111 protein-coding genes, 1 tRNA gene and 1 pseudogene (2 of these 113 only partly in view) are annotated in these 111187 nt (G+C 70.7%); 47 read left to right on the top strand and 66 right to left on the bottom strand.

The window, feature by feature from the left end; translation table 11 throughout:
* The 3 genes in view from ACIQMR_RS25660 to ACIQMR_RS25650 are tightly spaced (at most 25 nt apart) and all read right to left on the bottom strand, a layout consistent with a single transcriptional unit that may run on beyond the window.
* On the bottom strand, positions 1-1278 hold the 5' portion of the coding sequence (locus tag ACIQMR_RS25660; RefSeq protein WP_401391571.1) for a DUF2079 domain-containing protein. It extends 249 nt beyond the left edge of the window; the window shows 1278 of its 1527 coding nt (coding positions 1-1278); its start codon is at positions 1276-1278; the stop codon falls past the left edge of the window.
* A gap of 11 nt (positions 1279-1289) precedes the next feature.
* A complete protein-coding gene (locus ACIQMR_RS25655) occupies positions 1290-1682 on the bottom strand; it encodes a cupin domain-containing protein (RefSeq protein WP_401391568.1) in 393 nt (130 codons plus the stop codon).
* A gap of 25 nt (positions 1683-1707) precedes the next feature.
* Positions 1708-2553: a prepilin peptidase gene (locus ACIQMR_RS25650; protein ID WP_401391565.1), complete on the bottom strand. Its 846-nt coding sequence runs from the start codon at positions 2551-2553 to the stop codon at positions 1708-1710.
* Positions 2554-2656: 103 nt separating this feature from the next.
* On the opposite strand from ACIQMR_RS25650, the gene ACIQMR_RS25645 reads away from it, so the two are divergent.
* A complete protein-coding gene (locus ACIQMR_RS25645) occupies positions 2657-3031 on the top strand; it encodes a DUF192 domain-containing protein (RefSeq protein ID WP_401391562.1) in 375 nt (124 codons plus the stop codon).
* Positions 3032-3077: 46 nt separating this feature from the next.
* Here ACIQMR_RS25645 and ACIQMR_RS25640 read toward each other — a convergent pair whose 3' ends face one another.
* From ACIQMR_RS25640 to ACIQMR_RS25615, 6 genes are all read right to left on the bottom strand, one after another.
* The gene (locus ACIQMR_RS25640; protein ID WP_401391559.1) at positions 3078-3926 is read right to left on the bottom strand and encodes a hypothetical protein; all 849 of its coding nucleotides are present in this window, start codon (positions 3924-3926) and stop codon (positions 3078-3080) included.
* A 59-nt stretch (positions 3927-3985) separates the two neighbouring features.
* Positions 3986-5110 (bottom strand): hypothetical protein, encoded by a 1125-nt coding sequence (locus ACIQMR_RS25635; RefSeq protein ID WP_401391556.1) that lies wholly within the window; start codon positions 5108-5110, stop codon positions 3986-3988.
* 52 nt (positions 5111-5162) lie between these two features.
* Positions 5163-6038 carry a hypothetical protein gene (locus tag ACIQMR_RS25630; protein WP_401391553.1) on the bottom strand — a complete coding sequence of 292 codons (876 nt, stop codon included), beginning with the start codon at positions 6036-6038 and terminating at the stop codon, positions 5163-5165.
* Positions 6035-7753: a polymorphic toxin-type HINT domain-containing protein gene (locus ACIQMR_RS25625; protein WP_401391550.1), complete on the bottom strand. Its 1719-nt coding sequence runs from the start codon at positions 7751-7753 to the stop codon at positions 6035-6037. Before ACIQMR_RS25625 ends, ACIQMR_RS25630 begins: the two co-directional genes overlap by 4 nt.
* 213 nt (positions 7754-7966) lie before the next feature.
* Positions 7967-8695 carry an Imm52 family immunity protein gene (locus ACIQMR_RS25620; RefSeq protein ID WP_401391547.1) on the bottom strand — a complete coding sequence of 243 codons (729 nt, stop codon included), beginning with the start codon at positions 8693-8695 and terminating at the stop codon, positions 7967-7969.
* Between the two features lie 154 nt (positions 8696-8849).
* Positions 8850-11111 (bottom strand): Tox-REase-5 domain-containing protein, encoded by a 2262-nt coding sequence (locus ACIQMR_RS25615; RefSeq protein ID WP_401391544.1) that lies wholly within the window; start codon positions 11109-11111, stop codon positions 8850-8852.
* A 199-nt stretch (positions 11112-11310) separates the two neighbouring features.
* Here ACIQMR_RS25615 and ACIQMR_RS25610 point away from each other — a divergent pair, with 199 nt between their 5' ends.
* Positions 11311-11583: a hypothetical protein gene (locus ACIQMR_RS25610; RefSeq protein ID WP_401391541.1), complete on the top strand. Its 273-nt coding sequence runs from the start codon at positions 11311-11313 to the stop codon at positions 11581-11583.
* Positions 11584-11608: 25 nt separating this feature from the next.
* On the opposite strand, the gene ACIQMR_RS25605 is transcribed toward ACIQMR_RS25610, so the two are convergent.
* On the bottom strand, positions 11609-11944 hold the full coding sequence (locus tag ACIQMR_RS25605) for a hypothetical protein (protein ID WP_401391538.1): 336 nt from the start codon (positions 11942-11944) through the stop codon (positions 11609-11611).
* A 468-nt stretch (positions 11945-12412) separates the two neighbouring features.
* Between ACIQMR_RS25605 and ACIQMR_RS25600 the strand changes: the two genes are divergently transcribed.
* Positions 12413-13732, top strand: coding sequence for an MFS transporter (locus ACIQMR_RS25600; RefSeq protein ID WP_401391535.1), 1320 nt, complete (start codon positions 12413-12415; stop codon positions 13730-13732).
* Positions 13733-13863: 131 nt separating this feature from the next.
* On the opposite strand, the gene ACIQMR_RS25595 is transcribed toward ACIQMR_RS25600, so the two are convergent.
* From ACIQMR_RS25595 to ACIQMR_RS25520, 16 genes are all read right to left on the bottom strand, one after another.
* A complete protein-coding gene (locus ACIQMR_RS25595) occupies positions 13864-14523 on the bottom strand; it encodes an SMI1/KNR4 family protein (RefSeq protein WP_401391532.1) in 660 nt (219 codons plus the stop codon).
* Between the two features lie 43 nt (positions 14524-14566).
* Positions 14567-15196, bottom strand: a complete 630-nt coding sequence (locus tag ACIQMR_RS25590; RefSeq protein WP_401391529.1) for a hypothetical protein — start codon at positions 15194-15196, stop codon at positions 14567-14569.
* A gap of 164 nt (positions 15197-15360) precedes the next feature.
* Entirely contained in the window at positions 15361-16029 is a 669-nt protein-coding gene (locus ACIQMR_RS25585; RefSeq protein ID WP_401391525.1) for an OmpA family protein, read from the bottom strand.
* The gene (locus ACIQMR_RS25580; RefSeq protein ID WP_401391522.1) at positions 16029-16625 is read right to left on the bottom strand and encodes a hypothetical protein; all 597 of its coding nucleotides are present in this window, start codon (positions 16623-16625) and stop codon (positions 16029-16031) included. The genes ACIQMR_RS25585 and ACIQMR_RS25580 overlap by 1 nt, the downstream gene beginning before the upstream one ends.
* A 31-nt stretch (positions 16626-16656) precedes the next feature.
* Positions 16657-17256 carry a pilus assembly protein TadG-related protein gene (locus tag ACIQMR_RS25575; RefSeq protein ID WP_401391519.1) on the bottom strand — a complete coding sequence of 200 codons (600 nt, stop codon included), beginning with the start codon at positions 17254-17256 and terminating at the stop codon, positions 16657-16659.
* Positions 17256-17489, bottom strand: coding sequence for a hypothetical protein (locus ACIQMR_RS25570; RefSeq protein WP_266382336.1), 234 nt, complete (start codon positions 17487-17489; stop codon positions 17256-17258). The genes ACIQMR_RS25575 and ACIQMR_RS25570 overlap by 1 nt, the downstream gene beginning before the upstream one ends.
* Before the next feature lie 200 nt (positions 17490-17689).
* Positions 17690-18808, bottom strand: coding sequence for a response regulator (locus ACIQMR_RS25565; RefSeq protein ID WP_401391516.1), 1119 nt, complete (start codon positions 18806-18808; stop codon positions 17690-17692).
* A 79-nt stretch (positions 18809-18887) separates the two neighbouring features.
* The gene (locus tag ACIQMR_RS25560; RefSeq protein WP_401391709.1) at positions 18888-20201 is read right to left on the bottom strand and encodes a sensor histidine kinase; all 1314 of its coding nucleotides are present in this window, start codon (positions 20199-20201) and stop codon (positions 18888-18890) included.
* A 207-nt stretch (positions 20202-20408) separates the two neighbouring features.
* Complete coding sequence (locus ACIQMR_RS25555; protein ID WP_401391706.1) at positions 20409-21299, bottom strand: DUF5936 domain-containing protein; 891 nt, start codon at positions 21297-21299, stop codon at positions 20409-20411.
* A 24-nt stretch (positions 21300-21323) separates the two neighbouring features.
* Positions 21324-22265 carry a type II secretion system F family protein gene (locus ACIQMR_RS25550; RefSeq protein ID WP_401391513.1) on the bottom strand — a complete coding sequence of 314 codons (942 nt, stop codon included), beginning with the start codon at positions 22263-22265 and terminating at the stop codon, positions 21324-21326.
* 120 nt (positions 22266-22385) lie between these two features.
* Positions 22386-23726 (bottom strand): CpaF family protein, encoded by a 1341-nt coding sequence (locus ACIQMR_RS25545; RefSeq protein ID WP_401391511.1) that lies wholly within the window; start codon positions 23724-23726, stop codon positions 22386-22388.
* 32 nt (positions 23727-23758) lie between these two features.
* Positions 23759-24133: a TadE/TadG family type IV pilus assembly protein gene (locus ACIQMR_RS25540; RefSeq protein ID WP_401391508.1), complete on the bottom strand. Its 375-nt coding sequence runs from the start codon at positions 24131-24133 to the stop codon at positions 23759-23761.
* A 3-nt stretch (positions 24134-24136) separates the two neighbouring features.
* Positions 24137-24523 (bottom strand): TadE family protein, encoded by a 387-nt coding sequence (locus ACIQMR_RS25535; protein ID WP_401391505.1) that lies wholly within the window; start codon positions 24521-24523, stop codon positions 24137-24139.
* Positions 24524-24552: 29 nt separating this feature from the next.
* A complete protein-coding gene (locus ACIQMR_RS25530) occupies positions 24553-25794 on the bottom strand; it encodes a CpaE family protein (RefSeq protein WP_401391502.1) in 1242 nt (413 codons plus the stop codon).
* A 7-nt stretch (positions 25795-25801) separates the two neighbouring features.
* Positions 25802-26512 (bottom strand): Flp pilus assembly protein CpaB, encoded by a 711-nt coding sequence (gene cpaB / locus ACIQMR_RS25525; RefSeq protein ID WP_266382317.1) that lies wholly within the window; start codon positions 26510-26512, stop codon positions 25802-25804.
* Positions 26513-26656: 144 nt separating this feature from the next.
* Positions 26657-27535: a hypothetical protein gene (locus ACIQMR_RS25520; RefSeq protein ID WP_358669672.1), complete on the bottom strand. Its 879-nt coding sequence runs from the start codon at positions 27533-27535 to the stop codon at positions 26657-26659.
* A gap of 424 nt (positions 27536-27959) precedes the next feature.
* On the opposite strand from ACIQMR_RS25520, the gene ACIQMR_RS25515 reads away from it, so the two are divergent.
* From ACIQMR_RS25515 to ACIQMR_RS25500, 4 genes are all read left to right on the top strand, one after another.
* On the top strand, positions 27960-29501 hold the full coding sequence (locus ACIQMR_RS25515; RefSeq protein ID WP_401391498.1) for a hypothetical protein: 1542 nt from the start codon (positions 27960-27962) through the stop codon (positions 29499-29501).
* 25 nt (positions 29502-29526) lie between these two features.
* Positions 29527-30165, top strand: a complete 639-nt coding sequence (locus tag ACIQMR_RS25510; RefSeq protein WP_401391495.1) for a hypothetical protein — start codon at positions 29527-29529, stop codon at positions 30163-30165.
* Positions 30162-30608 (top strand): hypothetical protein, encoded by a 447-nt coding sequence (locus ACIQMR_RS25505; RefSeq protein WP_401391492.1) that lies wholly within the window; start codon positions 30162-30164, stop codon positions 30606-30608. The genes ACIQMR_RS25510 and ACIQMR_RS25505 overlap by 4 nt, the downstream gene beginning before the upstream one ends.
* A 191-nt stretch (positions 30609-30799) precedes the next feature.
* On the top strand, positions 30800-32497 hold the full coding sequence (locus ACIQMR_RS25500; protein ID WP_401391489.1) for a chitinase: 1698 nt from the start codon (positions 30800-30802) through the stop codon (positions 32495-32497).
* A gap of 114 nt (positions 32498-32611) precedes the next feature.
* Here the strand turns inward: ACIQMR_RS25500 and ACIQMR_RS25495 are convergent, their stop codons facing one another.
* Complete coding sequence (locus ACIQMR_RS25495; RefSeq protein WP_401391486.1) at positions 32612-33082, bottom strand: hypothetical protein; 471 nt, start codon at positions 33080-33082, stop codon at positions 32612-32614.
* A 22-nt stretch (positions 33083-33104) separates the two neighbouring features.
* Positions 33105-34424: an Nramp family divalent metal transporter gene (locus ACIQMR_RS25490; RefSeq protein WP_401391483.1), complete on the bottom strand. Its 1320-nt coding sequence runs from the start codon at positions 34422-34424 to the stop codon at positions 33105-33107.
* 161 nt (positions 34425-34585) lie between these two features.
* Between ACIQMR_RS25490 and ACIQMR_RS25485 the strand changes: the two genes are divergently transcribed.
* Together ACIQMR_RS25485 and ACIQMR_RS25480 are read left to right on the top strand one after the other, a co-directional pair.
* Positions 34586-35929, top strand: a complete 1344-nt coding sequence (locus tag ACIQMR_RS25485; protein WP_401391480.1) for a M14 family metallopeptidase — start codon at positions 34586-34588, stop codon at positions 35927-35929.
* 115 nt (positions 35930-36044) lie between these two features.
* Positions 36045-36914 (top strand): TIGR04222 domain-containing membrane protein, encoded by an 870-nt coding sequence (locus ACIQMR_RS25480; protein WP_401391477.1) that lies wholly within the window; start codon positions 36045-36047, stop codon positions 36912-36914.
* A 57-nt stretch (positions 36915-36971) separates the two neighbouring features.
* Here ACIQMR_RS25480 and ACIQMR_RS25475 read toward each other — a convergent pair.
* The 4 genes and pseudogenes from ACIQMR_RS25475 to ACIQMR_RS25460 all read right to left on the bottom strand — a co-directional run bounded on the left by ACIQMR_RS25475 (position 36972) and on the right by ACIQMR_RS25460 (position 40738).
* Positions 36972-38431 (bottom strand): annotated as a pseudogene (locus ACIQMR_RS25475) (GntP family permease).
* A 131-nt stretch (positions 38432-38562) separates the two neighbouring features.
* Positions 38563-38973, bottom strand: a complete 411-nt coding sequence (locus ACIQMR_RS25470) for a RidA family protein (RefSeq protein ID WP_358669658.1) — start codon at positions 38971-38973, stop codon at positions 38563-38565.
* On the bottom strand, positions 38970-39719 hold the full coding sequence (locus tag ACIQMR_RS25465) for an IclR family transcriptional regulator (protein ID WP_401391473.1): 750 nt from the start codon (positions 39717-39719) through the stop codon (positions 38970-38972). Before ACIQMR_RS25465 ends, ACIQMR_RS25470 begins: the two co-directional genes overlap by 4 nt.
* Positions 39716-40738 carry a sugar kinase gene (locus ACIQMR_RS25460; protein ID WP_401391703.1) on the bottom strand — a complete coding sequence of 341 codons (1023 nt, stop codon included), beginning with the start codon at positions 40736-40738 and terminating at the stop codon, positions 39716-39718. The genes ACIQMR_RS25465 and ACIQMR_RS25460 overlap by 4 nt, the downstream gene beginning before the upstream one ends.
* 184 nt (positions 40739-40922) lie before the next feature.
* Between ACIQMR_RS25460 and ACIQMR_RS25455 the strand changes: the two genes are divergently transcribed.
* Both ACIQMR_RS25455 and ACIQMR_RS25450 read left to right on the top strand, forming a co-directional pair.
* Positions 40923-42215, top strand: a complete 1293-nt coding sequence (locus tag ACIQMR_RS25455) for an alanine racemase (protein WP_401391470.1) — start codon at positions 40923-40925, stop codon at positions 42213-42215.
* Between the two features lie 88 nt (positions 42216-42303).
* Positions 42304-43935, top strand: a complete 1632-nt coding sequence (locus tag ACIQMR_RS25450) for an amidohydrolase family protein (RefSeq protein ID WP_401391467.1) — start codon at positions 42304-42306, stop codon at positions 43933-43935.
* Here the strand turns inward: ACIQMR_RS25450 and mptB are convergent.
* Together mptB and ACIQMR_RS25440 are read right to left on the bottom strand one after the other, a co-directional pair.
* Entirely contained in the window at positions 43859-45340 is a 1482-nt protein-coding gene (gene mptB / locus ACIQMR_RS25445; protein ID WP_401391465.1) for a polyprenol phosphomannose-dependent alpha 1,6 mannosyltransferase MptB, read from the bottom strand. The two genes, ACIQMR_RS25450 and mptB, sit on opposite strands and share 77 nt — an antisense overlap.
* A 48-nt stretch (positions 45341-45388) precedes the next feature.
* Entirely contained in the window at positions 45389-46528 is a 1140-nt protein-coding gene (locus ACIQMR_RS25440) for an ATP-binding protein (protein ID WP_401391462.1), read from the bottom strand.
* 100 nt (positions 46529-46628) lie between these two features.
* Between ACIQMR_RS25440 and ACIQMR_RS25435 the strand changes: the two genes are divergently transcribed.
* Genes ACIQMR_RS25435 through ACIQMR_RS25420 form a run of 4 tightly spaced genes read left to right on the top strand, consistent with a single transcriptional unit; the run spans position 46629 to position 49030 of the window.
* Entirely contained in the window at positions 46629-46892 is a 264-nt protein-coding gene (locus tag ACIQMR_RS25435; RefSeq protein ID WP_401391459.1) for a helix-turn-helix transcriptional regulator, read from the top strand.
* Positions 46882-47424 (top strand): DUF5753 domain-containing protein, encoded by a 543-nt coding sequence (locus tag ACIQMR_RS25430; protein WP_401391456.1) that lies wholly within the window; start codon positions 46882-46884, stop codon positions 47422-47424. The genes ACIQMR_RS25435 and ACIQMR_RS25430 overlap by 11 nt, the downstream gene beginning before the upstream one ends.
* On the top strand, positions 47421-47663 hold the full coding sequence (locus ACIQMR_RS25425; RefSeq protein ID WP_401391453.1) for a DUF397 domain-containing protein: 243 nt from the start codon (positions 47421-47423) through the stop codon (positions 47661-47663). The genes ACIQMR_RS25430 and ACIQMR_RS25425 overlap by 4 nt, the downstream gene beginning before the upstream one ends.
* Entirely contained in the window at positions 47660-49030 is a 1371-nt protein-coding gene (locus ACIQMR_RS25420) for a cytochrome P450 (protein WP_401391451.1), read from the top strand. Before ACIQMR_RS25425 ends, ACIQMR_RS25420 begins: the two co-directional genes overlap by 4 nt.
* Positions 49031-49034: 4 nt before the next feature.
* Here the strand turns inward: ACIQMR_RS25420 and ACIQMR_RS25415 are convergent, their stop codons facing one another.
* Positions 49035-50264 carry a cation:proton antiporter gene (locus tag ACIQMR_RS25415; protein ID WP_401391448.1) on the bottom strand — a complete coding sequence of 410 codons (1230 nt, stop codon included), beginning with the start codon at positions 50262-50264 and terminating at the stop codon, positions 49035-49037.
* A 192-nt stretch (positions 50265-50456) separates the two neighbouring features.
* The gene (locus ACIQMR_RS25410) at positions 50457-51086 is read right to left on the bottom strand and encodes an alpha-ketoglutarate-dependent dioxygenase AlkB (protein WP_401391445.1); all 630 of its coding nucleotides are present in this window, start codon (positions 51084-51086) and stop codon (positions 50457-50459) included.
* A 112-nt stretch (positions 51087-51198) separates the two neighbouring features.
* Here ACIQMR_RS25410 and ACIQMR_RS25405 point away from each other — a divergent pair, with 112 nt between their 5' ends.
* The 6 genes from ACIQMR_RS25405 (at position 51199) to ACIQMR_RS25380 (ending at position 57526) form a co-directional block, all read left to right on the top strand.
* Entirely contained in the window at positions 51199-52410 is a 1212-nt protein-coding gene (locus ACIQMR_RS25405) for a pyridoxal phosphate-dependent aminotransferase (RefSeq protein WP_401391442.1), read from the top strand.
* 96 nt (positions 52411-52506) lie between these two features.
* Positions 52507-52893, top strand: coding sequence for a hypothetical protein (locus ACIQMR_RS25400; protein WP_401391439.1), 387 nt, complete (start codon positions 52507-52509; stop codon positions 52891-52893).
* Between the two features lie 172 nt (positions 52894-53065).
* Positions 53066-54169, top strand: coding sequence for a hypothetical protein (locus ACIQMR_RS25395; RefSeq protein WP_401391436.1), 1104 nt, complete (start codon positions 53066-53068; stop codon positions 54167-54169).
* A 12-nt stretch (positions 54170-54181) separates the two neighbouring features.
* Positions 54182-55366, top strand: coding sequence for a toxic anion resistance protein (locus ACIQMR_RS25390; protein WP_401391433.1), 1185 nt, complete (start codon positions 54182-54184; stop codon positions 55364-55366).
* Positions 55363-56919, top strand: coding sequence for a substrate-binding domain-containing protein (locus ACIQMR_RS25385; protein ID WP_401391430.1), 1557 nt, complete (start codon positions 55363-55365; stop codon positions 56917-56919). The genes ACIQMR_RS25390 and ACIQMR_RS25385 overlap by 4 nt, the downstream gene beginning before the upstream one ends.
* Positions 56906-57526, top strand: coding sequence for a hypothetical protein (locus tag ACIQMR_RS25380; RefSeq protein ID WP_401391427.1), 621 nt, complete (start codon positions 56906-56908; stop codon positions 57524-57526). Before ACIQMR_RS25385 ends, ACIQMR_RS25380 begins: the two co-directional genes overlap by 14 nt.
* A 97-nt stretch (positions 57527-57623) precedes the next feature.
* Here ACIQMR_RS25380 and ACIQMR_RS25375 read toward each other — a convergent pair whose 3' ends face one another.
* Complete coding sequence (locus ACIQMR_RS25375) at positions 57624-59447, bottom strand: phosphoenolpyruvate carboxykinase (GTP) (RefSeq protein WP_401391424.1); 1824 nt, start codon at positions 59445-59447, stop codon at positions 57624-57626.
* Between the two features lie 208 nt (positions 59448-59655).
* On the opposite strand from ACIQMR_RS25375, the gene ACIQMR_RS25370 reads away from it, so the two are divergent.
* Both ACIQMR_RS25370 and ACIQMR_RS25365 read left to right on the top strand, forming a co-directional pair.
* Complete coding sequence (locus tag ACIQMR_RS25370) at positions 59656-60333, top strand: hemolysin III family protein (protein ID WP_401391421.1); 678 nt, start codon at positions 59656-59658, stop codon at positions 60331-60333.
* A 180-nt stretch (positions 60334-60513) separates the two neighbouring features.
* The gene (locus ACIQMR_RS25365; protein ID WP_401391418.1) at positions 60514-61143 is read left to right on the top strand and encodes a TetR/AcrR family transcriptional regulator; all 630 of its coding nucleotides are present in this window, start codon (positions 60514-60516) and stop codon (positions 61141-61143) included.
* Positions 61144-61185: 42 nt separating this feature from the next.
* Here the strand turns inward: ACIQMR_RS25365 and ACIQMR_RS25360 are convergent, their stop codons facing one another.
* Entirely contained in the window at positions 61186-63219 is a 2034-nt protein-coding gene (locus tag ACIQMR_RS25360; RefSeq protein WP_401391415.1) for a thioredoxin domain-containing protein, read from the bottom strand.
* A gap of 575 nt (positions 63220-63794) precedes the next feature.
* On the opposite strand from ACIQMR_RS25360, the gene ACIQMR_RS25355 reads away from it, so the two are divergent.
* Positions 63795-67016 carry a tetratricopeptide repeat protein gene (locus ACIQMR_RS25355; protein WP_401391412.1) on the top strand — a complete coding sequence of 1074 codons (3222 nt, stop codon included), beginning with the start codon at positions 63795-63797 and terminating at the stop codon, positions 67014-67016.
* Positions 67017-67230: 214 nt separating this feature from the next.
* Here the strand turns inward: ACIQMR_RS25355 and ACIQMR_RS25350 are convergent, their stop codons facing one another.
* Positions 67231-67473: a hypothetical protein gene (locus tag ACIQMR_RS25350; protein WP_401391409.1), complete on the bottom strand. Its 243-nt coding sequence runs from the start codon at positions 67471-67473 to the stop codon at positions 67231-67233.
* Between the two features lie 98 nt (positions 67474-67571).
* On the bottom strand, positions 67572-68459 hold the full coding sequence (gene mca / locus ACIQMR_RS25345; RefSeq protein ID WP_401391406.1) for a mycothiol conjugate amidase Mca: 888 nt from the start codon (positions 68457-68459) through the stop codon (positions 67572-67574).
* Between the two features lie 121 nt (positions 68460-68580).
* Between mca and ACIQMR_RS25340 the strand changes: the two genes are divergently transcribed.
* Positions 68581-68997 carry a DUF4307 domain-containing protein gene (locus tag ACIQMR_RS25340; protein WP_401391403.1) on the top strand — a complete coding sequence of 139 codons (417 nt, stop codon included), beginning with the start codon at positions 68581-68583 and terminating at the stop codon, positions 68995-68997.
* 169 nt (positions 68998-69166) lie between these two features.
* A complete protein-coding gene (gene greA / locus ACIQMR_RS25335) occupies positions 69167-69664 on the top strand; it encodes a transcription elongation factor GreA (protein WP_266382217.1) in 498 nt (165 codons plus the stop codon).
* Between the two features lie 126 nt (positions 69665-69790).
* Here the strand turns inward: greA and ACIQMR_RS25330 are convergent, their stop codons facing one another.
* The 3 genes from ACIQMR_RS25330 to ilvA all read right to left on the bottom strand — a co-directional run bounded on the left by ACIQMR_RS25330 (position 69791) and on the right by ilvA (position 73162).
* Positions 69791-70651: an ABC transporter permease gene (locus ACIQMR_RS25330; protein WP_266382214.1), complete on the bottom strand. Its 861-nt coding sequence runs from the start codon at positions 70649-70651 to the stop codon at positions 69791-69793.
* On the bottom strand, positions 70648-71700 hold the full coding sequence (locus ACIQMR_RS25325) for an ATP-binding cassette domain-containing protein (protein ID WP_401391398.1): 1053 nt from the start codon (positions 71698-71700) through the stop codon (positions 70648-70650). Before ACIQMR_RS25325 ends, ACIQMR_RS25330 begins: the two co-directional genes overlap by 4 nt.
* 232 nt (positions 71701-71932) lie before the next feature.
* The gene (gene ilvA / locus ACIQMR_RS25320; protein WP_401391396.1) at positions 71933-73162 is read right to left on the bottom strand and encodes a threonine ammonia-lyase; all 1230 of its coding nucleotides are present in this window, start codon (positions 73160-73162) and stop codon (positions 71933-71935) included.
* A 146-nt stretch (positions 73163-73308) separates the two neighbouring features.
* On the opposite strand from ilvA, the gene ACIQMR_RS25315 reads away from it, so the two are divergent.
* From ACIQMR_RS25315 to ACIQMR_RS25300, 4 genes are all read left to right on the top strand, one after another.
* Complete coding sequence (locus tag ACIQMR_RS25315) at positions 73309-73821, top strand: MarR family winged helix-turn-helix transcriptional regulator (protein ID WP_401391393.1); 513 nt, start codon at positions 73309-73311, stop codon at positions 73819-73821.
* A gap of 31 nt (positions 73822-73852) precedes the next feature.
* Positions 73853-74356, top strand: coding sequence for a sigma factor-like helix-turn-helix DNA-binding protein (locus tag ACIQMR_RS25310; RefSeq protein ID WP_401391390.1), 504 nt, complete (start codon positions 73853-73855; stop codon positions 74354-74356).
* Complete coding sequence (locus ACIQMR_RS25305; protein ID WP_401391387.1) at positions 74353-74607, top strand: hypothetical protein; 255 nt, start codon at positions 74353-74355, stop codon at positions 74605-74607. Before ACIQMR_RS25310 ends, ACIQMR_RS25305 begins: the two co-directional genes overlap by 4 nt.
* Before the next feature lie 79 nt (positions 74608-74686).
* Positions 74687-74878, top strand: a complete 192-nt coding sequence (locus ACIQMR_RS25300) for a DUF1059 domain-containing protein (protein WP_266382195.1) — start codon at positions 74687-74689, stop codon at positions 74876-74878.
* 256 nt (positions 74879-75134) lie between these two features.
* Here the strand turns inward: ACIQMR_RS25300 and ACIQMR_RS25295 are convergent, their stop codons facing one another.
* Complete coding sequence (locus ACIQMR_RS25295) at positions 75135-76280, bottom strand: cystathionine gamma-synthase (protein WP_266382192.1); 1146 nt, start codon at positions 76278-76280, stop codon at positions 75135-75137.
* 95 nt (positions 76281-76375) lie between these two features.
* Between ACIQMR_RS25295 and ACIQMR_RS25290 the strand changes: the two genes are divergently transcribed.
* Together ACIQMR_RS25290 and msrA (ACIQMR_RS25285) are read left to right on the top strand one after the other, a co-directional pair.
* A complete protein-coding gene (locus ACIQMR_RS25290; RefSeq protein ID WP_401391383.1) occupies positions 76376-77482 on the top strand; it encodes a hypothetical protein in 1107 nt (368 codons plus the stop codon).
* A gap of 118 nt (positions 77483-77600) precedes the next feature.
* Entirely contained in the window at positions 77601-78266 is a 666-nt protein-coding gene (gene msrA, locus ACIQMR_RS25285; protein WP_401391380.1) for a peptide-methionine (S)-S-oxide reductase MsrA, read from the top strand.
* A 718-nt stretch (positions 78267-78984) separates the two neighbouring features.
* Here the strand turns inward: msrA (ACIQMR_RS25285) and ACIQMR_RS25280 are convergent.
* From ACIQMR_RS25280 to ACIQMR_RS25270, 3 genes are all read right to left on the bottom strand, one after another.
* A complete protein-coding gene (locus ACIQMR_RS25280; RefSeq protein ID WP_401391378.1) occupies positions 78985-79305 on the bottom strand; it encodes a hypothetical protein in 321 nt (106 codons plus the stop codon).
* A 125-nt stretch (positions 79306-79430) separates the two neighbouring features.
* A complete protein-coding gene (locus ACIQMR_RS25275) occupies positions 79431-79823 on the bottom strand; it encodes a hypothetical protein (protein ID WP_401391375.1) in 393 nt (130 codons plus the stop codon).
* Between the two features lie 621 nt (positions 79824-80444).
* Positions 80445-80519 (bottom strand) — tRNA-Trp (locus ACIQMR_RS25270).
* Positions 80520-80707: 188 nt separating this feature from the next.
* Here ACIQMR_RS25270 and ACIQMR_RS25265 point away from each other — a divergent pair.
* From ACIQMR_RS25265 to ACIQMR_RS25250, 4 genes are all read left to right on the top strand, one after another.
* Complete coding sequence (locus ACIQMR_RS25265) at positions 80708-81073, top strand: hypothetical protein (RefSeq protein ID WP_401391372.1); 366 nt, start codon at positions 80708-80710, stop codon at positions 81071-81073.
* Positions 81074-81319: 246 nt separating this feature from the next.
* Positions 81320-81832 carry a DUF6584 family protein gene (locus ACIQMR_RS25260; protein WP_401391701.1) on the top strand — a complete coding sequence of 171 codons (513 nt, stop codon included), beginning with the start codon at positions 81320-81322 and terminating at the stop codon, positions 81830-81832.
* A gap of 116 nt (positions 81833-81948) precedes the next feature.
* The gene (locus ACIQMR_RS25255) at positions 81949-82437 is read left to right on the top strand and encodes a hypothetical protein (RefSeq protein ID WP_401391698.1); all 489 of its coding nucleotides are present in this window, start codon (positions 81949-81951) and stop codon (positions 82435-82437) included.
* A 158-nt stretch (positions 82438-82595) separates the two neighbouring features.
* Complete coding sequence (locus ACIQMR_RS25250; RefSeq protein WP_401391369.1) at positions 82596-83024, top strand: VOC family protein; 429 nt, start codon at positions 82596-82598, stop codon at positions 83022-83024.
* A gap of 125 nt (positions 83025-83149) precedes the next feature.
* Here ACIQMR_RS25250 and msrA (ACIQMR_RS25245) read toward each other — a convergent pair whose 3' ends face one another.
* Positions 83150-83662 carry a peptide-methionine (S)-S-oxide reductase MsrA gene (gene msrA / locus ACIQMR_RS25245; RefSeq protein ID WP_401391367.1) on the bottom strand — a complete coding sequence of 171 codons (513 nt, stop codon included), beginning with the start codon at positions 83660-83662 and terminating at the stop codon, positions 83150-83152.
* 191 nt (positions 83663-83853) lie between these two features.
* Between msrA (ACIQMR_RS25245) and ACIQMR_RS25240 the strand changes: the two genes are divergently transcribed.
* Positions 83854-84447, top strand: coding sequence for a DUF4291 domain-containing protein (locus ACIQMR_RS25240; protein WP_401391364.1), 594 nt, complete (start codon positions 83854-83856; stop codon positions 84445-84447).
* Between the two features lie 56 nt (positions 84448-84503).
* Here ACIQMR_RS25240 and ACIQMR_RS25235 read toward each other — a convergent pair whose 3' ends face one another.
* The 3 genes from ACIQMR_RS25235 to ACIQMR_RS25225 are packed head-to-tail and all read right to left on the bottom strand — an operon-like array spanning position 84504 to position 87246.
* The gene (locus ACIQMR_RS25235; RefSeq protein ID WP_401391361.1) at positions 84504-85022 is read right to left on the bottom strand and encodes a hypothetical protein; all 519 of its coding nucleotides are present in this window, start codon (positions 85020-85022) and stop codon (positions 84504-84506) included.
* Positions 85019-86554: an ATP-binding protein gene (locus ACIQMR_RS25230; protein ID WP_401391358.1), complete on the bottom strand. Its 1536-nt coding sequence runs from the start codon at positions 86552-86554 to the stop codon at positions 85019-85021. Before ACIQMR_RS25230 ends, ACIQMR_RS25235 begins: the two co-directional genes overlap by 4 nt.
* A complete protein-coding gene (locus ACIQMR_RS25225; RefSeq protein ID WP_401391355.1) occupies positions 86551-87246 on the bottom strand; it encodes a response regulator transcription factor in 696 nt (231 codons plus the stop codon). Before ACIQMR_RS25225 ends, ACIQMR_RS25230 begins: the two co-directional genes overlap by 4 nt.
* Before the next feature lie 91 nt (positions 87247-87337).
* Here ACIQMR_RS25225 and ACIQMR_RS25220 point away from each other — a divergent pair, with 91 nt between their 5' ends.
* The 4 genes from ACIQMR_RS25220 to ACIQMR_RS25205 are packed head-to-tail and all read left to right on the top strand — an operon-like array spanning position 87338 to position 91055.
* Positions 87338-88000, top strand: coding sequence for a hypothetical protein (locus ACIQMR_RS25220; protein WP_401391352.1), 663 nt, complete (start codon positions 87338-87340; stop codon positions 87998-88000).
* Complete coding sequence (locus ACIQMR_RS25215) at positions 88001-89113, top strand: peptidoglycan-binding protein (RefSeq protein WP_401391349.1); 1113 nt, start codon at positions 88001-88003, stop codon at positions 89111-89113.
* Positions 89110-89856 carry an ABC transporter ATP-binding protein gene (locus ACIQMR_RS25210; RefSeq protein ID WP_401391346.1) on the top strand — a complete coding sequence of 249 codons (747 nt, stop codon included), beginning with the start codon at positions 89110-89112 and terminating at the stop codon, positions 89854-89856. The genes ACIQMR_RS25215 and ACIQMR_RS25210 overlap by 4 nt, the downstream gene beginning before the upstream one ends.
* Before the next feature lie 11 nt (positions 89857-89867).
* Complete coding sequence (locus tag ACIQMR_RS25205) at positions 89868-91055, top strand: ABC transporter permease (protein ID WP_401391695.1); 1188 nt, start codon at positions 89868-89870, stop codon at positions 91053-91055.
* A gap of 170 nt (positions 91056-91225) precedes the next feature.
* On the opposite strand, the gene ACIQMR_RS25200 is transcribed toward ACIQMR_RS25205, so the two are convergent.
* From ACIQMR_RS25200 to ACIQMR_RS25190, 3 genes are read right to left on the bottom strand one after another with little or no spacing between them, the layout of a single operon-like run.
* The gene (locus ACIQMR_RS25200) at positions 91226-91645 is read right to left on the bottom strand and encodes an arsenate reductase ArsC (protein ID WP_401391343.1); all 420 of its coding nucleotides are present in this window, start codon (positions 91643-91645) and stop codon (positions 91226-91228) included.
* Positions 91646-91668: 23 nt separating this feature from the next.
* A complete protein-coding gene (locus ACIQMR_RS25195) occupies positions 91669-92415 on the bottom strand; it encodes an aquaporin (RefSeq protein WP_401391340.1) in 747 nt (248 codons plus the stop codon).
* Complete coding sequence (locus ACIQMR_RS25190) at positions 92412-92798, bottom strand: ArsR/SmtB family transcription factor (RefSeq protein WP_401391337.1); 387 nt, start codon at positions 92796-92798, stop codon at positions 92412-92414. The genes ACIQMR_RS25195 and ACIQMR_RS25190 overlap by 4 nt, the downstream gene beginning before the upstream one ends.
* A gap of 102 nt (positions 92799-92900) precedes the next feature.
* Here ACIQMR_RS25190 and ACIQMR_RS25185 point away from each other — a divergent pair, with 102 nt between their 5' ends.
* Positions 92901-93398: an ArsI/CadI family heavy metal resistance metalloenzyme gene (locus ACIQMR_RS25185; protein ID WP_401391334.1), complete on the top strand. Its 498-nt coding sequence runs from the start codon at positions 92901-92903 to the stop codon at positions 93396-93398.
* 73 nt (positions 93399-93471) lie between these two features.
* Here ACIQMR_RS25185 and ACIQMR_RS25180 read toward each other — a convergent pair whose 3' ends face one another.
* From ACIQMR_RS25180 to ACIQMR_RS25170, 3 genes are all read right to left on the bottom strand, one after another.
* A complete protein-coding gene (locus ACIQMR_RS25180; protein WP_401391332.1) occupies positions 93472-93786 on the bottom strand; it encodes a carboxymuconolactone decarboxylase family protein in 315 nt (104 codons plus the stop codon).
* Between the two features lie 256 nt (positions 93787-94042).
* Entirely contained in the window at positions 94043-95131 is a 1089-nt protein-coding gene (locus ACIQMR_RS25175; RefSeq protein WP_401391329.1) for a sensor histidine kinase, read from the bottom strand.
* Positions 95132-95277: 146 nt separating this feature from the next.
* Complete coding sequence (locus ACIQMR_RS25170; protein WP_401391326.1) at positions 95278-95943, bottom strand: response regulator; 666 nt, start codon at positions 95941-95943, stop codon at positions 95278-95280.
* 174 nt (positions 95944-96117) lie between these two features.
* Between ACIQMR_RS25170 and ACIQMR_RS25165 the strand changes: the two genes are divergently transcribed.
* Positions 96118-97512 (top strand): DUF418 domain-containing protein, encoded by a 1395-nt coding sequence (locus ACIQMR_RS25165; protein WP_401391323.1) that lies wholly within the window; start codon positions 96118-96120, stop codon positions 97510-97512.
* Between the two features lie 174 nt (positions 97513-97686).
* On the top strand, positions 97687-99438 hold the full coding sequence (locus ACIQMR_RS25160) for an ABC-F family ATP-binding cassette domain-containing protein (protein ID WP_401391320.1): 1752 nt from the start codon (positions 97687-97689) through the stop codon (positions 99436-99438).
* 127 nt (positions 99439-99565) lie between these two features.
* Here ACIQMR_RS25160 and ACIQMR_RS25155 read toward each other — a convergent pair whose 3' ends face one another.
* Positions 99566-99931 (bottom strand): DUF1330 domain-containing protein, encoded by a 366-nt coding sequence (locus tag ACIQMR_RS25155; RefSeq protein WP_401391318.1) that lies wholly within the window; start codon positions 99929-99931, stop codon positions 99566-99568.
* Between the two features lie 64 nt (positions 99932-99995).
* Positions 99996-101048 (bottom strand): NAD(P)-dependent alcohol dehydrogenase, encoded by a 1053-nt coding sequence (locus tag ACIQMR_RS25150; RefSeq protein ID WP_401391315.1) that lies wholly within the window; start codon positions 101046-101048, stop codon positions 99996-99998.
* A gap of 127 nt (positions 101049-101175) precedes the next feature.
* Between ACIQMR_RS25150 and ACIQMR_RS25145 the strand changes: the two genes are divergently transcribed.
* Entirely contained in the window at positions 101176-102039 is an 864-nt protein-coding gene (locus tag ACIQMR_RS25145) for a helix-turn-helix transcriptional regulator (protein ID WP_401391312.1), read from the top strand.
* A 127-nt stretch (positions 102040-102166) separates the two neighbouring features.
* Here ACIQMR_RS25145 and ACIQMR_RS25140 read toward each other — a convergent pair whose 3' ends face one another.
* Both ACIQMR_RS25140 and ACIQMR_RS25135 read right to left on the bottom strand, forming a co-directional pair.
* Positions 102167-103432 carry an Ig-like domain-containing protein gene (locus ACIQMR_RS25140; protein WP_401391309.1) on the bottom strand — a complete coding sequence of 422 codons (1266 nt, stop codon included), beginning with the start codon at positions 103430-103432 and terminating at the stop codon, positions 102167-102169.
* Between the two features lie 297 nt (positions 103433-103729).
* Positions 103730-104095, bottom strand: a complete 366-nt coding sequence (locus ACIQMR_RS25135) for a hypothetical protein (RefSeq protein WP_401391306.1) — start codon at positions 104093-104095, stop codon at positions 103730-103732.
* 119 nt (positions 104096-104214) lie between these two features.
* On the opposite strand from ACIQMR_RS25135, the gene ACIQMR_RS25130 reads away from it, so the two are divergent.
* On the top strand, positions 104215-104625 hold the full coding sequence (locus ACIQMR_RS25130; protein ID WP_401391303.1) for a hypothetical protein: 411 nt from the start codon (positions 104215-104217) through the stop codon (positions 104623-104625).
* Positions 104626-104762: 137 nt separating this feature from the next.
* Here the strand turns inward: ACIQMR_RS25130 and hutH are convergent, their stop codons facing one another.
* The 5 genes from hutH to ACIQMR_RS25105 form a co-directional block, all read right to left on the bottom strand.
* Positions 104763-106304 carry a histidine ammonia-lyase gene (gene hutH, locus ACIQMR_RS25125; protein WP_401391692.1) on the bottom strand — a complete coding sequence of 514 codons (1542 nt, stop codon included), beginning with the start codon at positions 106302-106304 and terminating at the stop codon, positions 104763-104765.
* A gap of 75 nt (positions 106305-106379) precedes the next feature.
* The gene (locus ACIQMR_RS25120; RefSeq protein ID WP_401391300.1) at positions 106380-107513 is read right to left on the bottom strand and encodes a diguanylate cyclase domain-containing protein; all 1134 of its coding nucleotides are present in this window, start codon (positions 107511-107513) and stop codon (positions 106380-106382) included.
* Positions 107514-107543: 30 nt separating this feature from the next.
* Complete coding sequence (locus ACIQMR_RS25115; RefSeq protein ID WP_401391297.1) at positions 107544-108338, bottom strand: enoyl-CoA hydratase/isomerase family protein; 795 nt, start codon at positions 108336-108338, stop codon at positions 107544-107546.
* 40 nt (positions 108339-108378) lie between these two features.
* Entirely contained in the window at positions 108379-109578 is a 1200-nt protein-coding gene (locus tag ACIQMR_RS25110; protein WP_358670166.1) for an adenylate/guanylate cyclase domain-containing protein, read from the bottom strand.
* Positions 109579-109726: 148 nt separating this feature from the next.
* On the bottom strand, positions 109727-110590 hold the full coding sequence (locus ACIQMR_RS25105; protein WP_401391293.1) for a biotin--[acetyl-CoA-carboxylase] ligase: 864 nt from the start codon (positions 110588-110590) through the stop codon (positions 109727-109729).
* 198 nt (positions 110591-110788) lie between these two features.
* On the opposite strand from ACIQMR_RS25105, the gene ACIQMR_RS25100 reads away from it, so the two are divergent.
* Positions 110789-111187 carry the 5' portion of an acyl-CoA carboxylase subunit beta gene (locus ACIQMR_RS25100; protein WP_401391287.1) on the top strand. It continues 1203 nt past the right edge of the window, so 399 of the gene's 1602 nt are visible here — the first part of the coding sequence; its start codon is at positions 110789-110791; its stop codon lies off the right edge, out of view.

The raw sequence follows: 111187 nt of genomic DNA, 5'->3' as shown, positions 1-111187 counted from the left end.
GTCGCAGCGTGAAGTGAGCTGGGGAACGAGCCGGTTGGACGCGGCGACCGTCGCCCCGTCCGGGATGCGTCGCAGCAGGTCGCGTGCCGCCTCGATGTGCGGGGTGGTGCGCCAGGTGGCCCGCTGCGCCAGCTGGGCGAGCGGGAAGGACGGCAGCATCACCACCGTCACGGCGAGGACGGTCAGCAGCGAGGCGCGGACGTGGCGCGCCATGAGCGGGTGGTCCGACTGCCGGTGGCGGGCGAGTACGTCGATGAGCCCGGCGAAGACGACCGGCATCAGGACGGCGCTGTAGTGGAACGCGGTGCCCCAGTGGAAGCCGTTGTCCGACAGCATCCGCCAGGCGAGTGTCGGTACGGCGATCAGCGAGAGCGGTGAGCGCAGGGCGAGGAGCGCGCTCGGGGCGAAGACGAGGACGAGTGTCATGGCCTTGACGTCCGGGCGGAGCGCGTCCAGCGGTGCGAAGGCGATCGTGGCGAGCAGCGAGCCGTGGGCCTCGGCGAGGTTGCCGCCGTGCGCGTAGCCGCCGCCGGGGTTGAAGGCGGGCAGCAGGAGCTTGATCTCGATCGCGCTGCCGATCAGCCCCGCGGCGGCGGTCACGAGCCCCAGCTTCCGCGGCCCCTTCCACGCCACGTACCCGCCGAGCGCGGCGAGGGTCAGCCCCAGGTCCTCCTTGACCAGCAGCAGCGGCGCGGCCCAGGCGACCGCCTGCCGCCAGCGCTGCCGGGCGAGCGCTTCGAGGGCGAAGGCGAGCAGCGGTACGGCGAGGGCGACCTCGTGGAAGTCGAAGGCGGCTGCCGAGGCGATGCCCCAGCTCGCGCCGTATCCGAAGGCGACGACGTGCGCGGCACGACGGCCGAGTGAGCGCACGGCCCAGCGGGCGAGCGGCACGACGGCGAGCGCGAGGAGCGCGGACTGGGCCAGCAGCAGGCACAGCGGGGAGGGCCAGAGCCCGTAGAACGGGGCGAGGACGGCGACGAGCGGATGGAAGTGGTCGCCGAGCAGGTTGAAGCCCTCACCGCGCAACGGGACGACCGGCGCCTGAAGTTGGGCGTAGGCGCGTACGGCCTGCTCGAAGATGCCGAGGTCGTAGCCCGTGGTGCGCAGCAGCTGATGGCGGCGCACGGCGACGGTCGCGTAGAGGAGGAACAGAACCGCCGCCCACCCCCAGGGGAGGAGGGCGGCGGGAAGGCCATCCGCCGGCCGTGCGACGGTGGGAGCCGGATTCGTCCTCGTCTGCGCACGCGAGACCGTCGAATTGTCAGAGAATGTCCCCATGCGTCCGCATGCTAGAGGGCGTGACCGGTGGTGCTGTCCACATGAGCGGGGATCTCCCCCTCGTGGCGGTCCCCGGTCGATTTCGTGCCGCTCGGTTCGAACATCAGGATCGAGCCGCCCGGCGACGACGGCTTGTGCTCGATGCCCTTCGGCACCACGAACGTGTCCCCCTTGTGGAGCTCGACGGTCGTCTCCGTACCGTCGGCGTCGCGCATCGCGATGTCGAAACGGCCGTCGAGAACGAGGAAGAACTCGTCGGTGTCCTCATGAACGTGCCAAACGTGGTCCCCGGCGGCGTGTGCCACACGGACGTCGTAGTCGTTCGTCCTGGCCACGATGCGCGGGCTGTAGATGTCGTCGAAGGAGGCGAGCGCTTCAGCGAGATTGACGGGCTTGGTGTCCATGCACCGAGTCTGCCGCGCGTCCGCGCTACGCCGCGAGGCCGCCCAGCAGCAGCCCGATCAGCGCCCCCGAGATCATGAACGGCCCGAAGGGGATCGCGGTCTTGCGGCCCGCCCCGCGCAGCACGACGAGCCCGAGCCCGTACACCGCCCCCAGCGCGAATCCGGCGAAGGCGCCCACGAACAGCACCGGCCAGCCGTACCAGCCCAGCGCCACCCCGAGCGAGAGCGCGAGCTTCACATCACCGAACCCCATGCCGTTCGGGTTGATCAGGAAGAGCACGAGGTACGCGGCACCGAGGGCCGGCCCGCCGAGCAGCGCCGTCCGCCACGATCCGGCGGCCTCGGGGAGCAGCGCCGCGCAGCCGAGCAGGACCGCGGCCGCGACGGCGAGCGGCAGTGTCAGTCGGTCCGGGAGCCGGTGGACATTGCGGTCGACGACCGCGAGCAGTACGGCGACGGGGGCGAGCAGCACCCATACGGCGAGCTCCGGCCGGGGCCCGACGGCCGCGGCGAGCGCGGCGCAGGCGAGCGCGGTGAACGCGGCCACGAGGAACGAGGGCCGATAAGGGACGGACGCATGGCCGGCATCGCCCGGTGTCCCGGACCCGGCGTCCTCGGGGGCGTCCGGCGCGGGACCCGTGGCGGCCGCCACGGGCGCCGGTGCCGGAGCGGCGACCGCACAGCTCGGACACCGCGCGAGCCCGAGCCAGCCGCCCGCCCGCCCGGTGAACGGATGCCCGGCCGGGCATTCGTTCCGCCACCCCTGCTCCGGCTCGACGGAGAGCCGGTACGCGGGGCGCGGCACGAACACCCCGGCGGCGGCCCCCCACAGGGCGGCGACGGCGATCAGCGTGACGTACCCGTACTCCACGCTCCGACCCTAGGGCCGGCGGGTCTCCGGGTCATGGGCCCACGGGCCCACTCCTCGCCATCGGGGGCCCACGGCAGGTCAACTCCCGCTACGGTCCTGTCCCATGGGCGGATGGCAGGACGGACGGGGCACGCTGACGGTCCCCGGCAGGGAAGAGCCGGTGGATCTCCTGATCGCCGCGTCGTACCGGACACGGGCCCGCGGGCTGCTGGGCCGTGACGGGCTCGACGGCGCGATCATGCTGACCCCGTGCACCAGCGTGCACACCTTCAGGATGCGCTTCACCATCGACGTGGCCTACCTCGACAGGGAGTTGCGCGTCCTGCACGTCCATACGCTGCCGCCCGGCCGGCTCGGTCTGCCGCGGCTGCGGAGCCGCCACGTCCTGGAGGCGCAGGCGGGGGCGATGGCGCGGTGGGGCGTGCGCCCGGGCGTACGGCTGTCGATCGGGTCGAGCGGGTCGATCGACGGGGCATGATCGGGTCGATCGTCGGGCGTAGCCGCCGGTCGCGTCGGCTGCGCGGTCACGGCAGCTTCGCCGCCTGCTCGGTGACCAGGGCGGCCGGGACCTCGGGCGTCCTGGCGTCGACGAAGTTGGCGGCGTAGAAGGTCGCGACGCTCGCCCCTCGGCGTACGACGTGGAAGACGAGCGGCACCTTCGCTCCGCCCACCGCTCCCGTGACCTGGTAGGCGAAGGCGTCGTCACCGGCCCGCGGCGCCGGGAGCCGCCTGACCGCCGCGTAGGTGGAAGGGCCCTCGCCACCATGGGTGGTGAAGCCGCCGGCGCACGCCTCCACGGCGGTACGCAGCGATCTGAGCACGCCCGCCGCGGAGCCGTTCGCGTGGGAGGTGAGGATCTCGGTGACCACCGTCTGGGTCTCCTTCCCCTCCTCGGACGCGTCGACGAGCGTGCGGAAGACGGTGGCCGCGGCCACCGGTTCGGGCGCTCCGTTGATCATGGCGGCGAGCGGCCGGCACTCCTGCTTGTCGGCCTGCTCGGTGCCGGTCTCCTCGCCGCCCTGCATGGGCGAGACGACGAAGTGCGGCACGTCCCCGGTCACGAGCGCGGCCTTGGCCAGCTCGGCCTTGGTGAGCGTCCTGCCGCTGCTCGGAGCGGATTCGGCAGGAGCGGGGTCGGCAGGAGCGGAGTCGGCAGGAGCGGACGGTGCCGCTGTCCCCGGGGAGGGCGCGGCGGACGCCTTCCTCGCGTCGTCCTTCCCGTCCCTCCCGCCCTTGTCGTCCCCCTCGCACCCGGCCGCGAGCACCGTCGTCAGGGCTGCCGCGACCGCGGCGATCGCGATGCGCCGTGCCGTACCCGCGGTGCGCGTGGTCATGCCGTCCCCCACCTCGATCACCTCGATCGTGTCGTCCACGGCACGCTAACAACGCCGTTCGGCACGACGCATGGGCCCACGGACCCATTCCGCACCCGTCAGGGCGGCCCCGACCCGAGCAGCGTGAACGCCCCGTACACCCCTGACGCGACGGCGAGCAGACCCACGACCGCGACCAGCGTCCACCGCCGCAGCCGTGCCAGCGCCACCGCCGGGGGCAGCAGCAGCGGGAAGGCCGGCATGATCAGCCGCGGTCGGGAGCCGAAGTACGCGGCGCCGATCAGCGAGATGACGACGATCCCGATGCCGTACACCAGCACGGGCAGCGGCTGACGCTGCTTCACACACAGCCACACCACCCAGAACAGCAGCCCGAGCGCGGCGATCAGCCCGATCCCGGCGAGCGGGTTCGGACCGGTGAGGTGCCCACCGACGAAGCGGGCGAGGGCGACCCCGCCGTCGATGTTGTTGCCCCAGGCGGCCTGGACTTCGAAGTACGCGGTCGGGCTGCCCTCCCGTACCGCCACGAAGATCACGTAGCCCAGCCAGCCCAGCGGCGCGAGCACCACCCCCACGGCCGTCCGCCATGTCAGACCGCCGCGGAGGAAGCGGACGAGCGCCGTGATGCCGAGGGCGGCGACGAGCGCCGCCGCCGAGGGCCTGGTGAGCCCGGCCGCCGCGCACAGCGCTCCGGCGACGATCCAGCGGTCGGTGAGCACGGCGTACAACGACCAGGCGGCGAGCGCCGTGAACAGCGTCTCCGTGTACGCCATCGACTGCACGAACGCAGTCGGGTACACGCCCCACAGCACCGCCAGCAGCACTCCTGCCCGCTGTCCCGCCACCCGCGACCCGACCGCGTGGATGCCCCACGCGGCGGCGAACGCCGCGACCCAGCCGATCACCAGCCCCGCCGTGGCGGGGCTGACGGGCAGGACCTCCGAGACACCCCGTTCCAGCGCGGGCAGCAGCGGGAAGAAGGCGAGATCGGAGTGGACGCTGCCGTCGGGGAGCGTCGTCTCGTACCCGTAGCCGTTCTCCGCGATCCGGACGTACCAGACGGAGTCCCAGCGCCCGCTGAGGCGGTGCAGCCCGTCCTTGCCCTGGACGGCGGCGACGAGCGCGAGGATCGCCATCCCCAGCAGCCGTACCGCCGCGTACCCGAGGAGAGCGGGGGCCGCGGCACGGAGTCCGCGCAGGTGGGGGGTGTGGGGCTGGGACATGCGGTCGATTATGGCGGTACCGCCGACGATCACCCGAAGCGGGAATCCCCGCTCAGTCCCACGGCAGCCGGTCCGGCCGGCGCCGCCACCACCAGCCGCGCTCGCGCACCGCCGACCCCGATCTGGTCAACCGCCCCAGCAGCTCGCCGTCGTCGTCCCGCGAATGGCTGCGGAACAGCTCGTCGAGCCCGTCGGCCGCGTGGGCCAGCGGTTCGCGGACCGCCGCCGGCGCGGTCGCCAGCCGCTCGGCCAGGGCGTCACGGGCGCACAGGTCCTCCACGTACGACTGCTGCGGATAGCGGCCGGTCGGCGCCCAGTCCGCGGCGACCCGGCGCACCAGCCGCTCCCACAGCAACAGCTCCTCCCGGGCCCGGTTGGCCGCGCCCTGGGCCGGCGCGGTCCCGTCCGGATCCGTGGCGGCCACGAACGTCTCGGTGGCGGGAAGGTCGATGTGCTCCGCGCGGAAGACCTCGGGCAGCGGCTCCACCCGGGCCCCGGGCAGCTGCGGGACCGGCGTGTCGACGGCGTCGACGGTGTGGACCGGTACGTCGCCGTCGTCCGACACGTACACCCGGGCGCGGGCGAGCCTCCCCTCGGGCGTGGCGGCACAGTACGCGGACGGCGCCTGGAGGTCCGGCGCCGGATACAGCACGGTCGTGCCGGTGGCGGCCGCGAGCCGCAGGGCCGCCGTCGCCTCGTCCGGCGGCTGCGGCACGTCCTCGGACACCCACACGTCCCAGGACAGGGCCAGATCTCCGGCCGCCGACTCGTAGCCGCACAGCACGGGCGCCTCCCAATCACGGCCGTCCTGCTCGCCGTCCAGGTCGGCGACGTCGACCGCCGGCACCGGCACACCGAGCACCTTCGCCAGCGCCGCCGCCATGGCGTCCGGCGCCGGCCGGTGCACCGTAAGGAAGTTGTAGATCACTGGTACGTCCCGTCGTACACCTGCTTGGCCTTCTCGACGGCCGCGGGGTTGTTCTTGAACTTGGGGTCGAACTGGAAGGCCTTGACCTTGGACGGATCGCCGCCGGCCCTGGCGATCTCCTTGAGCGCCGCGTACTCGGTGCGGTTCATGTCCACGAGTCCCTTGCCGGAGATCGGGTACGTCCGTCCATTCTCCTCGACACCGTACTTGCGGCCGTTGATCTCGTAGGCGCTGCCGTTGTCCACGAGTTTGCCCTTGCCCTCGGCGATGCCCTTGATGTCGGCCTCGACCTCGGCCTCGCGCCCCTTCAGGATGACCGTGTTCTTCTCCTTCACCTGGCCGTGCTTGGCCCCGGCGACGGTGTGGCGGTCGTGCGGCGGCTTGAGCTTCTTGCCGGCCGCGGGTCCCTTGACGCTCGGATCGGTCTCGAACTCCTTGCACGTGTTGTTGTTGTGGACGAGCGCGTGCGCACTGCCGATCCCCACGTAGTACGAGTGGAGGCCGTCGACCGCCAGGTCGTACGTCGTCTGCCGCTGCGCGTAGCGGGTGACGGACGTGACCTGGAGCGAGCCGCCGTCCGGCAGCCGCAGGGTGGCGCCGGTCCCGATGTCACCGGCCTCCGCCCAGCGCCGTTCACCGGTGAGCCAGAAGGGGTGCGTGTCGGTGGCGGTGACCGGTCCCGCGGTCGTGCCCAGTCGGGTGAAGTCCTTGTCGTCGTGCGTGACGAACGTACGGACCACCGGGCGCACCGTGGTGAGCCCGCTCGTCGGGTCGGTGGCGACGACCTGGTCCCCGAGGCGCACCGACTCGATCGGGATGCTCCAGCCGCCGGCGAGCAGCACCCGCGTCCCCGGCGGGAAGCTGTGGGCGACCGGGCAGTTCGTCGGCGTGTCGTCCGGCTTCTTCTCGTCCGGATTCTTCTCGCCGGGTTTCTCGCCGGGTTTCTTCTGTTTCTCCGGGTCGTACTTCTTCCTGGCGTCGTCGAGCGCCTTCTCCGCGTCCTTGACCCGTTTGCGGTTCTTCAGCAGCCCGGTCAGCCCGTCGTACAGGTCACCGCCGTGCTTCTTGAGCTTCTGGATGAGCTCGTACGCCTTCTTCCACTTCCACGGCGCCCCGTACTTCGCCGCGAGTTTGCCGACCGCGCCGCCGACCAGGCTCAGCAGGATGTTGACGAGCGTCTCGGTGCAGGCGCCCATGTCGCCCTTGGTGATGCAGTCCAGCGCGTCGGTGATGCCGAGTTCCTCGGCGAGGATCTTGGCCAGCTCCTTGGCGGCTTCCTTCGCCTTGTCGGAGTCGCTCTGCTCGGCGGCCTGGGCGTCCTGGAGCTCCTTGAGGGCCTTCTCGTAGTCGAGTTGCTCCTGGGACTTGGGGGTGTCGCCGTCGTCGGAGGCGTTCTGCTCCCCGCCCGTGCCGTCCGAGCCGCCCGCGTCCTGGCCGCCGGCGCCGTCCTGCGCCTGGGTCCCGTCGCCGCCTCCGCAGTCGCCGCCCCCGGTGATGCGGCAGACCTGCGTGCTGAGCCCTTCGGCGAGCGTCGGGCCGATGCCCGTACCCACCAGGGCACCGATGATCGCCGCCACCACGACGACCAGACCGACGTACTCGAGCGCCGACTGTCCGGACTGCGACGCGCGCAGTCCCAGCAGCCGTGCGTCGGTGCCCGGTACGACCCTCCGCGCCCAACGGCGTACTCGGCGCGCAACCCCCGATGCTGACATGCTTGCGACGCTAGGGCGGGTGCGGGCCGTGCGTCGTGGGCCCATGGACCCAAAGCCGGGCTCAAAGCCGATGACACGACTGACGTCTGAGCTGACGTCAAAGCTATGTGTGGGACCGGCCGTTCACAGCGTGCGGCGGCAGGTCGTTCACGCCGTGCGGGGGCGACCGTTCACGCCGTGCGGCGGTGGCCGTTCACGGCGTGCGTCAGGACGTCACCACGTGGAGCGGTCGAACGGCACGGGAAGAGCTTCCAGGGCTCCGGCCGACCGCAGTGCCCGATGTGCCGCGATGATCGTCTCGACGGAGGGGTCCTCCGCCCCTCCCCGGGTGAGATCGATGACCAGTCCGTCATGCGCGGTGCGCGTGTACGTACCCGGCAGCCCCTCGGGGGCGAGGGCCGCGCGCTTCGCGGACAGGTAGACGGAGCGGCCGCAGCGGGGCGCGGAGTTCGGGAGGCCGAACTCGTCCTTCACGGCGGTGAACTGGGCGCGGCCGGCGGCCTGGCCCGCGTCGACGTCCCACGCCTCGGCGACGATCCGCAGGATGTCCGCGGTGCGGCGGATCACCGCCACGGACTCGTCGAGTTCGCGTGAACGGAACGTCACGGCGACGGAGTTCGTCACGTACTCCGACGTTCCGCCCGCCTGGATCGCGACGGTCACCCGGGGCATCCCGGGGTTGTTCGTCAGAACGGACGTCGTGAACCCGATCCGCCCGGCGTCGGGCTCCTGGTTCGTCCGCTCGACGTAGTCGGTCAGCGCCGCCGCCGAGACCGGCAGCTCCGGGGCGGACGCGACGTCACCGGTCGCCTCGCGCCATCCACTGAACGCCGCGCGGTCCAGCGCCTCCAGGGCGTTCAGACTGTCGGCCCAGCGCCCGCCGACCTGCGCGGCACTCTCCTGCCGTCGCCCCCAGAATCCGTTGACAACGACGTTCAGCACGACGTGCTCCCTCTGCCCTCTGGCTCCGGCGACTGGTCTTGGTCGTCTCCCTGGCCCTGGCCGCGCCCTGGTCGCGATCCTCGCCCTGGGTCTTGCTCCCGGTCCTGGGTCTTGCTCCCGGTCCTGGCCCCGGGTCATGCTCCCGGTCCTGGCCTCAGCCGACAACGTCACTCGCGGTCTTCTCCACCGTAACCTCGATACCCCTGGTCTCGAACATCTCCTGGGCCGCATCGGCCACGTCGGGATCGGAGAAGTGCCATACGACGGGCTTGCCCCTGGCCGCGTCGACCTGCCGCTGCGCCTGCTTGGCCCAGCGGTCGGCGATGTCGGGCTTCAGCGCCCCGGCGTCCGCGTCGTAGTACTTCGGGTTCCGGTAGCCGTACTTCGCTTCGAGGTACTTGCCCGACGCGGCGTCCCAGCCGTCGAAGTTCACCGGCTTTCCGTCGAGCTTGTCGAGGGGGACCTGGTACTCCTTGCCCCGGTTCACACCCGAGATCTGCTCCTGGTAGCGCGCGCCCATCTCGGACTCGTAGCTGAAGAGGGCGGGCTTGATGCGCTCCCACTTGCCGTCGCCGCCGTCCTTCGTGCCCGCGCGCGGGTTGGCCAGGTCTTCGTACCAGGCCGGCTTCGGCTGCTGCTGCGCCCGCTCCAGACCGGCCTTCCGCCTCGCCGCCTCGGCGGCCTTCCTCGCCTCCTCCGCCTGCTTCGCCGCCTCCTCCGCGGCCTGCTTCTTCTCGGGATCGACCTCGTCGCACTTGTCGGCGAGCAGCTGGACCGGTACGACCGCACGCGGCCCCGCGACGACACCGGTACCGCTGCCGGACACGGCCGGCCCGCCGCCGTACGGGACACGGACCCGGCCGCCCATCCCGATGGTGCAGCCCGTGAGACCCGCGTCCTTCGCGGCGTCGTCGGCGTGCTGCTGGGCTTCCTTGGCGGCGCGCTCGGCGCCTTCGACATCGCCCGCCTTGGCCGCCTTACGGGCCTTCGCGGCCGCCTCCGAGGCCTTCTGCGCGAGCTCGCCGACCTTGCCCAGCTTCCCGAGCTTGCCGAGTTTGCCCAGCTTTCCGACGAGCTTCGCCTCGCCGTAGCCGGGGATGAAGAGCGAGCCGATGTTCCAGGCGACGGTGCCGATGGCCTGGCCCTCGTCGCCCCGGTTCCACATGTCGCGGACGTCGTCGCCGACGAAGACGTCGTCGAGGACGGTCACACCGGTGCTGACGGATGCCGAGCCCCAGTCCCAGATCGCGCCCAGGTAGTCGCCCTTGGACCACTTGTCCCCGGCGCCCTCGGAGTCCTTGAGCCACTGGCCGCCGAGGCTCGATCCGTAGTCCTTGATGCCTTCCCACGCCTTGATGGGGTGGAAGATCGTCTCGAAGGTTCCGGTGATGTCGCCCCACAGGCCGTCGACGACGACGCCTTCGAGGAAGCCGCCGACCTGACCGGCTCCGCAGGACAGGAAGGCGCCGATGCCGGAGGTGCAGCTCTCGCCGTCGTCGCCGCTCCCGTCCTCGCCGTCGCCGTCGCCGTCATCGACGTCGTCGTCCTCGTCGAGACCGTCGTCCGGGACGCCGGGCCGGCCGGTCTCATCGGTCTCGTCGTCCTCGTCGTAGACGGCTTCGTCGGCGGGGGTGGTGTCCTCGGCGCCCGTGCCCGTGCCTGCGCTGGTTCCTGGGTCGTCGACGCCGCCGGTGGTGTCGGTGCCCGCGTCGGCGCCTGTGCCGGGGCCCGCGTCGGTACCCGCGGCAGTGCCCGCGTCGGTCCCTGTGTCGGGGGCGTTGTCCGTACCGCCGTCCGTACCGTCACCGGCCTCGACGTCCGTCGATCCGTCGCCGTCCCCGTCACCTGCGGGGCAGGAGCTGCCGGTGATCTCGCAGACGGCGGAGCTGAGCCCGCCCGCGATCTGGCCTCCGACCCCGGTCGCGACGAGCCCGACGATGATGGCCGCCACGAGAACGATGAGGCCGACGTACTCCGTGGCCGTCTGCCCGCCGTCCCTGCGCCACTTGATCAGGCGGGCCGCGCGGAACGGCCGGCGCGCGACCCGCTCGGTCGCGGGCAGCAGGAACCAGGCGCGCGTCGCGGGACGGCACAGCAGCACGATGACGGCGATCGGGACGACCATCTGGGTGACGCCGCGGCCGTTGCCATCGGTCAGCGAATGCAACGCACCGAGCAGCAACCACGCTTGAACGAGCAGCAGCGCACGGCGTACCCACACTCCGCCGGTCCACACCCGCCGCGCCAGCACGAACCCGGCGATGCCCGGGGCGGCGGCGTACAGCATCAGCCCGAACAGCTCGCCGTCCGCGCCGCCCACGGCCGAGGCGACGATGAGCAGCCCCAACGCCCCGAGGACGGTGAGGCCGAACAGCAGATGCAGCAGCACGAGGACCGCCTGGAGCGGTCGCGGCATGGGCTGCCTACCAGATCCCGGCACGGGTGGCAGCGTCCCCGCACCTGTGCCACCGGCCGCGTTGTGCGGCTCAACTCCCGCGAATCCCCCACCCGTTGCAGCCATACTTCGGAGGCTAGGCGCCCCGGGACAGGAGGTCATGGGCCCCTGGGCCCAATGTCCACAGGAGGCGGGAGGGGGCCGGGGCTGGGCCCTGGAGGTGATTCCGTTCAGAGGTTATCCACAAGGTCTCGTCGTCGAGATCGAGGGATACGCCTTCCACGGCACCCGCGCGGCCCACGAACGCGACACCCGGCGTTTCAACGACCTCGCCGACTGCCCGGGCGTACGGCGGGCCCTCCGCTTCACGGCGCGGGAGGTCTTCCAGCATCCGGAAGAGATGATCGCGACGATCCTCAGGGCGCTGGCGGGGCTGGTCGGGCCCGGTGCGCTCAATACACCTCGCGACCTGCCCCATGGTCCAGCCAGGTAGACCGCGGATCAGCAACGCCTCGCGCTCAGGGCATCGGCACGAAACCCGCGCCCTGGTCGAGCAGGAAGGGCGAGCCGGGAGCGCTCGGATCCCAGCCTTGCGCCCGCGCCTCCTTGACGGCGGCGGCGACATGAGCAGGCCGAACAGGCGCTGCCTCAACGCCCACCCAGTTGCCAGGATGCGGCAGTCCCGTGGTGACGACCAACGCTCTGCCCGGACGATCGGAGTCCGTGATCCCCACCGCGTAGACCAGCGGCGTCCAGCACAGCCCCTGCATGTAGGAGGGCTTGCGGCGAATCCGCCAGCGGTACGTGATCCCGTCGACGATGATGCGACGCGAGCCCTTCTCGTTCAGCGTCACGTCGCCTCCTCCCCGTCGGAGTTTGTGATCCCCTGCAATCGGATCGTCCTCGAATGCTCCAGGACGAAAGCCCCGTAAGGCTAGGGCTGTCCACAACGGTTGCTCGCCGGGATAACCCCGTACCCGCCCTCGCCGCTCCGGATCGGCACGCGGTGATGTGCCGTGCGATGTGCGCTCAGTGATCTCAGGCCCAGCCTCGTGAGCGGGCCGCTTTGGCCGTGGGTTCGAAATCGGCTTTCGCGCCGGGCGGACGAGGTCTAGGGTCCCGGGTGCAGCAAGCAGCCCACGAGGAGCTGAGACATGATCGTCGGTCGTCCGAGCGCGCGTTGACGTCGTAGGCCGTGATCGGCCTGTCATCGCGTGCTGCCTTGATGTTGCGGCACAGCGAGCCCTCCCCGCCTGCACCGTGGGTGCGCCTTTGCGCGCCGGTTGGCGGGGCCCTCGTCGTCGGCAACCCAAGTGGTCTTCGTGCCGTCCGCTACCTCTGCCGTATCCGATTCCGGCCGGCCTGTTCCGTCGAGCCTGTGGCGAGACGGCGACTTCCGCAGCCTCTGGCTGGGCCAGACGGCTTCCCAACTCGGCGAACACGCGTCCCTGGTGGTCCTGCCGCTCTTCGCCGTCCTGACGCTCCATGCCGGTGCCGGCGAGTTGGGTGTCCTCCGTGCGGTCGGACAGGCGCCGATCCTGCTGCTCTCGCTCTTCGTCGGTGCGTGGGTGGACAGGTGGCGGGCCCGAACGGTGATGGTTGTGACGGACATCGGCCGGACCTTGGCGCTCGGAGCCGCCGCGGCGGCCGGTCTCCTCGGTTGGCTCGGCCTGCCCGCGCTGCTCGTGGTCGCCTTCGCCGTCGGGGCCCTGTCCGTGTTCTTCGACGTGGCTTACCAGGCATCTCTCGTCAGGCTGGTGCAACGCGATCAACTGGTGCGGGGCAACAGCGCGCTCGAGGGCAGCCGGTCCGCCGCGCAGATCGCCGGTCCCGCCCTCGGCGGTGCGTTGGTGTCCCTGCTGTCGGCGGCTGCCGCTGCCGCCTCCAGCGCACTGTTCTTCGCGCTGTCGTTCCTGTCGATCCGGCGGATCCGCCGACGCGAATCGATGCCGGAACACTCGGAACGTCCCACTCGGGTGTGGCGGCGGATCCATGACGGCGTCCGTTTCGTCGTCAGGGAGACCTCGCTGCGGACCGTGTGCCTCGCCTCGGCCGCGTTCCAGTTCTCCTTCGCGGCCATGATGACCGTCTACCTGCTCTTCCTGCCGCGCGAACTGCATCTGTCAGGCACCGCCGTCGGGCTTGCGCTCGCCGCGACGGGCCCGGGCGCGCTCCTGGGCTCGATGCTGGCCGCCCGCCTGCCGAGCCGGTTCGGCCATGGCGCGGTACTCGTGTCCGCGGCGGCACTGGGCGACGGCGTGTTCCTGTGCGTGCCCGCGCTGCACGGCTCCCCCGCGACGACCCTTCCCGTGCTGCTGGCGGTCAACTTCGTGTTCGGGGCGGGCGGGCAGCTGGTGAACGTCACGGTCATGGCCGTCCGGCAGGCCGTCACGCCGGACGCGATGCAAGGCCGCGCGGCCGCGACGATCACGTTCGTCGGTATGGGACTGACCCCACTCGGCTCGCTGCTCGGCGGATTCCTCGCACAGGAGTGGGGGCTGCGCACCAGCCTCCTGGTGACAGCCGCGGGCATGATGCTGTCCCCACTGCTGATGACGCTGTCCCCGCTCGCACGCCTGGGACGGATGCTTCCAGCCGCACCGGGATCTGGGGACGGCAATCAAGCCGCCGCCGAGACCTGAGCCGACACGGCTTTCGTCACGGCTCGATGCTGTGACATGCGCTGTCCTACAGCGTGTCGAGTCCTCCAGGCACGGCCTGTCTGAGATCCGTGGCATCTCCTCAGAGAAGACGCGGCCAATCGCGGGAGTGCTCAATCCACGTACTCCAAGTGCTCAGACCACCAGCCTCGGTCGGCCTGCCATGCCTGGAGCCAGGACACGAAGTCGACTTCTGACTCTGCTTCCTCTCCGGCATCGGCGTAGGGGGCTGCGCATCCGTCCCCCAGCCACCAGACCCGGCCGCGTTGAGGTCCGGTCACAATGAGTATCCAGAATTCACAGCCGCGGTTACTGCCCAGGAGGATCGAGCCATGCTGGTAGAGGCCGTGGAGGCGGGGTGAGTGCTGGTCGTGGTCGTAGTAGTCGTACTCCCACTGCCACGCTTCCTCAAGAGGAAAGGGCACGGCCGGCTTCCGCGGGGCCGTGCCATCGAATGGTTCGGGGCTCAGCCAGCATTCCGCTTCCCAGCGCTGCCAGTTCTCGGGCAGTTGCCCCAGCGGGAGCAGCCCATGTGTCGTGGCTGCGCCTTCCGATGTGCCGTTGGAAACCTCGGCAACGAACGTGCGGTAGGGCTCAGGCAGCTCGATGCCATGTGCCGCTTCCCATGCCTGAACCCCGGCCCAGCCAAGGGGAGGGCGGCGAAGATCGCTAGGGATGGCGTCACTGAGGGCGGAAATCGCAGAGCAGAGCCGTTGCTCGGCGGGGTCTGTCACGAGGCTCCGTTGGCTGTAGGTGTCGAGGTTTCGCGTCACAGGAAGAGCCTGTGACCTGGGATCGGCTCACCGCAGCGTCAGCTCAGTTGTCGAACCAGACCACGAGTCGGACGTTGTCGTCACCGTGCTGCGAGGCGAGTGCCTCCATTACGGTCCAGACCGGCTTCCACTCGCCGTCATCCGGAACAGCCGCCCGGCGGTGGAGTTTCACGGATCTGTAGAGAGTGTCGCCGATCAGCCATTCGCTTCCTTCGGGCCACTCCTGAACGTGGTCCGGCCCTGGTTCGGAAAGGCCGACGGCCTGCGCGAACCGAGGGCTCCAGGAAGCCTTCCCCGTCAACCTGAGTCCGTCCGCGGTCTGCCGGTACTGATGGAGTCGACTGTCGGGCTTCTCCGCAGGCTCGTCCCAGTCGACTGCCTTCAGCTCGGCCCAGGTGATCCATGTGGTGCCGTATGCCTGATCCGGCCACTGGGCGAGCTTGTCGAGTTCGGCACGCACAGCCTTGGACGCATCGGCCGGCAACCCGCGATCTGCGGCGAGCGGCCGGAAGTTGGCGTAGTTGCGGACGCCGAAGAGGCAGCCGAACGCGTCATAGTTCCTGGTGACGTTCAGCAAGAAGAGGTCGATAGCGGCTCGCCAGGCGGAGTGCCCGCCCTCGTCGTGGAGGTGCCAAGCTCGGCATTCGACAAAGCCGCTGATGTCCGTCCCCATGGCAGAGATTCTGCCCCCGGCGTGAATCCGTTTGGACGGCGGCTCCGATCACCGGTGCGACGGCTCTGGCCTTCGAGTCTCACGGCGGCGGCAGGGATGCCGCCGCCGCCCACCATCTCTGCCGAGACCACGCGGCGCGATCTGAGACTCCGTACGGAGCCAGGTCAGCTCTGGGAGCCGCCGCCCTTCTCACCGCGCGGGAAGGAGACCTCCACCCGGCGGTTCTTCTTGCGGCCTTCCTCGCTGCCGTTGTCGGCGATCGGGAACTGCTCGCCATAGCCGCGGATCTCGTAGCTGATCCCGGCGCCGGAGAGCTGCTTCGACAGCACGCCGTGCACGGCGTCGGCCCGCTGCTTGGAGAGGACGTCACCGTGTGCGGAGGAGCCGAGGTTGTCGGTGAAGCCGAAGACGCGGACCTTCTTGGCGCCCTGCTTCGTGATCTCCGCCGCGATCTCGGCGATCCGGGCGTTGGCGGCGCCGGACAGCTTGGCGCTGTCCTTGCCGAAGAGCACCTCCGCCTGGAGCGCGAACTTCAGGTTCGAGCTGGTCTCCTCGCGGCGCTCCTCACCGCCCTCGGACTCGACGACGGAAACGATGTCGAGCACGCGGGCGGGGGCGAGGGTCGCGCCGTCGCGGAGCTTGAGGCCGGGCGCGTTCCCGTCGACCTCGGGTGGCGGGGAGGTCGACTCGGTGCCCGGTGGCGTGCCGGCGCTGGGGGTTTCATCGGCCCAGGCGCCCCCGACGACGGTGAACTGCAGGCTCACGACGAGCGCGGCGGCGGTGAGGACGGATGCCGCGGTCCGGCGGGAGCGGTGTGTCGTGGCGGCCCTCATCAGGAGATCGCAATCGTGGCGGTGGGCATCAGGGGAATCTGGATGGCGACCTCGGTCGTCCCGTCGGGCGGAGCCGGGAACTGCGCGAAGAACGCGGTTCCGGCAGCATCGATGTTGCTGATACCGGTCGTGGTCAGGGGGTATCCGTCGGTGTCACGAAGCACGTAGTAGCGCTTCTTCTCCGCTTTGTCGACAAGAGTGATGCCCGCGAGGGAACGGCCGGTACCGCGTACCACCTGCTCCTGACCGTTCCACTCGATGGGGGCGTAACTCGTCTTGCCCGCCGTGCTCTTGATGGTGCCGGACACGGTGAGGAATCCGCCGGTGTCACGGACCGCGCTGTGGATGACGATCTGCAACCCGTTGCTGCCGTTGATCGTTGCCAGAGTCTGGCTGGTGTCCGGCACGGTGTTGCCGCCGCCCTCTTCTTCCTTGGGCTTGCTGTTTCCCGAAGCGGCGGGGGCGGAGCTGCTCCCCTGGTCCTTGGCCGCCCCCTCGCCGTCACCGCCACATGCGGTGAGCGACAGAGTCAGCGTTGTCGCGAGGAGAGCGGCGGTGGCCACCCTGCGAGTCGTCACTCCGTACCGGACATGCATGATTGGTGAATTCCTTCGCGTTCGTTCTCGGTCAGTTCTCGGCCAGCCGGATGTCGAAGAGGTCCTCCCCGGCGGGCGGAGGGCCTTGGCCCACCAGCCAGGGCACGATTCCCTTGCACGTCAACGTCCCCAAGGGCTTGGGTACCGGCGTGTAGATGCACCTTGATTCGAGCTCGGCCGTCGCTTGGGCCTTACCCTTGCCGTCCTCGCCCTCAGTCCCCGGCAGGACCGTGTCACCCACCGGCTTCTGGGACTTGGTGTGGACGGTGAAGCCCCAACGCCCGTTGAAGGCCGGAGAGCAGCCGCCGCCCTGCGTCATATCCACCACGGCATTGTTCTTCTGAGCCATGGGGAAAGCCGCGTGACACCCCCACCAGGATCCGATCTGGCCCAGATTGAAGATCGCCGTGAGGAACGCCGGATTGAGCTTCGCCGGCAACTCCAGCTCGAACTTGTCCCGAGATTCCTTTGCCGCCGCGAGTGCGGCGGCGTCGGCCGCTGTCTGCGTACCGTTGCGTGTGGCACCGGCCTGGCCGACCGCGAAGAACGCGAGCGCGAGAAAGAGCAGGCCCGCTACCACCGTGACGTAGGCGGGAGCGGCCTGCCCTTTCTCGCGAGCGACGCGCAGCATCAGCCCTTCAGAATCTCGCCGACCCGCTGGGTCAGGGCGTTCGCGATGGTGGTGTCGATGTCCGTCCCGACGACCGCCACGATGATCAGCGCAACCAGGACGATCACACCCACGTACTCGACGGCGCCCTGGCCCTTGTCGCTGCGGCGCTGGATCGCCTCGACGGTCGTCTTGGCCCAGGAGCCGATGTAGACGCGGGCGTTGGACGCGGCCTTCAGCGTGATGTTCGACATGGTGTTCCCCTCCAGGTCCGGCCGGCCGGGTGCCGGCCGACTCGTACGAGTCTTTGGTGCCGCTCGCGCTTCCGGCTTCCTCCTGGCCGGTCTCGCTGGCGACATGAGAAACGTACGGGGGGAGAACACTGCTCGGCATGGGCCTCAGGGCCCAACTCCGGGCCCATTCCACGGATTGGGCCCGCTCCTGTCCTGGCACGTCAGCCATGGCTCGCCGGCCCCCCTCGGGAACCTCGCCTCAGGCTGTGCCAGAGGGCGATGGCCTCGCCGCGACTGCCGGCGTTGAGCTTCGCGAAGATGCGGTTGATGTGGTTCTTGACGGTCTTCTGGCTGATGAAGCAGGTGGCCGCGATCTGCTGATTCGTCATGCCGGACGCGATCAGGTCCATCACTTCCACCTCCCGTTGACTCAGCTCCGTCAGCAGCCCTCCGGCACCGCTGGTGCCAGGGTTGGCCCCTGGTGTGACCGACCCTGCTGAAGAATGTGCCATATTCGCTTGCGAAAGCGAAGAGGGCGCATCGAATTGTTGCGGAGGAGTCTCCGCCCTAACTGGGCTCACCTGCTGATTTGTTGACGATGGGTTGACACGACCGATGTTCGTGTCGTGTGCGGTTGCAGATGCTCCGGGCTGATATCCGGGACCGTCGAAGGCCGTACCGAGACCCTCCGGCAGCGGCGGACCTGTCGGCTCGGGATGCGCCTGACCGGTACCCCGTACGGTCGCGAGGAGCGCGCTGGAGGCCGAGGCGGTGAAGGAGGCCCGGCCCTCCTTGATGTCCCTCACCGCGGCGACGAGCTGGTCCGCGGTGAACTCGCCGTGGACCAGGTAGCCGCCCGCTCCGCGCCGCAGGGCCTCGTGGACGATGTCACTCTCACGGCTGTACGTCATCATCAGCACCGGCGCGAGCCGGACGAGGTGCGGGAGAGCGGAGATGCCGTCGACCCCGGGCATGCGTACGTCCAGCAGGATGACGTCCGGCCGGTGCTGGACCGCAGCGTCGTAGGCCTGGCGGCCGTCGGCGGCCTCCGCGACGACGTGGATGTCCTGGCGGCCCTGGAGCAGCACGGTCAGACCTGCTCGTACGACCGGGTTGTCGTCGGCGATCACGACCCGGAGCGTCGGGGCGGGTGCCATGGTGCCGGGGAGGGCGGGGAATTCGCCGGATGCCGCTGCCGCCGCCCCTTGGTGGGCGGGGAAGGCGGACGAACCTGAGGAATGGTCGGAAGTGAGCGGTGTGGCATGCGAGGACGTGTGCTGGGACACGTGGGGATGCTGTGTCCACTGCTGCCCTGAGGTGCGGGAGATGTCGTCCGGCATGGATGCGGCCTCCTCTCGGGATGGTGGGGGACGGGGTGGGAACGGGAGCCGGGTGGGGATCGGTTCGGGGACGCGGCGGTCAGTTCAGGAGCGGCGCCGTTCGCTGCTGACTCGGCACCGCGCCCAGCGGCGGCGGCGCGATCGCCATCAGCGGCAGTTCGAGCCGGACCTCCGTGCCCCGTGCGTGGCGGCCGCGGCCGATGCGGATGCGGGCGCCGATGGACGCGGCCCGTTCGACCATGCCGACGAGACCGAAGTGGCCCGCGCGGCGGAGGTCGTCCAGGGTCGTGCCGGGCGGCAGGCCCGTCCCGTCGTCGTACACGCTGATACGGAGGACGTCACCGACGACGCCGGCGGAGACGTCCAAGTAGCCCGGCCGGCCGTGACGGTGGGCGTTCTCCATGGCCTCCGAGGCGATGGTGAGGGCCTGGCGTGCGACGACCTGCGGCACGGCCGGTACCGGGGCCTGGTTGAGCCGTCGGAAGGTGGCCCTGACCTCGTGCCGTCGGGCGAAGTCCTCGGTACGGGCGGAGAGTTCGTCGAGGACGTCGATTCCGCCGTCGAGCCCCGACTCACGGCGCAGGTCCGACAGCAGCTCCCGCGACTCGGCGGCGGCGCGGCGCGCGGAGCGGGCGACGAGATCCGCCTGGTGCTTGATGGTGAGCGGGTCCATGCGGTCGGCCGTACCGGCCAGTCCGTCCGCGGCCAGCGCCAGCCCGTGCAGGGTCTTGGCGACCGAGTCGTGCATCTCCCGGGCGAGGCGGGCGCGCTCCTCCTCCACCGCCTCGTTGACGGCGAGCCGGGCGCGGGCCTCGGTGAGGGCCTGGCTCGCCGCGCCGAAGCCGAGCATCAGATTGCGCAGGGTGCTGCCGACGGCTCCCGCGATGACACACAGGCCCGGCAGGAGCAGATCGCTGACGCCCGCCTCCACGGTGGGGTTCACGGCGTACGCACCCGCGACGATGAGCGACTGGAGCACGGCGAACACCGCTGCCCCGCGCCAGCTGTAGACCAGCCCGGCGAGCAGCGGGGTGCAGATGGTGACGTAGGCCAGGAGGGACTCGGGGGAGGCGACGGCCAGCAGCAGTGCGCCGAAGAGGGAGTCGACGGCGAGCAGCGTCGGGTGCCGCAGCAGGATGGGCCCGAAGCGCTCCCAGTCGCGCAGGGGGATGTACGACACCATGACCGTGACGATCACGGCGGCGCCGACGAGCCACACGGCCAGCCCCGGTGCGGTGTTGTCCAGGGCGAACGGCGTGGCCAGGCCGATCACCGCCAGCCGGAAGCCGAACACCTGCCGGCAGAGCGCCTGCAGGGCGTTGACCTGGATCGGGAGCGAGGGCACGTGCTGGGAGGCGGTCGCTGTCGCCTGCGGGGGCAGTTCACCGTTCATACCGCCGCCGATGCCGCCGGTGATGCCGGCGCCTGCTCCGCCGCCGAGAGCGGCGATTCGCTGGGCCATGGTGGTCACCTCCTGTCCGAGTTCGGTTCCAGCTCCGGTCCCAGTCCCAGTCCCGGTCCCAGTCCCGGTTCCGGCCGGCTCCTGTTCCCGGTCCGGTTCGCGTTTCGCTCCTGTTCCGGTTGCACTTCCTTCCGGGTCTCAGCCGCCGTTGAGGACGTTGGTGAAGTCGACGCCGGAGCCGTAGTAGAAGCTCACGACGATGAGGATCAAGGTTGCGGGGAGCATGACCATGGTCACGACGAGCGTGGTCTTGGGAACGGCCTTGGCCGCCGTACGCCGGGCGTTCTGAGCGTCCGCGCGGCGCATGTCGGTGGCGATCTGGATCAGGGTGTCGACGATCGGGGCACCCAGTTCCTCGCCCTGCTGGAGGGCGGTGACGAACATCGACACCTGTTCCGACGCGTTCCGCTTCCGCAGTTGCTCGAAGGCCTCGCGGCGGCTGACGCCCATGTCCATCTGGCGCAGGGTGATCCGTAGCTCGTCGGACCACGGCCCCTTGTACTTCTCGGCGACCCGCTCCAATGCCTGGCGGAAGCCGAGGCCGGCCGAGACGACGACGGCGAGGACGTCGAGGAAGTCGGGGAGGGTGCGCTCGATGTCCTGGCGGCGGCGGGTGATGGCGACCCGGATGAGGAAGTCGGTCCACACGAGTCCGTACACGAGGGCGACGACGGCGATCACCGCCTGTCCCCGCGCGAGGAGGGCCAGGGCGGCGGCCGAGCCGAGGATGGTGTAGACGGCGCGGCGCGCGGCGTAGCGGTCGACGGTGATACCGCCGGGGTTGCCCGCCATGTCGAGCCTGCGGCGCAGGGCGTCGACGCGCTTGGGCCCCATCATCGAGAGCACGGTCGGGGCGAAGCGCATGCCCATGCGGTCGACGCCGGAGCCGACCGCGGTGGTGCGCGTGGAGCCCACTTCGAGGGCGATCGCGAGGTCGCTGGGGAGCTTGGCCTCGGCGCGGTACATCCGGATGCCGTGGAACACGCCGTACACGGCGAGACCGAAGGCGACCGCGAGCAGAAGTCCCATCATGTGTCCTCGTGTCCTTCCCGTTCAGACCCGGATCCGGGACATGCCGCGGATCAGGAAGAAGCCGACGGCGTACAGGCCGAAGGCGACGACCACGGCCAGCTGGCCGGTCACCGAGCCGGTCATCTTGTCCAGGGCCCCGGGGGTCATGGCGTTGATCATCAGGAGGAAGCCGAGGCCGAGGAGCGGGACGGCGAAGGCGGTCACCTTCACCTGCGAGAGCATCGTGGTCACCTCTCGCCGCGTCTCCTTGCGCTCCTCCAGGGTCTCGGTCAGGTTGCGCAGCGAGGTGACGACCTGGCCACCGGCCCGGTTGGAGAGGACGAGCGTGGAGACGAGGACGACGAGTTCGCGGGACGGCAGACGGTCGGCGAGTTCGCCGAGGGCGACGTCGAGGGAGTGGCCGACGGAGAGTTGGTCGGCCACGCGCAGCAGTTCCTCGCCCGCCGGGTCGTCGAGTTCCTCGGCCGCCATGGCCAGTGCGGTGCGCATGGCGAGTCCGGCGTGGGTGGCGTTGGCGAGGACGCGGGTGAACTCGGGGAGCTGGTTGATGAAGGCCTCGGTCCGCTTGGCGCGCTGCCAGTTGAGGAAGGCGTTGGCTCCCCACAGTCCGACGAATGCCGCGAGGACGCCGAAGAACGGTGCGAAGATCGCGCCGACGGTGAAGTAGATGGCGAGCAGAGCGCCGATCACGTACACGAGGTACTCGCCCGGGGTGAGGTCGAGCCCGGTCGTGGCGATCTTCCGCTCGATCCGCTTGCCGATCCCCGTCCCGCGAAGGCGTCGGTCCACGCCGCGGAAGCGGCGTCGGCGGCTGCTGGGGAGCGCGATCTGGCCGGTCTGGGACATCCGGTCGACGATCGCCTGCCGTTGGGCCTTGCCCGAGGAGTAGATGTGTACGCCGACGACGCCGAGTACGCAGGCGAGCAGGGTGACGCCGATCGTCAGGAGCGGGAGATTAGCCACGGGCTGAACCTTCTGTCGCGGTCGGGGACACGGCCTCCGCCTTACGGCCTACGGGGCTTACGGGACGCACGGGATTCACGGGGCTCACAGGGTTCACGGGGTTCACGGGGCCCATCGCGCTCATGCCACCGCCTCGCGCAACGCCAGCTGGTCCTCCGACTCGGCGACGCCGAAGGCCGGTGGGATCGGCTCGTTCTTCATGTACAGGCGTTCGGCGACCCGGCGCGGCAGCGGGAGGTACTCGAAGACGCCGTGGATCCGGCCGTCGGCGGACATGGGCTGGGCGTCGAACCGGCAGACGGTGACGATCCGGTACTCCTCCCTTCCATGGGAGTCGACGATGGCGATCTCCGTGATCCGTCGGGAGCCGTCGGCGTGGCGGGTCAGCTGGACGATGACGTCGACGGCGCTGTTGATCTGGTCCTTGATCGCCACGAACGGGATCTCGACGTCCGACATGGAGCCCAGGGTCTGGAGCCTCATCAGCGCGTCCTCGGCGCTGTTGGCGTGGACCGTGGCGAGGGAGCCGTCGTGACCGGTCGACATTGCCTGGAGCATGTCAAGCGTCTCGCCGCCTCGGACCTCACCGACGATGATGCGGTCGGGGCGCATTCGCAGCGAGTTGCGGACCAGGTCGCGGATGGTGATCTGGCCCTTGCCCTCGACGTTCGCCGGGCGGCTCTCCAGGGTGATGACATGGCTCTGCTGGAGCTGGAGCTCTGCCGAGTCCTCGATGGTGACGATGCGCTCCCCCTCCGGGATCAGCCCGGAGAGCGCGTTGAGCAGGGTGGTCTTTCCCGTACCGGTGGCGCCGGAGACGATCACGTTGAACTTGGCGCGGACGAGCCCGGACAGCAGCATCGTCATCTGCTCGTCGAGCGAACCGAGCTCGATCATCTCGCGCAGCGTGAAGGCCCGCGGGAAGCGCCGGATCGTGAGGATCGGTCCGGAGAGGGAGAGCGGCGGGATGATCACGTTGACTCGCTCGCCGCTGGGAAGCCGGGCGTCGACCATGGGAGTGGCCTCGTCCACCCGGCGGTTCACCGTGGAGACGATGCGCTCGATGGTCTGCATCAGCTGTTCGTGGGAGCTGAAGCGCATCGGCAGCTTCTCCAGCCGGCCGCGCCGCTCGACGAAGACCTGCTCGGGGCCGTTGACCATGATCTCGCTGATGGAGGCGTCTTCGAGCAGGGGCTCCAGGATGCCGAGGCCGAGGGCTTCGTCGACGACGCGGCGGATGAGCTGCGAGCGCTCGATCGACGAGAGGACCGGTCCCTCGCGGCTGATGATGTGACCCAGCACGCGTTCGAGGCGGGCACGGCGTTCGGCAGCCTGAAGGGCGGACATCTCCGCGAGGTCGATCTCCTCCAGGAGCTTGGCGCGGTAGATCCCGACGAGCTGGTTGTCGGAGCCCTGCCCGTTGCTCGGTTCGGGATTGCTGATGCGCGCCCGGAGGCTCATGTGCTCGACTCCTTACGGATGTGCTCGGGTGGTCAGTCGGTGACGGGCATGGTCGCGGAGCGAGTGGCCTCGCCGAAGTCGTCGATGCCGGGGACGATGGACGGGATGGTGACGCGGGCGGTCATGGTGACCTCCTCACCCCAACCACTGCGGTCGATCTGGGTTCCACCGGCCACCCAGTCGCTCATCGCCTCCTTGCCCGCCCGCTGGCCGTCGCCGTTCCCGATCGATTCGCTGCGAGCCGCCGCCCGCGCGCCCGTACCCGCCTGCTGTACGGCGTACGCGGCGATGCCGAGCTGGATGGCCGCGAGCGCGATCAGCAGAAGGAGGGGGATCCAGCCGACGTACTCGAGGGCGGTCTGGCCCCTGTCGCCTTCCTCACGAAGCCGGAGTATGCGCTTCCGCATGGCTCAGCCCTCCCACACGGCGGAGGCCCGCCCGTTGACGGGGATCGGGAGGTCGACGAAGCCGGGGAAGAGGAAGGGGGCTTTGAGGTCCACCCTGGCCTCGAAGAGGCCGTCGCCCTTCCTCTGGCATTGGGTCTGGCCGGCCTGCCACGCGTCGGGAAGCTCCTTCCGCGCGGCCGCCTCGCACGCCGGGCCCGATCCCCAGCCCGCCACCGCGCCCGTCCGGGCGCCTTCGTCCGCCGCGTTGCCCGCCAGCGAGAACGTGTATCCGACGAGGGCCGCCTGCCACAGCAGGATCAGGGTCGCCAGGATGATCGGCACCATCCCGGTGAACTCCACCGCGGTCTGCCCGCGGTCCTCTCGCCAGTCGGTAACCACCGCGATGCGCATCGCTTCAACTCGCCCCCTCGTGACGTGGTTCAGGTCCGGCGCCGGATGCCCAGCGCGCCCCGGTCGCTCCTCAACCTGCCCTGTTTCTGCGGTGCTTCATTCGTCTTCACCAGTCCCAGTTCTCCCGCCAGCCCCCACAGCGCCTGCTTGACCGTGGACTTGGCCTCCAGGTCCTGCATCCGGCCCGCGTCGACGAGGGCCTGCAGTTCCTTGAAGTTGGCGGGGATCACGACCTTGGACACCCGGGTCGAGGTGATCCTCTCGACCAGGGCGGGCTGTATCTCCGTGTTGCGTACGTACCGGTTGACGACGGTCACCGTCTCCTCCGCCTTGCGGATCTGGAGGCGGTCCCAGAGCCGGACCATGCGCTTGGCCGCCCGCACCGCGACTACGTCCGGGGTCGTGACGAGCAGCGTCGTGTCGGCCATTTCGATCGCCGCCGCGTTGGCGCCGTTCATGTAGCTGCCGCAGTCGACGACCACCACTTCGTAGCGGTTGCGCAGGGCGCTGACGATCTGCCGCACCGACCGGTCGGTGACCTCCTCGCCGCGTTCGCCCTCCCCCGGTGCCAGCAGCAGCCCCATCCCGCTCTCATGGGCGTAGACCGCGTCCTGGAGGACCCGTGGCGAGAGGTCCTGGATGCCGGACAGATCGACGATCGAGCGGCGGAACTGCACGTCCAGGTACGAGGCGACGTCGCCGGACTGCAGGTCGAGGTCGGCCAGGGCGACGGTCCTGCCCGAGGCCCTGGCGGCGAGGGCGAGCTGTACGGCGGTGACGGTGGTGCCGACGCCGCCCTTGGCGCCGCTGACGGTGACGACGGTGCCGCCCGGTCCGGTGAACACGTCGCCGCCGGAGCCCAGATGGCGTCGTACGCCGACGGACCAGGCGGCCGCGGCCTGTACGCGCTGGGCCAGCTCCTCGTAGGAGATCGGCAGGCCGACGAGACCCCGTGCCCCGGAGTCCATCGCGGCCGAGTACAGGCCGGGGCTCGCGTCCGCGGTGACGAGGATGACGCCGACGGCAGGGAAGCGGAGGGCCACCTCCCGGATCAGTTCGAGTGCCGGTACCGGTCCGATCCGCTCGTGGACGAGGACGACCTCCGGGAGCTCGTCGATCGACTCGGTGGCGAGCCGCGCCAGGGTGTCGATCAGCGAGGTGGAGTCACCGACCGGCCCGGCCGGCTCCGCCTCGGGGAGCTGGCCGAGCAGGGTGGTGATGGATCGGACGGCGTCGGCGTCACCGACGGCCGGGAGGATTCTGGTCGTCATCCGGCTCTCACTTGTCCCCTTCGAGGGTGTAGGTGCCCTCTCCCGGGCGCAGCTGCGTCGAACCGCCGGCGGCGAGCAGCGCGAGCCGCACGTTCACCGCGAACGACTCGGCGTACGCCACGCGTTGGGCATCCTTGGTCGTCAGAGCGAAGGTGATCGGGACGGCCTCGCGCAGGGTGCCGCGGCGGTCGTCCTCCTTGGGCTCGAGCGCGGTGAGCCGGCCGACGTCGAGCACCCGGGCGTTGGGGACGATGACGCGCGACTGGGCCTTGACCCCACCCTGGTCGTCGGCGGGGAACGTGGCGTAGATGTTGACGGCGTCACCCGCTCTGATCTTGCCCGCGACACCGGTCGCGGCATCGATCATGATGGCGATCTCCTGCTCGTCCCGGTCGAGTTCGGGCCGCTTGACGAACATGTCGTCCTGGAGCAGCGAGCCCTTCTTGAGCTGGGTGACCGCCACCTTGCCGCCGACGACCGACACATCGGTCACCGCGTTCTTGGAGAGCCAGCGCTTGGGGATCTTTATCTTCTCGAACTGGCCGGGCTGCAGGGCCTGGTACGGGGCGACATCCGACTTGACCCGGTAGGCGTCCACCTCGGGACCGACCTTGGAATTCACGTCGCTGATCACCGAGAGCACACCGGCGAACGCGCCGAAGGCGCACAGGACCGAGAGGAGCAGAAGGATGATGCCGCGGCGTTGGCGTGAATTCATGAGCGGGGCGACCTCGTTGGGAGACGTGGGCTGACGAGCGGACGGATACGCGGACTGGCGGGCGGACCGGTGGGTGCGGTGCGGGCGCGTACGACCGGGGCAGCCGGGCCGCCATCGGTCCGTGCGTACCGCCCCGGCGGCGCCCTACGACCCGTGGTTCATCGGTGTTCCTTGGCCTAGGACACCCGTGGCGTGCGTTCGGTTCTCGACAGCCGCGAGCGGTGCCGAGCAGAATCCGCAGCGGTCACCGATGAGTTCGATGCCGCACCAGGTGCACACCTCCCGTCGTACCGAGGAAACCAGCTGATAGATGACGGAGATATCAGGGAGAAAGGCGGCGAATTCGACCATCCGGGGCGTTCCCCACCAGCGTGGTGAATCGGCCGGCAACGCCGTCTCCTGCATTCCCTGGACCTGCCATGCGGGAGCCAGGGTGGATTTCACCCATTCCGACTGCAGCTGCCCTTTTGCCACCAGGAGCTGTGTGGCGAACTCGGGCCCGGCGAGGTCTCCGTTGCCGATCCTGATCAGCTGTGGGGTGGGGTTGGCCACGACCCCGAACTGCGAGCCCGGCACCCACGACTTGGCGTGCGACTTGAGGCTCACCGGGACACGGTCGAGCTTGGTGACCGAGTTGAGCAGCGCGCCCGCGTAGATGTAGTGCGACAGGAGCCGTGCGGCGGACGCGACGACCCCCGCGCTGAAGTCGCAGATGGACAACTGCCTCAGCTGGCGGACCAGGACGGACACGCCGAGCGGCGGCAGGTCGAGTTTGAGGAGCGCGATGCGGTCGCTCTCCAGGACCGAGCGGACGGTGTGCAGTCTGCGCTCGTGGGCGGCGGGGATGGAGGCGGGGTAGAGGGCGATCACGTAGCCGTTCTGCTCGACCAGGACCTGCATGTCGGCGAGCGCGGCATCGAGCGGCTGGGCGTCCGGCGAGTGCAGCAGCGCCGCGGTGGGCGTCTGGCGGTCGGTCGGCGGTAGCACCAGATCGGCGCTGGTCACAGCAATTGCGGTCGGCACGCTGATTCCCCGTTCAGCTTCGGTCGCCGTCGTGACGGCGACCGCAGATCCTTACTGCTCCGTACTGCTCCGTGACTGGTCTCCGTAGTCCTCCTGCACCAGCACTTTATCCACGTCCTACAGGGCAGAGAACAGCTTTCGAGACGCAGTGCCCCAACCCTCACGCAATACTCACCGGCCAAACCGGACGAAGCGGCCAGAGGTTAACTCCCGTACCAGTGAAGGGATTTCGGGAATCGTTCCTTCGATTCCGCGAATTCCTTCCGGGTTCACCGCCACAAGGGCCCAACAGGCCCTCTGGGCCCTGAATGGGGCCCCAGGACCCACGCCCGCCCCCGCTCTCCTTCCGTAGCGTCCGAATCCGGCCGGTACCGACAGCGGCATCGGTGACGGGAACGGGCTCGACGGTCCGAGGGGGTACGGCATGGAACAGGGGTCCGCCCGCGGACGCCACCCGGGACGCGACCGGGGCGCCACGGCCACGGAGTACGTCGGCGTCATCGTCGTCTCCGCCGCCGTGCTCGGTGCGCTCGTCGGCACCGGGATCGACGGGACCATCGCCGAGAAGCTGCGCTGCCTGGTCACCTTCGGCGGCTCCTGCGGCACCGGCGACGGCAGCGGCCAGGACGAGGCCGCCCCGAGGACCGACGCCGACTACGAGCCCGCGCTCTGCCAGATCTCCTCGGTCAGCGACAAGGCCGGCGCCAAGGCCAAGCTGCTGTTCATCGAGTGGGGCGAGGAGTACGGCTTCCAGCAGCAGACGTATCAAGCCAAGACCGACGTCAACAAGGACGGCACGGTCGACGAGAACGACCAGCAGGTCCTGATGACGTTCACCGACGCCGCCTCGATCGCCGCCAGGAAGGACTGGAAACCGGGCGCCAAGGTCGGCAGGTTCGGCTCCGACAAGGTCGAGCTGGGCGCCGGGATCAAGGTCACCAACGGGGACACCTGGGTGTTCGACAGCGAGGCGGACGCGAAGGCCTTCCGCGACGACATCGAGAGCCTGAAGACCTACGAGCTGACCAACCGGCACGCGGGCGCCAAGGGCGGCGGGCTCGGGAGCAGCATCCTCTACCTCTTCGGCAAGGGCCCGATGGCCGAGGAGGAGAAGCTGCGCAACCGCATCGACGAGAAGCTCGGCAACCGGCACATCAGCTACGGCAAGGTCGGCATCGAGGCCGGTGCGGCCGGCGGGCTCAAGCTGTCGGCCGACGACGAGAGGAAGCTCAGCGCCACGCTCGGCGGGAACTTCAGGTTCTCCCCCGAGGCGACCTGGACCGACAACGAGTTCAAGGGCACCAAGTCGTACACCTACAGCGCGTCGGTCGAGTACGGCACCAAGGCCGGCTACGAGGCCGGACCCGTCGGCGCGGAGGCGTCCGCGTCGACGACCCGGACGGGGACCATCACCGTCACCCACGACAAGAGGACCGGCGAGCTGCTGCGGATCGACATGACGCGGACGGTCGAGAAGGGTGCCGCCAAGGACGGGGTGAAGGTCGGCGGGGACAACGGCATGGAGGGCTCCGGCAAACGCGGCGGGAGCGGCTCGGCCAAGGGCGGCGACCAGGAGACGGGCATCGAGGTCGTCACCGACTCCGTCGTCGTCCCGCCGGGCGCCGAGGGCGCGAAGCAGCGCGCGATCGCCCAGCGGTGGCTGGACGGGGACGGACAGTACGCGGCGCCCTTCAGCTACATGTTCGGCGACCACGCGCCGACGAAGCGGCCCGGGAACGACGACCCGTTCGGACAGCTGCTCTTCGACGAGGGGCTGTCGAGCCGGACGACGTACACGGGCCTGCCCGACGCGGCGGAGTACGGCTTCGAGCTCAACCTGGGACTGAGTCTCGGCTTCTCGGTCTCCACCGAGAAGAGGGAGGAGATCCTCGATGACGCGGAGTTCCTGGGCGCTCCACAGGGAGGTGGCCGCAGCTATGTCCCGTACAGCTACTGTGCGAACTGATCCCGGCGACAGGAGCACCGAGGCCATGGGTACCGACGCCATGAGCACCGACGCGACGTGCACCCACGCGACGAGCACCCATGCCACGAACACCGGCGCCCCGCGCACCGCGAGAAGGACGGCAGGGCGGCTGCTCTCGGCCGCGTCCCTGACCGTGGCCCTGCTGGGCACCGCCGCGTGCGGGTCGGGTGCGCAGGCCGGGACGGCACCCGAGGGCTGGGGGGTCCTGGAGACGGCTGCCGTCACGGTCGCCCACCCGCCCGCGTTCACGGAGCAGGGCGATGCCGTACGCAGCAGGTTCAACGCGGCGGCGGCCACCCTGAGCGAGGGCGGCAGGGCCGTGGGCACGATCACCGTGCAGCTGGGCTTCACCGAGGCCGACTCGGCCGAGGAGGCGGCGATCGGCGCCGAGGCCGCGATCGCGCTGGGCTCCACGCTCAAGGGCCACAAGGAGGTCACGGTCGCCGGCCCGGAGGGCGGGAGGGCACAGGCCCGGCGGATCGACTTCGCGTTCACGGTGAAGGGGGACCGGGTCGACGGCGTGATCGTCGCGGGTCTCGACGCGGACGGGAAGGCGTACGCGGTCCGGGTCGACGCGGTGCGGGGGCGGCTCGGGGACGACGACCTGAAGAGGATCATCGAGTCGGTCACGGTGCGCGGATGACGAGGTACGGCGAGCCCGGGGCACAGGCCCGGCGGGACCAGGGGCGCAAAGCGGCGGTGCTCGCGCTCGTGCGCGCCTGGGCGGCCGGTGTCGTCGTCCTGGTGTTCACCGAGTACGTACAGGCCACGGTCGTGTACGAGCACGTGGCGACGGCATCGCGGATGGAGACGTTCGGCGGCCGCCTGCTGTTGATCCATCTGCCGAACGCCGTGTGCATCGCACTCGCCGCCTGGGCCGCGGCCCGCGTCCACGGGGACCCGTACCGGTACTCCACGCCGCGGCATCTGACGGCGGCGCTCACCGTGCCGGTGGCGGCGCAGCTGCTGAACATGGCGGTGCAGTGGGAACAGCTGGCGTTCGAGGGGCTGCTGATGTCGAACGCGGTGCTGGTCCTGGGCTGTGTGGTGGGGTGCGCGGCGGACCGTCTGCAGGAGGACGGCTGAGCGGCGCGGGGACGCTCGACAGGCAGGGCTCGGTCCGGTGGGGACCGGGCCCTTTCGTATACGACCTTCCGCCACAGGTCTTGACAACCGGATTGGTCTGGACCAGCTTTACGCCCAGCGGTGGCCACCGTTCCCGTACGTCCTCCCCTCCCCTCACTCCTCTCCCCCAACTCCCCCACGGAGGCAGCAAAGTGGAACGCACCACACGCAGACGCAGATGGCTCGGCGGAGTCCTGGCGCTGGCCGTGGGCGCCGGGCTCGGGCTGGCCGGCGGCGCGGGCACCGCGGTGGCCGCCGATGTGAACAACGCGAAGAACGCCGGGTTCGAGTCGGGACTCGCCAACTGGACCTGTTCCGCCGGGAGCGGTGCCGTCGTGTCCTCGCCCGTGCACGGCGGGGCCTCGGCGCTCAGGGGCACGCCCAGCGGCCAGGACCACGCGCGGTGTGCGCAGACCGTGACCGTGAAGCCCAACTCGACGTACCAGCTGAGCGCCTGGGTGCAGGGCTCGTACGTGTACCTCGGCGCGAGCGGGACCGGCACGACCGACGTGTCGACCTGGACACCGGGCGGCTCCGGCTGGTCGCAGCTGAGCACCAGTTTCACGACGGGCGCGAGCACGACGTCGGTGACCGTCTACACGCACGGCTGGTACGGGCAGGCGGCCTACTACGCCGACGACGTCTCGGTGTTCGGGCCGGACGGGGGCGGCGGCGGTGACCCCGACCCGGTGGTGCCGCCGACCCCCGGTGGGCTGGCCGTCGGTGCGGTGACCTCGTCGTCCGTGGCGCTGAGCTGGAACGGCGCCTCCGGCGCGACCGGCTACAACGTGTACCGGAACGGCGCCAAGGTCCAGTCGGTGACCGGGACCTCGTCCACCGTGACGGGGCTGGCGGCGTCGACGTCGTACCAGTTCCAGGTGAGCGCGACGAACGCCGCCGGGGAGTCCGCGAAGTCCGCGGCGGTGACCGGGACGACGACCAACGGCGGCGGCACGGGCAACCCGGCCGTGCCGAGGCACGCGCTGACCGGTTACTGGCAGAACTTCAACAACGGCGCCACCGTGCAGAAGCTGCGTGACGTGCAGTCGCAGTACGACATCATCGCGGTGTCGTTCGCCGACTCGACGGCGACGCCCGGTGAGATCACCTTCAATCTGGACCCGGCCGTCGGCTACGGCTCGGTGGACGAGTTCAAGAGCGACATCAGCGCGAAGAAGAGCGCCGGCAAGTCGGTGATCATCTCGGTCGGCGGCGAGAAGGGCAACGTCACCATCAACAGTGACGCCTCCGCGACCGCCTTCGCCAACAGCGCCTGGTCACTGATGCAGCAGTACGGCTTCACCGGTGTCGACATCGACCTCGAGCACGGCATCAACTCCACCTATCTGACGAAGGCGCTGCGCCAGCTGTCGCAGAAGGCGGGCTCCTCGCTCGTCCTGACGATGGCGCCGCAGACCATCGACATGCAGAACACCGGCACGGAGTACTTCAAGACCGCGCTCGCGGTGAAGGACATCCTCACGGTCGTCAACATGCAGTACTACAACAGCGGTTCGATGCTCGGCTGCGACCAGAAGGTCTACTCCCAGGGCTCGGTGGACTTCCTCACCGCGCTCGCCTGCATCCAGCTCGAGGGCGGTCTCGACCCGTCGCAGGTCGGCCTCGGTGTCCCGGCGTCCACCCGGGGCGCGGGCAGCGGGTACGTCGACCCGCAGATCGTGAAGAACGCGCTGGACTGCCTGACCCGCGGCACCAACTGCGGTTCGTTCAAGCCCTCGCGTACGTACCCGTCGCTGCGCGGGGCGATGACCTGGTCGACGAACTGGGACGCGACGGCCGGCAACGCCTGGTCCAACGCGGTCGGACCGCACGTCCACAACCTGCCGTAACCCGACCTGCCGGAACACAACCTGCCGTAACCCGACCCGACGTCATCCCTACCCTCCCCGCGACAGGCAGCGCCGTCGTCCCCACCGGCGGCGCTGCCGCTTGCGTGCGGCCGGTCAGTACGCCTGCGGACGGCCGGGGAGGGTGAGGTAGAAGTGGACCACGGGAGCGATCTCTTCGAGCCACTCCTTGAGGACGCCCTTGCGGCGGGCGGTGACCCGGCACTCGTAGAGCATGCCGCCGGCGTGCGCGACGGCGACCATGAGCACGGTGCCGTACGGGGCGGGGGCGTAGTGCACGGTCGCGATCTGCGCCCAGGGGAACTCCAGGGTGTGGCCCTGGATCTCCAGGGCCACACCCGACGCGTCGACGATGACCGAGTTGTGCCGGTCGTGGGCGATGAACTCGGGGTCCACCGCGGGGGACGGCGCACCGTAGCCGGGCTGGGGCGACCCGTACGGGGCCTGGGGCGGCGGACCGTACGAGGGCGGGGGCGGCCCGTACGGAGGCTGCGCGGGCACCGGTGTCGGAGGGCCGAAGCCTGGCTGCGGCGGACCGTACGAGGGCGGCGGCGGGCCGTATGTCATGTACGCCAGTATGGCGGGCGGTTCACCACGGGAGTTCACGCACCTGCTGCACGCACAGCACGATGAAAAGCAGCCCGGCTGTGGCCAGCATGCCGTTGCTGAGCCGGCCGTTGCGCCATTCCCTCGGTGTGCGCGAGGAGTTGAGCAACCAGACCAGGGTCAGCGCGAGGAACGGCATGAAGAACGCCCCGATCACGCCGTAGACGATCACCAGGCCGAAGGGCTGGTTGAGGAAGAGAAGCGCGATCGGCGGGAAGGTGAGCCACAGCAGGTACGCGCGGAACGGGAGGGACCTCTCACGGGGGGTGCCGGACGGGACGAGTGAGGGACGGTAGTGGGCGACGAAGTCCGCGAACATCAGGCTGACGCCGTGCCAGACGCCGATCAACGAGGTGAAGGACGTGGCGAAGAAGCCGATCAGGAAGACCTTGGCGGTGGTGGCGCCGTAGCGGTCCTCCAGGACGGTGCCGAGGTCCAGCAGGCCCTTGTCGCCCTTGGCGAGCGCGACCCCCGAGGAGTGCAGCAGTTCGGCACCGACGAAGAGCATCGCCACGACGAAGACGCCGGTGGTGAGGTAGGCGACACGGTTGTCGAGCCGCATCACCTTCATCCAGCCGGCGTCCTTCCAGCCCTTGGCATTGACCCAGTAGCCGTACGCGGCGAGCGTGATGGTGCCGCCGACGCCGCCGATGAGCCCCAGCGTGTAGATGAGGGAACCGTCCGGGAGGACCGGCACGAGACCGGCGAACGCATCGCCCAGGTGCGGGGTGACCCGGACGGCCAGATAGACGGTGACGACGAACATCACGCCCACCAGTACCGTCATGACCTTCTCGAACACGGCGTACCGGTTGAACCAGACGAAGACCAGTCCGACGAGACCGCAGGCGACGGCCCACCACTTGAGGTCCATGACGTCGGGGAAGAGGGCGCCGAGCGGGAGGGCGCTGGAGGACATCGCGGCCGCGCCGTAGACGAAGCCCCAGACGACGACGTACCCGGCGAAGTAGACCGTGGTCCATGAGCCGAGGCTGCGCCAGCCGTCGAAGAGGGTGCGACCGGTGGCGAGATGCCACCGGCCCGCGGCCTCCGCGAGAGAGATCTTGACGAGACAGCCGATGACCGCGGCCCACAGCAGGGTGTAGCCGAACTTGCTGCCCGCGATCAGCGTGGCGACGAGGTCACCGGCGCCGACGCCGGTCGCGGCGACGACGATGCCGGGGCCGATGTGGCGCCAACTCGCCTTGCGGAGGGGAGTGGCCGGTGCGCCCGACCCGTCCGCCGCCGTGCCTCCTGCGCCCACCGTGCCTCCCGGGTCTACTGTGCCTGCCGTGTCCGCCATGGTTGCCGCCGCCTTTCCGCTCACCGTCGAGCGTCATCAGAACTCGTGGCCGAAGCTCGCTCTTGACCGGGCCATGCCATACCCCGACCATGTGCCCGTCACACCCGCATCACCCGCACGTCGCATTCAGCCACCCCCACACTCCCTACCCAGGAGACAGCATGCGACTTCGTATTCGCGGCAGCGGCGGAAGGTCGGTCACCCTCGCGGCTCTGCTGGCGCTCGCCGTCGCGGTCCCGTTCACGGCCACCGCCTCGCCCGCGCCGGACAACGCCCCGACCGCCCAGGCCCCTGCCGAGGAGCAGACCCGGCAGTACGAGATCCACGGCCCCTCCACGGTCGCCGAGCGCACCGCCATCGCCGCCACCGGTGTCTCGATCGACGAGGCCCATGACCACACGGTCGTCATCAGCGCGGACGCCGCCCAGGCCAAGCGGCTCCGCGCCCTCGGCCATGTCCTCGAAGCCCTGCCCGCACCGCCGGCGCGCAAGGCCGCGGGCGCGGCGGCCGAACCGTTCGACTTCCCGTCGGCGGACGCCCGCTACCACAACTACGCGGAGATGACGGCGGAGATCGACCAGCGCACCGCCGCCCACCCGAGCATCATGAGCAAGCGGGTGATCGGCAAGTCGTACCAGGGCCGGGACATCGTCGCCATCAAGATCAGCGACAACGTCGGCACGGACGAGAACGAGCCCGAGGTCCTCTTCACCCACCACCAGCACGCGCGCGAGCACCTCACGGTCGAGATGGCGCTGTACCTGCTGCGCGAGCTCGGCGACGACTACGGCACCGACTCACGCATCACCAACGCGGTCAACGGCCGTGAGATCTGGATCGTGCCGGACCTCAACCCGGACGGCGGCGAGTACGACATCGCCACCGGCTCCTACCGCAGCTGGCGCAAGAACCGGCAGCCCAACTCCGGCTCCTCGTCGGTCGGTACGGACATGAACCGCAACTGGAACTTCAAGTGGGGCTGCTGCGGCGGCTCCTCGGGCTCCACGGGTTCCGAGACCTACCGCGGCCGGGCCGCCGAGTCCGCGCCCGAGGTGAAGGTCGTCGCCGACTTCGTGCGCTCCCGTGTGGTCGGCGGCAAACAGCAGATCAAGACCGGCATCGACTTCCACACCTACAGCGAGCTGGTGCTCTGGCCGTACGGCTACACGACGGCGAACACCGCCCCGGGCCTGACCCAGGACGACCGGGACGCCTTCGCCACCGTCGGCGGGAAGATGGCGGCGAGCAACGGCTACACGCCCGAGCAGTCCAGCGATCTGTACATCACCGACGGGTCGATCGACGACTGGCTGTGGGGCAACCAGAAGATCTTCGCGTACACCTTCGAGATGTACCCGACGGGCTTCGGCGGCGGCGGCTTCTACCCGCCCGACGAGGTGATCGAGCGCGAGACGAGCCGTAACCGCGACGCGGTGCTGCAACTGCTGGAGAACTCGGACTGCATGTACCGGTCGATCGGCAAGGAGCAGCAGTACTGCTCCTGAGCGCCGCCGTTCCGAGCGCACCTGAACTGTCCGGAAACAGATGACCGAGAAGGTGGTTGAATCTTCTCCCGTCGTGGCACAACACCATCGTGTGCCACGACGGGGGGAGTGCCACATGACGGTCATCATGACCCTGGCCACGGTGACGGCGGCGCTGCTGATCGGCGCCTCGCTGACCGTACTGATCCGCTTCCGGCGCCGGGCCGTTCGCGAGAACGCCCAACGGCCGCCCGCGCCGCTGCCGCACGATCCGCTGACCGTCGCCGTCCTCGCGGGCGGCGTGCCGCGGCTCACCCATACCGTCCTGTTCCGGCTGCACGCCGCCGGCCGGATCCGGTCCACGAAGCGCGGCCATACGATCCAGCCCGCGGCGGACGGCGCCGCGGCGTCGACGGCGGTGGACGGGATACTCCTGGCCAAGGGCCTCGGCATCAGGATCACCTCCGCCGAGGCCCGGCAGGCGCTCGCCACCGCCGGGCCGGTGGACCAACTGACCTCGCGCCTGGTGAAGGACGCCTTCCTCTGGGACGCGGGGACGACCCGCCGCTGGAACGCGTGGTCCGTGGCGCACACCGTCCTGTGCATCGCGGCCCTGGGCGTCGCGCTCACCGCGACGGGCGGCCTGTTCGAGCCGTCCGCCGCGGTCCTGGGCATCATCGCCGGCACCGGGATCGCCCTGCGGCTGTCCCTCGTCCGCCTGGACCGGCTCACCCCGGTGGGGCGGGCGGCCCTGAGGCAGCTGCGTGCGGAGTACAAGAGCCGTGACGAGCAGGAGGGCCGGTCCGGCTCGCACTGGGCGGAACTGGACCGGCCCGGCCTTCATCTGGGTACGGACGCGAACGGCCTGGGCGTCGCCCTCCTCGGTACGAAGGTCATCGCCGACGCGAAGGTGCGGCGCCGTATCAACCCCGACGGTACGAAGGGCTCCGGGTGCGGAGGCGGGGGCGGTTGCGGAGGCGGCTGTGGCGGGGGCTGCGGCGGCTGACCCGTACGAGACGCCGAGGAGGCCCCGGACGAGCCCGCTCGCGCGGCGCCCGGGCAGCTACACCGCGAGGCTGAGCGCCGCCGCCACCGCGAAGCCCGCCACCGAGAGCACCGACTCCAGCACCGTCCAGGACTTCAGCGTGTCCCGCTCCGAGATGCCGAAGTACTTGGAGACGATCCAGAATCCGCCGTCGTTGACGTGCGAGGCGAAGATCGAGCCGGCCGAGATCGCCATGATGACGAGGGCGAGGAAGGCCTGCGAGTGGCCGCCGCCCTCGACGAGCGGGAGGACGATGCCCGCGGTCGTCACGATCGCGACCGTCGCGGAGCCCTGGGCGACGCGCAGCACGAGCGAGATCAGATAGGCGAGGACGATGACCGGCAGACCGACGTCGTTGAAGGTGTCGGAGAGCGCCTGGGCGACCCCGCTGGCCTTCAGGACGGCGCCGAAGACGCCGCCCGCGCCGACGACGAGCAGGATGTTGCCGACCGGCTTGAGGGACTGGGTGGACACCGATTCCAGCGACCTGCGGGACCAGCCGCGCCGGATGCCCAGCAGGTAGTACGCCAGGAACAGGGCGATCGTCAGGGCGACGAAGGGTTGCCGAAGAACTCGATGACCGAGCGCAGCGTGGACTCGTCGAGCGCGATGGAGGAGAACGTCGCGGCGAGGATGAGGACCAGCGGCGTACCGATGATGGCCAGGACCGTGCCGAGCGGGACGGGGGCCTCGTCGGCGCCCTTGCGGTCGGCCGCCACCGCTGCCTTGGCGTCCTCAGCGGCCTCGACCATGTCCTCCGGTACGGGGACGAAGATGCGCTTGCCGATCCAGGAGGCGTAGACCCAGGCGGCGAGGACGGCCGGGATGCCGACGACGATGCCCATGAGGATGACCCAGCCGAGCGAGACGTGCAGCAGTCCGGCGGCGGCGACCGGGCCGGGGTGGGGCGGCAGGAAGGCGTGGGTCATGGACAGACCCGCGAGCAGCGGCATCGCGTACAGCAGGATCGACTTGCCGGAGCGCTTGGCGGCCGCGTAGACGATCGGCGCGAGGACGAAGATGCCGACGTCGAAGAAGACGGGGATGCCGAAGATGAGGCCGGTGAGGCCCATGGCGAGCGGGGCGCGCTTCTCGCCGAAGAGGTTCAGCAGACGGCTGCTCAACACCTCGGCGCCGCCGGACACTTCGAGGATCGCGCCGAGCATCGTGCCGAGGCCGATGATGATCGCCACATGGCCGAGGATGCCGCCCATGCCGGTCTCGATGACGGAGACGGCCGCGGACTTCTGGACCGTGCCGAAGAGTTCGGTGACGGAGAGCCCGGCGGCGAGGCCGACGGATATGGAGACGGCGAGCAGCGCGACGAACGGCTGCAGCCTGATCTTGATGATCAGGACGAGGAGGAGGGCGATACCGAGTGCGGCGACGGTCAGCAGCCCGGCGGTCCCGGGTATGAGGAGGAGCAGTCCGCCCGTGTGGGGTGTGGGCGGTGGTGGGGCGTCTGCGGCGAGCAGCATGGCAGGGGGACCTCGTTCTCGGGTAGGGGGGAGCGCGGCACGGCGCCGTGCGGAGGGCGCCGTGCCGTGGAGCGGCTGGTGCAGCGGGATCAGCTCGTGGGGAAGCGCTAACGGGATCAGCTCGGGCCTGCTCAGCTCAGGACCGCCAGGGCGTCGATCTCGATGAGCAGTCCGGCGGGCAGGCCGACGTACACGGTCGTACGGGCGGCGGGGGCCTCCTTGAGGCCCTGCTCCTCGAAGTACGCGTTGTAGATCGCGTTCATCTCCGCGAAGTGGTCCACGTCGGTGAGGTAGACGCGGATCATCATCACGTCGTCCCAGCTCGCGCCGCCCTCCTCCAGGATCGCCTTGACGTTGGCGAGGGTCTGGAGGGTCTGCTCGCGCAGGGCCGGCCCGACGACGGTGGGCGCCTGGCCCTCGACGGCCGGGAGGAAGCCGACCTGTCCGGCGACCTGGAGGATGTTGCCCTTGCGCACGCCGTGGGAGAACTTGGCGGGCGGGGTGGTGTGGGTGGCGGGGGTGATCGCGGTCTTCTCGGTCATACGGAGTCCTTGCCTGAGTAGTCACGGGTGATGGCGTCGGCGGTGCGGCGCACCAGCGGGAGCAGGGTGAGGAGTTCCTCGGCGGTGACGACCACGTTCGGCGCGGAGACCGACATGGCGGCGACGACACGGCCGTCCGCACCGCGGATCGGGGCCCCGATGCAGTTGATGGACTCCTCGTGGCCACCGAGGTCGGTGGCCCAGCCCTGTTCGCGTACGGTCGCCAGCTCCCTGAGGAAGGCGACGGCGTTCGGGATCGAACGGGGCGTGTACATGGGGAAGTCGAGGCGCTCGGCGATCGCGCGGCGTTCGGCTTCGGGCAGGTCGGCGAGGAGCAGCTTGGCCACGGCGGCGACGGTGATCGCGACGGGCTTGCCGATCCGGGAGTACATCCGGACCGGGTAGCGGCTCTCCACCTTGTCGATGTAGAGGACCTCGTTCTCCTCGTGGACGGCGAGGTGGACCGTGTGCCCGCACTGCTCGTTGAGGGCAACGAGGTGAGGGTGGGCGATCTCGCGGATGTCGAGGTTCTCGACGGCTTCCTGCGCGAGGGCGAAGAGCCGGGCGCCGAGGCGGTAGCGCTGGTCCTGCTGGCGGTAGACGAGCCCGTGCTCGTGGAGCGTACGGAGCAGACGCAGCGCGGTGGACTTGTGGACGCCGAGCCGCTCGGCGACCTGTCCGAGGTCCGCGGGGCCCTGCGCGAGCAGCGGCAGGATGCTGAGGGCGCGGTCGACGGTCTGGCTCATGACGTACGTACCTCCTCCATGGCCTGGTCGGCTGCGGTCCAGCCGGGGCCGAGGTGCAGTGTCCCCCAGCGCTCGTCGTCCAGGGCGGCGAGACGGTCCGCGTACGCGGTGGGCGGCGGCGTGCCGAGGTCACCGGCGACGGTGAGCGTGGCGGCGGCCGTCAGGTGCCCGTGCCGCAGCCGCGCCTCCACGGGCAGTCCGCGCAAGGTCGCCGACAGGAAGCCGGCGGCGAACGCGTCACCGGCCCCGACGGCGGCGACGACATCGACCCGCGGCGCGGGAACGTGAGTGACGGTGTCCCCGGGGTGCCCGGCCTCGCCGGCCTCAAAGGCGGCGGGGTTCCGGGCGGGGCGGGTGTACGCCAGGGCGCCCCGCGCCCCCTGCTTCACCACGAGCACCGCCGGCTCCGGCAGCGCGCTCCGGATCGCGGCGGCGCCGCGCAGCCCCCACGCCTCCTCCGCCTCGTCCTCGCCCACGAACACGACGTCCGCCCCGCGTGCCAGGTCCAGCAGCACCGCCGGGTCCTCACGCCACAGTCCGGGCCGGTGGTTCACGTCGAACGAGACCAGGGGCCGACCGGCCCGCCGAGCGGTGAGCACCCGCATGAGCCCCAGGCACTCCGGCGACAACGCCGCGGTGATCCCGGACAGATGGAGCACCCTCGCACCGTCGAGGTCCTCGTGGGGAACGTTCGTGGGAGACATCGCGGACGCCGCGGACCCGGCCCGGTAGTAGAGCACCTCGTGCGCGTCCGTCGCCCGGTCGGTCGCCGTGCGGAAGTAGATGCCGGTCGGCCGGTTCGCGTCCCGCCGCACACCGCTCGTGTCGACGCCGTAGGCCGCGACCGCCGCGATCAGATGGTCGCCGAAGCCGTCGGCGCCGACCCGGCTGACCCACTTCACCGCGTGCCCCGCCGCGGCCAGCGCGCACGCGACGTTCGACTCCGCGCCGCCGATGGTGCGGGCGAAGGACGGTACGTCGGCGAGGCGGCCCGGCCGTGAGGGCAGGAACGTGACCATGGACTCGCCGAGGCAGACGACGTCCACGACGTCACCGTCCACTGCTGCGGTTCCGGTCACCCTGGCGCTCCTCGCTCGTCGTACGGGTCCATTGACCCGGTGTCGGCTCGGATGTTAGACAGCGTTAAGCGTTATACGCAATGACCATTGCACATGCTGCAACCACAGCTGGAGGAGGCACACCATGCCCGCCGACAACGCCGTCGAAGGGCTCGCGCAGCTGGACCGCGAGACCGTCGACCACCGCTTCAAGGCGCTCCCTCCGGACGCCGAGGGCCTCACCGTCGGCGAGCTGGCCGCCCAGCGGCGCAACCTCTTCACCGGTGGCTTCACCACTCCCGTGCTCGCGCTCTCCGCGGAGTCCCTGGAGCACAATCTCGCCCTGCTGGAGACCTACGCCGAGCGCCACGGCCTCGCGTTCGCCCCGCACGGCAAGACCTCCATGTCGCCGCAGCTCTTCGCGCGCCAGCTGGAGCGCGGCGCGTGGGGCATCACCGCCGCGGTCCCCCACCAGGTCCGCGTCTACCGCGCGCACGCGATCAAGCGCATCTTCCTCGCGAACGAACTCGTCGACGCGGTCGCGCTGCGCTGGCTCGCCGGCGAGCTGGAGCGCGACCCCGACTTCCGGTTCGTCTGTTACGTCGACTCCGTGCGCGGCGTGGAGCTGATGGACGAGGCGCTGCGGAGTCCGGGCCGCGAGACCCGGCCGGTGGACGTCGTGATCGAGCTCGGCGCGGGCGAGGGCGCCCGGACCGGCGCCCGCACCGACGCCGACTGCGCCGCCGTCGCCGACGCGGTCGCCGCGGCACCCACGCTGCGGCTGGTCGGCGTCGCGGGCTACGAGGGCGAGGTCCCGGACGCGACGCCCGAGCGGGTGGGCGACTGGCTGCGCCGACTCGTCGCGCTCGCCGCCTCCTTCGACAAGGACGGCCGGTTCGCGGACGCGGAGGAGGTCGTGGTCAGCGCGGGCGGCAGCGCCTGGTTCGACTCCGTCGCCGAGGTCTTCGCGGAGATCCCCGAACTGTCCCGTCCGGTGCTGAAGCTGCTGCGCTCCGGGGCGTACGTGTCCCACGACGACGGCCACTACAAGCACCTCACGCCGTTCAACCGCGTCCCCGAGGAGGGCGCCCTGGAGCCGGCGTTCCGCCTCTGGGCCCAGGTCGTCTCCCGGCCGACCCGGGAGCAGGCCTTCGCCAACGCGGGCAAGCGCGACGCCGCGTACGACCTCGACCTGCCGCAGGCCCAGGTCGTGCGCGACGCCCGGGACGGGTCGGTGCGGCCGGCCGCGGGCATCACGGTGACCGGGCTGTCCGACCAGCACGCGTGGATCCGCACGGCGCAGGACGCGGACCTGGAGGTCGGGGACTGGGTCGGCATGGGGCTGTCGCATCCGTGCACGTCGTTCGACAAGTGGCAGCTGATCCCCGTGGCCGAGTCGGACGGCACGGTCACGGACTACATCCGCACGTTCTTCTGACCGACGTCGGGCAGCCCGGTCTCCCGGCTGCCCGACAACCCGGCCTGCCCACGGTCCGGCACCCCGACGCAGCCAGAAAGGCACCCCGATGGACCTCGTCATTCGCGACGTACGCGTCATCGACGGCACCGGCGGCGCCTCCTACCGCGCCGACGTCGGCGTCGAGGACGGCCGGATCACCACCATCACCCGGGAGCGCGAGGGCGGCGGCCCTCGCGCCACGGCCCGGCGCACGATCGACGCCGACGGCCTCGCGCTGGCCCCCGGCTTCATCGACATGCACGCGCACAGCGACCTCGCGCTGCTCCGCGACCCCGACCACAGCGCCAAGGCCGCCCAGGGCGTGACCCTCGAAGTCCTCGGCCAGGACGGCCTGTCGTACGCGCCCGTCGACGACCGCACGCTCGCCGAGGTACGCAGGTCCATCACCGGCTGGAACGGCGACGGCTCCGACATCGACTTCGACTGGCGCACGGTCGGCGAGTACCTGGACCGCCTCGACCGCTCCCACGGCGGCCAGGGCATCGCCGTCAACGCCGCCTACCTCGTCCCGCAGGGCACCGTCCGTATGTACGCCGTCGGCTGGGACGACCGCCCCGCCACCGACGCCGAGCTCGCGCGCATGAAGCAGCTCGTCGCCGAGGGCCTGGACCAGGGCGCCGTCGGCATGTCGTCGGGCCTCACCTACACCCCCGGCATGTACGCGAACGACGCCGAACTCACCGAGCTGTGCCGGGTCGTGGCCCGCTACGACGGCTACTACTGCCCCCACCACCGCAGCTACGGCGCCGGCGCCCTGCAGGCGTACGAGGAGATGGTCGGCCTCACCCGCGACGCCGGCTGCGCCCTCCATCTCGCCCACGCCACCATGAACTTCGGCGTGAACAAGGGCCGCGCACCCGAACTGCTCGCCCTGCTCGACGAGGCCCTCGACGCGGGCGCCGACATCTCCCTCGACACCTACCCGTACACCCCCGGCTGCACGACACTCGTCGCCACGCTGCCGAGCTGGGCGAGCGAGGGCGGCCCGGAGGCGACGCTGACGCGCCTCGCCGACGACGCCACCGCCGAGCGGATCCGCCACCATCTGGAGGTCGTCGGCTCGGACGGCTGCCACGGTGTGCCCATCGAGTGGGACACGATCGAGATCTCGGGCGTCTCCGACCCCGGCCTGGCGTCCTGCGTCGGCAGGACGATCGCGCAGAGCGCGGCCGCGCGCGGCGAGGAACCGTGGATCACCGCACGCCGCCTGCTGCTCGCCGACCGGCTCGGCTCGACGATCCTCCAGCACGTCGGCCACGAGGAGAACGTCCGCGAGATCATGCGCCACCGCGTCCACACCGGCGGCAGCGACGGCATCCTCCAGGGCTTCAAGCCCCACCCGCGCGCGTACGGCACCTTCCCGCAATACCTCGGCCGGTACGCCCGCGACCTCGGCGTCCTGTCCCTGGAGGAGACGGTCGCCCATCTCACCTCCCGCCCGGCCGCCCGGCTCCGCCTGCCCGACCGCGGCCTGGTGCGCGAGGGCTACCGCGCGGATCTGGTGCTGTTCGACCCTGACACGGTCGCGGCGGGCTCCACGTTCGACGCCCCGCGCACGCTTCCCACGGGCATCCCGCACGTCCTGATCGACGGCAGGTTCGTCATCGAGGACGGGAAGCGTACGGACGTGCTGGCGGGACGGGCGGTCCGCCGGACCCCGGTCCGCCCGGCTCCGTGAGCGGCCGGCGCCGGAGCACCACGGCCGCCGTCGCGCACGCGACGGCGGCGAGGACGAATCCGTAGAGCGGCGTGTGCCCCGAGGGCGCGGTCTCGTACACCAGCGCCGCGGACAGCACCATCAGCACCGGGACGATCCGGTCGTCCCACGCGGTAACGGTCGCCGCCACCACCGCCGTCCCCCACAGCAGGTACCACGGCTGCACCATCGGCGAGAGCGCGACCAGCACCAGCAGCGACAGGCCGAGACCGCGCACGGGGTGCAGCCGCCCGCGCAGCGCACCGAGGGCGAAGAAGGCGATCGCGGCGACCGCGACGGCGAGGCCGAGGCTCCGCACCGCCTCCTTCACGGTGAGGAGTTCGGCTCCCGTCAGCGCGTGGGCCAGCGCGCCCAGTCCCTGACCGAGATCGCTGGAGAGCGACAGCGGCGTGTGTATGGTCCCGGCGACGCTCTGCGTCCCCAGCCAGCCGAATCCGGTGCCGCCGAGCAGGGTCGCGGCGACCGCGACGGCCGCGGCGACGAGCCCGGGACCGAGCAGCGCCTTCGGCACCCTCCATGCCGGGGAGCCCTCGCCGCGCCGCACGACGATCACGCCGATGAAGAGCAGGGCCAGCGCCGCCGGCGACTTGATGAGCACGGCGAGGGCGACGACCGCACTGCCCACGACCCAGCGTCCGCGCAGGGCGAGAACGACCCCGGTGAGCATGAGGCCGATCATCAGCCCGTCGTTGTGCGCCCCTCCCACGACATGCATCAGCAGCAGCGGGTTGAGGGCCGCCAGCCACAGCGCGCGGCTCTCGTCCGCCCCGCACTCCACCGCGAGCCGCCGCACCGCCCAGGCGATCAGGACGAGCGCGGCGACGGCGACCAGCCGCATTCCGAGGACGGCGGGGACGATGGTCCCGCCCGTGACCCACACGACGCCCTTCGCCAGGACGAGGAACACCGGCCCGTACGGCGCCGGGGTGTCCGTCCAGTGGCCGCCCACGCTCGCCGCCGCGTCGGCGCCCCGCGAGTCCGCGGCGAGCACCGACGGCCCGTGCGTGTAGACGTCATGGCCGTCGAGGACCATCGCGCCCTGGGCGATGTAGCTGTAGACGTCCGCGCTGTAGAGCGACGGCGCGAGGACGAGGGGCGCGGCCCACCAGCCGAGGGTGACGAGGGTGTCCCGCACCCCGGGCCCCTCCCCCTCGGCCAGGAGCCTTCCGTACGCCCACCAGGCGAGGACCAGCAGCGTCAGCCCCGCATAGGCGAGCACGACGCCCACGACGGTCACCACGGCCCCGTGCGGAACCCACAGCCCCCACGGGTCGCGGACCGGCAGCGCACCGGCGACCGTGCCTCCGGCGGCGATCGCCAGCGCTCCGCTCGCCCCCAGCCGGCGCACGCCGGTCACACTCTGCACCCGGCCGAGCCTACAGCTCCCGGCCCCGGGTCCTCTGGGGACCTGACCTCAGGGGATGTGGAGCATGTACGTGTTCTCCAGCTCGTCCTGCAGGACGGTCGCCTTGTTGTCCGCCGTCCGTACGTGCATGTCCTCGTCGGGTGTGTGCACCCGGAAGCGCCAACCCTGCGGCAGCTCCAGGCGCTCGCCGAGCGCGGACAGGGAATCGATGGTCTGGCTGTCGTCCACGGTGTGCGAGTACGCCTGGAGGATGTACGTCCGCTCGCCCGGGCCGACCAGCGCGTACACGGGCTTCCCGGCGTCGAGGACGTACTCGGTGTCCCGCTCCACCGTGGTGTCGACGTAGAACTTCCTGGGCGTGGCGCCGGACACGTCGATGTCCGTGGGGATGCGCACGTCGGCGGCCCAGCGGGCCTCCAGGCCGTCGAACTTCTCGACGTCTCCCCACGCGTAGGTCGTGACCTCGTCGATCGTCCAGAAGCGGGGGCCGTTCAGAAAGACCAAGGGCACCTGGAACTGCTCCGCCAGGGCAACCCCGTCGAGAGCGTTCCACTTGTCGAGCGGGCAGTCGTTGAGCCCGTAGGTGTTGTAGACGGCCCCCTTGAGTCCGCCGTCCTCGGTGGGCGAGATGAGCAGGACCTCGCCGTAACGCCTGCCCCGCATTCCCTCCAGATGGCGAGATTCCCGGGTCGGCTTCGTCGTGTGGGTCATGGCGCCTCCTCGCGGTTCGTCCACACCGTCCACACCCTCAAGCGCAGCACACCCACGGTGAACACGCACCCCGTCCCCGGTGACACCCGCCCCCACCTCGAACCACACCGTCTTCCCGATCCCGCACTCGCGCCGATACGCGCCCCACGCGTCGGCGAGCGCCTCCACGAGCGCGAGCCCGCGCCCGGACTCGTCGTCCGGCGCGGCCGACCGCGGGCACGGGAGCACGTCGCTCGCGTCCGACACCTCGATCCGCAGCAACCCGTCCCGCAGCACGCACCGCGTCCACACCTCACGGCCCGGCGAGACCCGCGCATGACGGCAGGCGTTCGTCACCAGCTCACTGAGCAGCAGTACGGCGGTCTCCGTCGTGTCGTCCGGGAGCTTCCACTCCCGCGCCTGCCCGACCAGAAACGCGCGGGCGCGGCCCGCACTGCGTGGGCTGCGGGGCAGCCGCCACTCGATGTGCTGATTCATGGCTCCTACGCTGCTGGCGCGCCATAGCCTCATGAAGTAACGACCTGAGTACGCAGGGTGGTTGTACCCCACGCGTACCTGTACCGGGGAGGGCGGACCCGTGACGGAGACCTGGCGGTACTGCGGCAACCAGATCAAGCTCTGGCGGACAGGAGCGGGCATCAGCAGGGAGGAGCTGGGCAAGGAGGCGAACTACGAGTACGAGACGGTCAAGTCCATGGAACAGGGCCGCCGCAAGCCGAGCGTGCGGCTGCTTCAGGTGGCGGACCAGATGTGCGGGGCGAAAGGGGAAGTTACTGGCGGCGCAGGAGTTCTTGAGGCCGGAGCCGTTTCCGGAGCGCGCGAAGGAGTTCATGGCCATTGAGCCTGAGGCCATCGCCCGACATTCGTACGACACGCTCCTGATCCCCGGACTGCTCCAGACCGAGGAGTACGCCACTGCCCTGATCGGCGAGAGTCACCCTCCACTGGACGATGAGACAGTGGAAGAGCGCGTACGTGCCCGGCTGCAAAGGCAGGAGGCGCTGACCCGCAAGACGAGCACGGTCTTCAACTTCGTACTGAACGAAGCGAGCCTGCGGACGGAGGTCGGCGGCGAGGAAACCATGCAGCGGCAGCTGAAAACCCTGCTGAAGGTCGGCGCGTTGCGCAATGTGTCGATCCAGATCCTGCCGCGCGGCAAAGGCAACGGCCTGGCGCTCAACGGCTCGATGGTCCTCCTGGAAACCTCGGAACATGAGCGCTACGCCTACGTCGAAGCGCCTAAGACCAGTGCCCTCCACTCGGATCTCAGCACCGTCAGTGCACTGTCGGAAGCGCATGGCATGATCCGCATGCAAGCCCTCAGCGTTGAGGCTTCGGCGGACTTCATCAGGCAAGTGGCGGAGGAGCTATGAGCGACCCACTCACGTGGTTCAAGTCCAGCTACAGCGATGACGAGGGCGGTGCCTGCATCGAAGTCGCCCTCGACTGGCACAAGTCCACCTACAGCGACAGCGAGGGCGGCGACTGCGTCGAGGTCGCCACCTGCCCCCACACCGTCCACGTCCGTGACACCAAGCTCGGCGACACGAGCCCCACCTTCGCCGTGAACGCGAGCGCGTGGACCGCGTTCCTGGGAGGCGTCACCGCATGACGTCTGCCGGCGCACGCGTACCAGGACCCGCCGGACTGCCCTTACTGGGCTCGGTGTTCGATCTCAAGCGGGACTCGCTCGGCACGTTCCTCGCCGGTCAGCGCCGGCACGGGGACGTTGTCCGGTTCACCGCGGGCCCGCCGGGGCTGCGGATGGAGCTGTACGGGGTGTTCTCGGCGGAAGGGGCCCAGCAGGTCCTCGCCACGGAATCGGCCAACTTCCGCAAGGACAACGCGTTCTACCAGGAGGTCCGGGAGTCGTTCGGGAACGGTCTGCTGACCAGCCAGGACGACGACTACCTCCGGCAGCGGCGGCTTGTGCAGCCGCTCTTCACCCGCAAGCGCGTGGACGGCTACGCCTCCGCCGTCACCGACGAGACCTCCGCTCTCCTCACCCGCTGGGCCGATGCCCCCGACGGCACCGTGGACGTCATCGACGAGATGACGGGGCTCGCTCTGCGCGCCGTGGCCCGGATCCTGTTCGGCACGGGCGTCGAGGACGCGATCCCCGTCGTGGAGCGGTGCTTCCCGGTCATCGGGAGCTATACGCTCCGGCGCGGTCTCTCACCCGTCAGCCCGCCCCGCCACTGGCCGACTCCGGACAACCGCAGGGCCGCGTCCGCCATGGACGAGCTGTACGCCGTCTGCGACCGGATCGTCGAGGAGCGGCGCAAGGAGGGGGACTCGGCGAAGGGCGACGATCTGCTGACCCTGCTCGCGCAGGCACAGAGCGCGCAGGACGGCAGCCTGGACGCCACCGAGATCAGGGACCAGGTGCTGATCTTCCTCCTCGCCGGGCACGAGACGACGGCCACGTCGCTCGCCTTCTCTCTCCATCTCCTCGCCCGTCATCCCGAACAGCAGGCGCGGGCGCGGGCGGAGGCCGAGCGCGTACTGGCGGGGCGCACCCCGGAGGCGTACGACCTCGACGCGCTGCCGTACCTGACCAGGGTGCTGAAGGAGGCCATGCGGCTGTATCCGGCGGCGCCCGCGATCGGGCGGCGAGCCGTCGAGGCCACGGAGATCGGCGGGTTCGCGATTCCGGCCGGGGCGGATGTGGTCGTGGCGCCGTGGGTGACGCACCGGCATCCCCGGTACTGGGAGGAGCCGGAGCGCTTCGATCCCGAGCGGTTCCTGCCCGAGCCGGAGAAGGAGCGACCGCGGTACGCCTGGTTCCCGTTCGGAGGCGGCCCGCGCGCGTGTATCGGACAGCACTTCTCGATGCTGGAGTCGGTACTGGCCCTCTCCATGATCCTTCGGGAGTACGAGCTGGAGGTCGTGGACCAGGAGGTCCCCGTCCACGCGGGCATCACGCTGCGCGCGGACGCCCCCGCGCGCTGTCTGCTGCGGCCCGTCGGCGCCTCCTAGCGGATCACTCCACCGTCGCCGGTCGGCCCTCGGCCTGCCGGGCGGTGGAGCGCCGGGCGTAGAAGCGGGCGATCGGCTCGGCGCTCAGCCCGTGGAGGACGATGCTGAGCATCACGGTGATCACCATGACGCGCGCGATGAAGTCCGCATTGGCGTCGGGGAGCTCGATGACCGCCAGCGATCCGAAGACGATGGATGTGACGCCTCGCGGGCCCATCCAGCCCAGGAACAGCCTGTCCGCCGGCGAGATGTCCGTCCTCATGAGCACGAGCAGGACGGGCAGCATGCGGAACAGCGTGACGGCGAGCAGCGCGTAGAGGATCACGGAGACCTGGAAGCTGTCGCCGAAGGCGTCGTTGACGATCTGCCCGAAGAGGAACCACAGTCCGAGGCAGAGGAGGACGACCAGATCGTCGGTCAGCTCCGCCGCACCCTTGGGAAGTTGCCTCACCGCCGGGCCGATCACCACGCCGGCCACGAAGGAGGCGACGAATCCGTTTCCTCCCAGGGCGCTGGAGAGGGTGTAGGCCGCCAGCGGCACGGCGAGGACGCCCAGTCTCATCGCCGACAGCTCGGTCCATCCGCGCGACCATGACAGGCGCAGCAGCCGGCCTGCCACCCATCCGACGGCGAGACCGGCCCCGAGGGCCCAGCCGGCCGCCCCGACCGCGTCCAGCACCGCCTCACCGTAGTCGGCGTGGGCGCCGTGCGATTCGACGGCCGCGGCGAGGCAGAGGAGGAAGACCGGCGAGACGATGCCGTCGTTGAGGCCGCCTTCGACGTTGAGGAGCTCCCGTAGCCGGGCCGGGATCCTGCGGTCACGGACGACGGCGGCGGTGGGGGCCAGGTCCAGCGGTACGACGATGGTCGCAAGGACGGCCAGCAGCCACCCCGACTGGCCGGGGAAGAGGAGCAGGCCGGTCAGGAACGCGGCGCACAGGGTCAGCGGCAGGCCGCCGGCGAGCAGCCGGGTGACGGGACCCTTCTCACGTCCGAGCGCACCGCCGGGCAGTTCGATGGCGTCCACGAACAGCAGCAGGGCCAGAATGACCTCGACCGCGTGCTCGAAGACGGAGGTCTCCAGCTCGAAATGGAGCGGGGGTCCCGACCCGGCGGTCAGCGCGATGCCGGCGCCCATCATCGCGATGGGCGCGGTGATGCTCCAGCGTGAAAGCCTGTGGGCCAGCAGCGCCCAGACGAACAGAACTCCCGCGATGACCGTGACGGCAAGCATGCAACCCCGCTCTCCGCTTCACGCATCGCCGGTTGGCCCCGTTTGCCCGGTTCGCACAGAGCCTAGGACGGACACCTCGCGGGGCGGCGTCGACAGCGCCGAGAGTCGCCCATTGCCGTGATCCCGGCAGCCTCGCTCAGGGCGCGGCATGTCCGTCGGTCACGCCGCGCCCGTCGGTTCACGCGACGTCCGTCAGTTCACGCCGCGCGGCCGGTACTGGATGCTGATCCGCGCTCCCACCGCCCGCGTCGTCTTCGGGACGGCGTGCTCCCAGGTGCGCTGGCAGGAGCCGCCCATGACGACGAGGTCGCCGTGGCCGAGGGCCTTGCGGACCGGCTCGCAGGCGCCGTCGCGCGGGCGCAGGACGAGGTCGCGCGGGGTGCCGACGGAGAGGATGGCGACCATCGTGTCCTCGCGGGCTCCGCGCCCGATGCGGTCGCCGTGCCAGGCGACGCTGTCGTGGCCGTCCCGGTAGTAGCAGAGCCCGGCGGTCACGAAGCGCTCGCCGAGTTCGTCCGCGTAGTGCGCGCAGAGGGCGTCCCGGGCCTCGGTGAGGACGGGATGCGGCAGCGGGTCGCCGTCGCCGTAGTAGGCGAGCAGGCGGGGCACGTCGACCTCGCGCTCGTACATCCGGCGGCGTTCGGCGCGCCAGGGAACGCCTTCGGCCAGCTCCTCGAACAGCGCGTCGGCGCCGCTGAGCCAGCCGGGCAGTACGTCGAGCCAGGCGCCCTGCCCGAGCACGGTGCGGCGGATGCCCGTCAGCGGACCGGGACGGATCTCGTCGGTCTGGTCGAAGAGCGAACCCTGCAGATGGCCTGCCATGCCTTCAGAGTACCCACGAAACCGAACGTATGAACGATTGAGCGATTCGGTGGGGGTCCGGCGTGGCCCAAAACACGAAGCGCGCATTCCGGTGGGCCCGTAAGCTCACGTCATGCAGGTGATCCAGTCGACGAAGCTCGCCAACGTCTGTTACGAGATCCGGGGCCCGGTACTCGAGGAGGCGATGCGGCTGGAGGCTGCCGGTCATCGGATCCTCAAGCTGAACACCGGAAACCCGGCCGCGTTCGGCTTCGAGTGCCCGCCGGCCATCCTCGAGGACATCCTCCGCAACGTCGGCGACGCGCACGGCTACGGGGACGCGAAGGGCCTGCTGAGCGCACGGCGCGCGATCATGAGCCACTACGAGACCAAGGGCGTTCCGCTCTCGGTCGAGGACATCTACCTCGGCAACGGCGTCTCCGAGCTGATCCAGATGTCGATGCAGGCGCTGCTCGACGACGGTGACGAGGTGCTCGTACCGGCTCCGGACTATCCGCTCTGGACGGCGTCCGTGTCGCTCTCCGGCGGGACGGCCGTGCACTACCGGTGCGACGAGCAGTCCGACTGGATGCCGGACCTCGCGGACATCGAGCGGAAGATCACCGATCGGACCAAGGCGATCGTGATCATCAACCCGAACAACCCGACGGGCGCGGTCTACGACGAAGAGGTCCTGCGCGGCATCACGGAGATCGCCCGCCGGCACCGTCTGGTGGTCTGCTCCGACGAGATCTACGACAGGATCCTCTACGACGGCGCCACGCACACCCCGACCGCGTCGATCGCGCCGGACCTGCTGGTGCTGACGTTCAACGGGATGTCGAAGAACTACCGGGTGGCCGGCTACCGCAGCGGCTGGCTCGCGGTCTGCGGCCCGAAGGCGCACGCCTCCTCGTACATCGAGGGCCTGACGATCCTGGCGAACATGCGGCTGTGCGCGAACATGCCGGCGCAGCACGCGGTGGCCGCCGCGCTCCAGGGGCGGCAGTCGATCGAGGACCTGGTGCTGCCTGGCGGGCGGCTGCTGGAGCAGCGGGACACGGCGTACGACCTGCTGACGCAGATCCCGGGCGTGACGTGCGTGAAGCCGAAGGGGGCGCTGTACCTCTTCCCGCGCCTCGACCCGGACGTCTACAAGATCAAGGACGACCGGCAGATGGTGCTGGACCTGCTGCGGGCCGAGAAGATCATGGTGGTGCACGGGACGGGCTTCAACTGGCACGAGCCCGATCACTTCCGGATCGTCACACTGCCCAACACGAAGGACCTGGCGGACGCGGTGACACGGATCGGGAACTTCCTGGACGGCTACAGCCAGCCATGATCCACGGGGTCCCGGACTCCGGACTTTCGGACTCCACTCAACTTTAGACCGGATCTAAGCTAGGATGGCCGCAGAGCTACTGCAGGAGGCCGTCCCATGTACGAACCGATCCGCTCCAAGTCGGTGCACTCGTCGGCATGCGAGACCGACTTCCCGCACCGCAGCCGCGAGGAGGAGCTGGACATCCAGCTCGCCGGCCATCTCGCCGCACTGCTCGCCACGACGGACGAGCTGGGCCTCGACGCCCAGGCTTGCCGCATCGCCGAACAGGTCGCCCGGCTGCGCGGTGCCCCGCCCGTGCGCCACGCAGGACTGAGCGGCGCCGACCCGGCCGCCCTGCACCGCCGTGCCCTCGCCCTCGCCGGACGCGCCCTGGTCGTCGCCGCCTCGCGCGCCGACACCGCGGCCGCGATCCTCGCCGCCGAGTGCATGGACGCCCACACCGCCGCCCTGCGCGACACGCAGCTGGTCGGCGCCTCCTGACCGGCCCCGGTCCGCGTGCCGAGGAGGCGCGCGGCCCGGGTGCCACCTTCCGAAACCCCCGGCCCTGCGGAACGCACCGGTCCCGGGGTCCCCGGCCCGTGAGCACACCTCGGGCCCGTCGGCGTACTGCGACCGGCGCTTCACTCCACGTACACCCAACTCCGCCTGGAATGTGGGGTTCCGCGAGCACGCTGCAGCCGTGAGACGCATCGTGGGAATCGTCCTGGCGGTGCTGCTGATCGGCGGTGTGGCAGTCGCCGTCGTCGCAGGCCGAGACAGTCAGGACCCGGGCACGGCAACGAAGACCGTGCGAGGAGTGATCGGATCGGAGAAGGCGGAGTTCTTCGCCGATCCCGAGGTGGTGAAGGCCCTGGCTGCCAAGGGCCTCACCGTGAAGACGGAAACGTCCGGCTCCTGGGACATGGAGCACCTTCCGCTGGCCGACTACGACTTCGCCTTCCCCTCCGCCAAGGCACCCGCCGACGCGCTGCGGAAGAAGTCGACCATCCAGGGCACGCCGCCGCGGCCCTTCTACTCGCCGCTCGTCGTGGTCGCGCACCGGGGCGCCGCCGAGGTGCTCGCCGGCAACGGACTGGCCACCCTCGGCGGGAAGTCCTCCGGGACCCTGCGCATGGGCCCGTATCTGGACGCGGCGAAGGCCGGCCGGACCTGGCAGCAGCTCAAGGGGGCCGCGGCTCACGCCGAGCTGGGCGGGACGGTGTTCATCACCAGCACCGATCCGGTCGCGTCCAGCTCGGGCGCGCTGTATCTGGCCGCGGCCTCGTACGTGGCCGACGGCGGAAAGGTCGCCACCGACGGGGCCGCCGTCACGCGCACCGCGCCGCTGATGAAGAAGCTCATCGCCGTGCAGGGCGCCCAGCAGACCAACTCCGACGCACCCTTCCGCGACTTCATCAGCGGAGTGGGCAACCCTCTGGTGCTCGTCTACGAGTCGCAGGTCGCCTCGCTGCTGCTGCAGCGGCAGGACGTCGGGGACCTGGTGGTGCTGTACCCGGACACCACCGTCTCCAGCGACCACACGCTCGTACCCCTCACCACGGAGGGACGACGGCTGGGCGAAGTGCTCGGCACCGACAGGCGGCTGCGGGAGCTGGCGGTACGCCACGGCTTCCGTCCGCAGGGCGCCGCGGCCGAGTTCGTCTCGGCCACCGCGCCGCACACCGCGTACCTCAACCAGAAGCTGACAGGGGTCCGCCAGGCGCCCGTGCCCACCTCCGCGGTGCTGCACGCGATGGCGCAGCGGGCCCGGTCGTAGGGGGACTCACAGATGACCGACAACAGCAACAGCGGTGACGCGCTGGTCCTGACCCCGCCGGAGCCCGTGGCGCCGGTGCGCAGCGAGCAGGCGGCGGGGCTCGTGCCTCTCGACGACTCCGTACGGGAGGAGATGACCCGCCGCGCGGGCGAGTACGTGGGGTCGCTGTCCGGGCTCGACGCCCGCTCCCCCGAGTTCGCGCACCGCATCGGCGAGATCGCGGGGCTCGGCGCCGGGGAGATCCGCGGCGCGGCCCAGCAGTCCAACCGCATGCTCGACCGCACGGTCCGCTCGCTCACCGACGCCGCCGGCGGCCAGGACGCCCAGGCACGGGTCGCCTCGTCGCTCGTCGAACTGCGGCGGACCGTGGAGGACCTGGACCCGCGCGACACGCCGGGCAAGGGAGCGCGGAAGTTCCTGTCCCGGCTGCCCGGCGGGAACAGGTTCCGCGACCACGTCGCCAAGTACGCCTCCTCGCAGGCCACGCTGAACAGGATCGTGGGCGCCCTGCGCGGCGGCCAGGACGAACTGCGCCGCGACAACGCGGCCCTGTACACCGAACGCACCCGGCTCTGGGAGACGATGGGCAAGCTCCAGGAGTACGCGGTCCTCACCGAGGCCCTCGACGCGGCCGTCGAGCAGCGCATCGGCGCCACCGCCGACCCGGCCCAGGCGGACGCGCTGCGCGCCGACGTCCTCTTCCCCGTCCGGCAGAAGCACCAGGACCTGCTCACCCAGCTCGCGGTGTGCGCACAGGGCTACCTCGCGATGGACGTGGTCCGCCGCAACAACGAGGAACTCATCAAGGGCGTCGACCGGGCCGCGACGACGACCGTGTCCGCGCTGCGGATCGCGGTGATGCTGTCCTCCGCGCTGGAGAACCAGCGCAAGGTGACCGAGCAGGTCAACACGCTGCGCGCGACCACGGAGGACCTGATCCGCGGCAACGCCGAGATGCTCGCCACCCAGAGCGGCGAGATCCAGCGCATCGCCGCGGACCCGGCGGTCGGCGCCGAGACCCTCCGGGCCGCCTTCCAGCAGATCTACCGGACGCTGGACGCGATCGACACGTACAAGGTCCAGGCGACCGAGTCGATGGCGGCGACGGTGGAGTCCCTGACGACGGAACTCCAGGCGGCGAGCACGCACCTGGCGCGCACGCGCTCGGCGAACGCGCTGGAAGGCGGGCAGGCATGAGACCGCGCACGGTGCTCGGGGCCGCGCTCGCCGCCCTGCTCGTGGCCGGCGCCGCCGGGTGCACCGAACCGGGCGCGAAGCCCGCCGGGGGCCCGGACGACGCGTACCGCACCGGCACGCTCCGGGTGCTCGCGAGCAGCGAGCTGAGCGACATGAAGCCCGTGCTCGACGCCGCCGCGGCGAAGACCGGGGTGACCGTGCGCCCCACCTGGACCGGGACGCTGGACGCCGTCGAGCAGATCATGTCGGGCCGTGCGGACGGGCGTTACGACGCCGTGTGGCTCTCGTCCAACGACTATCTGCGGCTGCGGCCCGGGAGCGCGGGACGGATCAGCAGCGAGACGCCCATCATGACGTCGCCGGTCGCGATCGGCGTGAAGCCGCAGACGGTCCGCCGGCTCGGCTGGCAGCCGGACTCCGTCACCTGGTCCCAGCTGCACCGGGCCGTCGCCGACGGGAGACTGACGTACGGCATGACCGACCCGGAGCGGTCCAACTCGGGCTTCTCCGCGCTGGTCTCGGTGGCCTCGGGACTGTCCGGAGCCCAGTCCGCGCTCACCGACGCCGACGTCGCCGAGGCGACGCCGAGGCTCAAGCAGTTCTTCGCCGGGCAGAAGCTGACCTCCGGTTCCTCCGGCTGGCTGGCCTCCGCCTACAAGCGGCGCGGGACGGTCGACGCGATCGTCAACTACGAGTCGGTGCTGATGTCCACCGGGCTGACCGTGATCCGGCCCAAGGACGGGGTGGTGACGGCGGACTATCCCTTGACGCTGCTCACCTCCGCGCCGCGCGAGGCCCGCGAGTCGGGCCGGAGGCTGACCGAGTACCTGCGCGGGCCGCAGGCACAGCGGGCCATCACCGAGAAGACGTTCCGGCGGCCGGTCGTCCCGTCCGTACGGCCGGCGGCCGGCCTCGCCACCGACCAGCGGCGCGAACTCCCCTTCCCCGGCAGCCGGTCCGTCGCGGACGGGCTCCTGGATGCGTACGAGAACACGCTCCGCAGGCCCTCGCGCACGGTGTACGTCCTCGACACCTCCGGGTCCATGGCCGGTGACCGGCTCGACGGGCTGAAGAAGGCGCTCGCGGAGCTGACCGGGGACTTCCGGAACCGGGAGGAGGTGACGCTGATGCCGTTCGGCTCGCAGGTCAAGGCGCAGCTGACGCACACGCTCGACCCGGCGGACCCGGACACGGGCCGCAACGCGATCCGCAAGGACGCGGAGGGACTCACGGCGGACGGCGACACGGCGATCTTCAGCAGTCTGCGGGACGCGTACGCGTATCTGGGCCGCGGGCCGTCCGGTGACACGTTCACCTCCGTGGTGCTGATGACGGACGGCGAGAACACGGCAGGTGCCTCGGCCGGGATGTTCGAGTCCTACTACCGGGCGCTGCCGGCCGCGCAGCGGCACACGCCCGTGTTCCCGATTCTCTTCGGCGACTCCGACCGCGGGGAGCTGACCCGGATCGCGGAACTGACGGGCGGGCGGCTGTTCGACGCGCAGAAGGGTTCCCTGGACGGTGCTTTCGAGGAGATCCGTGGCTACCAGTGACAGCGGGGCGCCCGGCAGGGTGCTCGGCTTCCTCGAATCCAGGAAGAACCTGACGGGCAGCGTCTGCGGACTGGCCGGCCTCGGGCTGACGTTCGCGGGTGTCGCGGGCGCCTACTGGCCGGTCGTCGTCGCCGGGCTGTACGCCGCGGGCGCGCTGATCGCGCCGCCCGAGCGGCCGAGAGCGCCCGGCTTCGCGGAGCCCGCCGAGCAGCTCGACGAACTCCGCGGCGACTTCGGCCGGCTGCGGGAGTACCTGGCGGCGGTCGACCTGCCGCCCGCCGCGGCCGGCCGGCTCACCGAGCTGGACGCCCTGCTGGCGGCGCTGCTGGAACCCGGGTGGGTCGCCCAGGCCCTGGCCCTGGACCCGGAGGCGGTGCACGCGCTGTCCCGTACGGTCCGCCAGGACATCCCCGAGTCGGTCGACACCTATACCCGCACCCGCTGGTGGACCCGCCTCAACCCGGGTGCGGCACCGCCGGAGCGTGAGCTGGAGCGGCAGCTGGGGCTGCTGTACGGGGAGGCGGAGGCGATCGCCTCGGCGCTGCGCGAGGCGGAGGCGCGCCGGCAGCAGACCCACACGCGGTACCTGGAGGACCGGGGACGCTGACCGCGCGCGGAGTGAGGCACCGAACGCGAAAAGGCGCCGGGGCCCGCTCCGTACGCCGTTGTACGGTGCGGGCCCCGGCCGGGAAACCGGGCGCGGCTCAGCCCAGTCGGGCCACCAGCGAGCGGTACTCGTCCCACAGCTCCTTCGGGGTGTGGTCACCGAAGGTGTTGAGGTGCTCGGGGACCAGTGCGGCCTCCTCGCGCCAGACGTCCGCGTCGACCTTGAGCAGGAAGTCCAGGTCCTCGTCGGCCAGTTCCAGGCCGTCGGTGTCGAGCGCCTCGCGCGTCGGCAGGATGCCGATCGGGGTCTCGACGCCCTCGGCCTTGCCCTCCAGGCGCTCCACGATCCACTTCAGGACACGGCTGTTCTCACCGAAGCCCGGCCACACGAACTTGCCCGCGTCGTTCTTGCGGAACCAGTTCACGTAGTAGATCTTCGGCAGCTTCTCCGCGTCCGCGTTCGCGCCGACCTTGATCCAGTGGGCCATGTAGTCGCCCATGTTGTAGCCGCAGAACGGCAGCATCGCGAACGGGTCGCGGCGCAGCTCGCCGACCTTGCCCTCGGCGGCGGCGGTCTTCTCGGACGCGACGTTCGCGCCGAGGAAGACACCGTGCTGCCAGGTGAAGGACTCGGTGACCAGCGGGACGGCGGAGGCACGGCGGCCGCCGAAGAGGATCGCCGAGATCGGCACGCCCTTCGGGTCCTCCCACTCCGGCGCGGCGATCGGGCACTGCGCGGCCGGGACGGTGAAGCGGGCGTTCGGGTGGGCCGCCGGGGTGCCGGACTCCGGGGTCCAGTCGTTGCCCTTCCAGTCGGTCAGGTGGGCGGGGGTCTCCTCCGTCATGCCCTCCCACCAGATGTCGTTGTCGTCGGTGAGGGCGACGTTGGTGAAGACCGCGTTGCCCCACAGGGTCTTCATGGCGTTGGCGTTGGTGTGCTCACCGGTGCCGGGCGCGACGCCGAAGAAACCGGCCTCGGGGTTGATCGCGTACAGCCGGCCGTCCTCGCCGAAGCGCATCCACGCGATGTCGTCGCCGATGGTCTCGACGGTCCAGCCCGAGATGGTGGGCTCCAGCATGGCGAGGTTGGTCTTGCCGCAGGCGGAGGGGAAGGCGGCGGCGACGTACTTGGACTCGCCCTGCGGCGGGGTCAGCTTCAGGATGAGCATGTGCTCGGCGAGCCAGCCCTCGTCGCGGGCCATGACGGAGGCGATGCGCAGGGCGTAGCACTTCTTGCCGAGGAGGGCGTTGCCGCCGTAGCCGGAGCCGTACGACCAGATCTCGCGGGACTCCGGGAAGTGCGAGATGTACTTGGTGCTGTTGCACGGCCACGGCACGTCCTCCTGGCCGGCCTCCAGCGGCGCACCCAGGGTGTGGACGGCCTTCACGAAGAAGCCGTCGCTGCCCAGCTCGTCGAGGACGGGCTGTCCCATGCGGGTCATCGTCCGCATGGAGACCGCGACGTAGGCGGAGTCGGTGATCTCGACGCCGATCGCGGAGAGGTCCGAGCCGAGCGGGCCCATGCAGAACGGGACGACGTACATCGTCCGGCCCTTCATCGAGCCGCGGAAGACTCCCTTCTCACCGGAGAAGATCTCCCGCATCTCGGCGGGGGCCTTCCAGTGGTTCGTCGGGCCGGCGTCCTCCTCCTTCTCGGAGCAGATGAAGGTGCGGTCCTCGACCCGTGCGACATCGGTCGGGTCGGACGCGGCGTAGTACGAGTTCGGGCGCTTGATCGGGTCCAGCTTCCTGAACGTGCCCTTGGCGACGAGCTCGTCGCACAGGCGCTCGTACTCGGCCTCGGACCCGTCGCACCAGACCACTCTGTCCGGCTGCGTCAGAGCTGCGATCTCGTCGACCCAGGCGATCAGTTCCTGGTGATTGGTCGGGACGGTGCTGGGAGCCGCGATATCGCGCGCCACGATTGCTCCTAAATGAGGGGTTTGGAATTGGTTGCCCCGTGGGGGCTGCGACCCGGATGCTTCACAGCTTCGAACTCATTGGCGCTCATCCGGTGCCGACCGCACTCATCTGATCATCCGTGCACTCCGCCCATATGTCCAGAGGATCCCTCACGTGAGCATGGCCACTCAGGACCCCGACCTACGGTCGCGTAGGTAGCATGCCGCCATGACTGCACCTTCGCCCGACGTGACCGAGATCGACCCACCGCCGGTGAAGCCGCGGTTGCGCGGGTGGCTGCACGCGGGAATGTTTCCCGCCGTACTCGTCGCGGGAATCGTGCTGACGGCACTCGCGGACTCGACGCGCGGCCGGATCGCGTGCGGCATCTACGTACTCACCGCCTGCCTGCTCTTCGGCGTGAGCGCGCTCTACCACCGGGGCGACTGGGGCCCCCGCGCAACAGCCGTGCTCCGTCGGCTCGATCACGCGAACATCTTCCTGATCATCGCCGGTACGTATACCCCGCTGACCCTGCTGCTCCTCCCGGACTCCACCGGGCGGGTGCTGTTGTGGGCGGTCTGGGCGGCAGCGGTTGCGGGAATAGCGTTCCGGGTGTTCTGGGTCGGCGCTCCGCGCTGGCTCTACACCCCGTGCTACATCGCGATGGGCTGGGCGGCGGTCTTCTTCCTGCCCGACTTCATGCGCACCGGCGGGATCGCGGTGCTCGTGCTGGTGATCATCGGCGGACTGCTCTACAGCGCGGGCGGTGTGATCTACGGGATGAAGCGGCCGAACCCGTCACCGCGCTGGTTCGGCTTCCACGAGGTCTTCCACTCCTTCACGCTGGCGGCCTTCGTCGTCCACTACGTCGGGATCTCTCTCGTCGCGTACCAGCACGCCTGACGCGCACCCCTGCGAGAAGGCCCGTGGCAGCCGCCACGGGCCTTCTCGCTGCCGGGCCGCGGCGAGCGCGGGCCGCGCGGCGAGACCACCTCGGATTGACACTCACCAGCTTTCGAGAGTCACTGTCACTTGAGACGCACTCTCACCAGGCGGCGTACGGCTGCCTCGATCCGGGCGACAATGAGCCGCATGGCCGCCGCACACACCCCGCTCGACGAGCACAGGCCCCCGCTGGGCCTGCGCGAGCGCAAGAAGCTCAAGACACGCACAGCGATCCGCCGCGCCATGTACCGGCTGACCACCGAGCAGGGCTACGAGGCGACCACCGTCGAGCAGATCGCCGCGGCGGCGGAGGTCTCCCCCTCCACCGTCTTCCGCTACTTCCCCACCAAGGAAGACATCGTCCTGGCCGACGAGTACGACGAGGCCGTCGAGCGGGCGCTGCGGACCAGGCCCGTCGACGAGCCGCCGCTGGACTCCCTGCGCGTCATCCTCACGGCCGCCGTCTCCCGGATGCTCGAGAACGAGCCGCAGGAGATGCGCCTGCGCACGAAGCTCATGGCCGAAGTCCCCGCCCTCCGGGCGCGGATGACCGAGTCCATGGCCGAGACCTCGCAGTCGCTCGCCCGACCGCTCGCCGACCGCGCCGGACGCGACCCCGGCGACCTGGAGGCGCGGGTCTTCGCCGCCTCGGTCATGGGCGCGCTGCGTGAGGCGCTGCTCTACTGGGCCGAGCGCGACCAGCGGGACGATCTGGTCGCGCTCGTCAACCGCACCCTCGACACGCTCGAGGGCCGACCCGGCCTCTGACGAGGCCCCGCCGGGGCCCGGCTTTCCTCACCCCGGCTTTCCTCACCGCCCCGGCGTCAGCTCCCGCCGCAGCGCCTCCACCTCGGTGACGGGCGCGGCACAGACGAAGTGCCGGCAGACGTACGCCGCGGGCCGCCCGTCCACCAGCGGACGATCCACGAGCAGCGGAAACTCACCACCGTCCGGCTCCCCCGCGGCGACCACGGCCCCGGGCGCCGCCCCCAGCAGCGCGGCCCGGTGCAGCTTCCGCGCCTCCGGATCGTCCGGTGCCCCGACCACGGCCACCTCCCGGGGACCGTCGAGCAGCGCCTCGGCCACGGCCAGCCCCCACCCGATGAACCGCGGCGCACGCGGGCCGAGCGCCTTCACCACACCCAGCGCCCCCTCGGCGGCCGTGCGATGGGCCTCGGAACCGGTGTGCGCGGCATACGAGAGCAGCGCGCCGGCTGCGGCCGTCCAGCCGGAGGGCGCGGCGTTGTCGGTCGGGTCCTGCGGGCGCCTGATCAGCTGCTCGGCGTCATGGGCGGTGTCGTACAACTGCCCCTCGGGACCGGTGAACTGATCCAGCACGATGTCCAGCAGGAAGCCGGCGAACTCCAGCCACGCGCCCTCGCCGCTGACGGCCGCCAGCGCGAGGAACCCCTCCGCGACGTTCGCGTAGTCCTCCAGCACCCCGGCGTTCGCGCCCGTGTGCCCGTCCTTGGAGGTGCGGGCCAGCCGGGCACCCGCGTCCATGTGCAGCCGTACGAGCAGATCGGCGGCCTCCGTGGCCCGCTCGACCAGATCCGGCCGGTCGAAGTACCCGCCCACCTCGGCGAGCGCCGCGACCGCCAGCCCGTTCCACGCCGCGACGATCTTGTCGTCCCGGCCCGGCCGCGGCCGCTGCTCCCGCGCGGCGAGCAGCCGCTCCCGTACGGACGCGACCCGGGCCGCGTCCACCACTCCAGCGTCCTGCGGCAGTTGGAGCACGGAGGCCCCCTCCTCGAAGGTGCCCTCCTCGGTCACCCCGAAGTACCGCGCGGCGAACTCCGCGTCCGCTTCGCCCAGCACGTCGGTGAGCTGGGCCGGCGTCCACACGTAGTACGCGCCCTCCACGTGCTTCCCCGCGCCGTCGTCACTGTCCGCGTCCAGCGCGGAGGCGAACCCGCCCTCCGGCGTGCGCAGTTCCCGCACCATGAAGTCCGCGGTCTCCAGGGCGACCCGCCGGGCCAGATCGCTGCCGGTCACCCGCCACACATGCGCGTACACCCGGCACAGCAGCGCGTTGTCGTACAGCATCTTCTCGAAGTGCGGCACCACCCACTCACGGTCCACCGAGTACCGCGCGAAACCGCCGCCGAGCTGGTCGTAGATCCCGCCCCTGGCCATCGCCTCACAGGTGTCGGCGGCCATCTGCAGCGCCCCTTCGGCCCCGGTGCGCGCGTGGTGCCGCAGCAGGAACTCGACGACCATCGACGGCGGGAACTTCGGCGCCCCGCCGAACCCGCCGTGCCGCGCGTCGTACTCCCGGGTCAGCCCCAGCAGCGCCTGCGCGAGCTCCTCCTCGCCCGGCTGCCCCTGCCCCCCGACGGCAAGCGACCGCCCCGCCAGATCCCGGACGATGTTCCCCGCGACCTCGGCGACCTCGTCCCGCCGCCCGCTCCAGGCAGCGGTGACGCCCTCCAGCACCTGCCGGAACGAGGGCATGCCGTGCCGCGGGGCCGGCGGGAAGTACGTACCGAAGTAGAACGGCTCGGCGTCCGGCGTCAGGAACACGGTCATGGGCCAGCCGCCCTGCCCGGTGGCGGCCTGCACGGCCTCCATGTAGACGGCGTCCACGTCGGGGCGCTCTTCACGGTCGACCTTGACGTTGACGAAGTGCTCGTTCAGATACGCGGCGGTGTCGTCGTCCTCGAAGGACTCGTGCGCCATCACATGGCACCAGTGGCAGCTGCTGTACCCGACGCTGAGCAGCACGGGCACCTCGCGCTTGCGCGCCTCCTCGAACGCCTCGGCGGACCAGGGCCACCAGGCGACGGGATTGTCGGCGTGCTGGAGGAGATAGGGGGACGTCTCTTGGGCCAGGCGGTTCGGCATGCCCCCATCCTCGCGCACCCGGCCCCGTAAGCCGCGCGCACACCCGCGGGCGGCGGCCGTGGCGACGGTCCGCGGGCCGGCGGCGGGCAGGTCTTCGGCGACACGGTCACCGCACGGCGGAGCGGGGAGAGACTCGGTCTCCCCCCGCTCCCGGACTTCAGGCAGTCACCGGTTCAGCGCATCGTCACCTCCCTCATCGTCCGGCGATCGGGGGACGGGCGGCTTCCGGGTGGCGTTCCGGCAGGAAGAGGCGTAGCAGGCGATTCGGGAACAACCACCCTCCGCCGCCCCGCAGATGACGGTCCAGGCCCTCTCCTCCCAGTCGTCGACGGGAACTTCGGCGAGTCGCAGTGGCACCTCCCTTCCCTGTCGTTGTCTCCGCTATCGACCGGCTGCCCGCCGCCATTCCCGACAAACGTCCTCTTTTCGGGTGATGCTGCGAGCGGGCCCCTCCTCCGGTGCCGTCCCACCTCCGATACCGGACGGGCTTGATCGCCGGACTCCCTCGCGTCCACGCGCGTCTCGCAGGACACTTGACGCCGACACGGAAGCGGAAGCTCTCGGAGGGGGACCACATGCGGGACAGCCATCGGGCGGAAGCCGAGCGGCTGTTGGTACGTGCCGTCGAGGAGGAGGTGCGCCGCTCCGGAGGGCGCAGTGACTCCGCGGCGCTGCTGGCGCGCGGGCGGGCGGCGCTGGAGACGCTGGCGGCGAGTGCGGACGAGGAGTACACCACCTACCTCCACGCCCTGGAGGAGCACGAGGCCGGACGGCTGTCACTGGCCCAGCGGTTCAGCCGGCAGGACATGTGGACTCCGATGCTCGTCGCGGCCGTTGCGGCGACGGCGGCGATCGGTGCGGACATGGCGCTGGGCACGGCGACCGGCACGGCGCTCGGCGCCGGTGCGGTGGTCGCCGTGGCCGGGGCCGCCGCGACCGTGCTCAAGGTGACCGCGGCGCACTGGCCGGCGGCACACCGCAGGGCCGGGGCGCTCGGTCAGCCGGGCGGGCCCGAGCAACTGCGGCTGCAGTGGCTGACGGCGGTGGAGGTACGGGGCATCCGGCCGTTCCTGGACCAGCAGCGGATGCTGACGGCCTCCACGGCGCGCCCGGTGAAGAAGTCCCCGTCGGGGCCGCCGCTGCGCGGGGCGGACCGCAGTCAGGCGGCGCGCAGACGCAGTGTGCTGGAGCAGTCGTTCGGTCATCTGCCGGAGCCCGCGGGGCCGTTCGCGGGCCGCCGGGAGGCGATGACGCAGATCGCGCAGTGGGTGCACGCGGCGCGGGCCTCGACGGAGACCAGGCCGACGGTGGTGGTGCTGCACGGCGCGCCCGGGTCGGGGCGTACGACGCTCGCGGTGCGGGCCGCGCATCATCTGAAGGACCAGTTCCGGGGCGCGTGCCTGGTGGATCTGCGCGGCGGCTCGGCGGACGAGCAGCCGCTGCCCACCCGGGACGCGCTGCTGCATCTGCTGAACCGGCTCGGCGCACCCCGTGAGCAGCTGCTGTTCCGCGAGCGGTCGTCGGCGGAGCAGCAGGTGCGGCGGCTCGGCGAGCTGTACCACCAGTATCTGACCGGGCTGCCCGTCACGGTCGTCCTGGACGACGCGAGCGACCCCGAGCAGGTGCGGACGCTGATTCCGGAGCGCTCGGACAGTCTGGTGCTGGTGACCGCGCGCGAGCCGCTCACGCTGCCGGACGACGTTCCGGCGTGGGTGCACCAGCTGCCGGTGGACGCCCTGGACGGGGCGGGCGCGGAGGAGCTGCTCGCGGCGGCCGCGCAGGAGCCTCTGGAGGGTCCGTACGACTCCCGGTCGATGGACGACGTGCGCGACCTGTGCGGCGGGCTGCCGCTGGCACTGCGGATCGCGGGCTCCTCGCTCGGCGCCCGGACCCCTCAGGGCCTGGCCGCGGACCTCGGCGCGTACGGTCCGGTGGCGCCGGTCGAGCGGGTGCTCTGGCTGCGCTACACGGACCAGCCCGAGCAGGCCCGCAGGCTGCTGCGCCGGCTGGCGCTCGCGGGGCGGGCATCGCTCGGCGCGGCGGCGGCCTCTGCGCTGCTGGCCACCGACGAGACGGAGGCCCTGCGGCTGCTGCTGGAACTGTCCCGGGCGGGGCTGCTGGTCCATGTGCGTGGAGAGCGTTACCGGTTGCACGACGCCGTACGGGCCTTCGCCCTGGCGCGGCTGCTGGACGAGGAGGAGCCGTCGGAGCGTACGGCCGCGCAGGAGCGGCTGATCATCGGGTACGCGGAGCTGGCCGACTCGGTGATCCGGCTGGTCGACGGGAAGACGTCGACGCGCGCGGACACGTTCGTGAAGAGCCCGGCCGGAGGTCATGGCTTCACCTCGCTGGACGCGGCGCTGCGCTGGCTGGACGACGAGTCGAGCTTCATCACGGCGGCGCTGCGGCACGCGGAGGGCGTCGACCAGCAGGCCGTGCTGAATCTGCTGGGCGCGCTGTGCGACTACTGTCTGCTGCGCGGTGACCTCTACCGGCTCGGCGAGATCAACGAGCTGACGCAGGCCGTCGACCAGGGCCTGCTGGTCCGCTCAGTCCAGTGGCGCACCGGTATCGCCGCCCGCCAGCTCGGTGAGCTGGACAAGGCGCGGACCACCCTGTCGTCCGTGGTGGACCTCTACCGCGAGGCACAGCACGACGCGGGTGCCGCCCGTGCGCTGTGCTCGCTCGGCATCACGCTGCACCACCAGGGCAATCTCGCGGAGGCGTCGGCGAAGCTGCGCGAGGCGATCGAGCTGCAGTCGTCCGAGGAGCTGGCCGCCGACCGGGCCTGGACCCTGCACGCGCTCGCCGCGGTGGAGCGGGACCGGGCGAACATCGCCGAGGCCATGACCCTGCTGACGACCGCGGTCCGGCTCCACCAGGACAGCGAGTCGCTGCACGGTGAAGCGTGGTCCCGCTTCCAGTTCGGCCAGGTGTACCTGCGCCTGGGCCAGGTGCCGGACGCCGAGTCGGCGCTGCGCGAGGCGCTCGACCTGTACGGCCGCACCCAGGACGAGCGCGGCGAGGCGTGGGCGCTGACCCAGCTGGCCCGGGCCCGGCTGGTGGACGGCGACCCGTCACCCGCGGTCGACGAGCTGCGCCAGGCCCTGTCCCGGCACCGCGACAACGAGGACGCGCGCGGCGAGGCGTGGACCCTGTACTACCTGGGGCAGGCGCTGGAGGAGCAGGGCGACCGCGACCAGGCGGTGCGTGAACTGGAGCGGGCCCGCACGATGTTCTCCCGGATGCGGGACGTGTACGGGCTGGCCTGCGCCCGCCACCACTCGGGTCGCGCCACCCGCGACCAGCGTGCGGCCCAGACCGGCAACCTCCGCAACTCCGGCTTCGCCCGTCAGCTCCTCGTCGACGCCCGCGCCGACTTCCAGCGCATCGGCGTGGCCCACGGCGAGGCCTGGACCTGCCTGGAACTCGCCGTCGTCGACGCCGGCAACAACCGCCCCGCCCAGGCACTGGGCCTGTGTGACGAGGCAGCCGCGCTGTTCGCCTCGTACGGCGACCGCCGCGGCGCCGACTGGGCCGGTTTCCTGCGCTGCACGCTGCTGCCGTACGCCTCGCCGGGAGGTGTGGACATCGGCACGGTCGTCGCCCAGGAGGAACTGACCGGCCTGCGCGGCCGCCCCCACCCGGCCCGCGACGGAAAGCTGGAGGACTGCGCGGAGGCCTTCGCCCTGGTCCTGGAGCGCGGGGTACGCCTGGAGGACGGCTGGCAGGCCTGGCAGCTCGGCATGACCCCGGGCCGCCACGCCCGCGAGGTGATGGGCGTCCCGGTGACCTGACACCGGGCGAACACGGCGGCCGGGTACGGGCCGTGGTCGGTACGGACGGACCCGTGAGGCGCTGGGCGGCGGTCGGTACACCCGCCGTCCAGGAGCGGCGTGATCGGTACAGGCCTTGGCCCGCACCATCGCGGCCCGGTGCAGTCCCTGTCGGGTACGGGCAGGCCCGACGCGCGGGTGCGTCCCGCCCTCGCGGGTGGGGCGGGCCGAAGGGCTAGGCGCCCTTCGTCGGCCCCGACGCCTCCGCGCCCGCGGAGCCCTTCGTGCCCGTCGCCGCCGGCGACTCATCGAAGTTCACGCGGCCCATGTGCCGGTTCATCGACTTCATCAGCAGCCAGACCCCGGCCGCCATCACCGCGAAGACGACGAACCCGAGGACGCCGGGCGTCACCTTGTTCTCGTCGAGCTCCTTGGCGAGAGGGACGAGATGCGTCATCGCCAGGGCAGTGCTGCTCATCGATCGCTCCTTGTGTGGATGTACCGACCATACCCGGGCGCTCCGAACGCGTTCTCCCGGCCCACCCGGGGCCGGGAGAACAGCGCGAACGGGGCCGGTCAGACGGTGACGACGCTCCGCACACCGGCGAAGAGGTCGTCCTCCGGCAGGGAGGTGTCGACGAGGGACTTGGCCAGCTCGTACTCCTCCGTCGGCCAGACCTCCCGCTGGATGTCCATCGGCACGCGGAACCAGCCGCCGTCCGGGTCGATCTGCGTCGCGTGCGCGATCAGCGCCTTGTCGCGGGTCTCGAAGAAGTCGGCGCACGGCACATACGTCGTGAGGGTCCGCTCGGCGCGCTGGAACTCCTTCCAGCGCTCCAGCCACTCGCCGTAGGGGGACTCCAGGCCGCGCGCGAGCAGCGCCTCGTGGAGGGCGACCGTACGCGGCCGGTTGAAGCCCTGGTTGTAGTAGAGCTTCTGCGACTGCCAGGCCGGTCCGTACTCGGACTCGGGGTACTTCTCGGTGTCGGCCGCACCGTCGAAGGCCACCATCGTGATCTTGTGGGTCATGATGTGGTCCGGGTGCGGATACCCGCCGTTCTCGTCGTACGTCGTGATGACCTGCGGGCGGAAGGAGCGGATCTTCCGCACCAGCTCGCCCGCCGCCTTGTCGACGTCCTCCAGGGCGAAGCAGCCCTCGGGGAGCGGGGGCAACGGGTCGCCCTCCGGCAGGCCGGAGTCGACGAAGCCGAGCCATTCCTGCTTCACGCCGAGGATCTCCCGGGCCTCGTCCATCTCCTTGCGGCGGACCTCGTGGATGTTCTCCTCGATGTATTTGTCGCCCTGGAGCTTGGGGTTGAGGATGGAGCCGCGCTCGCCTCCCGTGCAGGTCACGACCAGCACGTCCACCCCCTCGGACACGTACTTCGCCATCGTGGCCGCGCCCTTGCTCGACTCGTCGTCGGGGTGGGCGTGAACGGCCATCAGTCGCAGCTGCTCAGTCAAGACTCGATCCTCAGTGATGTAGGGCATCGGGCCCTCAGCGGTGTAGGGCATCCGGCGGCTTCTATAGTGACGGAATCGGCGGGCCGAAAATTCCGGCGTCTCCGACTGTGAGAGGACGATCATGAGCGCGGTGCGCGAAGAGCTTCCCGAGGGCCGCTACGGCCGCTCGGCGGACGAGCGCGCCGACCGCAAGCTCAAGATCGTGGGCGCGGTGCTGGGTGCGGGCCTGATCGCCATGATCGGCTGGTTCGGCTACGACTACGTGAGCGGCCAGCGGATCAGCGCCGAGATCATCAAGTTCGACGTCACCGCGGACGACCAGGTCCAGGTCCATCTCGAGGTCCGCAAGGACGCGGACGCCCGGGGCTCCTGCACCCTGCGTTCGCGCGCGGAGGACGGCAGCGAGGTCGGCCGGCGCGACGTCCGCTTCGATGCCCGTGAGAGCCGGATCGACGAGGTCGTCACCGTGCGTACGACGGCGAGGGCGACCAGTGCCGAGCTGGCGGGCTGTGTCGCGGACGACGGGCCGAAGGGCTGACGTTTTCCCCGCCGCGTCGGCGCTGACCTGCGTTGACAGATTTTTGATGGCTTTTGGTCCTCCCCCTTTCCTTCGCCAATTGTTAGGCTCGTGGTTTCGCCCACTCGTGAAGGCACATCCTTCTGGGTAGGGCGATGCTTTGTATCCCCAGTACCTACGAGGAGCACCTGTGACCCAGACCAGTGAGAACGTCACCTGGCTCACCCAGGAGGCGTACAACCAGCTCAAGGCCGAGCTGGAGTACCTGTCTGGTCCCGCGCGCGTCGAGATCGCGAAGAAGATCGAGGCGGCCCGTGAGGAGGGCGACCTGCGGGAGAACGGCGGGTACCACGCGGCCAAGGAGGAGCAGGGCAAGCAGGAGCTCCGTGTGCGCCAGCTGACCCAGCTCCTGGAGAAGGCGAAGGTCGGTGAGGCCCCGGCGGACAACGGCACGGTGGCCCCCGGCATGGTCGTGACCGTCGCCTTCGACGGTGACGAGAGCGACACCGAGACCTTCCTGCTCGCCTCCCGCGAGTACGCGTCGGGCGACATCTCGACGTACTCGCCCCAGTCCCCGCTCGGCGCGGGCGTCAACGGCAAGAAGATCGGCGAGGACGCGGAGTACGAGCTGCCCAACGGCAAGACCGCCATGGTCAGGATCGTCGAGGCCAAGCCGTACCAGGGCTGAGCCGCCCGTCCCCGTCAGCAGGCCGTATACGGAAGGTCCCCGGCACCGTGTGGTGCCGGGGACCTTCCGTCTGTGTGAGCGCCTGGTGCGAGCGCGTGTGTGCGAACGCTTGGTGCGAGCGCGGGCTCAGACCGTCGCCGAGCGGTACTTGCGGACCGCCAGGGTGCGGAAGACGAGCAGGATCAGCACCGACCAGAGCACCGAGGCCAGGATCGGGTGCTGCATGGGCCATGCCTCGGGCGCCTTGAAGCCGGGCGGCAGATTGCCGAACAGCTCACGGCACGCCTGCACGGTCGCGCTGAAGGGGTTCCACTCGGCGATCGTCCGCAGGAACGTCGGCATCTGGTTGGCGTCCACGAAGGCGTTCGAGATGAACGTCAGCGGGAACAGCCAGATCAGTCCGCCGGAGGTGGCCGCCTCGGGCGTACGCACCGAGAGGCCGATCAGCGCGCCGATCCAGGAGAACGCGTACCCGAGCAGGAGCAGCAGCATGAAGCCGAGCAGCACCTTGCCGATGTTCTCGTGGACGCGCCAGCCGACGATCAGCGCCACGACGGCGAGAACGACGAGCGTGAGCGCCGTCTGCACCAGGTCGGCGAGCGTGCGGCCGGTGAGGACCGCTCCGCGCGCCATGGGCAGCGACCGGAAGCGGTCGATGAGGCCCTTGTGCATGTCGTCGGCGATGCCCGCGCCTGCACCCGCCGTGGCGAAGGTCACGGTCTGGGCGAAGATGCCCGCCATCAGGAACTCACGGTAGGCCTGCGTCGAGGTGGACCCGCCGACCTGGATGGAGCCGCCGAAGACGTACGTGAACAGCACCACGAACATGATCGGCTGGATCATGCCGAAGATGATCATCTCCGGGATCCGCGTCATACGGATCAGATTGCGCTTGGCGACGACGAGCGAGTCGCTCACCGACTGTGCGATGCCGCCGCGCGGACGGGGGGCCGCGACGCGGTCCGCCGCTTCCTGGACGGTGGTCACTTCACGGCCTCCTTTCCGGCCTTGCGGTCCTTGCGGTCCTTGCGCTCTTTCGACTGCCGGGCGGCCGGCACCTCGCCGTTGTCCTCCGCGGCCGCCTCGGCGTGGTGGCCGGTCAGGGAGATGAAGACGTCGTCGAGGGTCGGTCGGCGAAGACCGATGTCGTCGATCTCGATGCCGATGGTGTCCAGCTCGCGGATGACCTCGGCGAGCAGCTTGGCGCCTCCCGCGACCGGGACGGTGAGCCTGCGGGTGTGCTCGTCCACGGCGACGTCGGCGGCCTCGGCGCCGTCCATGCCGAAGCGCAGAAGGACGTCACGGGCCGGGGCGATCTCCTCGGGCCGGTGGACGACGACCTCGACGCGCTCGCCGCCGGTACGGGCCTTGAGCTCGTCCGAGGTGCCACGGGCGATGACCTTGCCGTGGTCGATGACGCAGATCGCGTCGGCGAGGTGGTCGGCCTCCTCCAGGTACTGGGTGGTCAGGAGCAGGGTCGTACCGCCGCCGACGAGCTCCTTGATGACCTCCCACAGCGCCTGACGGTTTCGCGGGTCGAGACCGGTCGTCGGCTCGTCCATGAACATCACGGGCGGGGAGACGACCAGCGCGGCCGCGAGGTCGAGACGGCGGCGCATACCGCCGGAGTAGGTCTTGGCCGGGCGGTCGGCCGCGTCGGCGAGGTTGAACCGCTCCAGCAGCTCGCCGGCCCGGATCTTCGACGCCTTCGCGTTCATCTGGTACAGCCGGCCGACCATCTGCAGGTTCTCGCGGCCGGTCAGATACTCGTCGACGGCGGCGAACTGGCCGGAGAGCCCGATCGACCGCCGGACTTCGTTGGGATTCTTGAGGACGTCGATGCCCGCCACGACCGCCTTGCCGCTGTCGGGCTGGAGCAGGGTGGTCAGGACGCGCACGGCGGTGGTCTTGCCCGCGCCGTTCGGACCGAGGAGCCCGAGGACGGTGCCCTCGGGAACGTCGAGATCAACTCCGTCCAGAGCCCTTACCTCGCCGAAGGTCTTCACCAGACCTTCGGCGTAAATGGCGCCTGGCATGTGGGTACTCCCAGTGGCAGAGGATGAGGTCATGACTTATGGACCGCTTACTTCAGGCGATTGCTGCGCAAGCTTAGGTATTGCCGACGACCGACGCAGCCGAAATAGCGGCGCGGGCCACAAAGTAACGCGATACATCGCGATACACAAGCCCTGCCGTAAGACTGTCGTAAGTGGCGCCGTCAGTGGTGCCGTCAACGGTGCCCCGGGCAGTGCCGGGGGCGGCTCGGCCTCAGCCGATGACCCGGTACCCCGCCTCCTCCAACGCCGCACCGACCTCCGCACAGTGCTCCGGTCCCTTCGTCTCCAGCTGGAGCTCCACCTCGACCTCCGTCAGGCCGAGCCGCGGATCGGTCCGCACGTGCCCCACGTCCAGAACATTCGCATCCACCACTGACAACACCCCCAGCAGCGTCGCGAGCGCCCCTGGCCGGTCCGCCAGCCTCAGCCGCAGCGACAGATAGCGGCCCGCCGCCGCCATGCCGTGCCGCAGGATGCGCTGCATCAGCAACGGGTCCACATTGCCGCCCGACAGCACGGCCACGACCGGCCCCTGGAAGGCCCGGGGCTCACTGAGCAGCGCGGCGACGGGACTCGCCCCCGCCGGCTCGACGACCTGCTTCGCCCGCTCCAGGCACAGCAGCAGCGCCGAGGAGAGCTCGTCCTCCGACACCGTGCGCACCTCGTCCACCAGCTCCTCGACGATCGTGTACGTCACATCGCCGGGGCAGCCCACCTTGATGCCGTCCGCCATGGTCACCGGCGCCTCGACGGACACCGGCCGGCCCGCGGCGAGCGACGGCGGAAACGCCGCCGCACCCTCCGCCTGGACCCCGATCACCTTCACATCGGGACGCAGCGCCTTCACCGCGACCGCGATACCCGCCGCGAGACCGCCGCCCCCGACCCCGACGACGATCGTCCGCACCTCCGGGCACTGCTCCAGGATCTCCAGACCGACAGTGCCCTGACCTGCGATGATGTCCGGGTGGTCGAAGGGGTGGATGAAGACCGCGCCGGTCTCGTGCGCGTACTCCTGCGCCGCGGCCAAGCTCTCGTCGACGACCTGGCCGTGCAGCCGCACATCGGCACCGTAGTCCCGGGTCGCCGCGACCTTCGGCAGCGGCGCCCCCTGGGGCATGAACACCGTGGAGCGCACGCCGAGGAGCGAGGACGCCAGGGCCACGCCCTGCGCGTGATTGCCCGCCGACGCCGCGACGACGCCCGCCGCACGCTCCTCGGGACGCAGCCCGGAGATCCGTACGTACGCGCCGCGCAGCTTGAACGAGCCCGTCCGCTGGAGGTTCTCGCACTTGAGGTGCACCGGGGCTCCGACCAGGCCCGACAGATACCGGCTGCCCTCCATCGGCGTCATGCGGGCCACACCGGAGAGCATCTTCTGGGCCCCTCGGACGTCGTCGAGGATGAGCGGGTGAAAGGGGCCAGGCGTGCGGAAGCTCATGACAGCAAGTCTCGCAGCTCAGCGGGGTGACGGCCGCCCCGGTCACACAGTTGTCCACAGGATTTCGCAGGGCCCGTACGCACTCGCCCGGCTCCGCGTACTCTGTCCCCCACCAACCGACCACCGCACGAGAGAGCCCCGCAGCCATGCCCACATCTCAGGACATGACGACTGATCTAGACCCCGGTCTCCTCGATGCCCTCCAGCACCAGGTGGCCCTCTTCGCGCGCAGAGCCGAGCAGACCCGGCTCGGCGGCGTCGGTCAGGTCCGCAACTCGATGGATCGTGCCGCCTATCTGCTGCTCAACCGGCTCGACCAGGAAGGCCCGATGGGCGTGAAGGCCCTCGCGGCCGGAATGGGCATCGACTCCTCGACCGTCACCCGCCAGGTCGCGCCGCTCGTCGACACCGGCCTGGTGAAGCGCACCTCGCACCCGGAGGACGGCCGTGCCGTCGTCCTCCAGCTGTCGCCGCGCGGCCAGTCCCGGCTGGAGGAAGTGCGCTCCTCTCGGCGCGAGTTGATGGCCCAGGTGACGGACGGCTGGACGCCCGAGGAGCGGGAATCGTTCTGCACGCTGCTCACGCGTTTCAACTCGGCGCTCTCCGCCCGGCAGGCCGGGCTCCCCGGTGAAGCGACGGAGCCGTCCCCGGCCTCTTGACCACAGCCGCCGCCTGCTCTGGTATGAGGACGTGCGCGAGAGGCGAGAGTCCACGCTCGCCGACCGCCGCGCCCGGGAATTCGAGGCATTCGTCGCGGGCGCGGGTGGCCGGCTGCTCCATGTCGCGACGCTGCTGACGGCGGAGTCGCCCGGGCACAGTCCCGAAGCACAGCGGCTGCTGCTCGGCGCGCTGACCGAGATGTACGCGGAGTGGGACCGGCGTAGCGACGAGGACCCGTACGACCGCACCCGCCAGGAACTCGTCACCCGCTTCGCCCGGAGCGCCTGGCGGCTGCGGCGGAGGGCCAGGACGTGGGACGCCGGCGCGGAGGCCGGGGTACTGGTCCGGCTCGTCCCGCAGGAGCGGCTCGTCGTCGTACTGCGCCTGTACGAGGGCGTGCCCGAGGAACAGACCGCGGCGCTGCTCGGACTGCCGGTGGAACGGGTCCGGGCGATCGGCACCCGTGCCGTCTCCGTCCTGCGCAGCACCCGCCCGCCGCGGCTGCGTGCCCCGACCTGGAGGGATGCGTCATGACCCGCACGGGCGGCCGCAAGGAGGAAGAAGTACGGCGGATGCTCGACGCCCCGCATCCGCCGGTCCCCGGCGACCTGCACCTGCGCGCGGCCCACCGGGGCGCCCGGCTGCGACGCCGCCGCCGGGCACTGCACCGCGTGGGCTGTGCGCTGCTGCTCGCGGCCGCGATCGCGTTCGCGGTGTGGGCGGCGGCCGCCGAACCGTGGGTCGTACCGCCGTCGACGACGACGCCGGAGATCGAGGGCTGGTGACACGGCCGGCTGGTGAGTGCTCGGGAGTCCGGACCTATCCTGGAACGAGCGGCACAACACATCAGCACAGGAGGTCGTGATGACCAGAAAAGTTGCCGATTGCCGCAGGTTCCCGAGCGAGACGGGTTGCACGCTCACCATCTCCGGCCAGGAGGAGGAAGTCCTCCAGGCAGCCACGGAACACGCCGTCTCCGTGCACGGCCACACCGACACCGCGGAACTCCGCGAGCAGATACACAGCATGCTGGAGGACGAGAAGGTCAGCACCTGACCGGCCCGTCCTCTCGCCGCGATCTGCTCGCCCCCGCCCCCGCCCGCGTACGACCCGGCCCGCGTAGGACCCGGCCCGCGTCGAACCGGCGAGCCCGTACGACCCGCCCGCGCCATCTGCCCAGCCGTCCACGCGCCCGTACGATCCGCCCAGCCGTTCACGCCCCGCACGCCCCGCACAGCCCGTACGACAACGGGCCCCGGCCCGCCGGGCGGCGGTACCGGGGCCCGAGGCCCGGGGCAGCGCCCCGCGAAGGTCAGCCCAGCGCCTGCTGCAGATCCGCGAGAAGATCGTCCACCGACTCGATCCCGACCGACAGCCGCACCAGATCCGCCGGCACCTCCAGCGCGGACCCGGCGACGCTCGCATGCGTCATCCGGCCCGGGTGCTCGATCAGGGACTCGACACCACCCAGCGACTCACCGAGGGTGAAGAGCTTCGCGCGGTTGCAGACCTCGACCGCCGCCTCCTCGCCACCCTGGACCTGGAACGACACCATCCCGCCGAAGCTCTTCATCTGCTTCGCCGCGACCTCGTGCCCCGGGTGCTCCTCCAGCCCCGGGTACAGCACCCGCGTCACCTTCGGGTGGCTGGTCAGCATCTCCGCGACCCGCGTCGCGTTCTCGCTGTGCCGGTCCATACGGACCGGCAGCGTCTTGATGCCCCGCAGCACGATCCACGAGTCGAAGGGACCGGCGACCGCGCCCATCGCGTTCTGGTGGTACGCCAGCTCCTCACCGAGACCGGCGTCGCCGGTGATCAGCGCACCACCGACCACGTCCGAGTGGCCGCCCATGTACTTGGTCAGCGAGTGCACGACGATGTCCGCGCCCAGCGCGAGCGGCTGCTGCAGATAAGGGCTGGCGAAGGTGTTGTCGACGACGAGCTTCGCCCCTGCGGTGCGCGCGATGTCCGCGACGGCGGCGATGTCGGTGATGCCGAGCAGCGGGTTGGACGGCGTCTCGACCCAGATCACCTTCGTACGGTCGGTCAGGGCGGCCCTGACCGACGCCGGGTCCGAGGTGTCGGCGACGGAGTACTCCACACCCCACCGCTGCACCACCTTGGCGAAGAGCCGGAAGGTGCCGCCGTAGGCGTCGTTCGGGATCACCACGTGATCGCCGGGCACCAGCAGCGTACGCAGCAGGCAGTCCTCGGCGGCGAGGCCGGAGGCGAAGGCGAGGCCCCGGCGGCCGCCCTCCAGCGCCGCGAGGTTCTCCTCCAGCGCGGTACGGGTCGGGTTGGCGCTGCGGCTGTACTCGTAGCCGCCGCGCAGTCCGCCCACACCGTCCTGCTTGTAGGTGGACACCTGGTAGATGGGCGGGACGACCGCGCCGGTCAGCGGGTCGGCGCTGTTGCCCGCGTGGATCGCGATGGTCTCGAAGCTGTGCTGGTCGCTCATGCGACCCGAGCGTAGTCCCCACCCGGCGCTTCCCCGGCCCCCTACCGGGCACCCTGACCGGTTCCCGTCCATGGGCCGTCCGGGACAATGGCCGTATGGAGATTCTCTGGTTCCTGCTCGCGCTGGGCCTGCTGGCCGCGGCGATCGGCCCGTACGTACTGCGCCGCCGCCACGCCGTCCGTCAGGTCGCACCCGGATCACCGGACGCCGCCGACCCCGCCGCGTACGGCTTCGTACGCCAGGAGGAGCTCGACCTGCGGCTGCCCGGGCCCGACCAGGACCTCCTCGACGTACTCGACCTGGTGCAGCGCACCCAGGACTGGCGGGCCGCGTCCCAGCTGCTCTCCGGCACCGAGAAGGAGGGCGAGCGACGCTGGCAGCGGGTGCAGGCGTTCGCGGGCGCGGCGTCACTGGAGCTGCAGCAGCAGCCCGGGACCGGAGGCTCGTGGCTGCGCACCTGGCGCGCGGAGTCCCCGAAGGACGCGGGCGGCGCGGCCGTGCACGCGGAGTTCCTGGTGCAGCAGGCGTGGCGGTCCTCCGGCGGCGTCGGCAGCGACGACTTCCGGATCATCCTGGAGGAGGCCCGTACGGTCTGCGGGGAGGCGGCCCTGCTGGCACCCGGCGATCCCGTCCCGTACATCGTCGAACTGGCCGTGGCCCGCGGACTCGGCTACTCCCACGAACAGTTCGACCAGCTCTGGGCGAAGGTGATCGACCGCGCCCCCACGCATATGGGCGCCCATCTCGCCGCGCTGCACTACTGGTGCGAGAAGTGGCACGGCTCACGCGAGGAGGCCGACCACTTCGCGACCACCTCGGCGGCCCGCGCACCCCAGGGCTCGCTGCTGGCCGCACTGCCGCTGTTCGCGGTGTTCGAGCACCTGCCCGAGGTCAATCTGGTGACCGGCTTCTACCAGAGCGCCGTGGTCACCAAGGCGGTGGAGGGCGCGCTGCACGCGACGCACACCGCGAGGGCAGACGACCCGGTGCTCCCCCACGTCCGCCATCTGCTGGTCTTCTTCCTGGTCAGGTCCGAGCGCTGGGCCGAGGCCATGCACCAGCTCCTGCGGGTGGACGGCCATGTCGGTGCCCTGCCGTGGACTCACGGCGGCGACCCGGCGGCGGAGTACGCGGTCTACCGGGCGCTCGCGGTGGCGGGCTACGAGGCGAACGGCGGCAGCCCGGCGACGCTGTCGCACTGACGCCGGCGCACCGACGCCGCAGCACCGACAGGCGCTCCGGACGGGGCCCGCGGGGAATCCCGCGGGCCCCGTCCGCGTTCAGGACACTGCACCCTTCACTCCAGGAGGAGTCCCCCGCATGTTCCTGAACCGCCGCGTCCCCGAGCTGCCCACCGCCACCCAGGCGCTGCGCGGCCGCGAAACCCCGGCCTTCGACGTCCCCGCCCGCCACACGGTCCTCGGCAACGCCCTCCTCGGCCCCTATCCCGAGGGCCTCGAGGTCGCCGACTTCGCGCTGGGCTGCTTCTGGGGCGCGGAGCGCAAGTTCTGGCAGACGAAGGGCGTCTGGACCACCCTCGTCGGCTACCAGGGCGGCTACACGGAGAACCCGACCTACGAAGAGGTCTGCTCCGGCCTGACGGGCCACACCGAGGCCGTCCGCGTCGTCTACGACCCGTCCGTCGTCACCTACGAACAGCTCCTGAAGGTCTTCTGGGAGTCCCACGACCCCACCCAGGGCTTCCGCCAGGGCAACGACGTCGGCACCCAGTACCGCTCGGCGATCCACACCCACACCGCGTCCCAGGCCAGCACGGCCCAGTCCTCCCGCGAGTCCTACCAGCGGGCCCTGACGGGCTCGGGCCACGGCACGATCACCACGGAACTCCTCCCGGCGAAGGGCCGCCCCTTCTACCCGGCGGAGGACTACCACCAGCAGTACCTGGACAAGAACCCCGCGGGCTACTGCGGTATCGGCGGGACGGGCGTGTCCTGTCCGATCGGCGTGGCCGAGGCAGATAGCTGAACCCTCTCGCAGGAGGTAACGACCACGCTGCGAGCGCTGCTGACCGGCTCCGATCCGGTGAGCAGCGCTCTGCGCTACAACCTTCCTTGCTGAGTCAAGGCGGCCCGCCTGCGGCGGTCCGCGCGCGCCGGCGGCCACGGGCCGCCGCCGCTCCCTGCCTCCGCCACCGCTGCGTCGTCCCCCGGCCGCTCAGCGCGCAGCACCACCGGAGCGAACATCCAGGCCAGGAAACAACTCGCCCAGCCCCGAGGACCAGGACCACGACCAGGCCGAGCAGCCACGATCCCGCCGTCCTGGTGGCCGCTGCTTCGAGAACAAAGCCGCGCTGGCCAGGGTCTTTACGGACGATGACGCGCTCTGTTGCACCAAGTTCGACCGTGGCTGACCGCCCGTCATGGCACGCATCTGGCAGGCGCGCTGCCGCCGACACGCGCCTTGCAAGTTCGATCTGGGACCGTTCTAGCTGCTGCTGCCTACTGATGCGGCAGCCGGACGAAGACGCAGGTGTGCGCCTCCGTCCGGCTCCGTTGATGTCAGCCGTGGATGTCAGGAGCCTTCTGATCCGTAGCTCTAGCCGGATCGGTCTGCGACGGCCATTGCGGCCGCTACCAGGCCCCTCATGGGCGGTAGCGGTCAGGGGCGGTGCTGGGGTTACTGTGCCGCGCTGCTGTGCAGCACCGTCACCAGTCGCTCCAGCGGACCCGTGCGGTGTGTTCTGTCACTTGGGGACTTGGATGCTGGCGATCCACCGGACCTTGTCGGTGGTCTCGATGTGGAAGCGTCCTTTACGGCCCTCAGCGAGGTCGAGTTGGTTGACGTTGATGCGGGCCTCGGTGCTCGGACAGTCGACCGTGAACTCTCCTACTGTGTCGACAACTAGCGTGATCCTGCCGGCACCGGCGTCCGCAACGCAGTTGACGTTCACCCAGGAGATGCCCTTGGTGAGCTGGACCGGACCGAGGTCCCACGCGCCGTGCCGGGGCCCTCCGGAAGCAATCTGGCGATAGCCGGGTCGGATCTCCGGCGGCGACAGCACCACGGCCGAGGCCGGTGCCGACGGCGTGCCTGTGCGGGGTGTGGGCTGACCCGAACTTGTGCACGCTGTGGCCGTTACCGCGGCGGCAGTGACGATGGCCGCGGACGCGGCAGCGCGGAAAAGATTCATCAGGATCGGGTCTCCCAGTAGCGGAATCCAACGGCCTTGTTCACGACCTTAACCCCTCCCGACGTCCGCTGGGATTTCCTGCAATTGGGGAGCTCGTAGTACTTCTCCCACGTGGCGGAGTGTCCCCAGGAGCCGTGCTGCGTGTTCCCGTACCTTCCGCTTGTTATGTTCCGCCTGTACTGGTGATCGGTGCCCCAGCTGACTTCCTTGACGGATTCCCTGCTGATTTCCGCCTTTGCCTGGGAGACGGCGAAATCCACCGTCACGCCTGCGGTCCCGGAGATCGACGACCCCGCCTTCTCTGCGGTGGTCCTTGTGATCACCATCGTCCCGCCGGGACCGTCCTTGTAGACCGGGCCCTTGCCGATGTGGGTGGCCTTGTAGCCGTACACGTTGCTGCGCCACCCACCCGATCAGATGTCGGGGGCGGGGGCAGGGCCGTCGTCCGCGGCGACCGCGGTGACGGGAGTGAGAACGGAAGCCGCGATCGCAGCCGAAGCAATGACGACGGAGATCTTTCGAATGCGTGCCATATCGAGTACTTTCCCCCTGTTTCGATGCGGAACATTCTGTTCTATCCGTGGTCGCGGACCAGGAGAGTCAAACAGCGCAACAGCGCCTTGAGACCGCATCTTCGGGAGTATTTACCCGACCGTGACAACTTGATCTTTATTTGAGGTTTCATGCGGCCTGATTGCGCCACTCTTCCGTAAGAGTGACGCGAAGGTATCTTGCGTGGGGTGCCGGAGTCGCTTCACCGATGAGGAATTTGAATAAGCTCCACACTCATGTCAGCTCTTGCCTAGGTCGCGCCAAAGGACTGCGGGGTCCTCTCCCACGAGGGCGGTGGAGCGGCGCACAGGTGGGGGCGGGACGCTTGAGCTGCGGAGAGGCCGTTCCGGTCACTCTGAGACAGCGCCTTGGGAGTGACCGGGATGAACCGCGGGTCGCCGGCCGTTCTGGCACACATCTGGCACGGGCGTTCCTCGTCCTGGACGCGCAACTGGGGCAGGCCAAGCCGACCGGACTCGAACCGGCGTCCTCGCGATTTTGGAGACCGCGCGCGACTACCTCTGCGCTACGGCTTCGCCCGGTTGCGATCCTAGCCTCGCCGCGGATCGGTGCGCCGAACCTTCTGATCCGTAGCCCTAGCGGGATCGGTCAGCGGGGGTCATACCGGCCGCTGGCTGGGCCGGAGGGACGCTACCGTGCGGGGGCGGGTACTGGGGTTGCGGGTTGCGGTACCTGGCTGCTGCACCGCACGATCCGAACGGGGGTGACCGTGGAACGGCATGTGCTGGAATCGCTGTTGGTCGGTGATGACGAAGCGTCCGTGGCAGCACTGGCCGCCCTCCGCAGCGGCGCCCCCTACTCGGTGGAGGAGCGGGTACAACCCACTGGTGCGCATTCCGGAGTCTTCGGTCGCCGACTTCAGCGCATGCGGATGCGCGGATTCGAACCTCCTGGCCTGGAGCGAGCAGTGCAGCTCATCAGGGAACATGGCCGGCCTGTGCGCTCAGCGCTGATCGATCCCGAAAATCGGACACGGTTCACCCTGCTCTTCCTCACCGAGGACCGCAGCGCACTCGTGGCCTGCGTTAGCTGGCCGCTGCCGCTGCCTGCCAGGAAACCACCGCTTTAGGAGAAGAGGTCGGGTGACTCTGGCTCTCACCTGAGGTTCACGCCACCGGTGGATACTGAGCGACCACGCTGCCTTGCACCCCAGTTCCCCGTGCTCGGCGTGTGCGGCATGGACACCTCCGGCGGCGGCTACGTGACGTACCCGTACGGTCGCGACGCAGGGCACCGACTGACAACCACAACAGGCGACTTGCTGAGCGAGGAAACCCGATCGACGTCACTGACTGCAGTGCCCGATCATGCACCCATGCCGTTGAGAGACACCCTTGCCCGAGTCGATGCGGATCTGGCCGCCGGCCGGGTTCCCGTCGCGCGCCAGCGTCTGCGCGGGCTGGTGTCGTCCTTCCCGAACGACCTGACGCTTCGTCGCCGCCTGGCCGAGGTCTACCGCCTGTACGGAGAGCACGCGGAAGCCGGCCGTTGGATGTACCTCGAACAGGACCGGGACGCGGCTGAGACCCACGCCTTCGAGGCGAGGTACCGCACGGCTCAGCAGCGCATGCACGCACTTGCCTGGCATGGTCCTGAGTCGCTCGCCCGAACGGCATTCGCCGGAGAGCAACTAGCAGCAGTACGAGCAGCCTGCTCGGAAGCCGTGGGACACCCCGTCGACTGGGACACGGTGCCATCCGGCTCGAAGGAAGACGGCAGAGGAAGCTCGTTCGCCGGCTGTCTGGCAGGGGCTGGATGCCTGGTGGCGGTCCTCGCGTTCCTCGCGATCTGGGTGAACGGACTCATCGCTCTCTTCGCGGCCGCGTAGACCGACAGGTGACTGCCGAGGTGACACCCTCGCGGCTCGCAGCGCTGTGGCGGGCCCGACGGCCGTCGGGCCCGCCCATCGCCCACACGTTCCGTACGACGTACGCGGACCGCTGGGTGCGCTTCCACAGCCTCCCCGACTCGAAGCGCTACCCGGAGTCCGCAGACGACTACACGATCGTTCTGGACCGGTACAACACGATTCTCGACGAGCTGTTCGCGGGCACGGACGTGTTCGTCGTGACCATGGACTGGTCGAACACACCGACCGGGCCGGCCGGCTGGCCGTCACCACGGCAAGAGCTGCATCCCGACGGCATGCACTGGTGGACCGAATCGGAGCAGGACGACCCCGACCCCGAGTTCCACACCCACACACGTCTCTACGCCGACCGAAGACCGTGGCGAGCCGGCTGCGCAGACGGGCTGTTGCGCGCCGTCGCGGACGAAGCGGTCGTCGAGGTGTTCATCACGGACACGGAGCTCCGCCGCATCCACCATCCCTACGATGGCGGCGCGGACGTCGTCCTCACGCTGCCTGCCGAGCGAGACGAACTGCGCGACCGGCATGCCGACTGGCTCTCCACCCACCCGGCCGGCCTCTGACAGGGACCGTCCAGCGGTAGCCAGTACTCATCGGTGCACATAGATCAGCAGGCGAGACACCGAAGCAGCCAATGCATTGCTCGCAAGGGCCGTTCCTCCCGACAACGTGTGCTTCCACACCGGGAAATGAGCAAGAGCGCCCCTGTTATGGTGCGCCGATGTCAGCGATCAAGCAGTTCCAAGTCACCTTTGACTGCGCAGAACCTGAGCGCCTCGCTCGTTTCTGGTGCGAGGTGCTGGGGTACGTCGTACCGCCGCCCCCGGAGGGGTTCGCCACTTGGGACGACTTCACGTGCTCGCAGCCACCTGAGCAGCGGGACTCGTGGTTCGCCTGCAGTGATCCCTCAGGTGTGGGCCCGCGGCTGTACTTCCAGCGCGTCCCCGAGGGGAAGGCCGCCAAGAACCGGCTGCATCTCGACGTGCGGGTCGCCACCGGGCTCGTGGGTGAAGAGCGCCTCGCCGCGCTTGAGGCCGAATGCGCGCGACTGGTCCCGCTCGGCGCGGTACACGTGCGAACGCTGTATGACGGCAGTGATGCGTGCATCCCGATGCAGGACATCGAGGGCAACGAGTTCTGTCTCGACTGAGCATCCCCCGGGCCGGCGGCCCCGCGTCCACCGCGGGGCACCGCCGGCCCCGCGGGGCGCAAGCACGGACCGGCGCGGACCCGCCGGGGGCGGCCTGCGCCCGCGGCCGGGTCGCGTCGTGCCGGTCAGCCCTCCGTGCGGGCGGGGAGCCGCCATCCCGGGCGCGGGAAGTGGCAGGTGTATCCGTCCGGGTAACGCTCCAGGTAGTCCTGGTGCTCGGGCTCGGCCTCCCAGAAGGCGCCGACCGGCTCGACCTCGGTGACGACCTTGCCCGGCCACAGTCCGGAGGCGTCCACATCCGCGATCGTGTCCTCGGCGACCCGCTTCTGCTCGTCGTCCACGTAGTAGATCGCCGAGCGGTAGCTGAGGCCCATGTCGTTGCCCTGGCGGTTCTTGGTGCTCGGGTCGTGGATCTGGAAGAAGAGCTCCAGGATCGCGCGGAAGTCGGTCTTCTCGGGGTCGAAATGGATCTCGATGGCCTCCGCGTGCGTGCCGTGGTTACGGTACGTCGCGTTCGGCACATCACCCCCGGTGTAACCGACCCGGGTCGCCGTCACGCCCGGGAGCCGGCGGATCAGGTCCTGCATCCCCCAGAAGCATCCGCCCGCGAGCACGGCCCTCTGCGTCTGCGACGCCATTACAGCCCTCCAATATGTGTCGGCTCGGTCGCTCGGGCTGCTCGGTCCACACACCACCGGCATCCCTCACGCACCTGCTGCAACACGCGAGGCCGCCACGCGATTCCGCGCGGCCGGGGTGCTCTGCGTCGCAGTGACCGGCAGTCGAAAATCAGTGGCCTCCCGAACCGGCCGACCCCACGCTGTACGTCATGGAAGAACCGCAGCGCGGGATCCGTGCGGCCTACTCGGACTCCACGATCACCGTCTACCAGGCGTACCGCCCGGAAATCGGTCAGCCCGCCGCCCGGGAGGGCCGTTTCCCCGCCGCGTGGAAGCGGGACAGGATGACGTGGATCAAGCCGTCGTTCCTGTGGATGATGTACCGCAGTGGCTGGGGCAAGAAGCCTGGGCAGGAGACCGTACTCGCCGTCGAGATCACTCGCGAGGGCTTCGAATGGGCGCTGCGCAACGCGTGCCTGTCGAGTTACGTCCATGGGCTGCACTCCGACCGCAGCACCTGGAAACGGCAGCTGAAGCGTGCACCAACCCGCGTCCAGTGGGATCCCGAACGCGATCTGCGCCTACAGCCCCTGCCGTACCGAGCGCTGCAACTCGGGCTCTCCGGCGAAGCCGTACGACGTTACGCGGACGAGTGGACGGTCTCGATCAACGACGTGACTCCGCTCGCCCGTAAGGTCCACGAACTCGTCGGCAGCGGCGACCTGGACTCGGCGAGCAGCCTGCTGCCCCACGAGCGGCCGTACCCCGCCGGGGACGAACTGATGGCCCGCCTGAGTTCGTGACAGGGCGCGTTCGCCCGGTAGCCGTCTGCCACCCATGGGGCATCTGCCGCGTGCCCTCACGAGGACGCGCCGCTCAGGAACTGCGAGCACCGGTAGGGGCCGACGGGCGCGCCTGTGCCGTCGAGCGTCACCTGGACGTCGTCCGGGCGGACGGACGGGTCGAGCACCGCCTGGGCGCGGGTCAGCGTGCACACCCATTGCCCGTTGGCCAGCCAGGATCGTGTCCCGGAGAAGTCGGTGTCCGGCGCGTGGAGGGTGACCCGGGCGCCGGAGCCGGTGACCTCGTAGGTGCCGGGCCGTACGAGATTGGCCAGGCCGCGCTCCTGTTCGCCCGCGGTGGGTTCGACCATGAGCAGTTTCGTGATGTCGTTGAGGCTCCTCAGCTCGATATCGGGGCGGGTGACTCCCTCCACGCGGTCGTCGCGCGCGTAGTAGAGCCGCAGTGCCTTGGTCAGGCCGCCGGCCGAATCGCCCGCCTCCACGACGCCCGTCGGCTGGATACCGCAGCCCGTCGCCGCCGCGGACAGGGCGAGGGCGAGTGCCCGGACGGGTGCGCTTCTGCGTACCGGTGTCATGCCTCGCCCTCCGACGGCAGTGGTCGGTGCGGGAGTCGCAGCGTGAACACGGCGCCCCCCTCGGGACGGTTGACGGCCTCGATCGTTCCGCCGTGCAGGCGGGCGTTCTCCAGGGCGATGGCGGTGCCGAGACCGCTGCCCTCGGATCGGGTACGGGCACTGTCCGCCTTGTAGAAGCGGTCGAATACCCGCTCGATCACCTCGGGCGGCAGCCCGGGGCCGTGGTCCGCGACCTCCACGGTGATCCCGTCGCTGTCCTGGAGGAGGTCGACGGTGACGGGCGGGGAGCCGTGCTGCAGGGCGTTCCCGACGAGGTTGGCGACGATGACGTCGACGCGCCGCCGGTCGGCCACCGCACGCACACCGTCGGGCAGCCGGGCCTGCACCTTGCCGGTCCAGCCGCGCAGTTCCAGGCCGGCGCGGAGGGTGGCGCCCAGGTCGATCCCGTCGAGGCTGATCCGGGCGGCTCCGGAGTCGAACCGCGACATCTCCATGAGGTCCTCGACGAGCCGGGAGAGCCGGGCGGTCTCGACGCTCACGCTGCGCGCCGCGCGCGCCGTGTCGGGCGGCAGCTGGTCCGCGTCCTCGTCGAGGACGGTCGTCATCATCGTCATCGCTGCCAGCGGGGTGCGCAGTTCGTGCGATACGTCGGCGACGAACCGTCGTGCCCTCCCCTCCTGTTCGCGCAGCTCCCCCACCGAGGTCTGCAGGGCGTCCGCCGTGGCGTTGAAATCCTGCGCGAGACGCGCGAGTTCGTCCCGGCCACGCACCTCGACCCTGGTGGACAGCTCTCCGGTCGCGAGCGAACGGGTGGCCCGCCCCAGCTCCCGCACGGGACGCAGTACGGTACGGGCGGCCAGCAGGGCCAGCAGGGCGGTGAGTCCCACCACGGGCAGGATGCCGTTGCGCACCGCGTGCAGCAGGGCGGCGATGTCGTCCCGTTCGGCGTTCAGGCTGGTGATCGCGAAGACTTCGAGGCCGGACACGCGTCCGTCGTCGTAGGTGACCGGGGTGCCGACGGCCAGGTAGGGCTCGTTGCCGTAGGTGACCCGCTGGAAGCTCATCCGGTCGTGTCCGCGGACGGCGGCGCTCAGCTCGGGTGGTATCCCGGGGGATGCGGAGGGCCGGCCGGCCGTCGGGTCGGAGGTCGCGCGGAGGTCCCCGTACCGGGTGATGATCCGGGGAGTGCCGCCGAGACCGTCGGAGACGCTGTCGGCGAGCCGGGTCAGAGAGCGTGTGTCGGGCGGCATGTCGAAGTCGGGGGCCAGCTGATCGACGCGTTGGCGGAAGTCGGTGACGAAGGAGTTCTGCGCCCGCTTGAGCACGGCGGTACGGGACTCCCGGTAGGCGAGCGTGGTGGCGGTCACCGCGCTGATGAGCGCGACCAGGACGAACACGACCAGCAGCCGGGTGCGCAGGCCGCCGGGCAGGAGCCTGGTACGCAGGCCTCCGGGCAGGAGCCGGGTACGCAGGCCTCCGGGCGCCCGGGTGCGTGGTCCACCGGGCAGTCGCGCCTTGAGCCGTGCGTTCATATCGGCCCAAAGCGATAGCCGAAGCCCCGCACCGTCTGCACGTAACGGGGCTTCGCCGGGACGTCCTCCAGCTTGGCCCGCAGGCGTCCCACCGCCGCGTCGACCAGGCGTGAGTCGCCGAGGAAGTCGTGCTCCCAGACGGATTCGAGGAGCTGCTCGCGGCTGAGCACCCGGCCTGGTGACGCCGACAGTTCCAGCAGCAGCCGCAGTTCGGTGGGCGGCAGAGCGATGGGTACGCCGTGCTTGGTGACCGTCAGCCCGGCCCGGTCGATGACGAGCCCCGCCAGGTCGGGCGCGGCGGGCGTCGCGGTCGCCGCGGGGGAGACACGGCGCAGCGCGGCCCTGATACGGGCCTCCAGGACGGTCGCGGTGACGGGCTTGACGACGTAGTCGTCCGCGCCCGCTTCGAGGCCGGCGACGATGTCGTCGTCGTCGCCCCGCGCGGTCATCATGATCACTGGAAGGGCAGCGGTACGCGCACGGATGCGGCGGCACACCTCGAAGCCGTCCATACCGGGGAGCATCAGGTCCAGCACGGCGAGCTCCACCCGCGGTCCCCGCGGCCCGGCGAGGTGGGTGAGGGCTTCCTCTCCCGTGGTCGCGGTGTCCACCTCGTACCCGTGTCTGCGCAGGACGAGCTCTATCCCGTCCCGTACGGACGCGTCGTCCTCTATGAGAAGCACATGCGGCATGCGGTTCATTATGCGCAGGCCGGAAGCACTGTTACGTGTTCATCATGTCGCCATGGAGGAGCCACCATGTGGGGCCCGGAGGGTGATCCCCATGAGCATCCAGACTTCCTCCCGTGCTTCCTCGCGTGTGCGGCCGGCGGCTCTCGTCGCCGCTCCCCTCCTCGCGCTCGCCGTCGCCTGCGGTGGCGTCGACGACAGCGCCGAGAGGGGCGGTGAGATCGCGTCCGCCCCGGACTCCGCGTCGGCCGGCTCGTCCACGTCCGGCGACGGTGACGGCGACGGCGGTTCGAAGGGCGAGCGGCCTGCGGCCGGCAAGAGCGCGTTCTTTGACGCGCAGATGAAGTACGTCCAGTGCATGCGCACCAAGGGCGGCGTCGAGGACTTCCCGGACCCCAAGCTGAGCGGTTACCTCGACTGGGCGGCGATCGAGAAGATCGCCGACCCGAACGGGTCGGGCGAGGAGTACAAGGGCGGCAAGGACGGCGTCTGCGGCCCTCAGATGACCGAGGCCATGAAGCTGGGGCCCGAGCGGGACGCGCACAAGGACTACGAGTCGATGCTCGCGCACGCCACGTGCATGCGGGACAACGGCGTCTCCAAGTTCACCAACCCCACCATGTCGGGAGGCAACGCGCTGCCCGGAGGCGACCCGAACCCGGCGGATCCGCAGATCGACAAGGACTCCCCGGCGTACAAGCAGGCCCGTGCGGCCTGCAGCTCCAAGCTCCTCGACGGCCTGGACGGGATGCAGTAGATGAAGCGTCGCACCACGCTCGTCACGATCGGCGCGATCACGGTCGCGGCCGCCGCCGGAGCCGGTTTCGTCCTCCTCGACGACGGCGGCGACGCGGGCGCGAGCGGCAGGAGTCCGCTGCCGGCGGCCACCGCCACCGTCGCCAGGACCGACCTCGTGCGGTCCACGACGGTCGACGGCACGCTCGACTTCGCCCAGCGCCGCGCGGTCAAGTCCGCCGTCGAGGGCAGGGTCACCGTCGCCGCCTCCGAGGGGAGGACGGTCAGGATGGGACAGGCGCTGTACGAGCTGAACGACAAGCCCGTCACCCTGCTGTACGGCCCGGTGCCGATGTTCCGGGAGATGAAGGCGGGCGACCGCGGCAGCGACGTCCTCCAACTGGAGCGCAATCTTCGCGACCTCGGGTACGGAGCTGCGCTGTACGTCGACAGCCGTTACGACAAGGCGACCGAGGCGGCCGTCAAGCAGTGGCAGAAGTCGCTGAACCGCGAGTCGACCGGCAGGGTGGGCAAGGGCGACGTCGTCTTCCAGCCCGGTCGCGTCAGGGTCGTTTCCGCGGACGCCGCACTCGCCGACCAGGTGGGCCCGGACACGGCGGTCCTGACGGTCGCGTCCACCCGGCTCGTGGTGAGGGCGCAGCTCGACCGGGACGACGGCGCGCTCGCGGCGACGGGCACCGAGGTCAGGGTCACCCTGCCCAGCGGCAGGACTGCCGCGGGCAAGGTGGTCGGCACGGTCCGCCCCGAGACGTCCGGTGAGGGCGGCGGGACCGGGGGCAGCGCCCAGAACGGCTTCACCGTCGAGATCGCCCTGGACGGCGACGGCTCCGCCGCGTCCGGTCAGGACGCGTCCGGTCAGGACGCGTCCGGTGAGGACACCAGGGCGCCGGCGAGCGTGACGTTCGTCAGCGAGAGCCGCGAGGGCGTCCTCGCGGTGCCCGTCGAGGCGGTCGTCGCGCTGCGCGGTGCGAACGGCGGCTACGGCCTCCAGGTCGTCGAGAACGGCAGGACCAGGAGGGTGCGCGTGGAGACCGGCATGACCGCCGACGGCAGGATCGAGGTCGGCGGTCCGGGCGTTCGCGAGGGCATGAAGGTCGGAGTGGCGACGTCATGAGCGCCACGGCCACGGACCCGGTCGTCGAGCTGCGCGGCGCCACCAGGTCGTACCCCGGTGGGGTCCATGCCCTGCGCGGTGTGGACCTGACGGTGGAGCGGGGTGAACTGGTGGCGATCGTCGGCCCGTCCGGCTCCGGCAAGTCGACCCTGCTGAACGTCATCGGCACCCTGGACAAGCCGACCTCCGGCACCGTCCGGGTCGCCGGGTACGACGTGAGCGCGCTGTCGGACGCGCAGTTCTCCGCGCTGCGCGCACGGCACATCGGGTTCGTCTTCCAGCACTTCCACCTGGCGGCGGGTCGCGACGCGGTGGACAACGTCGCCGACGGACTGCTGTACGCGGGTGTGCCGTTGAAGGAGCGCCGGGCACGCGCGCGGGTGGCACTGGAACGCGTACGGCTGGGCCACCGGCTCGACCACAGGCCGAACGAACTGTCCGGCGGCGAGAAGCAGCGCGTGGCCATCGCCCGCGCCGTCGTCGGCGATCCGGCTCTGCTCCTCGCCGACGAACCGACGGGGGCGCTCGACACGGCCGCCGGCGAGATCGTGATGGCGCTGATCCACGAGCTGAACGCGGCGGGCACGACGATCTGCGTCATCACCCACGACACCGAGATCGCCGAGTCCTTGCCGCGCCGCGTCCGCTTCCGGGACGGCGAGATCGTCTCGGACTCCCGTGCGGGTGCGAAGGTCTGCCCCCGCCCGGGCCCCCGCCCGCGCACGGAAGGGGTGGGGTCGTGAACGACGACGCCATGAGACTCAGGGCCGCCCGCCTCGCGCCCCGTGACGTCCTGCGGGTCGGCGCGGTGGGCCTGCACGCCCGCCGGGCCAGGGTCGTCCTGTCCGCCCTGGGTATCGCGATCGGCATCGCCACGATGGTGGCCGTCGTCGGCCTGTCCCAGTCGAGCCGCGCGGACCTGATGGCGCAGCTCGACCGGCTCGGCACGAACCTGCTGACCGCCGAGGCGGGCACGGACTCCATGGGCAACGAGACCAAACTGCCGAAGAACGTGGTGGCCATGGTCGAGCGCATCGGACCCGTCGAGCACGCCACCGCGACCGGCGACGTCGACGCCCGCATCAGGCGGAGCGATGTCGTGCCCGAGGAGCGGACCGCCGGCGTCACCACGCAGGCGGTCCGCCCCGATCTGCTCGCCGCGCTCAACGCACGGATGGGCAAGGGTGTCTGGCTCGACATCGCCGGCGAGCGACTGCCCGTGACGGTGCTCGGATCGGTCGCCGCCCAGCGGCTCGGGATCACCGAGCCCGGCGAGAAGATCATGATGAACGACGAGTACGTCGTGGTCGTCGGCATCCTCGAACCCGTCGAACTGGTGCCGAACCTGGACCGGGTCGCGATGGTCGGTTTCCCGGCCGCCGAGCGGTACTTCGGATTCGACGGGCACCCCACCACCGTCTTCGAACGCTCCACGGACGCCTCCGTGGAGGACGTACGGGCGGTCCTCGCGCGCACCGTCAACCCTGGCGGCGACGGCCCCGTGAAGGTGTCCCGGCCGTCCGACGCGCTCGCCGCAAAGGCCGCCACGGACAAGGGGCTGACCACGCTGATGCTCGGCCTGGGAGCGGTGGCTCTCCTCGTCGGCGGAGTGGGCGTCGCGAACACCATGGTCATCTCGGTGCTGGAACGCCGCCAGGAGATCGGTCTGCGGCGTGCGCTGGGCGCCACCAAGGGCGCGATCCGGCTCCAGTTCCTGACCGAGTCCCTGCTCCTGTCCTCCCTCGGCGGCCTGGCGGGCGCGGTCCTGGGCGCGGCGGCGACTTACGCCTTCGCTCTCGCCCAGGGCTGGATCGCGGTGGTACCCCCCTGGTCGCTGGCCGGAGGCTTCGGCGCGACTCTCGTGGTCGGTATGGTCGCGGGTCTCTACCCGGCGATCCGCGCATCCCGGCTGCATCCGACGGCGGCGTTGAACGCGACGTGAGGGCGAGGGAGAACGGGAGGAGCGGGAAGGGGAGGAGGGGCAGGAACGGCGGACCTGCTGCTGCGCGGTCGGGCCCGTAGCGCACCGTGTGCTCTCCCGGTGTGAGCGGTGTGGTGGGGTGGGCGGAGTCCGGCGACACCGTGGCCGGGACCCTTGGCCTGCCGAAGGTGTCACGCGCCTGCTGCGACACCGAGTTCGTCCAGCAGGCCGCGGATGCGCTGCTCGATCTCGTCCCGGATCGGCCGGACGGCGTCGACGCCCTGGCCGGCGGGGTCGTCGAGTGTCCAGTCGAGATAGCGCTTGCCCGGGAAGTAGGGGCAGGCGTCGCCGCAGCCCATGGTGATGACGACGTCCGACGCCTGTACCGCCTCGGTGGTCAGCACCTTGGGGGTCTCGGCGGAGATGTCGATGCCCGCTTCGCCCATGGCCTCGACCACGGCGGGGTTCAGGGTGTCGGCGGGGGCGGAGCCCGCCGAGCGGACTTCGACCCGGTCGCCGCCGAGATGGGTGAGGAACGCGGCGGCCATCTGGGAGCGCCCCGCGTTGTGGACGCAGACGAACAGCACGGACGGGGTTTCGGCGGTACTCATGGAGTCTTCCTCGGGCAGGGCGGTCAGCGGTTGACGGTGGTGAGTTCGGGCTCGCCGTGGGAGGCGGTCACGTCGTCCGCCGTCGTCCGTGGCCGGCCGAACAGGACGGCGACGAGGGCGACACCGACGACGGCTCCGACGAGTTGGAACGCGATGAACGGCGGCACGGAGGCAGGGGCGATCCCGGCGAAGGTGTCGGAGAAGGCGCGGGCGATGGTCACCGCAGGGTTGGCGAAGCTGGTGGAGGACGTGAACCAGTACGCCGCGCCGATGTAGGAGGCGACCGCGACCGGGCCGATGTTCTGCCGGCCGGTGCGTGCCGGCCCGAGGACGAGGAGGACCAGGCCCGCGGTGGCGACGACCTCGCCCAGCCACAGGGGCCCGGTGGACCGTTCGTGTGTGGAGAACCGGATCAGGGGTTCGGCGAACATCGCGTCCGCGAGGACCGCGCCGCCGATGCCCCCGGCGATCTGCGCGGGCACGTATGCGGCGACGGCCCGCAGGCTCGGCCCGTCCTCCGTACGACGTCCGGTCCACCAGGCGGCCAGCGTGACAACCGGGTTGAAGTGAGCGCCGGAGACCGGGCCGAGCAGAGCGATCAGCACGCCGAGGCCGAAGACGGTGGCCAGGGAGTTGGCCAGCAGCTGTATGCCGGCGTCGCGCGTCAGCTCCGTGGCCTGGATGCCCGAGCCGACCACGATCGCGACGAGGGCGGCCGTGCCCACCAGCTCGGCCAGGGCGCGGCGCCCGAGGGGAGCGGGCTCGGTCACGTGGCCGCTCCGGCCGGTACGGAGTCGGACGGTGCCTGCAGGAGCGACGACAGCCGGGCCAGCGCGGCGGGCACGACCCGGTAGTAGACCCACGTGCCGCGCCGCTCGGATCCCACCAGGCCCGCTTCCCGGAGCACCTTCAGGTGGTGGGAGATCGTCGGCTGGGACACGTCGAACGGGCCGGTCAGATCACAGACGCACGCCTCGCCGCCCTCGTAGGAGGCGATCAGGGACAGCAGGCGCAGGCGGACCGGGTCGGACAGGGCCTTGAACATCCGGGCCAGGTCCGCGGCGGCCTCTTCGCCGAGCGGCTCGCGAACCATCGGCGAGCAGCAATCCGTCTGATCGTCCTGCTCGATCACCGGCAGCTCTGATTTCGACATGCGTCTATGTTGACAGCTATCGAATTAATTGCCAACCTCGATCTCACCATGCTGTATCGATGAACATCAATGAAAGTCGATCGAGAAGTGAGGGAGACCGCCATGTCCCGCGTTCAGCTCGCCCTGCGCGTCAGTGATCTCGAAGGCTCCGTGGCCTTCTACTCCAAGCTTTTCGGCGTCGGGCCCGCCAAGCGCCGCCCGGGGTACGCGAACTTCGCCGTCACCGAGCCCCCGCTCAAGCTGGTCCTCATCGAGGGCGAGGCCGACGAGGACACGCGCCTGGACCACCTCGGCGTCGAGGTGGAGTCCACCGACCAGGTCAACGCGGCCACCAACCGGCTCAGGGACGCCGGCCTGGCCACGTTCGAGGAGAACGACACCTCCTGCTGCTACGCCCGCCAGGACAAGGTGTGGGTGCACGGTCCCGGCCAGGAGCCGTGGGAGGTCTACGTCGTGAAGGCCGACGCCGACACGCTGGGCAAGAGCACCGAGGACTCTCAGCCGACCTGCTGCACGAGCGGGCAGCGGAACACCGACCTCGACCTGGCGCCCGTCCCGGCAGAGGCGAAGGCCACGACCGGATGCCGTTGCGGACGCTGATGCCGCGTCCGCCCCGACCCTCGTCCTGGCCCTCGCCCTCGACCTGGCCCTCGGCCTCGACCTGGCCCTCGGCCTAGCTCTCGGCGTCCGCGACGGCGATCGCGATGCCGAGTGCCTCGGCGATGTTGCCGGCCGCTGTCATGACGCGGGCCGTGCCCACGATGGGGGCGATGGCGACCAGGACATCCTGCAGTTGCTCGGTGGTCAGGCCGGCCTGGATCGCGGGGTCGATGTGGGCGACGTAGGAGATCGGCGGAGCGTCGGAGGCGGCGAGGGCGGCGATGCGGGTGAGCATGAACATGTCCGGGGCCAGACCGCACCGCTCGACGGAGTCGACCGTCATCGCGGCGAGGGTGTCCAGTACCGGAGTCTCAGAGGCTGTGGCCATGGCTACGCGTCTCCTTCTGGTGTCGTGACGAGGATCAGCGGGCCGAAGCAGGACAGGGCTCCGCATCTCCTGCTCGACCGTAAGTCCGCTGTCCGTGGATCGCCTGTCGAGGGACCTTCCGAGAGAGACGGACAGGCGCGGACGGCGTCGGCCGCGGCCCGCACCTGCGAGCGCACGACGGCGGCCGCGGACCGCTGCCGCGGGCCGAGAGCCACCGACGGGAGCGATCCGCGCCCGCACCACCGGCTCCGCCATGTCATGTCGAGTTGTCGGCCGGGAGTTCCAGGCGGAGTTCGTAGCCGCCGTCCGCCGTCGGGCCGGAGGTGACCGTGCCGCCCAGGAGTTCGGCGCGTTGCCTGAGGCTGACGAGGCCGTAGTGGGCGCTGGGGAGGGGGAGGGCGGGGCGCGTCGGGGTGGTGTTGGTGATGGTGACGTGGACGGTGTCGGCCTCGCGGTGGATGCGGACCGTCGCAGTGGCGCCGGGAGCGTGTTTGCGGACGTTGGTCAGCGCTTCCTGGACGGTGCGGTAGATGGCGCGCTGGACCGTCGGCGGCAGGCCGTCGGGCAACGTCTCGGGCGGCAGGTCCGTATGCAGTTCCGCCTCGATGCCGCTGCCGTCGACCAGCCGCTGGAGTTCGGCCAGCGACGGTTGCGGGGTCAGTTCCGCGGGCCGTCCCCCGGAGGCGCGCAGGACGCTGACCATGTGCCGCAGCTCGTCGAGCGTCTGCACGCTCAGTCGCCGGATCGTGGCCGCGGCTTCCCTGGTCTCGGCGTCCCGGGTGCCGACCTGGAGCGCTCCGGCCCGGACCGCGATCAGGCTGACCTGGTGGGACACCACGTCGTGCATCTCCCGGGCGAGTTGTGCGCGCTCCTTGGCCAGCACGGTCTGGGTGGTGAGCAGCCGCTCGTGGTCGCGCGCCTCGGAGATCTCCGCGAGCCGCAGCGACAGATCGCGCCGGGTCTGTACGAGCTGACCGAGGAAGACGGGCGCCGCCGCGGTCGCCGCGGTGTAGCCGAGGGTGATCAGGGTCGCCGTGGACGACAGGTCGAGGCTCGGTGACGGAAGCGAGGTCATGTCGCTGATCGTGAACGCCAGCGCGCATACGCCCAGCAGAACGCGGCGGCGGCTGAGCGAGGCGAGGGTGTACAGCGCGGCCAGCGCGGCGAAGATCGCGTCGGACAGTACGACGGAGGGCACCGTGAGCACGAACGTGAGCAGGGGCATGCGCCGGCGCAGCAGCAGGGCGAACGCGCCGACCAGGGCGAAGGCGAGGCGCAGCGACTCGGCGGTGTCGACGTTGAAGAAGACGTCGAGCAGCGCGATACCGACGAGCACGGCGTCCATCAGCGGGGCGGGGAACCGCGGCGAGGCCGGACCGGCCGGATTCGGGCGACCGAGGGCCGGACCCCTCAGGATCGGACGGCCCGGGCTCGGATCGCTCGGGGTCGGACCGCTCGGAGACGGACCGCTGGGAGTCGGACCGCTGGGAGTCATGCCCCCTCCTCGTCCCGCTGCGGCCTGAGCAGGCCCGCCCGTTCGGCGAGCAGTGCCGCCTGGACACGGCCGCCGACCTCCAGCTTGGTGAAGATGGCGCTCACATGATCCTTGACCGTGCCGGTGCCCAGATGCATGCGTACGGCGATGTCGGCGTTCGACAGCCCCTCGGCGATCAGGACGAGCACGGCGCGCTCACGGTCGGTCAGCCGGGCGACGCCATGGACGGCGGCGTCCTGGGGGCCGGCTTCCAGATAGCCGTCCACGACGGCTCTGGTGACCTTGGACGACAGTACGGTGCCACCGCCGGCGAGGGTCCGCACCAGATACGGCAGCCCCTCGGGGTCGGTGTCCTTGAGCAGGAACCCGGCGGCGCCCGCGCGCAGGGCGGTCGTCACGTACTCGTCCATGTCGAACGTCGTGAGCATGGCCACCACCGGCGGGTTCGGCAGCCGGCGCAGGCCGGCCAGTACGGTGAGCCCGTCCACGTCGGGCATCCGGATGTCCAGCAGCACGACGTCGGGCCGCACTTCCTGCGCGGTCTTGAGCGCTTGTCCGCCGGGGACCGCCGCGACGACCTCGATGTCGTCCGCCGTGTCGAGGATGTGCTGGAAGCCCGTGCGGATCAGGGCTTCGTCGTCGACCACCATTACCCGGATCACGCGTGCTCCACTCACCATCGGAACCATCGGAATCGTCCGGACCGCCGGAATCGTCCGGACCACGGGAACCTCGGACCACTGCCCGATTCGCACGATATGCCCCCCGGTCGGCGGGGGCGGTTCCGGACACCTGCCGGATGGCTGCGCCTCGCGGCTTCCCCAACCCTTGGGCGTATGACGCACGACCCAGTGGCGACGGCGACAGCCGTGCGCCCCGGGACGGCCGCCGCCGCCGCACCGGGCCGCTCGCCCTCCCGTGCGCCGTCGACCGGGCGCCTGATCGGCATCGACCTGGCCCGCGGGCTGGCGATCTTCGGCATGTACGCGGACCACGTGGGCCCCGCCCCCTCGGTGGGCGGCGCGCTGGGCTGGTTGATGGAGGTGGCGCACGGCCGGTCCTCGGCCCTGTTCGCCCTCCTCGCAGGCTTCACCCTGATCATTCTCACCGGCCGCCCGCAGCCGCGGACCGGACGCGCGGGGCGGCAGGCGATGGGCCGCGTACTGATCCGCTCCGCCGTCCTGATCGCCCTGGGATACGCGCTGACCTGGCTGGACACCGATGTCGACGTGATCCTCGCCTGCTACGGGCTGATCTTCGTCCTCGCCCTCCCGCTGTACCGGCTGCGCGCCGCGACCCTGGCCGTCATCGCCGCGTCGGCCGCGCTCGTCATGCCCGTGGTGCTGTACGCACTGCGCGTCGCGGGCGAGGCCGGGGGCTGGGCCGATGCTGTCGTCGCCCGTGATCCGCTGGCCAGCGTCACGGGTGGCGACGGGTTCGTCGAGCTGTTCGTGACGGGCGCGTACCCCGTACTGACCTGGCTGCCGTTCATCATCGCCGGGATGGCGGTGGCGAAGCTCGACCTCACCCGCCCCGGAATGCTCACCAGGCTCGCCCTGTCCGGCGGGGCGCTGGCTGCGCTCGGATACGGGGGCTCATGGCTGGCCCTCCATCTGGTTCCGGGTGCGCTGCCCGCCGTGAACGCGGTCACGGCGGGCAGCTCCGCCGCCTCGGCCTGGTGGTCCGACGCCGCCGGCGCCCCCACCGAGGCCACTCCCTACTGGCTGCTGGTGGCCGCGCCGCACAGCCAGACGACCTGGTCCATCCTGGGCAACACCGGCGTGGCCCTGCTCGTACTCGCCGTATGCCTCGCGGCCATGGACCGCTCGGCGTTCCTGCGGCGGTCGGCCGCGCCCGTCGTCGCGGCCGGCTCGATCTCCCTGACGGCGTACGCCGGCCACATCGCCGCGATCAAGGTCCTGGGAGCCGACGAACTGCCGGCCGATGCCGCCCTTCCGGTCCTGGTCACCTTCATCACGGCGACCATGCTCTTCGCCCTCGTCTGGAAGCGCTACTTCCGGCGCGGACCACTGGAACACCTGCTGCACGTCGCGACCACGACCGCGGTCCCATCACCGTCACCGACGCCGTCACCGTCGCCGACGCCGGCCCTGGTCCCGCCCCCCGTCCCGGCCCCGGTCCCGGTCCCGGCCCCGGTCCCGACCGCGTCGGCCGACCGCCGCGCGGAATCAAAATCGCTTCGGCCGCCTGCCGGGCGCCCCGTAGACTGACGCGCATGGGTTCGTACTACTTCTTTCTCTGATTCCGGGCGCCGAGCCGGCGTGACCCTCTGACCCGCTGGCCTTTCCTGGTCGCGGGTGGTCCCCGGCATGTCAGGCGTATCCCTCCCCCGGTCCGAGAGAACCCCGCCCCTGCTCCGGGGCATGTCATACCAGGGAAAGCCCATGCGCGACCGCGCCCGCAGTCATCGCTCCACCCAACTGACCATGAAGGACGTCTCCAAGGCGTACGGGGACCGCTCCGTCCTCGAACAGGTGTCGCTGACCGTACGCCCCGGCGAACGGGCCGGGGTCATCGGCGACAACGGCTCGGGAAAGTCCACGCTCCTGCGGCTGCTGGCCGGGGCCGAACGACCGGACGAGGGCGAGATCACCGTCCTGTTCCCCGGCGGCACCGGCCATCTCGCGCAGGTCCTCGACCTCGATCCGGCGGCGACCGTCCAGGACGCCGTGGATGCCTCCCTCGCCGAACTGCGCGAGCTGGAGCGGCGGATGAGGGACGCCGAAGCGGGCCTCGCCACCGCATCGACGGCCGAGCTGACCGCGTACGGCGAACTGCTGGACACGTACGAGGAGCGCGGCGGATACGAGGCGGACGCCCGCGTCGACGCCGCGCTGCACGGTCTCGGCCTCGCCCGCGTCACACGGGAGCGGCGCATCGGCTCCCTGTCCGGTGGCGAGCAGTCCCGGCTCGCCCTCGCGTGTGTGCTGGCCGCGGCGCCGGAACTGCTGTTGCTGGACGAGCCGACGAACCATCTGGACCGGCAGGCCACGGCCTGGCTGGAGGAACATCTGCTCGCGCACCGCGGCACGGTCGTGGCGATCACCCATGACCGGGAGTTCCTGGAGCGGATCGCGACGACGATCCTGGAGGTCGACCGGGACCGGCGGACGGTGACGCGGTACGGGGACGGCTGGAGCGGCTACCGGGCCGCGAGGGCGGCGACGCGCCGCCGCTGGGAGCAGGAGTATCAGGAGTGGCTGGACGAGCTGGCGCGTACGGAGGAACTGGTGGCGGCGGCCGGGCAGCGTCTCGCGGCCACCGGCAAGGACCCGCGCCAGGGCTTCGGCAAGCATCGCCGCTCTCATGAGGCCAAGCTGTCGGGGCAGGTCAGGGCGGCGCGGCAGCGGCTGGTACGCCTGCGGCAGGAACCGGTGGCGGCGCCACCCGAGCCCCTCTCCTTCCGGGCGGAGCTGACGACCGCGGCCAGGACCGCGGACGGTGACCTGCTCGCCGAGCCGACGGCCGGCGAGCACACCGAGCCGGACAGCGGCACGCACACCGAGCCGACCGCAGGCGAGCACACCCAGCCGGACAGCGGCATGCTCGCCGAGCTGGAGAGTGACGTGCTCGCCGAGCTGAAGGGCGTCGCGGTCGGTGACCGGCTGCGCATCGACGAGCTGGCCGTGAAGGTCGGCGAACGGCTGATGGTGACCGGACCCAACGGGGCCGGGAAGTCGACCCTGTTGCGGGTGCTCGCGGGGGAACTGGAGCCGGACGAGGGGACGGTCCGCCGCCGGGCGCGGATCGGCTATCTGCCGCAGGAGCTGTCCCCGACGCCGACCCGCCGCCCGCTGCTGTCGGCGTACGCGGCCGGTCGCCCCGGCCCGGCCGAGGAGTACGCGGACGAGCTGCTGGCCCTCGGGCTGTTCCGCGAGGAGGACCTGACGGTGCCGGTGGCCGCGCTCTCGGCCGGCCAGCAGCGCCGGCTGGAGCTCGCCCGGCTGGTGACCCGGCCCGCCGACCTCCTCGTCCTGGACGAGCCGACGAACCATGTCGCGCTCGGCCTGGTCGAGGAGTTGGAGGCGGCACTCGTCGCGTACACGGGCGCGGTGGTCGTGGTCTCGCACGACCGCCGCTTCCGCGCGACCTTCCGGGCCCCGCGGCTGGAGCTGCGCGCGGGGCGGCTGTGCTGACGGCAGGACGCCGCCCGCACTGACCGACAGCGGGCCAGCCGGACGGTGGGCCAGACCGACAGCGGGCCGGACGGACGGTGGAACAGGCGCACGACGACCCCGCGGCGGGACCGCCGGCCGGGGTCCGCTACGGCGTCGCCGTCCGCACGTCCCGCGCCGCCCTGAGCTTCGCCGCCGTCGCGGCCGCCTCGTACCCCTCCGGGACGCCGTCGATCAGCATGACGTCGCCCGTCATGTGCCGCGTCCGCAGCGGAACGAGTTCCTGGTAGGCCGGGGACGCGTACCAGCCGCGGGCCGCGGCCATCGAGGGGAAGCCGATGACGACGAGCGCTCCGGGCCACTCCCCCTCGCACACGTCCCGCTCCGGGGCGCCGTGCACGAGGAACCGGCCGCCGAAGGGGTCGAGGGTGGCCTGGATGCGCTCCATGTAGGTGAGGACCTCGTCGTCGAGACGGGCCGGGGGAAACAGGTTGCCGATCGCGTATGCGCTCATGTCCCGATCGTGCCTCCCGCCGGCCCGCCCGTCGATTACCTGCCAGGTCATCCGGCTACAGGTCTCAGATCGTCGCCGCGTCGATCACGAAGCGGTAGCGGACGTCGCTGCGCAGCACCCGCTCGTACGCCTCGTTGATCTGGTCCGCCCGGATCAGTTCGATGTCGGCGCCCAGGCCGTGCTCGGCGCAGAAGTCGAGCATCTCCTGGGTCTCCGGAATGCCGCCGATGCCCGAACCGGCCAGCGTCCTGCAGGCGAGGATGAGGGAGAAGGCGTTCAGCGACACGGGCTCCTCGGGGGCGCCCACGTTCACCATCGCACCGTCCGTCCTCAGCAGGCCCAGGAACCGGTCCAGCGGGAGCGGCGCCGACACCGTGTTGATGATCAGGTCGAACGTGCCCGCCAGGGCCTCGAAGGTGGCCTCGTCACTGGTCGCGTAGTAGTTCTCGGCACCGAGCCGCAGTCCGTCGTCCTTCTTGCGCAGCGACTGGGACAGCACGGTCACCTCGGCGCCCATGGAGCTCGCGAGCTTGACGGCCATGTGGCCGAGGCCGCCCAGGCCGACGACGGCGACCTTCTTGCCGGGGCCGGCGTTCCAGTGCCGCAGCGGAGAGTACGTGGTGATGCCGGCGCACAGCAGCGGTGCGGCGACGTCCAGGGACAGCCCGTCGGGGATGCGGACAGTGAACTCCTCGTCGACGACGATGTGCGTGGAGTAGCCGCCGTACGTCGGCTCACCGTTCTTGTCGAGGGCGTTGTACGTGAGGACGCTGCCGCCCGTGCAGTACTGCTGCAGCCCGGCCTTGCAGTTGTCGCACTCCCGGCAGGAGTCGACCATGCAGCCGACGCCGACGCGGTCGCCGACGGCGAACTTGGTCACGCCCGGGCCGACCTCGGTGACGATGCCGGCGATCTCGTGGCCGGGGACCATGGGGAAGATGCCCTCGCCCCAGCCGTCGCGGGCCTGGTGGATGTCGGAGTGGCAGATGCCCGCGTACTTGATGTCGATCAGTACGTCGTGGTCGCCGACCGCCCGGCGCGGGACGGTGGTCCGCTCCAGAGGGGCGTTGGCGGCGGGGGCAGCGTATGCGGGGACAGTGGTCGCCTGTGTGGTCATGTCCAGGAGCCTGACGCTTTTCCCGCAGGTCACCCAGCCCTCTGTCGTACCTACGCACGCTGTGCCTACCACTGGCAGGGTCAGGCTCGGCTCGTATGTCGGCGTGCGAAGCCTGAATACTTGACGAATGGACCAGCGTGCCGAACTCAGCGAATTCCTGCGCTCCCGCCGCGCCCGGCTGAAGCCGGAGGACGTCGGGCTGCCCGACTTCGGCCGCCGCCGCCGGGTTCCGGGGCTGCGCCGTGAGGAGCTGGCCCAGCTGGCCGGGGTGTCCGTCGCGTACTACACCCGGCTCGAACAGGGTCATGGGCAGAACGTGTCCATCGAGGTGCTCGACTCGATCGCCCGCGCCCTTCGGCTGTCCGACACCGAGCGCGACCATCTGACGCATCTCGCGAAGCCGAACCCGAAGAAGAAGAGGCGCGCGGTGCGGGCGGCCCAGAAGCTGCGGCCGCAACTGCAGATGCTGATCGACGCCATGGACGGGGTGCCCGCGTTCTTCGTCGGGCGCCGGATGGACATCCTCGGGTGGAACAGGATGGCGTGCGCCCTCCTCGGCGACCTCGCCGCGCTGCCTCCGCAGGAGCGGAACATGGCGCGGCTGGTCTTCCTCGACCCGGGCGCGCGTGATCTGTACCTCGACTGGGAGGGCAAGGCGCTCGAGGTCGTGAGCGTGCTGCGGCTGTGCGCGGGCTGCTATCCGGACGATCCGCAGCTCTCGGCCCTGGTCGGCGAACTGTCGGTCAAGAGCGACGAGTTCCGCACGCTGTGGGCGGCGCACACGGTGCAGGAGAAGGGCCACGGCACGAAGCGGCTGCGCCATCGGCTGGTCGGCGAGATGACGTTGCTGTACGAGACGTTGAGGCTGCCCGACGACCCCGATGTGGCGCTGGTGACCTATCACGCGGAGCCGGGCTCGGCGTCGGAGGAGTCGCTGGGGCTGCTGGCGAAGTGGGGGGTCGACGAGGTGCCCGCCCCGGCGATCCGCTGAACGGCCGCCGACGCGATCCGCCGAGCGGTCGCTGAGCGGTCCTCGCCGTACGACGAAGGCGGCGGCTCCCGGAGCGTTCCGGGAGCCGCCGCCTTCGTACGTCGTTGGCGGACGGCGGGAGCGGCGGTCAGACCGCCGAGCCGGCCTTCCAGTCGGCCCAGCTCATGTTCCAGCCGTTGAGGCCGTTGTCGGGCTTGATCGTCGTGTCCTTGGAGTTCTTCACGACGACGACGTCACCGACGATCGAGTTGTCGTAGAACCAGGCGGCCGGCTGCTTCGGGTCGCCCGCGCCCTTGACGTCGTTCAGACCGACACAGCCGTGGCTGGTGTTGGCGCTGCCGAAGACCGAGTCCGGGCCCCAGTAGTTGCCGTGGATGAACGTGCCCGAGGTGGACAGCCGCATGGCGTGCGGGACGTCCTTGATGTCGTACTCGCCCTTGCCGTCGTCATCGGTGAAGCCGACGGTCGCACCGTTCATCCGGGTCTCCTTGAACTTCTCCGAGATCACCATCCGGCCGTTGTAGGTCGGGTTCTCGGGGGAGCCGGCGGAGATCGGGATGGTCTTGATCGTCTTGCCGTCCTGGGTGACCGTCATGGTCTTGGTGGCGGCGTCGACGGTGGAGACCTGGTTGCGGCCGATGGTGAAGGTGACCGTCTTCTGCTGGACGCCGAAGACGCCGTCGGCGCCCTCGACGCCGTCGAGGTTCAGCTTCAGCGTGACCGTGGAGCCCTCCTGCCAGTACTCGTCCGGACGGAAGTCGATCCGCTGCGAGTTGAACCAGTGGCCGACCACCTCCTGACCGCCGCTGGTGGAGACGGTGATGCCGGACTGGACGGCCTTGCGGTCGGTGATCGCCTTGTTGAAGTTGATCGAGACCGGCATGCCGACGCCGACGGTGGAGCCGTCCTCGGGCGTGAAGTTCCCGATGAAGCTGTTGTCGGGCGAGACGGTGGTGAACGACGCGTTCTCGTGGGCCTCACGGCCCTTGGAGTCCTTGGCGCTCGCGGCGATCTTGTAGACGGTCGCGCGCTCGAGCTGCCCCTCCGGCTGCCAGCTCTTGCCGTCGGCGGCCAGCGTGCCCTCGACGGTCTTGCCGTCGGCGGTGGTCATGGTGACCTCGGTGAGCTTGCCGTTGCTGACGGTGACCTTGGCGTCGTTGTTGATGCTCGCGTTGGTCGCGCCGTTCTTCGGCGAGATGACTATTCGGGCGTCCGAGGAGTCCTTGGCGGCCGCCTCGTCGACCTGCTCCTGCGACTTCTTCGAGCTCTCGGAACCGGAGCCGTCCGCGTCGGCGCTGCTGCAGCCCGTGAGTACCAGTACGCCGCCGAGCAGTGCGGACGCGGCCGCCAGGCGCCCGCGCCGCTTGCTGTCCGTCATCACACGCTTCTCCATCGTCACCGATTTACCTGCGATCTCTTACAAGAAGACCCACAACCACCCGCCCGGTTCCAGTCCTGGCGAAATATGTGGGCAACACCACTGATCGACGCACGCTGGGCGCCGCCGGTTGCAGTGCTGAGGATTCTGTTGGGCGTTCCTGTGCGCTTTCCCTTGTGGGACACGGACGGGAGCGGGCCCCGGTTCGCCGGCCGCGGCGCCCGGGGCCCAGTGGATCGAACTGGTCAGGCTCATCGGGCTGATCAGCTGGATCCGGTGGATCCGATCGTCGCGGCTCCGGCGTCACGGGCCTCAGGCGCGGTCCCTCTCGTCGTCCTCGCCGTCGTCCTCGTCCTCGTCCGTCTCCCCATCTTCTCCGTCGATATCCCACTCTTCGGCATCGGGGTCGTAGTCGATCTGCTCACAGCTCCAGGACGCCTGGGCGAGGTCGACTCCCGGGACATCGCCCACCAGGTCGAAGGGGTCGACGAGATAGGCGAGGGCCTCGGCGGGGTCGTCGCGTACGGCGGCCCCGGCGTGCGCGCGCTCCTCGTCCGGCATGAGTTCGTCGGTGTCGATCCGGTCGAGGGCGGCGTCGGTCAGCGCTTCCGGTTCGCCGACCTCCAGCACCAATTCGACGTGTAGCCGCACATAGCGTGATGTCTCAGAAGTGGTCATACGACGGAGACTAGGCCTCCGGGCATCCCGACTTTCCAGCGACCCGCTGCTTTCATTAGCATCGCCGCAGCATCACCTCCCGCGGCCAAGTCGCCGCTGTCACAAGGGGGATCGTTCCCGTGCCCGTCGCCCGACGCCCACTGCTGACCGCTGCCGCAGCCGGCACCCTGCTCTGTGCGCTGTGGTTCGTCCCCTCGGCGAACGCGACGGCTGAGGGTGCGGCCGTGCAGGCCGCCCAGAAGCAGTCCGGGGGTTCCGCTTCCGGCCACCCTGCCGAGGGTGTGCAGGACACGCGGGAAGTTCAGGACACCCAGGGCTCCGAGGGCTCCGAAGGGGCCCCGGACGGCCAGGGCTCTCAGGACTCCCCGGGAGCGCAGGAGGCGCAGGGCGGGACGCCGCGGCAGCTGTCGCTCGCCGATACGGGCAGCGTGGACACGACGCCGTATCTGATCGGCGGCACGATGTTCCTGGCCGTCGGGGCCGGGTTCGTGAGCTTCGCGGTCCGCAGGAGCGGCGTCCACCCGGCCTGAGACGGACGCCAGGGACGAACGCCGGGCACGGACGCGAGGCGCACGCCTGAGGCGCACGCCTGGGACGGAAGGACCTCCCCGCACCGGGGAGGCCCTTCCTGCCGTCTCGGCGGCCGGGCTGCGGCCGGGGCCGCCCCCTAGGCCAGCGGGCCGGTCACGGGTTCCACTGCCGCGACGAGCCGTCCGTCGCGGACGAACGTCTCGGCGGCTGCCAGGTCCGGGGCGAGGAAGCGGTCCGGGCCCGGGCCGTCCACGCCCGCCGCGCGCAGCGCCACGATGGCCGCCTTCGACGCGGGCGCCGGGGTCAGACCGCGGCGCATCTCGATCGCCCGGGTCGCCGCGTACAGCTCCACGGCGATGATCCGGGCCAGGTTGTCGACGGCGGTGCGCAGCTTGCGGGCGGCCGACCAGCCCATGGAGACGTGGTCCTCCTGCATGGCGGAGGACGGGATGGAGTCGGCGGAGGCCGGTACGGCGAGCCGCTTCATCTCGCTGACCAGGGCGGCCTGGGTGTACTGGGCGATCATCAGGCCCGAGTCGACGCCCGGGTCGTCGGCGAGGAACGGCGGAAGGCCGTGCGAACGGTTCTTGTCCAGGAGCCGGTCGGTGCGGCGCTCGGCGATGGAGCCGAGGTCGGCGGCGGCGATGGCGAGGAAGTCGAGGACGTACGCGACGGGGGCGCCGTGGAAGTTGCCGTTGGACTCGACACGGCCGTCGGGCAGGACGACCGGGTTGTCCACGGCGGCGGCCAGCTCGCGGTCGGCGACCAGAGCGGCGTGCGCGAGGGTGTCGCGGCCGGCCCCGGCGACCTGGGGTGCGCAGCGCACCGAGTAGGCGTCCTGGACGCGGGGCGCCTCCTCCTCCTGGAAGTGGCCGACGAGCTCGGAGCCCTTGAGCACCGCGCTCATGTTGGCCGCGGCGGCGGCCTGGCCCGGGTGGGGGCGGATGGCGTGCAGCTCGGGCGCGAGGACCCTGTCGGTGCCGAGCAGGGCCTCCAGGGAAAGGGCGGCGGTGATGTCGGCGGAGGTGTAGAGCCGGCGGAGGTCGGCGAGGGCCATGATCAGCATGCCGAGCATGCCGTCGGTGCCGTTGAGGAGGGCGAGGCCCTCCTTCTCGTGCAGCTCGACCGGCTCGATGCCGTAGGCGGCGAGGAGCTCGCCGGCGGGGCGGACGGTGCCGTCGGGGCCTTCGGCGTCCCCCTCGCCCATGAGGGTCAGCGCGCAGTGCGACAGCGGCGCGAGGTCGCCGGAGCAGCCGAGGGAGCCGTACTCGTGCACGACGGGCGTGATGCCGGCGTTGAGGACGTCCGCCATGGTCCGGGCGACCAGGGGGCGCACACCGGTGTGCCCGGACGCCACGGTCTTCAGCCGCAGGAACATCAGCGCGCGGACGACCTCGCGCTCGACGCGCGGGCCCATGCCGGCGGCGTGCGAGCGGACGATGTTGCGCTGCAGCTGGGTGCGCAGGTCGTGACCGATGTGCCGGGTCGCCAGGGCGCCGAACCCGGTCGAGACTCCGTACACCGGCTCGGGCTTCGCGGCCAGCGCGTCCACGATCCCGCGCGCGGCGGCGAGCGCGGAGAGGGCGTCGTCGGAGAGCTCGATGCGGGCGTTGCCGCGGGCGACGGCGATGACGTCTTCGGCGGTGGTCCCGGACGTCCCCACCACGACAGTGTGCATATCCATATTCAGCACCCTACGGATTGAATCCCTCTCTGTCACGGGGTGCCGGCGACCCCGTTCCGGCCCGTACGGTCAGGGCCGTGCGTCGCGGAAGCGGCGGCGGTCCTGGGACGGGCCCGGAGGCGCGTCCGCCAGCGACAGCACCGTGTCGTCGCGACCCGCGACGACCGGCCCCCGCGAGCGCGCCGCCTTCGCCCGGTACTGCGCGGCGTCCGCGAGACGGAAGAGGCGGCGGGCCGAGCGGACCGGCCCGATCGGGTCGCCCGTCGACGCGACCCCGCACGCCACGCCTTCGCCCAGCTTCAACTCACCGGCCCGCTCGCAGAGTTCCTCCGCGACCTTCACCACGTCGTCCGCCGAGGGCCCCACCGTCAGCAGACAGAACTCGTCGCCGCCCAGCCGCGCCGCCAGCGCCCCCGGCAGCATGGCCCCGCACAGCGACAGCACGGAGCCGAAGCGCTCCAGCAGGCGGTCGCCCGTCGCATGGCCGAGCGTGTCGTTGACGCGCTTGAGGCCGTTGAGATCGCAGACCACCAGCGAGAGCACCGAGCCGTCCGCCCGGTGCTGTTCGAGCGCCTCGTCGAGGCGCAGGTCGACCGCCCGCCGGTTCGCGAGCCCGGTCAGCGGGTCCGTGAACGCCAGCCTGCGGACCTCCTCCAGCCGCTCCTGCTGGGCGAGCCCGGCCGCGACCACCTGGGCCAGCACGGTCGCGAAGTCCGCGTCGTCCCGGTCGAAGACGGGCTGCCCGACCGCCCTGGCCACGTACAGCTCGCCCCACGCCCGCCCGTGCAGCACGATCGGCGCGACGACGCAGCAGCCGCGCCCCCGCTGCCGCAGCGCGTCGACCCGCTGATGGCTGTAGCCCTGCTCGCCCTCCGCCGGGCCGTCCGCCGTCTCGACCCATGCGCGGGGCGCGCCACCGCCGGCCCACTGCTCGTGGAGGAACTCCGTGATCTCCGGGAAGCGGTGCACCGGATAGGTCTCGCCGTCCGGGAACTCCTCCTCGTCCGCGGCACGCTCCCCCGCGTTGACGAGCACCTTCAGCCGGCCGCGCTCCCGCTCCCAGACCGAGAGCGCGCCGAAACTCCCGGCCAGCGCGTCGCACGCGCCCACCGCCGCCGCCCGCCACGACTCCCGCGGAGTGTGCGAGGCGGCCATCGACTGTGCGAGCGCCACCACGGCTCGCAGCCGCACATCCTCACCCATTACCCCAGCTTAGGGAGTTTTGTACGGCTTTCACTCGCCGGGCCACTCCGGCTTCCGCTTCTCGTTGAAGGCCGCCACACCTTCGGCCCGGTCACCGGAGAAGGCCACCGACCGCCATGCCGCGTCCTCGACCTCCAGACCGGCCCGCAGGTCCAGCCCCTGGCCGAGCCGCAGGGCCCGCTTCGCGGCCCGCAGCCCGACCGGTGAGTTCGCCGCCATCCGCGCCGCCAGCGCGAGAGCGGCGGTACGGGCGTCCTCGGCCAGCTCGTCCACCAGGCCCAACTCCCGCGCCTCGCCCGCCTCCACCCGCCGCGCGGTGAAGACCAGCTCCGCCGCCCGGGCCGCGCCCACCCGTCGCGGCAGCAGCTGCGTACCGCCGCCGCCCGGGATCACGCCCACCGACACCTCGGGCAGCCCGACGACCGCGGTCGCGTCGGCCACGATCACATCGCAGGCGAGCGCCAGCTCGAACCCGCCACCCAGCGCGAACCCGTGCACCGCGGCGACCGTCGGCATCGGCAGCTCCAGCACCCCGGTGTACGCCGCGCGCGCGGTCGGCCGCTGCCGCACCAGCTCCGCGTCCGTGAAGGAGTTCCGCTCCTTGAGGTCGGCGCCGACACAGAAGGCCCGCTCGTTCGAGGAGGCCAGGACGGTCACCCGGACCGTACGGTCCGCCGCGAGCGCCTCGCAGGCCGTACCGATCGACCGGGCCATGTCCGTGGAGACGGCGTTCATCGCCTTGGGCCGGTCGAGCACCAGCTCGGCGACGTGCCCGCCCTCGTGCCGACGGACGACGACGAACTCCCCGAAGCGCTGCTCGGACATGGGTGCACCCTCCTGGTTAACGGTCGTTACCAGGGGGATCCTAGGTGGGGCGCCTCGTCAACAGCCAGGGCTCGACCACACCCAGTCCACGCACCGGCCGCTGCCACATGGGCTGCAGCGCGAAACGGTACTTCGACGCGGCCGCCGGCTCCTCGCCCTCCTTCTCGGCCGCGGCCGCCGCCTCCGCGGCCTCCGCCTCCGACACGGGTGCGTCGCCTGTACGCGACAGCTCCTCCGCGAACGCCCCGTCCACCAGGACCGCGTCCTTCGGCGCTATCGACGTCAGCCGGCTCGCCAGGTTCACCGTCGTTCCGAACACGTCGCCCATCCGGGTCGTGACCGTCCCGAACGCGATACCGACCCGCAGCGCCGGCATGGAATCGTCGTTCGTCAGCGTCTCGATCAGTCGCAGCGCGATCTCCGCGGCCGTACCGGCGTCGTCCGCCGCGTACAGCACCTCGTCCCCGAGGGTCTTGATCAGCCGGCCGCCGTGCGCGGCGACCAGGTCGGCGCAGGTCGTCTCGAAGGCCTCGACCAGCTCGCCGAGCTCCTCCTCCTCCAGACGGCGGGTGAGCCGGGTGAATCCGACGAGGTCCGCGAAACCGACCGCGAGCCGCCGGTCCACCATCTCCTCGTCGTCCGCGGCCTGCACGACCCGGCCGGTGGCGGCGGCCAGCTGGCGGCGCCACACATAGACGAGGAACTCCTCCAGCTCCGGGAGCAGCAGCTCGACCAGCGGATACGTGACCTCGGTACGGGTCATTCCCGGCTCGGGCGGCTCGGTCAGACCCTCCAGGAAGGAGTCGATCTGCCATTCCGCGAGCCGCGCGGTGGTCTGTCCGGTCGACCGCGCCACCTGCACCGCCATCGGCTCGCTCAGCAGCCCCGCCTCCACCAGACCGGCGAGCCGGCGCAGCGCGAGCACATCGGCCTCGGTGAGCGCCTTGGCCTGGCCGATGTCGGCGAAGCCCATGGCCCGCCAGAAGCGGGAGGCCAGGTCCATGGAGACCCCGGCGGTCCTGGCGGCCTGGAACGGCGTGTAGCGCCGGTCGGCGCCGAGGATCAGCTGCTCCAGACGGATGGCGAGCGGGTCCTTGGTCGGCTCGACGGTGTGGTCGACCTCGTGGTGCGGCGTCGGGTGGACGTCCGACGTCTGCTTCCTGCCGGAGCCGGAGGCGCCGCCGCCCGAGGGGCCGTCGCCGGAAGCGCCCGCGCCGGAGGTCGTGTCGTCGACGGTCACCGGCCGCCTCCTGCCCGTTCCGTGCGCACTGCCCTGCCGATCTGTCGTGCCGTGCTGGTCCGCTGGTCCGCGTACGACCGCGGATGCCCGGCGCGGCCTCAACGATACGGCAGGTGTGCCCTGGCTCACGTCCCGGCGGCCCGCCCCGTCAGGGGGTGTCCTGGCCGCCCGGCCGCAGGTGGACGATGTCACCGGCGCCGATGGGGTGATCCTTGCCGTCCGGAGTGGTCACCACCAGTCGTCCGTCGCTGTCGATCGCGACCGCCTCGCCGACCAGCGTCCGGTCGCCCGGCAGCTCGGCACGCACGGTGAGGCCCAGCGTGGAGCAGCCCGCCGCGTACGTCTCCTGGAGCCGTGAGGCGTGCGCGTCGCCGTTGGCCGCGCGCCAGGTCCCGTACCAGTTCTCCAGCGAACGCAGCAGGGCCCGCAGCAGTGGGTCGCGGTCGGTGGAGACGGCGTCGGCGAGGGCGAGGGAGCCCGCCCGGGGCACCGGGAGCTCGTCCTCGCGGAGGGTGACGTTGATGCCGATGCCGATGACGACGCCGTCCTTGCCGACCCGCTCGGCGAGGATGCCGCCGGTCTTGCGCTCCTCGCCGCCGACCTTCACCAGCAGATCGTTCGGCCACTTGAGGGTGAAGTCGGCGCCGGCCGCCCTGGCCAGTCCGGTCGCGGCGGCGACTCCGGTGAGCAACGGCAGCCAGCCCCAGCGGTCCACGGGCACGTCCGGCTTGAGCAGTACGGACAGGAAGAGCCCGGAGCGCGCGGGCGCCGTCCAGCTGCGGTCGAGGCGGCCGCGCCCCGCCGTCTGCTCCTCGGCGACGAGCACGGCCCCCTCGGCGAGCTCACCGGCACGGGCGGCGAGATCGGAATTGGTGGAGCCGGTCGCCTCGACGATGTCGAGCGAGGTCCACAGACCGCCGGGGCGGATCAGCGCGCGGCGCAGCGCGGTGGCGTTCAGCGGCGGACGGTCGAGATCGGACCAGCGGCCGTGGGAGGCGTCGTGAGGCGTCATGCCGCACAGCTTGAACCCTTCGGTCCCCGCCGCGCGAACCACGCGGACGACCGTGTCGGGTCACGTGCGCAAGCACCCCGGGGTGTGGCCAACGCCGCACTGCCGAACCGTATCCGCGCCGATACGCTACGAGTCAGTAGCCAGACCTCTCTTTACCGTAGCCAACACCCCCGTGACCAGGCAGGGAGCCGCATCCCGATGTCCGAGCCGGCAGAGCACCAAGAGATCGACATCCACACCACCGCTGGCAAAATCGCGGATTTCCAGCGCCGTGTCCACGAGGCGACGCACGCGGGCTCCGAGCGCGCGGTCGAGAAACAGCACGCCAAGGGCAAGCTGACGGCCCGTGAACGGATCGAACTCCTCCTCGACGAGGGGTCGTTCGTGGAGCTGGACGAGCTCGCACGACACCGTTCGACCAACTTCGGCCTGGAGAAGACCCGACCGTACGGTGACGGTGTCGTCACCGGCTACGGCACGGTGGACGGCCGGCCGGTGGCCGTGTTCTCGCAGGACTTCACGGTCTTCGGCGGGGCGTTGGGCGAGGTGTTCGGCCAGAAGATCATCAAGGTGATGGACTTCGCGCTGAAGACCGGC

Source organism: Streptomyces sp. NPDC091376, from assembly GCF_044757085.1.
Classification (GTDB): domain Bacteria; phylum Actinomycetota; class Actinomycetes; order Streptomycetales; family Streptomycetaceae; genus Streptomyces; species Streptomyces pratisoli.
This window is presented reverse-complemented; position numbering and strand designations above follow the sequence as displayed.

Bases quoted from the DNA above. Each gene is read 5' to 3' on its own strand.
- ACIQMR_RS25655 (WP_401391568.1), bottom strand. From the start codon at position 1,682: ATGGACACCAAGCCCGTCAATCTCGCTGAAGCGCTCGCCTCCTTCGAC.
- ACIQMR_RS25645 (WP_401391562.1), top strand. From the start codon at position 2,657: ATGGGCGGATGGCAGGACGGACGGGGCACGCTGACGGTCCCCGGCAGG.
- ACIQMR_RS25635 (WP_401391556.1), bottom strand. From the start codon at position 5,110: ATGTCCCAGCCCCACACCCCCCACCTGCGCGGACTCCGTGCCGCGGCC.
- ACIQMR_RS25625 (WP_401391550.1), bottom strand. From the start codon at position 7,753: ATGTCAGCATCGGGGGTTGCGCGCCGAGTACGCCGTTGGGCGCGGAGG.
- ACIQMR_RS25615 (WP_401391544.1), bottom strand. From the start codon at position 11,111: ATGCCGCGACCGCTCCAGGCGGTCCTCGTGCTGCTGCATCTGCTGTTC.
- ACIQMR_RS25590 (WP_401391529.1), bottom strand. From the start codon at position 15,196: ATGGGGACGGACATCAGCGGCTTTGTCGAATGCCGAGCTTGGCACCTC.
- ACIQMR_RS25585 (WP_401391525.1), bottom strand. From the start codon at position 16,029: ATGAGGGCCGCCACGACACACCGCTCCCGCCGGACCGCGGCATCCGTC.
- ACIQMR_RS25580 (WP_401391522.1), bottom strand. From the start codon at position 16,625: ATGCATGTCCGGTACGGAGTGACGACTCGCAGGGTGGCCACCGCCGCT.
- ACIQMR_RS25575 (WP_401391519.1), bottom strand. From the start codon at position 17,256: ATGCTGCGCGTCGCTCGCGAGAAAGGGCAGGCCGCTCCCGCCTACGTC.
- ACIQMR_RS25570 (WP_266382336.1), bottom strand. From the start codon at position 17,489: ATGTCGAACATCACGCTGAAGGCCGCGTCCAACGCCCGCGTCTACATC.
- ACIQMR_RS25565 (WP_401391516.1), bottom strand. From the start codon at position 18,808: ATGCCGGACGACATCTCCCGCACCTCAGGGCAGCAGTGGACACAGCAT.
- ACIQMR_RS25560 (WP_401391709.1), bottom strand. From the start codon at position 20,201: ATGAACGGTGAACTGCCCCCGCAGGCGACAGCGACCGCCTCCCAGCAC.
- ACIQMR_RS25555 (WP_401391706.1), bottom strand. From the start codon at position 21,299: ATGGGACTTCTGCTCGCGGTCGCCTTCGGTCTCGCCGTGTACGGCGTG.
- ACIQMR_RS25545 (WP_401391511.1), bottom strand. From the start codon at position 23,726: ATGAGCCTCCGGGCGCGCATCAGCAATCCCGAACCGAGCAACGGGCAG.
- ACIQMR_RS25540 (WP_401391508.1), bottom strand. From the start codon at position 24,133: ATGCGGAAGCGCATACTCCGGCTTCGTGAGGAAGGCGACAGGGGCCAG.
- ACIQMR_RS25535 (WP_401391505.1), bottom strand. From the start codon at position 24,523: ATGCGCATCGCGGTGGTTACCGACTGGCGAGAGGACCGCGGGCAGACC.
- ACIQMR_RS25530 (WP_401391502.1), bottom strand. From the start codon at position 25,794: ATGACGACCAGAATCCTCCCGGCCGTCGGTGACGCCGACGCCGTCCGA.
- cpaB (WP_266382317.1), bottom strand. From the start codon at position 26,512: ATGAATTCACGCCAACGCCGCGGCATCATCCTTCTGCTCCTCTCGGTC.
- ACIQMR_RS25515 (WP_401391498.1), top strand. From the start codon at position 27,960: ATGGAACAGGGGTCCGCCCGCGGACGCCACCCGGGACGCGACCGGGGC.
- ACIQMR_RS25510 (WP_401391495.1), top strand. From the start codon at position 29,527: ATGGGTACCGACGCCATGAGCACCGACGCGACGTGCACCCACGCGACG.
- ACIQMR_RS25505 (WP_401391492.1), top strand. From the start codon at position 30,162: ATGACGAGGTACGGCGAGCCCGGGGCACAGGCCCGGCGGGACCAGGGG.
- ACIQMR_RS25495 (WP_401391486.1), bottom strand. From the start codon at position 33,082: ATGACATACGGCCCGCCGCCGCCCTCGTACGGTCCGCCGCAGCCAGGC.
- ACIQMR_RS25490 (WP_401391483.1), bottom strand. From the start codon at position 34,424: ATGGCGGACACGGCAGGCACAGTAGACCCGGGAGGCACGGTGGGCGCA.
- ACIQMR_RS25485 (WP_401391480.1), top strand. From the start codon at position 34,586: ATGCGACTTCGTATTCGCGGCAGCGGCGGAAGGTCGGTCACCCTCGCG.
- ACIQMR_RS25480 (WP_401391477.1), top strand. From the start codon at position 36,045: ATGACGGTCATCATGACCCTGGCCACGGTGACGGCGGCGCTGCTGATC.
- ACIQMR_RS25470 (WP_358669658.1), bottom strand. From the start codon at position 38,973: ATGACCGAGAAGACCGCGATCACCCCCGCCACCCACACCACCCCGCCC.
- ACIQMR_RS25465 (WP_401391473.1), bottom strand. From the start codon at position 39,719: ATGAGCCAGACCGTCGACCGCGCCCTCAGCATCCTGCCGCTGCTCGCG.
- ACIQMR_RS25460 (WP_401391703.1), bottom strand. From the start codon at position 40,738: ATGGTCACGTTCCTGCCCTCACGGCCGGGCCGCCTCGCCGACGTACCG.
- ACIQMR_RS25455 (WP_401391470.1), top strand. From the start codon at position 40,923: ATGCCCGCCGACAACGCCGTCGAAGGGCTCGCGCAGCTGGACCGCGAG.
- ACIQMR_RS25450 (WP_401391467.1), top strand. From the start codon at position 42,304: ATGGACCTCGTCATTCGCGACGTACGCGTCATCGACGGCACCGGCGGC.
- ACIQMR_RS25440 (WP_401391462.1), bottom strand. From the start codon at position 46,528: ATGAATCAGCACATCGAGTGGCGGCTGCCCCGCAGCCCACGCAGTGCG.
- ACIQMR_RS25430 (WP_401391456.1), top strand. From the start codon at position 46,882: ATGGCCATTGAGCCTGAGGCCATCGCCCGACATTCGTACGACACGCTC.
- ACIQMR_RS25425 (WP_401391453.1), top strand. From the start codon at position 47,421: ATGAGCGACCCACTCACGTGGTTCAAGTCCAGCTACAGCGATGACGAG.
- ACIQMR_RS25420 (WP_401391451.1), top strand. From the start codon at position 47,660: ATGACGTCTGCCGGCGCACGCGTACCAGGACCCGCCGGACTGCCCTTA.
- ACIQMR_RS25415 (WP_401391448.1), bottom strand. From the start codon at position 50,264: ATGCTTGCCGTCACGGTCATCGCGGGAGTTCTGTTCGTCTGGGCGCTG.
- ACIQMR_RS25410 (WP_401391445.1), bottom strand. From the start codon at position 51,086: ATGGCAGGCCATCTGCAGGGTTCGCTCTTCGACCAGACCGACGAGATC.
- ACIQMR_RS25405 (WP_401391442.1), top strand. From the start codon at position 51,199: ATGCAGGTGATCCAGTCGACGAAGCTCGCCAACGTCTGTTACGAGATC.
- ACIQMR_RS25400 (WP_401391439.1), top strand. From the start codon at position 52,507: ATGTACGAACCGATCCGCTCCAAGTCGGTGCACTCGTCGGCATGCGAG.
- ACIQMR_RS25390 (WP_401391433.1), top strand. From the start codon at position 54,182: ATGACCGACAACAGCAACAGCGGTGACGCGCTGGTCCTGACCCCGCCG.
- ACIQMR_RS25385 (WP_401391430.1), top strand. From the start codon at position 55,363: ATGAGACCGCGCACGGTGCTCGGGGCCGCGCTCGCCGCCCTGCTCGTG.
- ACIQMR_RS25370 (WP_401391421.1), top strand. From the start codon at position 59,656: ATGACTGCACCTTCGCCCGACGTGACCGAGATCGACCCACCGCCGGTG.
- ACIQMR_RS25365 (WP_401391418.1), top strand. From the start codon at position 60,514: ATGAGCCGCATGGCCGCCGCACACACCCCGCTCGACGAGCACAGGCCC.
- ACIQMR_RS25360 (WP_401391415.1), bottom strand. From the start codon at position 63,219: ATGCCGAACCGCCTGGCCCAAGAGACGTCCCCCTATCTCCTCCAGCAC.
- ACIQMR_RS25355 (WP_401391412.1), top strand. From the start codon at position 63,795: ATGCGGGACAGCCATCGGGCGGAAGCCGAGCGGCTGTTGGTACGTGCC.
- ACIQMR_RS25350 (WP_401391409.1), bottom strand. From the start codon at position 67,473: ATGAGCAGCACTGCCCTGGCGATGACGCATCTCGTCCCTCTCGCCAAG.
- ACIQMR_RS25340 (WP_401391403.1), top strand. From the start codon at position 68,581: ATGAGCGCGGTGCGCGAAGAGCTTCCCGAGGGCCGCTACGGCCGCTCG.
- ACIQMR_RS25325 (WP_401391398.1), bottom strand. From the start codon at position 71,700: ATGCCAGGCGCCATTTACGCCGAAGGTCTGGTGAAGACCTTCGGCGAG.
- ilvA (WP_401391396.1), bottom strand. From the start codon at position 73,162: ATGAGCTTCCGCACGCCTGGCCCCTTTCACCCGCTCATCCTCGACGAC.
- ACIQMR_RS25315 (WP_401391393.1), top strand. From the start codon at position 73,309: ATGCCCACATCTCAGGACATGACGACTGATCTAGACCCCGGTCTCCTC.
- ACIQMR_RS25305 (WP_401391387.1), top strand. From the start codon at position 74,353: ATGACCCGCACGGGCGGCCGCAAGGAGGAAGAAGTACGGCGGATGCTC.
- ACIQMR_RS25300 (WP_266382195.1), top strand. From the start codon at position 74,687: ATGACCAGAAAAGTTGCCGATTGCCGCAGGTTCCCGAGCGAGACGGGT.
- ACIQMR_RS25295 (WP_266382192.1), bottom strand. From the start codon at position 76,280: ATGAGCGACCAGCACAGCTTCGAGACCATCGCGATCCACGCGGGCAAC.
- ACIQMR_RS25290 (WP_401391383.1), top strand. From the start codon at position 76,376: ATGGAGATTCTCTGGTTCCTGCTCGCGCTGGGCCTGCTGGCCGCGGCG.
- msrA (WP_401391380.1), top strand. From the start codon at position 77,601: ATGTTCCTGAACCGCCGCGTCCCCGAGCTGCCCACCGCCACCCAGGCG.
- ACIQMR_RS25260 (WP_401391701.1), top strand. From the start codon at position 81,320: ATGCCGTTGAGAGACACCCTTGCCCGAGTCGATGCGGATCTGGCCGCC.
- ACIQMR_RS25250 (WP_401391369.1), top strand. From the start codon at position 82,596: ATGTCAGCGATCAAGCAGTTCCAAGTCACCTTTGACTGCGCAGAACCT.
- msrA (WP_401391367.1), bottom strand. From the start codon at position 83,662: ATGGCGTCGCAGACGCAGAGGGCCGTGCTCGCGGGCGGATGCTTCTGG.
- ACIQMR_RS25240 (WP_401391364.1), top strand. From the start codon at position 83,854: ATGGAAGAACCGCAGCGCGGGATCCGTGCGGCCTACTCGGACTCCACG.
- ACIQMR_RS25235 (WP_401391361.1), bottom strand. From the start codon at position 85,022: ATGACACCGGTACGCAGAAGCGCACCCGTCCGGGCACTCGCCCTCGCC.
- ACIQMR_RS25230 (WP_401391358.1), bottom strand. From the start codon at position 86,554: ATGAACGCACGGCTCAAGGCGCGACTGCCCGGTGGACCACGCACCCGG.
- ACIQMR_RS25225 (WP_401391355.1), bottom strand. From the start codon at position 87,246: ATGCCGCATGTGCTTCTCATAGAGGACGACGCGTCCGTACGGGACGGG.
- ACIQMR_RS25220 (WP_401391352.1), top strand. From the start codon at position 87,338: ATGAGCATCCAGACTTCCTCCCGTGCTTCCTCGCGTGTGCGGCCGGCG.
- ACIQMR_RS25215 (WP_401391349.1), top strand. From the start codon at position 88,001: ATGAAGCGTCGCACCACGCTCGTCACGATCGGCGCGATCACGGTCGCG.
- ACIQMR_RS25210 (WP_401391346.1), top strand. From the start codon at position 89,110: ATGAGCGCCACGGCCACGGACCCGGTCGTCGAGCTGCGCGGCGCCACC.
- ACIQMR_RS25205 (WP_401391695.1), top strand. From the start codon at position 89,868: ATGAGACTCAGGGCCGCCCGCCTCGCGCCCCGTGACGTCCTGCGGGTC.
- ACIQMR_RS25200 (WP_401391343.1), bottom strand. From the start codon at position 91,645: ATGAGTACCGCCGAAACCCCGTCCGTGCTGTTCGTCTGCGTCCACAAC.
- ACIQMR_RS25190 (WP_401391337.1), bottom strand. From the start codon at position 92,798: ATGTCGAAATCAGAGCTGCCGGTGATCGAGCAGGACGATCAGACGGAT.
- ACIQMR_RS25185 (WP_401391334.1), top strand. From the start codon at position 92,901: ATGTCCCGCGTTCAGCTCGCCCTGCGCGTCAGTGATCTCGAAGGCTCC.
- ACIQMR_RS25180 (WP_401391332.1), bottom strand. From the start codon at position 93,786: ATGGCCACAGCCTCTGAGACTCCGGTACTGGACACCCTCGCCGCGATG.
- ACIQMR_RS25175 (WP_401391329.1), bottom strand. From the start codon at position 95,131: ATGGACGCCGTGCTCGTCGGTATCGCGCTGCTCGACGTCTTCTTCAAC.
- ACIQMR_RS25165 (WP_401391323.1), top strand. From the start codon at position 96,118: ATGACGCACGACCCAGTGGCGACGGCGACAGCCGTGCGCCCCGGGACG.
- ACIQMR_RS25160 (WP_401391320.1), top strand. From the start codon at position 97,687: ATGCGCGACCGCGCCCGCAGTCATCGCTCCACCCAACTGACCATGAAG.
- ACIQMR_RS25155 (WP_401391318.1), bottom strand. From the start codon at position 99,931: ATGAGCGCATACGCGATCGGCAACCTGTTTCCCCCGGCCCGTCTCGAC.
- ACIQMR_RS25150 (WP_401391315.1), bottom strand. From the start codon at position 101,048: ATGACCACACAGGCGACCACTGTCCCCGCATACGCTGCCCCCGCCGCC.
- ACIQMR_RS25145 (WP_401391312.1), top strand. From the start codon at position 101,176: ATGGACCAGCGTGCCGAACTCAGCGAATTCCTGCGCTCCCGCCGCGCC.
- ACIQMR_RS25140 (WP_401391309.1), bottom strand. From the start codon at position 103,432: ATGGAGAAGCGTGTGATGACGGACAGCAAGCGGCGCGGGCGCCTGGCG.
- ACIQMR_RS25135 (WP_401391306.1), bottom strand. From the start codon at position 104,095: ATGACCACTTCTGAGACATCACGCTATGTGCGGCTACACGTCGAATTG.
- hutH (WP_401391692.1), bottom strand. From the start codon at position 106,304: ATGCACACTGTCGTGGTGGGGACGTCCGGGACCACCGCCGAAGACGTC.
- ACIQMR_RS25120 (WP_401391300.1), bottom strand. From the start codon at position 107,513: ATGGGTGAGGATGTGCGGCTGCGAGCCGTGGTGGCGCTCGCACAGTCG.
- ACIQMR_RS25115 (WP_401391297.1), bottom strand. From the start codon at position 108,338: ATGTCCGAGCAGCGCTTCGGGGAGTTCGTCGTCGTCCGTCGGCACGAG.
- ACIQMR_RS25105 (WP_401391293.1), bottom strand. From the start codon at position 110,590: ATGACGCCTCACGACGCCTCCCACGGCCGCTGGTCCGATCTCGACCGT.